General features: G+C 63.5%; 105 protein-coding genes and 2 tRNA genes (1 of these 107 cut by a window edge). 48 read left to right on the top strand and 59 right to left on the bottom strand.

Features of this window, described 5'->3' with window-relative positions:
- Positions 1–1,039: the 5' portion of a TIGR03013 family XrtA/PEP-CTERM system glycosyltransferase gene (locus F0185_RS20480; protein WP_167227558.1), read on the bottom strand. It extends 353 nt beyond the left edge of the window; only the first 1,039 of its 1,392 coding nucleotides appear in the window; it begins with the start codon at positions 1,037–1,039; its stop codon lies off the left edge, out of view.
- Between the two features lie 183 nt (positions 1,040–1,222).
- Here F0185_RS20480 and nadB point away from each other — a divergent pair, with 183 nt between their 5' ends.
- From nadB to F0185_RS20425, 11 genes are all read left to right on the top strand, one after another.
- Complete coding sequence (nadB, locus tag F0185_RS20475) at positions 1,223–2,839, top strand: L-aspartate oxidase (protein ID WP_166893375.1); 1,617 nt, start codon at positions 1,223–1,225, stop codon at positions 2,837–2,839.
- A 94-nt stretch (positions 2,840–2,933) separates the two neighbouring features.
- Entirely contained in the window at positions 2,934–3,839 is a 906-nt protein-coding gene (locus F0185_RS20470) for a DMT family transporter (RefSeq protein ID WP_167227556.1), read from the top strand.
- Between the two features lie 10 nt (positions 3,840–3,849).
- Positions 3,850–4,251: a PPC domain-containing DNA-binding protein gene (locus F0185_RS20465; RefSeq protein ID WP_166893379.1), complete on the top strand. Its 402-nt coding sequence runs from the start codon at positions 3,850–3,852 to the stop codon at positions 4,249–4,251.
- Complete coding sequence (locus F0185_RS20460; RefSeq protein WP_167227554.1) at positions 4,241–5,065, top strand: NAD-dependent protein deacetylase; 825 nt, start codon at positions 4,241–4,243, stop codon at positions 5,063–5,065. Before F0185_RS20465 ends, F0185_RS20460 begins: the two co-directional genes overlap by 11 nt.
- A 111-nt stretch (positions 5,066–5,176) precedes the next feature.
- The gene (locus tag F0185_RS20455) at positions 5,177–7,372 is read left to right on the top strand and encodes a TonB-dependent siderophore receptor (protein WP_223164542.1); all 2,196 of its coding nucleotides are present in this window, start codon (positions 5,177–5,179) and stop codon (positions 7,370–7,372) included.
- Positions 7,373–7,389: 17 nt separating this feature from the next.
- On the top strand, positions 7,390–9,570 hold the full coding sequence (locus F0185_RS20450; protein WP_167227552.1) for a TonB-dependent siderophore receptor: 2,181 nt from the start codon (positions 7,390–7,392) through the stop codon (positions 9,568–9,570).
- Positions 9,571–9,588: 18 nt separating this feature from the next.
- Positions 9,589–10,317, top strand: coding sequence for a DUF4198 domain-containing protein (locus F0185_RS20445; RefSeq protein WP_167227550.1), 729 nt, complete (start codon positions 9,589–9,591; stop codon positions 10,315–10,317).
- Between the two features lies 1 nt (position 10,318).
- Positions 10,319–10,624, top strand: a complete 306-nt coding sequence (locus F0185_RS20440) for a DUF3649 domain-containing protein (RefSeq protein WP_167227548.1) — start codon at positions 10,319–10,321, stop codon at positions 10,622–10,624.
- Positions 10,621–12,234, top strand: a complete 1,614-nt coding sequence (locus tag F0185_RS20435; RefSeq protein ID WP_167227546.1) for a PepSY-associated TM helix domain-containing protein — start codon at positions 10,621–10,623, stop codon at positions 12,232–12,234. Before F0185_RS20440 ends, F0185_RS20435 begins: the two co-directional genes overlap by 4 nt.
- A complete protein-coding gene (locus tag F0185_RS20430; RefSeq protein ID WP_167227544.1) occupies positions 12,231–12,587 on the top strand; it encodes a DUF3325 domain-containing protein in 357 nt (118 codons plus the stop codon). The genes F0185_RS20435 and F0185_RS20430 overlap by 4 nt, the downstream gene beginning before the upstream one ends.
- Before the next feature lie 71 nt (positions 12,588–12,658).
- Positions 12,659–13,183: a lipocalin family protein gene (locus F0185_RS20425; protein ID WP_167227542.1), complete on the top strand. Its 525-nt coding sequence runs from the start codon at positions 12,659–12,661 to the stop codon at positions 13,181–13,183.
- Here F0185_RS20425 and nadC read toward each other — a convergent pair.
- From nadC to F0185_RS20405, 4 genes are all read right to left on the bottom strand, one after another.
- Positions 13,173–14,039, bottom strand: coding sequence for a carboxylating nicotinate-nucleotide diphosphorylase (gene nadC, locus F0185_RS20420; RefSeq protein WP_167227540.1), 867 nt, complete (start codon positions 14,037–14,039; stop codon positions 13,173–13,175). The two genes, F0185_RS20425 and nadC, sit on opposite strands and share 11 nt — an antisense overlap.
- Positions 14,036–15,169, bottom strand: a complete 1,134-nt coding sequence (gene nadA / locus F0185_RS20415) for a quinolinate synthase NadA (protein WP_167227538.1) — start codon at positions 15,167–15,169, stop codon at positions 14,036–14,038. Before nadA ends, nadC begins: the two co-directional genes overlap by 4 nt.
- A 121-nt stretch (positions 15,170–15,290) precedes the next feature.
- Positions 15,291–16,889, bottom strand: a complete 1,599-nt coding sequence (locus F0185_RS20410; protein WP_167227536.1) for an ABC-F family ATPase — start codon at positions 16,887–16,889, stop codon at positions 15,291–15,293.
- 266 nt (positions 16,890–17,155) lie between these two features.
- Positions 17,156–17,545 carry a hypothetical protein gene (locus F0185_RS20405; protein ID WP_167227534.1) on the bottom strand — a complete coding sequence of 130 codons (390 nt, stop codon included), beginning with the start codon at positions 17,543–17,545 and terminating at the stop codon, positions 17,156–17,158.
- Between the two features lie 285 nt (positions 17,546–17,830).
- Between F0185_RS20405 and F0185_RS20400 the strand changes: the two genes are divergently transcribed.
- On the top strand, positions 17,831–18,184 hold the full coding sequence (locus tag F0185_RS20400) for a hypothetical protein (protein WP_167227532.1): 354 nt from the start codon (positions 17,831–17,833) through the stop codon (positions 18,182–18,184).
- Between the two features lie 222 nt (positions 18,185–18,406).
- Here F0185_RS20400 and F0185_RS20395 read toward each other — a convergent pair whose 3' ends face one another.
- Both F0185_RS20395 and F0185_RS20390 read right to left on the bottom strand, forming a co-directional pair.
- Positions 18,407–19,162: a PEP-CTERM sorting domain-containing protein gene (locus tag F0185_RS20395; protein ID WP_167227530.1), complete on the bottom strand. Its 756-nt coding sequence runs from the start codon at positions 19,160–19,162 to the stop codon at positions 18,407–18,409.
- Between the two features lie 305 nt (positions 19,163–19,467).
- A complete protein-coding gene (locus F0185_RS20390; RefSeq protein ID WP_167227528.1) occupies positions 19,468–20,055 on the bottom strand; it encodes an RNA ligase 1 family protein in 588 nt (195 codons plus the stop codon).
- Between the two features lie 232 nt (positions 20,056–20,287).
- On the opposite strand from F0185_RS20390, the gene F0185_RS20385 reads away from it, so the two are divergent.
- Together F0185_RS20385 and F0185_RS20380 are read left to right on the top strand one after the other, a co-directional pair.
- Positions 20,288–20,815 (top strand): porin family protein, encoded by a 528-nt coding sequence (locus F0185_RS20385; RefSeq protein ID WP_167227526.1) that lies wholly within the window; start codon positions 20,288–20,290, stop codon positions 20,813–20,815.
- Between the two features lie 74 nt (positions 20,816–20,889).
- Positions 20,890–21,261 (top strand): nuclear transport factor 2 family protein, encoded by a 372-nt coding sequence (locus F0185_RS20380; RefSeq protein ID WP_167227524.1) that lies wholly within the window; start codon positions 20,890–20,892, stop codon positions 21,259–21,261.
- A gap of 13 nt (positions 21,262–21,274) precedes the next feature.
- Here F0185_RS20380 and F0185_RS20375 read toward each other — a convergent pair whose 3' ends face one another.
- The 7 genes from F0185_RS20375 to queE form a co-directional block, all read right to left on the bottom strand.
- Positions 21,275–22,456, bottom strand: coding sequence for a DUF418 domain-containing protein (locus tag F0185_RS20375; protein WP_167227522.1), 1,182 nt, complete (start codon positions 22,454–22,456; stop codon positions 21,275–21,277).
- Entirely contained in the window at positions 22,453–23,730 is a 1,278-nt protein-coding gene (locus F0185_RS20370; RefSeq protein ID WP_167227520.1) for an NAD(P)/FAD-dependent oxidoreductase, read from the bottom strand. The genes F0185_RS20375 and F0185_RS20370 overlap by 4 nt, the downstream gene beginning before the upstream one ends.
- Positions 23,723–24,640, bottom strand: a complete 918-nt coding sequence (ldcA, locus tag F0185_RS20365) for a muramoyltetrapeptide carboxypeptidase (RefSeq protein WP_167227518.1) — start codon at positions 24,638–24,640, stop codon at positions 23,723–23,725. The genes F0185_RS20370 and ldcA overlap by 8 nt, the downstream gene beginning before the upstream one ends.
- Positions 24,637–25,563 (bottom strand): alpha/beta fold hydrolase, encoded by a 927-nt coding sequence (locus F0185_RS20360; RefSeq protein ID WP_167227516.1) that lies wholly within the window; start codon positions 25,561–25,563, stop codon positions 24,637–24,639. Before F0185_RS20360 ends, ldcA begins: the two co-directional genes overlap by 4 nt.
- 161 nt (positions 25,564–25,724) lie before the next feature.
- Entirely contained in the window at positions 25,725–26,252 is a 528-nt protein-coding gene (gene tadA, locus F0185_RS20355) for a tRNA adenosine(34) deaminase TadA (protein ID WP_167227514.1), read from the bottom strand.
- The gene (gene queD / locus F0185_RS20350; protein WP_167227512.1) at positions 26,245–26,691 is read right to left on the bottom strand and encodes a 6-carboxytetrahydropterin synthase QueD; all 447 of its coding nucleotides are present in this window, start codon (positions 26,689–26,691) and stop codon (positions 26,245–26,247) included. The genes tadA and queD overlap by 8 nt, the downstream gene beginning before the upstream one ends.
- An 8-nt stretch (positions 26,692–26,699) precedes the next feature.
- Positions 26,700–27,335 (bottom strand): 7-carboxy-7-deazaguanine synthase, encoded by a 636-nt coding sequence (gene queE / locus F0185_RS20345; RefSeq protein WP_167227510.1) that lies wholly within the window; start codon positions 27,333–27,335, stop codon positions 26,700–26,702.
- Positions 27,336–27,542: 207 nt separating this feature from the next.
- Here queE and F0185_RS20340 point away from each other — a divergent pair, with 207 nt between their 5' ends.
- The 3 genes from F0185_RS20340 to F0185_RS20330 all read left to right on the top strand — a co-directional run bounded on the left by F0185_RS20340 (position 27,543) and on the right by F0185_RS20330 (position 32,648).
- Positions 27,543–28,385, top strand: coding sequence for a sensor histidine kinase (locus F0185_RS20340; protein WP_167227509.1), 843 nt, complete (start codon positions 27,543–27,545; stop codon positions 28,383–28,385).
- A gap of 129 nt (positions 28,386–28,514) precedes the next feature.
- On the top strand, positions 28,515–29,558 hold the full coding sequence (locus F0185_RS20335; protein WP_370664041.1) for a sensor domain-containing diguanylate cyclase: 1,044 nt from the start codon (positions 28,515–28,517) through the stop codon (positions 29,556–29,558).
- A gap of 174 nt (positions 29,559–29,732) precedes the next feature.
- Positions 29,733–32,648, top strand: coding sequence for a M16 family metallopeptidase (locus F0185_RS20330; RefSeq protein ID WP_370664040.1), 2,916 nt, complete (start codon positions 29,733–29,735; stop codon positions 32,646–32,648).
- A gap of 213 nt (positions 32,649–32,861) precedes the next feature.
- Here the strand turns inward: F0185_RS20330 and F0185_RS20325 are convergent, their stop codons facing one another.
- The 5 genes from F0185_RS20325 to F0185_RS20305 all read right to left on the bottom strand — a co-directional run bounded on the left by F0185_RS20325 (position 32,862) and on the right by F0185_RS20305 (position 36,775).
- Positions 32,862–33,998, bottom strand: coding sequence for a YsnF/AvaK domain-containing protein (locus F0185_RS20325; RefSeq protein WP_167227507.1), 1,137 nt, complete (start codon positions 33,996–33,998; stop codon positions 32,862–32,864).
- A gap of 39 nt (positions 33,999–34,037) precedes the next feature.
- Positions 34,038–34,463, bottom strand: coding sequence for a YsnF/AvaK domain-containing protein (locus F0185_RS20320; protein WP_229477107.1), 426 nt, complete (start codon positions 34,461–34,463; stop codon positions 34,038–34,040).
- Positions 34,464–34,720: 257 nt separating this feature from the next.
- Positions 34,721–34,981 (bottom strand): hypothetical protein, encoded by a 261-nt coding sequence (locus F0185_RS20315; RefSeq protein ID WP_167227506.1) that lies wholly within the window; start codon positions 34,979–34,981, stop codon positions 34,721–34,723.
- A gap of 17 nt (positions 34,982–34,998) precedes the next feature.
- On the bottom strand, positions 34,999–35,784 hold the full coding sequence (locus tag F0185_RS20310; RefSeq protein ID WP_167227504.1) for a DNA/RNA non-specific endonuclease: 786 nt from the start codon (positions 35,782–35,784) through the stop codon (positions 34,999–35,001).
- A gap of 34 nt (positions 35,785–35,818) precedes the next feature.
- Positions 35,819–36,775 (bottom strand): helix-turn-helix transcriptional regulator, encoded by a 957-nt coding sequence (locus F0185_RS20305; protein ID WP_167227502.1) that lies wholly within the window; start codon positions 36,773–36,775, stop codon positions 35,819–35,821.
- Between the two features lie 147 nt (positions 36,776–36,922).
- Between F0185_RS20305 and F0185_RS20300 the strand changes: the two genes are divergently transcribed.
- The 7 genes from F0185_RS20300 to F0185_RS20270 all read left to right on the top strand — a co-directional run bounded on the left by F0185_RS20300 (position 36,923) and on the right by F0185_RS20270 (position 41,832).
- Complete coding sequence (locus tag F0185_RS20300) at positions 36,923–37,561, top strand: LysE family translocator (protein WP_167227500.1); 639 nt, start codon at positions 36,923–36,925, stop codon at positions 37,559–37,561.
- A 137-nt stretch (positions 37,562–37,698) separates the two neighbouring features.
- Positions 37,699–38,094, top strand: coding sequence for a hypothetical protein (locus F0185_RS20295; RefSeq protein WP_167227498.1), 396 nt, complete (start codon positions 37,699–37,701; stop codon positions 38,092–38,094).
- Positions 38,094–38,351 carry a DUF5985 family protein gene (locus tag F0185_RS20290; RefSeq protein ID WP_167227496.1) on the top strand — a complete coding sequence of 86 codons (258 nt, stop codon included), beginning with the start codon at positions 38,094–38,096 and terminating at the stop codon, positions 38,349–38,351. The genes F0185_RS20295 and F0185_RS20290 overlap by 1 nt, the downstream gene beginning before the upstream one ends.
- 26 nt (positions 38,352–38,377) lie before the next feature.
- Complete coding sequence (locus F0185_RS20285; RefSeq protein ID WP_167227494.1) at positions 38,378–38,647, top strand: DUF5985 family protein; 270 nt, start codon at positions 38,378–38,380, stop codon at positions 38,645–38,647.
- A 70-nt stretch (positions 38,648–38,717) separates the two neighbouring features.
- Positions 38,718–39,044, top strand: a complete 327-nt coding sequence (locus F0185_RS20280; protein WP_167227492.1) for a hypothetical protein — start codon at positions 38,718–38,720, stop codon at positions 39,042–39,044.
- A gap of 250 nt (positions 39,045–39,294) precedes the next feature.
- A complete protein-coding gene (locus F0185_RS34915; protein ID WP_167227490.1) occupies positions 39,295–40,842 on the top strand; it encodes a PAS domain-containing protein in 1,548 nt (515 codons plus the stop codon).
- A gap of 168 nt (positions 40,843–41,010) precedes the next feature.
- The gene (locus F0185_RS20270) at positions 41,011–41,832 is read left to right on the top strand and encodes a hybrid sensor histidine kinase/response regulator (RefSeq protein WP_167227488.1); all 822 of its coding nucleotides are present in this window, start codon (positions 41,011–41,013) and stop codon (positions 41,830–41,832) included.
- 27 nt (positions 41,833–41,859) lie between these two features.
- Here F0185_RS20270 and F0185_RS20265 read toward each other — a convergent pair whose 3' ends face one another.
- A complete protein-coding gene (locus tag F0185_RS20265) occupies positions 41,860–42,297 on the bottom strand; it encodes an NUDIX hydrolase (protein ID WP_166893449.1) in 438 nt (145 codons plus the stop codon).
- 34 nt (positions 42,298–42,331) lie between these two features.
- Positions 42,332–44,776 (bottom strand): hybrid sensor histidine kinase/response regulator, encoded by a 2,445-nt coding sequence (locus tag F0185_RS20260; protein ID WP_167227486.1) that lies wholly within the window; start codon positions 44,774–44,776, stop codon positions 42,332–42,334.
- A 170-nt stretch (positions 44,777–44,946) separates the two neighbouring features.
- Between F0185_RS20260 and F0185_RS20255 the strand changes: the two genes are divergently transcribed.
- Entirely contained in the window at positions 44,947–47,844 is a 2,898-nt protein-coding gene (locus tag F0185_RS20255) for a bifunctional diguanylate cyclase/phosphodiesterase (protein ID WP_167227484.1), read from the top strand.
- Positions 47,845–48,067: 223 nt separating this feature from the next.
- Complete coding sequence (locus tag F0185_RS20250; protein WP_167227482.1) at positions 48,068–48,424, top strand: hypothetical protein; 357 nt, start codon at positions 48,068–48,070, stop codon at positions 48,422–48,424.
- A 2-nt stretch (positions 48,425–48,426) separates the two neighbouring features.
- Here the strand turns inward: F0185_RS20250 and F0185_RS20245 are convergent, their stop codons facing one another.
- Both F0185_RS20245 and F0185_RS20240 read right to left on the bottom strand, forming a co-directional pair.
- A complete protein-coding gene (locus F0185_RS20245; RefSeq protein ID WP_167227480.1) occupies positions 48,427–49,623 on the bottom strand; it encodes a DUF2863 family protein in 1,197 nt (398 codons plus the stop codon).
- 84 nt (positions 49,624–49,707) lie between these two features.
- A complete protein-coding gene (locus tag F0185_RS20240; protein WP_167227478.1) occupies positions 49,708–51,957 on the bottom strand; it encodes a hybrid sensor histidine kinase/response regulator in 2,250 nt (749 codons plus the stop codon).
- Between the two features lie 227 nt (positions 51,958–52,184).
- Between F0185_RS20240 and F0185_RS20235 the strand changes: the two genes are divergently transcribed.
- Entirely contained in the window at positions 52,185–52,631 is a 447-nt protein-coding gene (locus tag F0185_RS20235) for a DUF4124 domain-containing protein (protein WP_167227476.1), read from the top strand.
- 103 nt (positions 52,632–52,734) lie between these two features.
- A complete protein-coding gene (locus F0185_RS20230; protein ID WP_167227474.1) occupies positions 52,735–53,472 on the top strand; it encodes a DUF481 domain-containing protein in 738 nt (245 codons plus the stop codon).
- A 15-nt stretch (positions 53,473–53,487) separates the two neighbouring features.
- On the opposite strand, the gene F0185_RS20225 is transcribed toward F0185_RS20230, so the two are convergent.
- Entirely contained in the window at positions 53,488–53,889 is a 402-nt protein-coding gene (locus F0185_RS20225; protein WP_229477106.1) for a GFA family protein, read from the bottom strand.
- 113 nt (positions 53,890–54,002) lie between these two features.
- On the opposite strand from F0185_RS20225, the gene F0185_RS20220 reads away from it, so the two are divergent.
- Both F0185_RS20220 and F0185_RS20215 read left to right on the top strand, forming a co-directional pair.
- Positions 54,003–55,190, top strand: a complete 1,188-nt coding sequence (locus tag F0185_RS20220; protein WP_167227470.1) for an MFS transporter — start codon at positions 54,003–54,005, stop codon at positions 55,188–55,190.
- A 94-nt stretch (positions 55,191–55,284) separates the two neighbouring features.
- On the top strand, positions 55,285–55,818 hold the full coding sequence (locus tag F0185_RS20215; protein WP_167227468.1) for a Cif family virulence factor: 534 nt from the start codon (positions 55,285–55,287) through the stop codon (positions 55,816–55,818).
- On the opposite strand, the gene F0185_RS20210 is transcribed toward F0185_RS20215, so the two are convergent.
- The 4 genes from F0185_RS20210 to F0185_RS20195 all read right to left on the bottom strand — a co-directional run bounded on the left by F0185_RS20210 (position 55,787) and on the right by F0185_RS20195 (position 60,783).
- Positions 55,787–56,347 (bottom strand): hypothetical protein, encoded by a 561-nt coding sequence (locus tag F0185_RS20210; protein ID WP_167227466.1) that lies wholly within the window; start codon positions 56,345–56,347, stop codon positions 55,787–55,789. The genes F0185_RS20215 and F0185_RS20210 overlap by 32 nt on opposite strands.
- Positions 56,334–56,924 carry an acyl carrier protein phosphodiesterase gene (locus F0185_RS20205; RefSeq protein ID WP_167227464.1) on the bottom strand — a complete coding sequence of 197 codons (591 nt, stop codon included), beginning with the start codon at positions 56,922–56,924 and terminating at the stop codon, positions 56,334–56,336. Before F0185_RS20205 ends, F0185_RS20210 begins: the two co-directional genes overlap by 14 nt.
- 113 nt (positions 56,925–57,037) lie before the next feature.
- Entirely contained in the window at positions 57,038–59,758 is a 2,721-nt protein-coding gene (locus tag F0185_RS20200) for a sensor domain-containing diguanylate cyclase (protein WP_167227462.1), read from the bottom strand.
- A gap of 233 nt (positions 59,759–59,991) precedes the next feature.
- Positions 59,992–60,783, bottom strand: coding sequence for an alpha/beta fold hydrolase (locus tag F0185_RS20195; RefSeq protein ID WP_167227460.1), 792 nt, complete (start codon positions 60,781–60,783; stop codon positions 59,992–59,994).
- Positions 60,784–61,024: 241 nt separating this feature from the next.
- On the opposite strand from F0185_RS20195, the gene F0185_RS20190 reads away from it, so the two are divergent.
- Positions 61,025–62,164 (top strand): DNA topoisomerase IB, encoded by a 1,140-nt coding sequence (locus F0185_RS20190; protein ID WP_167227458.1) that lies wholly within the window; start codon positions 61,025–61,027, stop codon positions 62,162–62,164.
- A gap of 81 nt (positions 62,165–62,245) precedes the next feature.
- Here the strand turns inward: F0185_RS20190 and F0185_RS20185 are convergent, their stop codons facing one another.
- The 5 genes from F0185_RS20185 to F0185_RS20165 all read right to left on the bottom strand — a co-directional run bounded on the left by F0185_RS20185 (position 62,246) and on the right by F0185_RS20165 (position 66,711).
- Positions 62,246–63,208, bottom strand: a complete 963-nt coding sequence (locus F0185_RS20185; RefSeq protein ID WP_167227456.1) for a YbbN family protein — start codon at positions 63,206–63,208, stop codon at positions 62,246–62,248.
- A gap of 23 nt (positions 63,209–63,231) precedes the next feature.
- Positions 63,232–63,615: a ribosomal maturation YjgA family protein gene (locus tag F0185_RS20180; protein ID WP_167227454.1), complete on the bottom strand. Its 384-nt coding sequence runs from the start codon at positions 63,613–63,615 to the stop codon at positions 63,232–63,234.
- A gap of 48 nt (positions 63,616–63,663) precedes the next feature.
- A complete protein-coding gene (locus tag F0185_RS20175) occupies positions 63,664–64,071 on the bottom strand; it encodes a MerC domain-containing protein (RefSeq protein ID WP_167227452.1) in 408 nt (135 codons plus the stop codon).
- Between the two features lie 118 nt (positions 64,072–64,189).
- Positions 64,190–65,374, bottom strand: a complete 1,185-nt coding sequence (locus F0185_RS20170; RefSeq protein WP_167227450.1) for a tetratricopeptide repeat protein — start codon at positions 65,372–65,374, stop codon at positions 64,190–64,192.
- Between the two features lie 152 nt (positions 65,375–65,526).
- Complete coding sequence (locus F0185_RS20165; RefSeq protein ID WP_167227448.1) at positions 65,527–66,711, bottom strand: tetratricopeptide repeat protein; 1,185 nt, start codon at positions 66,709–66,711, stop codon at positions 65,527–65,529.
- Between the two features lie 549 nt (positions 66,712–67,260).
- Between F0185_RS20165 and fusA the strand changes: the two genes are divergently transcribed.
- The 6 genes from fusA (at position 67,261) to F0185_RS20135 (ending at position 72,785) form a co-directional block, all read left to right on the top strand.
- The gene (gene fusA, locus F0185_RS20160; RefSeq protein ID WP_167227446.1) at positions 67,261–69,303 is read left to right on the top strand and encodes an elongation factor G; all 2,043 of its coding nucleotides are present in this window, start codon (positions 67,261–67,263) and stop codon (positions 69,301–69,303) included.
- Between the two features lie 71 nt (positions 69,304–69,374).
- Positions 69,375–69,797: a hypothetical protein gene (locus tag F0185_RS20155; protein ID WP_167227445.1), complete on the top strand. Its 423-nt coding sequence runs from the start codon at positions 69,375–69,377 to the stop codon at positions 69,795–69,797.
- Between the two features lie 108 nt (positions 69,798–69,905).
- Positions 69,906–69,980: transfer RNA gene (locus tag F0185_RS20150), tRNA-Lys, on the top strand.
- Between the two features lie 24 nt (positions 69,981–70,004).
- On the top strand, positions 70,005–70,205 hold the full coding sequence (locus tag F0185_RS20145; RefSeq protein ID WP_167227443.1) for a hypothetical protein: 201 nt from the start codon (positions 70,005–70,007) through the stop codon (positions 70,203–70,205).
- A gap of 108 nt (positions 70,206–70,313) precedes the next feature.
- Positions 70,314–70,388: transfer RNA gene (locus F0185_RS20140), tRNA-Arg, on the top strand.
- Positions 70,389–70,412: 24 nt separating this feature from the next.
- Positions 70,413–72,785 (top strand): hypothetical protein, encoded by a 2,373-nt coding sequence (locus tag F0185_RS20135; protein WP_167227441.1) that lies wholly within the window; start codon positions 70,413–70,415, stop codon positions 72,783–72,785.
- Here the strand turns inward: F0185_RS20135 and F0185_RS20130 are convergent, their stop codons facing one another.
- The 4 genes from F0185_RS20130 to F0185_RS20115 all read right to left on the bottom strand — a co-directional run bounded on the left by F0185_RS20130 (position 72,786) and on the right by F0185_RS20115 (position 76,929).
- Positions 72,786–73,235, bottom strand: coding sequence for a hypothetical protein (locus tag F0185_RS20130; protein ID WP_167227439.1), 450 nt, complete (start codon positions 73,233–73,235; stop codon positions 72,786–72,788).
- Complete coding sequence (locus F0185_RS20125; protein WP_223164546.1) at positions 73,232–74,365, bottom strand: AAA family ATPase; 1,134 nt, start codon at positions 74,363–74,365, stop codon at positions 73,232–73,234. Before F0185_RS20125 ends, F0185_RS20130 begins: the two co-directional genes overlap by 4 nt.
- A gap of 8 nt (positions 74,366–74,373) precedes the next feature.
- Positions 74,374–75,258: an RNA ligase family protein gene (locus F0185_RS20120; RefSeq protein ID WP_167227434.1), complete on the bottom strand. Its 885-nt coding sequence runs from the start codon at positions 75,256–75,258 to the stop codon at positions 74,374–74,376.
- A gap of 297 nt (positions 75,259–75,555) precedes the next feature.
- Positions 75,556–76,929 carry a choice-of-anchor Q domain-containing protein gene (locus tag F0185_RS20115; RefSeq protein ID WP_167227433.1) on the bottom strand — a complete coding sequence of 458 codons (1,374 nt, stop codon included), beginning with the start codon at positions 76,927–76,929 and terminating at the stop codon, positions 75,556–75,558.
- A gap of 400 nt (positions 76,930–77,329) precedes the next feature.
- Here F0185_RS20115 and F0185_RS20110 point away from each other — a divergent pair, with 400 nt between their 5' ends.
- Together F0185_RS20110 and F0185_RS20105 are read left to right on the top strand one after the other, a co-directional pair.
- The gene (locus tag F0185_RS20110; protein ID WP_167227431.1) at positions 77,330–82,342 is read left to right on the top strand and encodes a response regulator; all 5,013 of its coding nucleotides are present in this window, start codon (positions 77,330–77,332) and stop codon (positions 82,340–82,342) included.
- A gap of 102 nt (positions 82,343–82,444) precedes the next feature.
- The gene (locus tag F0185_RS20105; RefSeq protein WP_167227429.1) at positions 82,445–82,699 is read left to right on the top strand and encodes an NHLP-related RiPP peptide; all 255 of its coding nucleotides are present in this window, start codon (positions 82,445–82,447) and stop codon (positions 82,697–82,699) included.
- Positions 82,700–82,723: 24 nt separating this feature from the next.
- Here F0185_RS20105 and F0185_RS20100 read toward each other — a convergent pair whose 3' ends face one another.
- Entirely contained in the window at positions 82,724–83,884 is a 1,161-nt protein-coding gene (locus F0185_RS20100; protein WP_167227427.1) for a putative peptide maturation dehydrogenase, read from the bottom strand.
- Between the two features lie 374 nt (positions 83,885–84,258).
- Here F0185_RS20100 and F0185_RS20095 point away from each other — a divergent pair, with 374 nt between their 5' ends.
- Both F0185_RS20095 and F0185_RS20090 read left to right on the top strand, forming a co-directional pair.
- Positions 84,259–84,570: a hypothetical protein gene (locus tag F0185_RS20095; RefSeq protein WP_167227425.1), complete on the top strand. Its 312-nt coding sequence runs from the start codon at positions 84,259–84,261 to the stop codon at positions 84,568–84,570.
- A gap of 97 nt (positions 84,571–84,667) precedes the next feature.
- Positions 84,668–85,843 carry a glycerophosphodiester phosphodiesterase gene (locus tag F0185_RS20090; protein WP_167227423.1) on the top strand — a complete coding sequence of 392 codons (1,176 nt, stop codon included), beginning with the start codon at positions 84,668–84,670 and terminating at the stop codon, positions 85,841–85,843.
- Positions 85,844–85,990: 147 nt separating this feature from the next.
- On the opposite strand, the gene F0185_RS20085 is transcribed toward F0185_RS20090, so the two are convergent.
- From F0185_RS20085 to F0185_RS20065, 5 genes are read right to left on the bottom strand one after another with little or no spacing between them, the layout of a single operon-like run.
- Entirely contained in the window at positions 85,991–87,268 is a 1,278-nt protein-coding gene (locus F0185_RS20085) for a phenylacetate--CoA ligase family protein (protein WP_167227421.1), read from the bottom strand.
- A complete protein-coding gene (locus tag F0185_RS20080) occupies positions 87,268–89,799 on the bottom strand; it encodes an acyl-CoA reductase (RefSeq protein ID WP_167227419.1) in 2,532 nt (843 codons plus the stop codon). Before F0185_RS20080 ends, F0185_RS20085 begins: the two co-directional genes overlap by 1 nt.
- 2 nt (positions 89,800–89,801) lie before the next feature.
- Positions 89,802–90,962, bottom strand: a complete 1,161-nt coding sequence (locus F0185_RS20075) for a LuxE/PaaK family acyltransferase (protein ID WP_167227417.1) — start codon at positions 90,960–90,962, stop codon at positions 89,802–89,804.
- Positions 90,959–92,173, bottom strand: a complete 1,215-nt coding sequence (locus tag F0185_RS20070) for an MFS transporter (protein WP_167227415.1) — start codon at positions 92,171–92,173, stop codon at positions 90,959–90,961. The genes F0185_RS20075 and F0185_RS20070 overlap by 4 nt, the downstream gene beginning before the upstream one ends.
- 10 nt (positions 92,174–92,183) lie before the next feature.
- The gene (locus F0185_RS20065; protein ID WP_167227413.1) at positions 92,184–93,344 is read right to left on the bottom strand and encodes a GNAT family N-acetyltransferase; all 1,161 of its coding nucleotides are present in this window, start codon (positions 93,342–93,344) and stop codon (positions 92,184–92,186) included.
- A gap of 499 nt (positions 93,345–93,843) precedes the next feature.
- Between F0185_RS20065 and F0185_RS20060 the strand changes: the two genes are divergently transcribed.
- From F0185_RS20060 to F0185_RS20050, 3 genes are all read left to right on the top strand, one after another.
- On the top strand, positions 93,844–94,212 hold the full coding sequence (locus F0185_RS20060; RefSeq protein ID WP_167227412.1) for a CHAT domain-containing protein: 369 nt from the start codon (positions 93,844–93,846) through the stop codon (positions 94,210–94,212).
- Between the two features lie 215 nt (positions 94,213–94,427).
- Entirely contained in the window at positions 94,428–95,012 is a 585-nt protein-coding gene (locus F0185_RS20055; protein WP_167227410.1) for a hypothetical protein, read from the top strand.
- Between the two features lie 320 nt (positions 95,013–95,332).
- Positions 95,333–97,042, top strand: a complete 1,710-nt coding sequence (locus tag F0185_RS20050; protein ID WP_167227398.1) for a L,D-transpeptidase family protein — start codon at positions 95,333–95,335, stop codon at positions 97,040–97,042.
- Here the strand turns inward: F0185_RS20050 and F0185_RS20045 are convergent.
- Both F0185_RS20045 and F0185_RS20040 read right to left on the bottom strand, forming a co-directional pair.
- Positions 97,023–97,268 carry a hypothetical protein gene (locus tag F0185_RS20045; RefSeq protein ID WP_229477105.1) on the bottom strand — a complete coding sequence of 82 codons (246 nt, stop codon included), beginning with the start codon at positions 97,266–97,268 and terminating at the stop codon, positions 97,023–97,025. The two genes, F0185_RS20050 and F0185_RS20045, sit on opposite strands and share 20 nt — an antisense overlap.
- 171 nt (positions 97,269–97,439) lie before the next feature.
- Positions 97,440–98,639 carry an NnrS family protein gene (locus F0185_RS20040; RefSeq protein WP_167227396.1) on the bottom strand — a complete coding sequence of 400 codons (1,200 nt, stop codon included), beginning with the start codon at positions 98,637–98,639 and terminating at the stop codon, positions 97,440–97,442.
- Between the two features lie 222 nt (positions 98,640–98,861).
- On the opposite strand from F0185_RS20040, the gene F0185_RS20035 reads away from it, so the two are divergent.
- The gene (locus F0185_RS20035) at positions 98,862–99,110 is read left to right on the top strand and encodes a heavy-metal-associated domain-containing protein (RefSeq protein ID WP_167227394.1); all 249 of its coding nucleotides are present in this window, start codon (positions 98,862–98,864) and stop codon (positions 99,108–99,110) included.
- A 93-nt stretch (positions 99,111–99,203) separates the two neighbouring features.
- Here the strand turns inward: F0185_RS20035 and F0185_RS20030 are convergent, their stop codons facing one another.
- From F0185_RS20030 to F0185_RS20010, 5 genes are all read right to left on the bottom strand, one after another.
- Positions 99,204–99,863: a response regulator gene (locus F0185_RS20030; protein ID WP_166893529.1), complete on the bottom strand. Its 660-nt coding sequence runs from the start codon at positions 99,861–99,863 to the stop codon at positions 99,204–99,206.
- Positions 99,864–99,882: 19 nt separating this feature from the next.
- Positions 99,883–101,829 carry a type IV pili methyl-accepting chemotaxis transducer N-terminal domain-containing protein gene (locus tag F0185_RS20025; protein ID WP_167227392.1) on the bottom strand — a complete coding sequence of 649 codons (1,947 nt, stop codon included), beginning with the start codon at positions 101,827–101,829 and terminating at the stop codon, positions 99,883–99,885.
- Between the two features lie 64 nt (positions 101,830–101,893).
- A complete protein-coding gene (moaA, locus tag F0185_RS20020) occupies positions 101,894–102,868 on the bottom strand; it encodes a GTP 3',8-cyclase MoaA (protein WP_167227390.1) in 975 nt (324 codons plus the stop codon).
- A gap of 299 nt (positions 102,869–103,167) precedes the next feature.
- Positions 103,168–103,470: a putative quinol monooxygenase gene (locus tag F0185_RS20015; protein WP_167227388.1), complete on the bottom strand. Its 303-nt coding sequence runs from the start codon at positions 103,468–103,470 to the stop codon at positions 103,168–103,170.
- Between the two features lie 103 nt (positions 103,471–103,573).
- Entirely contained in the window at positions 103,574–104,260 is a 687-nt protein-coding gene (locus tag F0185_RS20010; protein ID WP_167227387.1) for a class I SAM-dependent methyltransferase, read from the bottom strand.
- 148 nt (positions 104,261–104,408) lie between these two features.
- Between F0185_RS20010 and F0185_RS20005 the strand changes: the two genes are divergently transcribed.
- Complete coding sequence (locus F0185_RS20005) at positions 104,409–104,933, top strand: pyridoxamine 5'-phosphate oxidase family protein (protein WP_167227385.1); 525 nt, start codon at positions 104,409–104,411, stop codon at positions 104,931–104,933.
- 190 nt (positions 104,934–105,123) lie between these two features.
- On the opposite strand, the gene F0185_RS20000 is transcribed toward F0185_RS20005, so the two are convergent.
- The 8 genes from F0185_RS20000 to F0185_RS19965 all read right to left on the bottom strand — a co-directional run bounded on the left by F0185_RS20000 (position 105,124) and on the right by F0185_RS19965 (position 112,251).
- A complete protein-coding gene (locus tag F0185_RS20000; RefSeq protein ID WP_223164541.1) occupies positions 105,124–106,035 on the bottom strand; it encodes a hypothetical protein in 912 nt (303 codons plus the stop codon).
- Between the two features lie 142 nt (positions 106,036–106,177).
- A complete protein-coding gene (locus F0185_RS19995) occupies positions 106,178–106,582 on the bottom strand; it encodes a hypothetical protein (RefSeq protein WP_167227381.1) in 405 nt (134 codons plus the stop codon).
- A 132-nt stretch (positions 106,583–106,714) separates the two neighbouring features.
- Positions 106,715–107,203, bottom strand: coding sequence for a hypothetical protein (locus F0185_RS19990; protein ID WP_167227379.1), 489 nt, complete (start codon positions 107,201–107,203; stop codon positions 106,715–106,717).
- 24 nt (positions 107,204–107,227) lie between these two features.
- Positions 107,228–108,055 (bottom strand): DcrB-related protein, encoded by an 828-nt coding sequence (locus F0185_RS19985; RefSeq protein WP_167227377.1) that lies wholly within the window; start codon positions 108,053–108,055, stop codon positions 107,228–107,230.
- Positions 108,056–108,144: 89 nt separating this feature from the next.
- On the bottom strand, positions 108,145–108,714 hold the full coding sequence (locus F0185_RS19980; protein WP_167227375.1) for a hypothetical protein: 570 nt from the start codon (positions 108,712–108,714) through the stop codon (positions 108,145–108,147).
- Between the two features lie 2 nt (positions 108,715–108,716).
- Positions 108,717–110,093 (bottom strand): PAAR domain-containing protein, encoded by a 1,377-nt coding sequence (locus F0185_RS19975; protein ID WP_167227373.1) that lies wholly within the window; start codon positions 110,091–110,093, stop codon positions 108,717–108,719.
- A 2-nt stretch (positions 110,094–110,095) separates the two neighbouring features.
- Positions 110,096–110,923 (bottom strand): DcrB-related protein, encoded by an 828-nt coding sequence (locus tag F0185_RS19970; RefSeq protein WP_167227371.1) that lies wholly within the window; start codon positions 110,921–110,923, stop codon positions 110,096–110,098.
- 1,184 nt (positions 110,924–112,107) lie between these two features.
- On the bottom strand, positions 112,108–112,251 hold the full coding sequence (locus F0185_RS19965; protein ID WP_167227369.1) for a hypothetical protein: 144 nt from the start codon (positions 112,249–112,251) through the stop codon (positions 112,108–112,110).
- Here F0185_RS19965 and F0185_RS19960 point away from each other — a divergent pair.
- Together F0185_RS19960 and F0185_RS19955 are read left to right on the top strand one after the other, a co-directional pair.
- Positions 112,250–112,462: a hypothetical protein gene (locus F0185_RS19960; protein WP_167227367.1), complete on the top strand. Its 213-nt coding sequence runs from the start codon at positions 112,250–112,252 to the stop codon at positions 112,460–112,462. The two genes, F0185_RS19965 and F0185_RS19960, sit on opposite strands and share 2 nt — an antisense overlap.
- Before the next feature lie 43 nt (positions 112,463–112,505).
- The gene (locus tag F0185_RS19955; RefSeq protein WP_167227365.1) at positions 112,506–113,420 is read left to right on the top strand and encodes a carboxypeptidase-like regulatory domain-containing protein; all 915 of its coding nucleotides are present in this window, start codon (positions 112,506–112,508) and stop codon (positions 113,418–113,420) included.
- Between the two features lie 165 nt (positions 113,421–113,585).
- Here the strand turns inward: F0185_RS19955 and F0185_RS19950 are convergent.
- On the bottom strand, positions 113,586–113,764 hold a 179-nt coding region (locus tag F0185_RS19950), incomplete at its 5' end, for an ATP-binding protein (protein WP_167227363.1).

Below are 113,764 nucleotides of genomic sequence, written 5' to 3'. Positions count from 1 at the left end.
CGTTGGCGGCGGCCCAGGTAGGCACGCCAGGGGCCTCGGCGTTCTTGCGCATGCTGCGGAACTTGAGCACATTGAAGATCGCGCCATCCTTGCCGACCCGCTCCTGCTGGTAGAACACCGGCCCGCCGTCCTCGAACACGATGGCGGCGGCGGCCACCAGCATCAGCGGCAGCGAGACCATGGTGATCAAGCCGCTGGCGACCAGGTCGAAGCTGCGCTTGACGCTGGCGCGCCAGAAGCTCTGGTCGAAACCGCCGCCGAAAATGAGGTAGCTCGGCTGCAGCGAATCGAGCCGGATCTGGCACGCTTCGCGCTCGAAAAAGGTGGCCGCGTCGGTCACGCGCACGCCGCCGAGCGCGCAGGCCAGCAGCTCGCGCACCGGGAACTCCTTGCTGCGCCGGTTAGTCACCGTCACCACCAGTTCGCGCGCTTCGTAGCGGCGCGCCATCGACAGCAGCGACTCGCCCACCGGCAGCAGCTGCGAGGCCGGCACGCAACTGTCTTCGCCGGCGATCGGCACGCAGCCGACCACGCTGAACTGATGAAAGCCGATCTTGCTGTGCGCCAGGTCCATGCATTCGCGCGCCAGCGGGCCGCTGCCGACAAAGATCAGGCGCGCTTCGAGCAGCGCCGATTCGGCCGACTTGAACACCACCAGGCGCGTGAGCACCACGGCGGTGGCGCCGATGGCGAAGATCACACTGCTGATGCCGCGCCCGAAGTAGAACTCCGGGCGCACCGCGATCAGGGCGGACAGCAGCCCGAAGCCCAATGCAAACGAGGGCATGATGCGGATCAAGGTGGTGCGGATGCCCTCGCGCGAACTATGCTGGTACATCCCGAGCGCGCTCATGCTGAAAATGATCACCAGCGCGAACGTCAGCGAGGACAGGTACAGGTTGTCGGCCCTGAAATTGCCATGCTGGTCCGAAAACCACAGCACCGAGGCCACGCTGGCTGAGGCGAGCAACATCAACAGTTCGAGCAACAACAGCACGAACGCCATTTTGGATACATAGTGACTGAAAATGCGGATCACGCTTCCCCCATGCCAGCGATGCTTGTTGCCTCCATGCCAGACGACACGGCGTGGTAAATAATCGCTTACAGACACGCAAGAGGTATTGACTAGAAACAAGCATTTCCGGGCATTTCTTGAAGGCCAGACACGGTCCAGCCAAATAGACTATAGTGATGCTTCGATACCTATTACTCGCTCAACATGAAATTTGACGTCGCTATTGTCGGCAGCGGACTGGCCGGTCTGTCGGTTGCCCTGCATCTTGCGCAAACGCGCACCGTGGCCATCATCTCCAAGCGGGCGCTGCTCGACGGAGCCAGCAACTGGGCCCAGGGCGGCATCGCCGCGGTGCTCGACTCGGGCGACAGCCACGCCCAGCACATCGACGACACCCTGGTGGCCGGCGGTGGCTTGTGCGACGAAGCGGCCACCCGCTTCATCGTCGAACACGGGCGCGAAGCGATCGAATGGCTGATCGACCAGGGCGTGCCGTTCACGCGCGACGCGACCGCCGAAATGGGCTTTCACCTGACCCGCGAAGGTGGCCACAGCCAGCGCCGCATCATTCACGCGGCCGACGCCACCGGCCACGCGGTCCAGGTCACGCTCGAGCAAAAGGTGCGCGCGCATCCGAATATCAGCCTGTTCGAGCAGCACTGCGCGATCGACGTGATCACCTCCGATAAACTAGGGCCGAAGCCGGCCGCCGCCAGCGCCGGCCAGCCGCATTGCTACGGCCTGTACGTGCAGGATGAAAAAACCGGCCAGGTGCTGACCTTCGAAGCCGAGCACACGGTGCTGGCCACCGGCGGCGCCGGCAAGGTGTATTTGTATACGACCAACCCCGACACCGCGACCGGCGACGGCATCGCCATGGCCTGGCGCGCCGGCTGCCGCGTCTCGAACATGGAATTCATCCAGTTCCACCCGACCTGCCTGTATCACCCGTACGCCAAGTCCTTCCTGATCACCGAAGCGATCCGCGGCGAAGGCGGCCTGCTCAAGCTGCCGCCGGAAGCGGGCGCCGCCGCCGGCACGCGCTTCATGCCGATGTATGACGAGCGTGGCGAACTGGCCCCGCGCGACGTAGTGGCGCGCGCCATCGACTTCGAGATGAAAAAGCGCGGCCTCGATTACGTCAATCTCGATATCAGCCACCAGTCGCCGGAATTCCTCAAGGAGCACTTCCCGACCATTTACGCGCGCTGCCTGGAGCTGGGCATCGACATCACCAAGGAACCGATTCCGGTGGTGCCCGCGGTTCACTTCACCTGCGGCGGCATCGTCACCGACCTGGCCGGGCGCACCGACGTACCGGGCCTGTACGCGGTCGGCGAAACCGCCTGCACCGGGCTGCACGGCGCCAACCGCCTGGCCAGCAATTCGCTGCTCGAATGCCTGGTGGTCGGCCGCGCCTGCGCGCACGAAATCGCCGCCATGCCAAAAGGCGAAACGCGCGACCTGCCGGCCTGGGATGAAAGCCGCGTCACCAACGCCGACGAGGAAGTCGTGATCGCCCATAACTGGGACGAACTGCGCCGCTTCATGTGGAATTACGTCGGCATCGTGCGCACCACCAAACGCCTGGAACGCGCCCAGCACCGCATTGCGCTGCTCAAGGAAGAAATCGACGAGTACTACCGCAACTTCCGCATCACGCACGATTTGCTGGAACTGCGCAACCTGGTCGATGTGGCCTCGCTGATCGTCAACAGCGCGCTGACAAGGCGCGAGAGTCGTGGCCTGCATTTCAGCCGCGATTATCCGAACACCTTGCCGAAGGCCTTGCCGAGCGTGCTCACCCCTCCACGCCGTTAACGTCGTTCCCGCGCAGGCGGGAATCCAAGTTACGGTGAGTTTTCGATGGCTCGTCGAACTTGGGTTCCCGCCTGCGCGGGAACGACGGTAGCTCATGAACCAAAAACTGTCCCCCTCCACCATCGGTTTGCTGACCCTGCCCCCGCTTCTGTGGGCAGGCAACGCCATCGTCGGGCGCCTGGTGCGCGAGGCGGTGCCGCCGATGACGCTCAACCTGCTGCGCTGGTCGATCGCCATGCTGATCCTGCTGCCGCTGGGCCGTCGCCTGTTCGCCAGCGATGCCCTGCGCGGCAACTGGCGCCGCTTCGCCCTCCTCGGCCTGCTCGGCATCGGCCTGTATAACTCGCTCCAGTACCTGGCCCTGCAAAGCTCCACCCCGATCAATGTCACCCTGGTCGCCGCCGGCATGCCGGTCTGGATGCTGGCCATCGGCGCACTGTTCTTCGGCGTCAAGGTCGGGCGCCAGCAAGTCATCGGCGCGGCCATGTCGATCGTCGGCGTGCTGGTGGTGCTGTGCCGGGGCGACTGGAACCAGCTGGCCGCCATGCGCCTCGTCGCCGGCGACCTGTACATGATCCTGGCGACCATCGCCTGGTCCTTCTACAGCTGGCTGCTGACGCAGCAAAAAGATCCGCCCGCCGTGCGCGCCGACTGGGCCGCCTTTCTGCTGGCCCAGGTCATCTACGGCGTCATGTGGTCGGGCCTGTTCGCCGGCGTCGAATGGGCCGGCGGCGCAGTAGCCATCCACTGGAGCTGGACCGTTTGCGCGGCCCTGATGTATGTCGCCATCGGCCCGGCCATCATCGCCTTCCGCTGCTGGGGCGCGGGCGTGCAGCGCGCCGGACCGAGCGTGGGCGCCTTCTTCACCAACCTGACCCCGCTGTTCGCGGCCATGATGTCGTCGGCCTTCCTGGGCGAACTGCCGCACCTGTACCACGGTGTCGCGTTTGCGCTGATCGTGGGCGGGATCGTGTTCTCGTCGCGCCGCAAGGCCGGGTAGAATCAGGTTCATGAAGACACTTCCTCTCAGACTCACGCCGGGGCAGGACTTGCGCGCGGCCCTGGCCGGCGTGCTGGCCGAACAAGGCGCGCAGGCCGGCTTCGTCTTGCAGGGCATCGGCAGCCTGCGCGGCGCGCGCCTGCGCCTGGCCGGGGCGCTTGAGGCGACAGATCTGCAAGGCGACATCGAAATCCTCACCCTGGCCGGCTCGCTCTCGCCGGACGGCCCGCACCTGCACATGGCGCTGGCCGATGCCGCCGGGCGCGTGCTGGGCGGCCACGTGCTGGCCGGCTGCACCATCCGCACCACGGCCGAAATCCTGATCGCCCTGCTGCCCGGCCACCGCTTTGCGCGCGCGCCCGACGCCGCATCCGGCTTCGATGAACTGGTGGTGCATTCGCATGACTGCTGACGGCGACGCGCTGGTGGCATTTGTGGAGCGCCACCGGCGCATCCTGGTCTTGAGCGGCGCCGGCATGAGCACCGCCTCGGGCATTCCCGACTACCGCGACCGCGATGGCGTGCGGCGCGGTAAAACGCCGGTCCAGGGGCCGGAATTCCGCAAGATGGAGGCGGTGCGCAAGCGCTACTGGGCGCGCAGCATGGTCGGCTATCCGGCCTTGTCCGCCGCCGCGCCGAACGCCGGCCACGTCGCGCTGGCGGGCTTGCAAGCGGCCGGACGGCTGGGCGCTTTGATGACCCAGAACGTCGACGGCCTGCACCAGCGCGCCGGCAGCGCCGATGTCCTTGAACTACACGGCAACATCCACAAGGTGGTGTGCCTGGACTGCCACGCCGGTTTTTCGCGCAGCTTTGTGCAGGAGCAGCTGGTCGAGGCCAATCCGGCGCTGGCCGGGGCCGTGGCCACGCCCGCGCCGGACGGCGACGCCCACCTCGAACCCGATGCGCTGGCCGAATTCCACCTGCCTCACTGCGTGCATTGCGGCGGTACGCTCAAACCCGACGTGGTATTTTTCGGCGACGGCGTGCCCGCCGACGTGACGCGCGATGCGCTCGAACGGATGACGGACGCCGACGCCCTGCTGGTCATCGGTTCCTCGCTGGTGGTCTATTCGGGCTTTCGATTCTGTCGCATGGCGTTCGAGACCGGCAAGCCGATTGCCGCCGTCAACCTTGGTAAAACCCGCGCCGACGAGTTGATGTCGCTCAAAATCGAAGCCGGCGCAGAAATGACCTTGCCCATCTTGTTCAGCCGTTTAGCATAAAGCACCATTGCCTGAATGGAATCAAACCGCTATAATTGAGAATAATTCTCATTCAACAGCCAGCCACCGGATCGTTCAGCCAGCCATTGCACTCTTCTCAAGGATGGCTCCATGGCGCACAACGCACCTGTCGGCCCGGCGTACGCCGGCGCCGCGCACTGTAATCCCCTTCCGCTGGTCGCAGCGGTCCGCTCGGCCCTGATGTTCGCCGCATTGGCCGCTCCCGGCTCGCTGGCGTTCGCCAGCGACGTCGCCGACGATGCCGCCGCAGCCGTGGCCATGCCGGTCATCACGGTCGACGGCAAGAAGGAAGACAACGGCTACGTCGCCCGCCGCAGCGGCGCCGGCACCAAGACCGACACCGCGCTGATCGAAACGCCGCAGGCGATCACCGTCATCCCGCGCGAGCGCTTCGAAGAACAAGGCGCGCTGACGCTGCGCCAGACCTTCAATTACAGCGCCGGCCTGCTGTCGAGCTATTTCGACAGCCGTGCCGACGCGGTGACCTCGCGCGGCGGCGACCCGGCCATGCTGCAGGACGGCGTGCAATTCGACTTCGGCAGCTACAACACCACCCGCGCCGATCCCTACACCCTCGAGCGGGTGGAAGTGCTGCGCGGACCCGCCTCGGTCCTGTACGGCCAGGGTGGCATCGGCGGCGTGGTCAATCTTGTTTCCAAGCGTCCGCTGGCCAACTCGCAGCGCGAAGTCCAGCTGCAGATCGGCAGCCACAGCCGCAAGCAGGTATCGCTCGACGTTAACCAGGTGCTCGACCGCGACGGCCATTGGATGGCGCGCGTGGTGGCGGTGGGCCGCAACAGCGGCGCCCAGGTCGACCATGTGGACGACGACCGCACCGTGCTGGCGCCTTCGCTCACTTGGGCGCCGGACGCAAACACCTCGCTCACCGTGCTGGCCCTGCACCAGGAAGACAAGAGCGGGTCGCTGATCGGATTTTTCCCGTGGCAAGGCACGCTGCTGCCATCGAAATACGGACAAATTCCGACCTCGACCTTCGTCGGCGAACCAGGCTGGGACGCTTATGACACCAAACAGAACTCGCTGGCCTACCTGTTTAGCCACCGCTTCAACGACACCGTCAGCCTGCGCCAGACCGCACGCAAGAGCCGCAGTGAAGTCGACTACCGCACCGCCTACACCAGCTTTACCGCCGTGCCCGAGACCGGACGTCCGGGCAGTCCCGTATTCAATGCCGACCAGCGCACCATCAACCGCGACCTGGTACAGCAGCTCAACAAACTCGATACGCTGTTGATCGATACCCAGGTCGAAGCATCCGTCGACACCGGCGTGTTCAAGCACACAATCCTGGTCGGCGCCGACATGCAGCGCATCGAAACGCGCCTGGCGCGCGGCGACGGCGTGGCCGCACCGCTGGACCTGTATGCGCCGGTGTACGGCAACTACACCGCGCCGGCCGCACTGGTGCAGTCGCCCGCCACCACGCTGCGCCAGAAGGGCGTGTATGTGCAGGACCAGATCAAGTTCGGCCCGCGCTGGGTGACGGTGCTCGGATGGCGCCACGATAGCGTCAGCACCGACGTGACGGGGCGTCCCTCCGAGCGCGCCGACGACAGCGCCAACACCAAGCGCGCCGGCCTGCTGTATGTGGCCGACGGCGGCTGGTCGCCCTACCTCAATTACGCAGAATCGTTCCAGCCGGTCGGCGGCGTCGACGCCTACGGCAAGTCGTTCCGTCCGCAGCGCGGCAAACAGTGGGAAGCCGGCCTGAAATGGCAGCCTCCGGGCCGCAACCTGATGACCACCCTGGCCGTGTACGACCTGCGCGACACCAACCGCCAGACGCGCGATCCGGCCAATCCCCTCAACAGCATCCAGGTCGGCGAAGTACAGGTGCGCGGGCTGGAACTGGAAAGCGCGGGCAGCCTGGGGCGCCACTGGGACTGGACGGCCGGCTATGCCTACACCGACGCCACCGTCTCGCGCAGCAACGGGGTCGACCTGGGCAAACGCCTGAACGGCATACCCAAGCATAATGCCGCGACCTGGCTGACCCACCGCTTCGCTATCGCCGGCCAGGAAGGATTCAGCGCAGGCGCCGGAGCGCGCTACCTGGGCGCCTCCACCGACGGGATGAACCAGCACGAGGTGCCCGACATCACCCTGCTCGACGCCATGCTCGCCTACAGCAGCGGACCGCTGCGGGTGGCGCTCAACGTCACCAACCTGGGCGACAAAGTCCAGATTTCGACCTGCCTGGCGCGCGGCGACTGCTTCTACGGCCAACGCCGCGCCGTCGCCCTGACCGCCCGCTACACTTTTTAAGCTTCTTTGACATGAACATGACTTTACATCCCCTCGCGCTGGCCGTCCGCTCGGCGCTCCTGCTGTCCATCGCCGGCGCGGCCCACGCCGCAGCTCCCGAAGCAGCGCTTGATGACGCTCCCGTCAGCGTCGTCGAAATCCGTGGCGACAAGGATGACGGCACCTCGTACGGCGCGCGCGCCGCCAGCACCGCCACGCGTTTTAACTTGTCGCTGCGCGAAACGCCGCAGTCGGTCACCGTCATCACGCGCCAGCGCATGGACGACATGAACCTGACCAGCATCGCCGACGTGCTGGTGCAAACACCCGGCATCACCGTGCAGGAGAACGACACCGAGCGCACCGGCTTCTCGTCGCGCGGTTTTTCGATCAGTAACTTCCAGGTCGACGGCGTGGCCGCCAACTACAGCTCGGGCAACAGCGCCCTGTTCGACACCGCGCTGTACGACCGCATCGAGGTGGTGCGCGGCGCGACGGGGCTGGTCACCGGCGCGGGAGATCCGTCGGCCACCATCAACATGGTGCACAAGCGCCCGACGCGCCAATTAAGCGGCTCGGCCTCGGTCAACGTGGGCTCGTGGGACATGCGGCGCGTGCAGGCCGACATATCGGCGCCTTTGAATGAAGCAGGAACGGTGCGCGCAAGCTTGATTGGCGTGGTGCAGAACCGCCATTCGCACCTGGACCTGTACAAGGAGCGCAAAATCGTCGCCGGCGTGCTGGTCGAGGCCGACCTGGGCCGCGACAGCCTCTTGACCGTCGGCGCCGACTACCAGCACAACACCCCGAAAGGCACGACCTGGGGCACCACCCCGATCTTCTTCAGCGACGGCACGCCAGCCAGGCTGCCGCGCTCCTTCAACGTGGCGGCCGAGTGGAGCAGCTGGGAACGCACCTACCGCAATCTGTACGCCAACCTCGCACACCGCATCAACGACGACTGGAAGGTGAAAGTCTCGTACAACCGGCTCGATTCGACTTCCGACGGCGCCCTGTTCTACGGCGGCAGCGGCTACCCGAACCGCGACGGCAGCGGCCTGAGCGCGTGGATAGGCGCTTTTCCATATGAAGAAACGCAGGATAACCTGGACCTGTACGCCAGCGGCGGCTTTACCCTGTTCGGCCGCAAGCACGAACTGGTCGCTGGCTGGAACGGCTGGCGCCGCGGGGGCGTGAGCCCTGCGGTCGCCACCGAAGATCCGTTGCCGTTTTCGCTGGCGATTCCTGACTTCCGCAACTGGACCGGCAAGGTGCCGCAACCGACAAGCTGGCGCACCGGCGCGAGCAGCGCAGCGGTGACGGAGCAGTCGGGCGCCTACCTGGCGGCGCGCCTGCGCCTGGCCGATCCGTTGCAGGTGATCGCCGGCGCGCGCCTGAGCACCTGGAAGACCCGTACCGACAACTTCAACACCAGCGGCGGATTTGTTAACGCCACCGGGCGCTACGCATCGAAGGACGTGCTCACGCCGTACGCCGGCGTGGTGTTCGACCTGGCCCCGAACACCTCGCTGTACGCCAGCTACAGCGACTTGTTCAAGCCGCAGAACTACAAGGACAAGGACAACAACTTCCTCGACCCGGTCACCGGCAGCAACGTGGAAGCTGGCGTGAAGGCCGAATTTTTCGGCGGCCGCCTGAACGCCGCCGTCGCCGTGTTCGAAGCGAAGCAGGACAACCTGGGCGAGGAAGACAGCTCGGTGCCGCAGGGTGTGTTCCTGGCGGACGGCAGCCGTCCGTACGTTTCGACCGGCAAGGGCACCAAAAGCCGTGGTATCGAAGCAGAGGTATCGGGCTCGCCGTTGACGGGCTGGCAGCTCGCGGCCGGCGTCACGCGCAGCACCTCGCGCAACGCCAAGAATGTCCTGGTCAACACGATCCAGCCGCGCGACATGGTGCGCCTGACCAGCACCTGGCGCCTGCCGGGCGAATGGCGCGATGTGACGATCGGCGGCGGCGTGAACTGGCAGAGCGAGATCTATGTAACGGCCACCAGCCCGGCCGGCAAGGTGCGCACCAGCCAGGCGGCGTACACGCTGCTCAACCTGATGGGCCGCTACCAGATCACGCGCCAGCTCTCGGCCGGCGTGAATATCAATAACCTGCTCGACAAAACCTACTACCGCAAGGTGGGGTTCTACAACGGCGGCTATTACGGCGAGCCGCGTTCGGTATCGGCCAACCTGCGTTATCAATACTAATCACAACAAGGACAAACCATGAACAAGCTCGCACGCTCCCTCCTCGCCACCTTGCTGTGCGGCGCTTTTGCCAGCGCCAACGCGCACCAGATCTGGATCGAACAGGATGGCAAGACCGCCTCCGTCTATTTTGGTGAATTCGGCGACAACCTGCGCGAAGCCTCGCCCGGCCTGCTCGACAAATTCGTCGCCCCAAGCGCCACCCTGGTCGGCGCCGGCGCCGACCGCACACTGAAACTCGACAAGACCGCCGGCGCCTTCGTGCTGTCGGCCCGCGCAGCCCTTGGCCAGAGCATCATCGCCGAAGAAGCGAACTACCCGGCCTTTGAAAAGAAAACCGGCGACACGGTCGTGCGCTCGATCTGGACCCCGGCCGCGCGCCTGGTCAACGGCAGCGCCGCGCAGCAGGCGCGCCTGACGCTCGACATCGTCCCGACCGGCAAGGCGGGCCAGTTCCAACTGAGCTACCAGGGCAAGCCGCTGGCCAAGACCAAGGTCGGCGCGGTGGCGCAATCTGGGTGGGCCAAGGAAGCGCAAAGCGACGAGCAAGGCATGGTCAACTTCGCCATGCCGTGGAAAGGCACCTACGTGCTTGAAGCGCACCACACCGACAAAACCGCCGGCCAGCGCGACGGCAAACCGTACGACGTGGCCACCTACGTCACCACCATGAGCATGGTGCAGACAGTGGGCGCCGCCGCCATCGCCGCGCCGGCGGCGGCCAAACCGAACGTCAATACGCCGTAACATGCGCCTGTCCGCCCCTCTCGCTTACCGGCTCGGCGTCGGCTCGCGCGCGCTCGCCGCCATCCTCGGCGGCTATCTGCTGGCGGCGGCGGCCAGCGCCCTGCTTGCGCTGCTGCTGCCGCGCGTGATCGGTACCGGACGCGCCGACGCCGTCATCGCCGCCACCCTGGCCTCGTTCGCCATCTACACCGGCGCCGTGATCTGGGTGTTCGCCGCCCGCAGCGCTGCGCGCGCCTGGCTTGGCCTGCTGCTGCCGGCGGCCGGCATGGCCGCCATTGTCTATCTTCTGTACCGGAACGTCCCATGAAAGAAAATCTTCGCCAGTCGATGGCCTGGCTGCACACCTGGTCCGGCCTGTTGACGTGCTGGGTCCTGCTGGTGATCTTCGCCGGCGGCACCGCCAGCTACTACCAGGAAGAAGTCACCTTGTGGATGGAACCGGAACTGCACGGGGTGGCCGCCAACAAGGCCAGCAGCGCCGACGCCGCCGCGATGGCCGTCAAGGCGCTGCAGGAACGCGCAGCGGACGCGCCGCGCTGGTTCATCAACCTGCCGACCGCGCGCAACGGGGCCGTGCGCATCGCATGGACCGCGCCGCCACCGCCCGAGGGCGCGCCGCGCAAGCGCCAGCGCCTCAAGTCGGCCCTGATCGATCCGGTCAGCGGCGCCACGCTGGCCGAACCGCGCGCCACGCGTGGCGGCGAGTTCCTGTACCGCCTGCACTTCGACCTGCACTACATGTCACCCCTGTGGGCGCGCTGGATCGTGGGCTTTTGCGCGATGTTCATGCTGGTGTCGATCATCAGCGGCGTGATCACGCACAAGCGCATCTTCAAGGACTTTTTCACCTTCCGGCCGAACAAGGGCCAGCGCTCCTGGCTGGACGCGCACAACGCCACGGCGGTGCTGGCGCTGCCGTTCCACCTGATGATCACCTACACCGGCCTGGTGACCCTGATGTTCATGTACATGCCGGGCGCCGCCCAGGTGGCGTACAAGGGCGACCGCGACAAATTTACCGAAGAAGTATTTCCGAGCGCGGGCAAGCCGGCCAAGACGCCGGGCGAGGCGGCCGCGCTGGCGCCGCTGCGGCCGATGCTGGAGCAGGCCGAGGCCCATTGGGGCGGCGGCGGCCACGCCGGGCAGATCACGGTCAATCATCCGAACCACGCCAACGCCAGCGTGTCGATCACGCGCGCGGGCGGGCGCGATCTGTCGTACAAGCAGCCGGCGATGCAGTTCGACGGGGTCACTGGCGCCAGGCTGGCCAGCGCGGGCGAGCAGCTGGCGCCGCCGGCGGCGACGCACGGCGTGATGTACGGCCTGCACGTGGCGCGCTTTGCGGAGCCGCTGCTGCGCGCGCTGTTCTTCATTTCCGGCCTGGCCGGGTATGCGATGGTGGCGACCGGCGCCATCCTGTGGGCGGTCAAGAGTCGCCAGACGCAGGCCAAGGCGCTCAAGGCCGGTGCGCGCATCGGTTTTGGAACGCGCCTGGTGGAGGCGTTGAATATCGGCGCGATTGCCGGTTTGCCGATTGCGATGGCCTGCTACTTCTGGGCCAATCGCCTGCTGCCGGTCGGGATGGATAAACGGCCGGAGAACGAAATCGCCGCCTTCTTCGCGGCCTGGGGCGCCGCCGCGCTGCTGGCGCAGATCAAGCCGGATCGCGCAATGTGGCGCTTGCAGCTGGCCGCCGGGGCGCTGCTGTTCGGCGCGATCCCGCTGCTCAATGTGTTGACGACCTCGTCGCACCTTGGCGTGACCCTGGTCGACGGCCCGAGCGCCGTGGCGTGGTTCGATATCACGGTGCTGGCACTGGGCCTGCTGCTCGGTTACGGCGCGCTGCGACTTGGGCGCGGCGGGGTCAAGGAAGCAAAAACAGCGGCGGTCAACGCAGCGCTCGAGGTGGCATCATGAGCGGCGTATTGTCTATGGTGGCGGTGTTCGCGCTCTGTCATGCCGGCTTCGGTGCGCTGAGCGTGGCGATGCAGCGGCACTACGCCGACATGCACGGTCGCGGGCAGGAAGCGCCGCCGGCGTTGCGGCGGCGCTTGCAGGCTGCCGGCGCGAGTGCGCTGGCGCTGGCGTTTGCCGCCGCGGTGCTCAAGGGTGGCGCCGGGCACGGCACCTTGACATGGCTGGGCGGGATGACGACGGCGGCGCTTGCGCTGATGATGCTGCTGACCTACGCGCCGCAGCGGGTGGCGCGGCTGGCGCAGGCGGCCGGCGCTATCGGGATGATCGCGTTCTTGCTGGGCGGGCTCGTTTAGCAAGCGCGCAAGGCGCTTGGCACCCCCTGGGCTACAATCGAACCCGACATTCTTAACGTGCGGAGTTCATGATGAAAACATTGTTTGTGGTGATGGCGTTCCTGCTCGCCGGTTGCGTTTCCAAGCCGCAGGGAATCGAACCGGTGGCCAATTTCGATTCGGCCAAATATCTCGGTAAGTGGTACGAAATCGCGCGACTCGATCATTCCTTCGAGCGCGGATTGAGCCGGGTCACGGCCGATTACAGCATGCGCGATGACGGCGGCATCAAGGTGATCAATCGTGGCTATAACGCCGAGAAGAAGGAATGGAAGCAGTCCGAAGGCAAGGCGTATTTTGTCGAGAAACCGGACGTCGGCTACCTGAAGGTGTCGTTCTTCGGTCCCTTTTACGGTTCCTATATCGTGTTCGACCTGGAACGCGACAATTACGGCTATTCGATGATCAGCGGCCCGGACAAATCGTATTTCTGGCTGTTGTCACGCACCCCCACAATGGATGAGGCAACAAAAAAGCGCCTGGTCGGTCAAGCCCAGGCGCTCGGTTTCGATACCTCGAAACTGATCTACGTCGATCAGTCCGCAGTCAGTCAATAATCCGCAGCGAGAAATCGGTGGCCTTGATGTCTTTGGTCAGGCTGCCGATGGAAATACGATCGACGCCGGTTTCGGCAATCGCCCGCACACTGTCCATATTCACACCACCAGACGCTTCCAGCAGCGCGCGGCCGGCATTGAGTTCGACCGCGTGGCGCATTGTCGCCAATTCGAAATTATCGAGCAGGACCGAGGTGGCGCCGGCGTCCAGCGCTTCGCCCAATTGGGCCAGGGTTTCCACTTCAATTTGAATCGATACGCCAGCATCCAACGCCTGGGCGGCGGCCAGCGCCTTGCTCACGCCGCCGGCGGCCGCGATATGGTTTTCCTTGATCAGGATGCCATCATAGAGCGCCATGCGCTGGTTCTTGCCGCCGCCGACCCGCACCGCGTATTTTTGCGCCTGGCGCAAGCCCGGCAGGGTTTTGCGCGTATCGAGGATGGCGGCCTTGGTGCCTTCGACGACCTCGACATAACTGCGCGTCACGGTCGCCACGCCCGACAGCAATTGCATGAAGTTCAGCGCGGCGCGCTCGGCCGTCAGCAAGGCGCGCGGCGGCGCTTCGATGGTGCAGACCACGCTGCCGGCGTTCATCAGGTCGCCTTCGGCATATTGCCAGTCAACATCGATACTCGGATCGAGGGCCAGCATCACGCCTTCGAACCACGGGCCGCCGCAGAGCACGGCTTCTTCGCGCACGATGACGCGGGCGCGCACGCGGGTGTCGTCCGGCACCAGTTTGCCGGTCAGGTCGCCGCTGCCGACGTCTTCCAGCAAGGCGGCCAGCAGGTTCGATTCGAACGCGGTTTGCAGCGCCGCATCAAAGACGGCGTAGGGATTTCGTAAATTACTCATGCTGGGCCTACTCCGGAAAACAGGGTTGCTTCATTGGCCAACGGGCTGGTCGGCAAGGCTTTGGCTTTTTTCGCTGCGGCGAAGTCGAGCATGCGGTCGATGGCGCGCACGGCTTCCTTGCCCACTTGCGGGTCGACATGGATTTCGTTGCTGCCGCTTTCCAGCACATCGGCCAGGTTTTGCAGACCGTTCATGGCCATCCAGGGGCAATGCGCGCAGCTCTTGCAGGTGGCGCTGTTGCCGGCCGTTGGTGCTTCGATGAAATGCTTGCCCGGTGCGGCGGCGCGCATCTTGTGCAGGATGCCGTTATCGGTGGCAACGATGAAGGTGGTGGCGTCCATCGTTTGCGCGGCATTGATCAGCTGCGTCGTGGAGCCGACCACATCGGCCAAAGCCACGACATTGGCGGGCGATTCGGGATGGACCAGCACGCGCGCCTCGGGATGCTCGGCCTTGAGCAGCTCGAGTTCGATGCCCTTGAATTCATCGTGCACCAGACAGGAACCCTGCCACAGCAGCATGTCGGCGCCGGTTTGCTTTTGAATGTAGGAACCGAGGTGCTTGTCCGGCGCCCACAGGATTTTCTTGCCCTGCCCGTGCAGGTGGGCCACGATGTCCAGGCCGATGGACGAGGTCACCATCCAGTCGGCGCGGGCCTTGACGGCGGCGCTGGTGTTGGCGTACACCACCACCGTGCGGTCGGGATGGGCGTCGCAAAAGGCCGAGAATTCGTCGGCCGGGCAACCCAGGTCGAGCGAACAGGTGGCGTCCAGGTCGGGCATCAGGATGCGTTTTTCGGGGCTGAGGATCTTGGCGGTCTCGCCCATGAAGCGCACGCCGGCGACGACCAGCGTCTTTGCCGGATGATCGCGGCCGAAGCGCGCCATTTCGAGCGAATCGGAGACGCAGCCGCCGGTTTCCTCGGCCAGGTCTTGCAAGTCGCCATCGACGTAATAGTGGGCGACGAGCACCGCTTCGCGCTCTTTCAGCAGGCGCTTGATGCGCTCCTTGAGTGCGGCTTTTTCGGCGGCGGACGGCGTGGCCGGGGCGCGTGCCCAGGCTTGCGCGGTGCAGCTCAGGCCGGCTTGGGGATGCTCGTATTCAATGGATTTGATAGGGAGAATATTCATATCGGTACTATCTCACAAGAGAAGATTCGTTGCAGGGAGTACCCGCCGAATGACGCGCGGGCACCTGGGTGCCCGCTGCGCCACACAGGATCAACGGGGCGCCAGGGCCCCGCTTTCACTCTTAGTCGATGCCCTGGCTGGTCAGGTAATCTTCGTAGTTGCCGCGGTAGTCGACGATTTCGTTTTCCTTGATTTCGAGGATGCGGTTGGCCAGCGACGAGACGAATTCGCGGTCGTGCGAGACGAAAATCAGGGTGCCGGTGTATTTTTCGAGCGCAATGTTAAGCGACTCGATCGATTCCATGTCCATGTGGTTGGTCGGCTCGTCGAGCAGCATGACGTTGTGGCGGCCGAGCATCAGCTTGCCGTACATCATGCGGCCTTTTTCACCGCCGGACAGCACGCGTACCGATTTCTTCACATCGTCGCCGCCGAACAGCAGGCGGCCGAGGATCGAGCGCACGGCCTGGTCGTCGTCGCCTTCCTTGGTCCACTGGCCGATCCAGTCGGTGAGGACGGCGTCGGTGGCGAATTCTTCGGTCGGATCTTGCGGCATGTAGCCGACGTTGGCGTTCTCGGCCCACTTGACCCTGCCGGTGTCCGGCTGCAAACCGGTCAACTCGGCGCCGATCGAGCGCAGCAAGGTGGTTTTGCCGGCGCCGTTGGCGCCGATGATGGCGATGCGCTCGCCGGCTTCAACCATGATGCTGAAATTCTTGAACAGCTGACGGTCGTACTTCTTGGAAATGCCTTCGACTTCCACCGCCAGGCGGTGCAATTTCTTCTCGGCTTCAAAGCGCACGAAGGGATAGGCGCGCGACGACGGTTTGATGTCGTCGACCTTGATCTTGTCGATCTGCTTGGCGCGCGATGTGGCCTGGCGCGCCTTGGACTTGTTGGCGGCGAAGCGGCGCACGAAGTCTTGCAACTCGGCGACTTTTTCCTTGGCCTTGGCGTTGTTGGCCAGTTGCTGGTTGCGCGCCTGGGTCGAGGCGAACATGTACTCGTCGTAATTGCCCGGATACACCTTCAAGGTGCCGTAATCCATGTCGGCCACGTGCGTGCACACCTGGTTCAGGAAGTGGCGATCGTGGGAAATGATGACCATGGTCGAATTGCGGTCGTTGAGCACGTCTTCGAGCCAGCGAATCGTGTTGATGTCCAGATTGTTGGTCGGCTCGTCGAGCAGCAGGATGTCGGGATTCGAGAACAGGGCCTGCGCCAGCAGCACGCGCAGTTTCCAGCCCGGGGCCACGGCGCTCATCGGCCCCTGGTGCTGGTCGATCGAGACGCCGGCGCCGAGCAGCAGTTCGCCGGCGCGCGCTTCGGCCGAGTAGCCGTCGTATTCGGCAACCTTGCTTTCGAGCTCGGCCGCGTGCATGTAGTCGTCGTCGGTCGCTTCCGGGTTGGCGTAGATGGCGTCGCGCTCGGAGATGGCGTTCCACAGCTCGGTGTGGCCCATCATCACCACGTCGAGCACGCGCATGTCTTCAAACGCGAACTGGTCCTGGCGCAATTTGCCGAGGCGCTCGTTGGTGTCGAGCATGACGTTGCCGCCCGATGGCTCGAGGTCGCCACCGAGGATCTTCATGAAGGTCGACTTGCCGCAGCCGTTCGCGCCGATCAGGCCGTAACGGTTGCCGTCACCGAATTTGACGGAGATGTTCTCAAACAGCGGCTTGGCGCCGAACTGCATGGTGATATTTGCTGTGGATAACATGCGTGATGGGTCTCTTGCGAATGGAAACAGGCGCTGGGCGCGAATCGGCCATTATACAATATGCGCCGCCCGCCACTGCCGGCAGGAGCGAAAAACGCGGCCGGAGGGCACAGTCGTCGCCGACCCGCTTGACCACGAGGAAAACACGCCGCCGACTTTGCGCTGGACAGGGCTGCGCGTCGGGCGCGATGGCGACGCCACCGGCGCTTGCCTGGCCACGCGCCTGCCTGGCCAGCGCCCCTCCTCGGTGGCGCCAGTATTGATCGCTAGTATTGATGTATGTCGATTTCGATGAGCTTGCCCGCCGCATCATAATAGAGAACGAGATAATCCACGTCAGCCCCGATACCGCTGCAATAGCCGAGCGGGTATTGGTCTTTGTTGTCGTGGCCGTCAGGCGCCTTGCCGAGAAGTTCAAGCACCCGTTCGCGCTGCATGCCAACCCTGATGACCTTATTGACGATATCGTCAGCCATGCCACCCCGCATGCAATTGGACAGATCGTAATCGGTCATCGGCGCTTTCCATATTGTCGGATCGAATTTGTCGCCGTTAAAAGGCGACAATATCGCGCCCAGCACTTTGAAAATTCCAATGAGCAGAACGATCCATAACACCAGGAGGATGATTTTCTTTGCCGTGCTTGAAATGACCATGTATTTACCGATCTGGCGTTGTGTTTGAACATGCGCGGTTTTGGGTGCTAACGGCGGCCGACTGTCCGCTTGGTGTAGGCCAGCATCATCGCAATGTTGCCATTGAACTACTTCATGTCAAACGTCGTCAACGCTTGATTTGTAAGTTTTATCGTCACCGCATCGCGCCCCGCCCAGCAAGCAGAGGTCGGGGAAATTTTCCTGCATTCGGTCGAACCCGGGCGTGAAATGGCTGTCAAAAACAGATCAGACGGCCTTATGACTCAACGCGGAGGAGAATGCGTCATGCCGACATTATTTGCGTTCCTATTTTCATCCCTTGCCATCGTCATGTCCTTACCCGCGATGGCTTCCGGCACTGTCAATCTTGACGAACCTGGCGCCCTGGCGCGGCTTGAACGCGGTAATCCTGCGCATGCCCGTTCCATTGGGCAGATTTTGCAAGCAGCGGCCAAGTTCACACCGCGCCATCTCGCGCAATGGATGAGAACCAGCTTCGATGCAGACATGGCGTCGACGCAACTGATGAAGACAAGCGACCCACCCCAGTCCAGGCTGTCATTCAAGCTTGGCGATACGCAATACAAGGCGACCGTCACGCTCGATGCGGTCGGCGCCCTGCGCGTGCCGGCGGGCTGAGGTGACTTTGAAGGGCTGAAACCGTCAAGCCGGCGCGGACGGGGCTCGCTTGATGCCGAAGTCGCTCGCCTTGATTTTTGCCATCCGCCCACCACTGGATCGAACTTGTCGCTATCAAATGGCGGCAGTATCGCGCTGATCACCTTGAAGATGGCAACGAGCAGATGAGCGATAGCATCGCGCTAAAAATGCTTCCGGACTTGCTTGAGATGATCAGACATACTAGCCCGCAATCGCTTGAACGCGGCTGTTGGATTTCGTTTTGTGGAGGTTGACTGCGCAGATCATGAACACGCCGAGGAGCATCATGGCATAGCTTGATGGCTCAGGAACCGGCGACGCCGTGCGTACCGATAGCGACGTGAGGACCGCATTTGTGCGAAACACGTCGGTGGAATTGGGCCCGCGGTAGCTGTACACGAGGGTCGCCATGTCCGCACGACTCAGATCAAGTGAAGATGGCAAGCGCGTGCTCGTGAGCAGACTACCGTTGGCCTGCCAAAGAGCGAATGTCAACGATTCGCTTCTGCCAGTATTCGGGTCCAAATTGTAGTTATTGAACACAAAAGAATCGGCACGGCCGACTGCGCCATCGGTAATTTCAATACTCATGCCGCCTGCCTGAGGTTTCGCAGTAAAGCCATACCCGGACTGATCAACCTTGATCGTGGCGAGGTTCCTGGTAGCGCCATTGGTCGAATTAGCGTATTCGGTATAAACCGAATTCGGGCTCTGGTAAGGAAGGTGGAGGGATGCGGGCGTGTCCAGGTCGATCGTGAAAGAGCCGCGCATTGTGTAACCGACCTCAATCGTCGTGTTATTGAACGAGATTGATTGCAACGAATCCACATAGGTGCCATGGTTCGTGAAATGCAGCGCTCCATCGATTTTAGCGGTGTAGTCGAAAGTGACCATCTCGGCACTGGCATTAGACGCTGCCAGCAAACCTAAAGTAAATGCCGCAATGTAAAATTTCACCTGATCTCGTTTGTTAGTTAACAAGCTTGTCATTAGACTATTCAAAACAAATTCCGTCAACGCATCATTTGTAAGTTTCTCATCCACTGACGCTGGCATGGTGCCGAGCGCTGATGGAGACGGAAATTTTGGTATCGCGCCGAACCGCGTTGGCGGAAAAATGTTAAACACCGATGTAGCGCTGCAGCGTTGTGTTCGACAGAGAGGAATGGCTTACGGTTAGCGACAAGCAGTACCTGGGGTCCATGAGGCGCGATTCTATCAGCGCCTATGGTGAAGGTGACGCTTGCCGGCTGACATACGGATCAATCCGGCGCGCGCTTGATACCGAAATCGCTCGCCTTGATTTTTGCCATCCGCCCATCCGGGTGGTGCCAGACGATGCCTTCGATAAGATGCTCGCTCAGGTACTCGCGCAGGGCCGCGAAGTTGCGCGGGCAGTCCGGCAACTCATCTTTGCCGTGCGGAACGAGGATATGCTCCGTCAGCCGTTCCGGATTAGCGCCATGGCGGGTGCCGATTTTCGGGCCGCAGACTTCATATGTTCCGTCAGGCACCGCCCCGCCGCCAAACAATTCGCGCATGCCCCATGCAATACCCTCGTTGATGCGCGCCGAATCCGGCCCCACCGCAGGCACCCAGCCCGGCCAGTGACCGGTGGCGTCGTCGGCCGCCGGTTGGGCCGGCATGAAGTCGGCTGGCGGCGTGCGTCCGGCCTTGGCGTCGTAGCGTTTGTAGACAAGGCCCTCGGCGACCATGACTGCCATGCCATCCCACTTGCGGGTCGCCATGCCTTCGCCAGCGGCGACCCACGCGGCGGCCGGAACGACCTCGTCGCGCACTTGGCGGTCGCCATCGTAGTTACGTTGAAACAGAGAGACGATTTTCTTCATACGGTCCTATTCTGGCGCGATAATCGGCTCGCGCCTGCCTTGGTTAATGGATCGGATAGCTGTGTTTATGCATATACCGATCCGATTAAGGCGCAAGAAACGCACTATATTTACATCATTTTGTTGCATAGACAGAAGGATTGACACTTTTATCATTGTTCCGGCTATAATTTCGCGCAGCAATAGCACAATTACGCGTCAGGCTATCGCACCAACTTATTCGGAATATTCTATGCGAATCATATTAAGCAGCGCACTTGTCGCACTGGCGGGCGGCGTCTCCATGCCGGCATCAGCGGTGGAAAACGGACCTGGCGTCTACGCCGGCGTTCAACTCGGCCAGGCATCCTCGTCGAATGACCGGTTTGAACGCGACGATTTGTCGATCGGCCTGCGCACCGGCTACCAGATCAACAAGCACATCGGCGTCGAGCTATTCCGCAATTCGCTCAGTTTCGTCGAGATCGGCTATGGCTTCCGCCGCGACGAGCCTGCCCACCCGGAAGAGCATTACGGCATCGCTGTCACGGGCGCCTTTCCTTTGAGCGAACGCTTCGACCTGACCGGCCGCGCCGGCATCGGCCGCACCAAGATGCATGCGGTCGCGGTCGGCAAGAACGATTATAACGAAACCGATCCGAGCATTAGCGGCGGCGTGCGTTTTAATTTCAATCCGCACTGGTCGATGAACGCCGAAGCGATGCGCCTGACCAAAACCAAGGTAACGGTCATCTCGACCGGATTCCGCTATCAGTTCTAAACCGGTCAATACATAAGGGGACCTCGACAAGCTACTGCGCGACGCAGTTTTCGAGGTCCCCATAAGGGAGTGCAATGAACGAAGCACAAGAGCACATTATCGGTTTGGAAGAACAATTGCGGCTCGCCATGCTCGGCGCCGACGTCGACGCGCTCGACCGCCTGATTGCGCCGGACTTGCTGTTTACCACGCACATGGGCCAGGTCATCGGCAAGCAGCAAGACCTCGACATGCACCGCTCCGGCCTGCTGAAGTTCCGCGCGATCGAAGCGGGCGAGCGCATTGTCGCGGCGCACGGCCCGGTGGGCGTGATCTCGGCGCGCATGAACCTGGTTGGCAGTTTCGGCGAGTCGCAGTTCAACCTCGACCTGCGCTGCACACGCACGTGGCGCCAGGCCGATGACGGTCAGTGGCAAATCCTCGCGGGCCACATGAGCATCGCCTGAGCGGCCACGCGGTTCAGCCGCGCGCGGCGAAGCGGCGCCACACCGCCTCCATCGGCCCCTGTGTGTGGCGGCGCATCCACCAGCGGCTGAACAGGGCCTGCACCACCATCAGCAGCAGGCACACGCCGAGCAGTCCCGCATGCGACAGCAGCGCGCCGAGGCGCAGCCCGGTCCCTTGCAGCAGAAGGCCGAACAGCACGGACTGCGCCAGGTAATTGGTCAGCGCCATGCGCCCGACCGGCGCCAGCCAGCGCGCCAGGGCCGCCAGCACCGGTTCCGGCGCGCGCATCACCAGGGCCACGTAGCCGGCCGCCATGAAGGGTCCGGCCACTTCGACGAGAAACGAGACAAATGCCGCCATCGGCCCGGCCGCGTGCGGATCGATGGCGTCGCGCAGCGCGGCCCAACCCCACCACAGGTTCACCGGCACGCCCACCCACAGCGCGGCCAGCAGCACCCTGCCCCACACCGCGCGATGGCGCCCGGGCCGCGTGAGCCAGCCCAGGCGCACGCTGACCACGCCCATGAGGATCAGCAGCGCCACCTTGGGCAGGAAGAACAGCGAATTCGTCAGGTTGCCCCAGAAGTCGGACAGCCGCTCGCGCGCGATCGCGGCCAGCGTTCCCTCGCTGTACACCGCGTGCGTGCGCGCGATTTCGTCCACGCCCCAGGTAACCGCTTCGGGCGGCATGGTCATCAGCTGGTACGTCAGGTAGGCCATGAAGACCAGTACCGCGACATTGAGCACGGCCATCCGGCGCAGCGAGTCGACCACGCCCGACAGCCTGCGGCCGGCCTGCGTGAGGAGCCAGAAGCCGCAGATCGCGTACACGGTGAGAATATCGCCGAACCACAGAAAGGAGCCATGCAGCACGCCGCACCCGAGCAACCAGGTGACGCGCCGGCGATAGGTGGTCTTGATGCGATCGAGCCGCGGCCCCGGAAAATGCCGTCCTCCCGTCTGCAGCGCGAAGCCCGCGCCGAACAGGAATGCAAAGATCGGATAGAACTTCTGCTCCGCAAACGCGGCCACCACGAACACCACCAACTGGTCGAGCAGCGGCGCATGCTCGCCGATGACGCCGTAACGCGAGAAGTTATTCCCGATCGCGAAGCCCCACACGTTCACCAGCATGATGCCGAAGACGGCGATCCCGCGCAGCGTATCGATGCGCACCGAGCGCACTGCCTTCATTGGCGCATCCAGTCGCGCAGTTCGTAGTACCAGTAGGTCATCTGGGCGGCGGCCAGGCCGGCGCGGCCGCCGGCCGTCGGCAGGCCCCACGCGGCAAAGCGCGCCAGCGGAGCGCCGTCGCCGGCGATGGCGGCGGCGAGCACCTCGCCGGCCAGGGTGGTCGGCGCCACGCCATGGCCACCGAAGCCCATGCCGTACCACAGGCCATCGGGCAGGCGCCCGATCTGCGGCATCTGGTGGCGCGCATAGCTCATCATGCCGCTCCACGCATGCGTCACGCGCACGCCGGCCAGTTGCGGGTAGACCTTGAGCATATCCTGCTGCAGCAGGCGCGCGACGTCTGCGCCGCCGCGCTCGCGCACCGCGATGCGCCCGCCCCACAGCAGGCGCGTGTCGGGCAATGGGCGGTAGTAATCGAAGGCGAAACGGGTGTCGTAGACGGCCGCGCCGGTGCGCATTGCCGTTTGCAGGCGCTCGCCCAGCGGCTCGGTCACCATCACGTAGGTGGCGATCGGCAGCGCCGCGCGCGCCAGGCGCGGATGCAGTTTTTCGATGTAACCGCCGCAGCACACGACCACGTCGCGCGCGCGCACGCTGCCGGCGGCCGTGGTGACGAGCCAGCCCTCGCCGTCGGCGGCGATGCTGGCGGCCTTGCTGTGTTCATGCACGCGCACCCCGTTTTGCGCCAGCACGCGGGCCAGCCCCTGCGCATACTTGAGGGGATGGAAATGAAACGCGGCCGGCTCGAACAAGCCGCCGAAATAGCGCGTCGAATCGAGTTTTTCGGCCAACTGCGCGCGCGAGACGCGCTGCCATTGAACGCCCATCTTCTCCATCATGAAGCGCTGCTGCTCGTCGAGCAGGCGCGCATCGTCGAACCAGTTGGCCAGGTACACGCCTTCATGGCGGGCGTCGCAGTCGATGGCGTAGTCGTCGACGCGGCGGCGGATGCGATCGACCGCGTCGAGCGTCATCTGGTACAGGCCGCGCGCGGCATCGACGCCGACCTTGGCGATGATGCCGCGCTCGCCGAGCGAAAAACCGCCGAAGACAAAGCCGCCGTTGCGTCCGGAGGCGCCGTGGCCAACGCGCTGGGCGTCGAGCAGCACGATATCGCGCACGCCGCGCTCCATCAGGCCGATGGCGGTCGCCAGGCCCGCAAAGCCGGCGCCGATGATGCATACCGCCGCATCATGCGGGCCGGCCAGCGCGGGATACGCCTGGCCGGGCGACGTGGCCCGGTAGTAGTCGTGCGCCGCCAGGTCCTCAGGCATGCGCGATGGTCGGATAGTCGCTCATGGTCAGCGTGAAGCCGGCGGCGTCGGAAACCAGCTGCGCGCGCGCGCCGAACGGAATCGTCACGCGCTGCGGCGTATGCCCGAATTGCAGGCCGGTGAGCACGGGAATCGGCAGGTTGGCGCGCAGGTAGGCCAGCATGGCGTCAAAGTCGTAGCCATTGTCGGCCGGCGAGAGGCGGTAGCCCGAAAAATCGCCCAGCACCAGCGCCTTCTGGCGCGCCAGCACGCCGGACTGCAGCAGTTGCAGCAGCATGCGCTCGATCCGGTAAGGATGCTCGTTGATGTCTTCGACGAAAACGATGCCGTCGTCGATGCGCGCGAACCACTCGGTGCCCAGCAGCGAGATAAGCATGGCCAGGTTGCCGCCCCAGATCGTGCCTTCGACTTCGAGCTGCGGATTGCCGCTCACGCAGGCGCGCACGACATGGCGCGGGCCTTGCAGGCAGCGCCAGAAGTCGTGCTGCGTGAACGCCACCGGTTCGGCGGTCCCGAAGTCGCTGTAGAACATCGGCCCGGCATAGCTTTGCGCGCCGGTTTGCGCCATCAGGCCCATATGGAAGACGGTGAAGTCGCTGTAGCCGACAAAGATCTTGCCGCTGTCGGCCATGCGCGCGAAATCGATGCGCGGCAGCAGGCGCGTGAGGCCGTACTGGCCGCGCAGCGCCATGACCACCTGCACCCGCGGGTCGCTGGCGGCGGCGTTGAGCTGCGCCAGGCGCGCCTCGTCGGTGCCGCCGAAGCGCTGGAATACCTTGTCGGCCTCGAAGTAATTGTGGACGGTGTGGCCCTGCGCGATGAGGGAGGCGATGCCGCGTTCGATGACGGCATTGTCGCGGCCAAAGCCGCTCGGGGCGACGATGCCGATGCCGATGGGGGGGATGTTCACTGTTTTTCGAAAAGCCGCGCTGTGGAGTCGGGGCTTATCTTACCGTGCGCGTGCTCATCGATCAAGGCGAGCAGCCGTTCGATCAGTTGCGGCGGCAGGTCGTGGCCCATGCCCTCGATGACGTGCAGGCGCGCGCCGGGCACCAGGCGCGCCGTGTCTTCGCCGCAGGCCAGCGGCACCAGCGGGTCGGCCGCGCCGTGGATGACCAGCGTGCGCACGCGGATCGACGTGAGCAGTTCGCTGCGGTCGCCCGTTGCCACGATGGCGATCAGCTGGCGCGCCAGCCCGCCGGGACACAGGTTGCGCCTGATGGCGTGCGCGATGCGCTCGCGCAGCAGGCGTTCTGGGGTGGGATAGGCGGGGCTGCCGATGACGCGCATGGTGTGCACCATGTGGCTGACCAGGCTGTCAAGGTCGCGCGTATTGCGCGGTGGACGCATCAGCAGCGCGCGCGCTTCTTTGCGCGGGCCGGGCAAGCCGCGGCGTCCGCTGTCGGACATGATGGACGTGAGGCTGATGACGCGCTCGGGATGGCGGGCCGCGAGGATTTGCGCGATCATGCCGCCCATGGAGGCGCCGACCACGTGGGCGCGCGCGATACCGAGGGCGTTGAGCACGCCGAGCGCGTCGGCGGCCATGTCGGACAAGGTGTAGGCGCTGCGCTGGGGCCAGCGCAGCAAGCGCTTGAGCCAGGCCAGCGACAGGCTCGGTGTGCCGGCATGCTCGAATTTGGTGGACAAGCCGCTGTCGCGGTTATCGAAGCGGATGACGTGAAAGCCGAGGTCGACCAGGCCGTCGACGAAATCGTCGGGCCAGGCGGTCAGTTGCATGCCCAAGCCCATGATCAGCAGCAACGGCGTGTCCTTGGGGTCGCCTGCTGTTTCGTAGGCGATCCGGATCCCGTTGGCGGTAAGAATAGGCATGCTCAGGCTGAAGGCGAGTGGTTGGTTAAGTCGCGTGACACGCGCCATGCATGCGGCGGAACAAGACTACGTGCATGGACGCGATTGAGCATACCATCTTTGCGGGGTGGCTGGCATACCATGCGTGTGGGAATGCCGGTCCTGCCAGGCTCCCGCATCCCCTATTGCGGCTGCGCACCCTGCGCGCCGGACAACGCCGGGTCGGCCGCCGCCTGCGCCGCCAGCCGCGCGGCCTGCGCCGCCTTGCGCCGCTCCGCAAAAAATGCGCGCAGCATGCCGCTGGCCTCATCGGCCATCACGCCCCCGACCAGTTCGGTGTGATGGTTCAACTTTTCCTGCTCGAACAAATTGAGCACCGAACCGCACGCGCCGGTCTTGGGGTCCGGCGCACCGAACACCACGCGCGCCAGGCGCGCATGCATCATCGCGCCCGAACACATCACGCAGGGCTCCAAGGTCACATACAGTTCGCATCCGGGCAAGCGATAGTTGCCCAGTTTTTCCGCGGCGGCGCGCAAGGCCACGATTTCGGCGTGCGCGGTCGGATCGTGGCGGCCGATCGGCTGGTTAAAGCCGGTGGCGATCACCTCGCCATCCTTGACCACCACGGCGCCCACCGGCACTTCGCCCAGGCTCCATGCATGTTGCGCCTGTTCCAGCGCCAGTTGCATGAAGGCTGGATCAGGCATCGGTAATCTCGGCCCAGCAATTCGGGGTTTCGTGCAGCACCAGCTTGTGCAGGTGCAAGCCCGTGCCGAAACGGTCGGTATAGGCCGCCTTGAGAATACCGAAAGCGATCTGCGCCAGGTTCTCGACGGTCGGAATGCGGTCGATCACCACCGTCTTGTGGCCCGGCAGCGAGGCCAGGAACTCGCGCACCTTGTCGTCTTTTTCGTAGACCAGGAAGGCATGGTCCCAGACATCGACCAGGTGTTCCTTGGCCAGCGCCTTGATGTCCGAAAAATCCATGATCATGCCATTGTCGGAGTTGCCCTCGGCCTGGATGACGGCGCCCGTGAGCGTGATTTCGAGCGTGTAACGATGCCCGTGCAGGTTGCGGCACTGGCTTTTGTGGTCGGGAATGCGGTGTCCCGCATCGAATTCGAGCTTGCGTGTAATCGTGAGCATGAAGTGCTTTAAGGTATCTGTAAAAGTTTATGGGTTTGCAAGCTCAGCTTCCACTTGGGATTGCGCTTGCAGGTCTCGATGGCGAGACGGGTGTTGTGTTCGCCCAGCGGGCCGTCCATCGGCTGCACGAAAAAGTTCTCGAAATCGAGATGTTCGTAGGCGCCCAGGTCCTGCCTGGTCTGCGGAATGACCACTTTGAGCTCATTGCCCTTTTCCACGACCAGCTTCGAACCCATCTTGGGGCTGACGCAGATCCAGTCGACACCGGGCGGCACCGGCAAGGTGCCATTGGTTTCGATGGCGATCTCGAAGCCGGCCGCGTGCATGGCGTCGATCAAGGGCGCGTCCAGTTGCAACAAGGGCTCGCCGCCGGTGAAGACCACGTATTTGCTGTGCGGGTAAGAGGCCGGCCACAGGCTGTCGATCAGCGCGGCCAGGGCGTCGCCGTTGGCAAACTTGCCACCACGTTCGCCATCGGTGCCGACAAAATCGGTGTCGCAAAAGGTGCAGATGGCGCTGGCGCGGTCGCTTTCGCGCCCGGTCCACAGGTTGCAGCCCGAAAAACGACAAAAGACGGCGGGACGACCCGCGTGCGCGCCCTCTCCCTGCAGGGTGTAAAAAATCTCTTTGATGCTGTAAGTCACGTGATTGTCCTAATTCTCAACCCTCCATTATAGCAAGGTCGCGTAGTGCAACCGGAAATCACCAAAAATGATGCCGTTACGACAGAAACGTTCCCAATTGAAATAGAGTTGATCGGAGACAATATCACTGGTGATGACGGAGAGTAACTTGATCAGAGTCAGCTTGGACTTGCCAGCTTGTCTTATCAGATTTCTCGGAAGGTTTTTATGCACATCACGCCCACCGCCCTCCTCGCCCTGTTCTGGATACTGCTTATCGGCTGGGGCTTTTACGCCTTGCTGCAACGCCACCTGCGCCTCGACGACCAATTGACCGACACCGAAGCGCAACTGGCCATCGAACGGCACGCGCGCGCCGTGGCCGAACTGGCGCTCGCCAACACCCATTTGTCGCTGTGCCAGGCGACCAAGCAGCAGGAAAGCGTGCGCGAAAGCGAACGCCAGCGCATCGCGCGCGACATCCATGACGACCTTGGCCAGAATCTGCTGGCGCTCAAGATCGACCTGCAACTGATGCACGTCAGTACCACCGGCGCCCATCCCCTGATCACGCAAAAGATCGATGGCATGATCGGCAACCTCGACAACACGATCAAGTCGCTGCGCGCCATCATTTACGATCTGCGCCCGATCGTGCTGGAAGCGGGTTTCCAGAGCGCGATGGAGTGGCAATTGAGCGAATTTACGCGCATGCACGGCATCCGCCACGCCTTCACGGCCGACGCCGACGCGCTCCATGCGCCCGAGGACGCCGAACGCGACGCCATGCTGTACCGCATCGCGCAGGAGGCGCTGTCGAACGTGGCGCGCCATGCGCATGCCACCGAGGTCGACATCAAGCTGCAGCGCTTCGGCGACATGCTCACCTTGCGCGTACAGGACAACGGGGTCGGCATGGTGCAGCATGGCAACGGACGCGGCTGCGGCCTGCCGGGCATGCGGGAACGGGTGCGCGCCATTGGCGGCTGCTTTGCCATCGACAGCCTGCCCGGCAGCGGCGTGGTGCTGTCGGTGTCGATCCCCTTGACGGTTGCGTTTGCCGCACACTGAAGCACGATCATCCTCACCCTTGTGCTTTATCAATAGAAACGCAGTGCGCCACAGGCAAAATTAAGTCTTGTCGGCAGTCAACACTTTGCCGTCAAGAATTTGTCGGGAACTATCTAACAGGGGCGGCACATGATGAGCACGACGACAGTCCAGAGCGCGACGGCGCAGGCCGCACCGGAACAGGGCCGCGCGTTTGCCTACAAGCTCATGGAGATGCTGGCCGTTCCCGCGTTTGTGCTGGACAACGAGCGGCGGGTGATCATCTGGAACCGTGCCTGCGAGCGCCTGACCGGGGTTGCGGCGGAGGAAGTGCTGGGCACCCGCGATCACTGGCAGAGTTTTTACCAGGAAGCGCGCCCGACCCTGGCCGACCTGGTGGCGCAAGATCGGGGCGACGAGCTCGACTCGCTGTATCCGCAGGCAGCCAAAAGCCGCCACGTGGACGGCCAGTTGGCGGCGGAAAGCTGGTGCGACATGCCGCGCTTCGGCGAGCGACGCTACCTGTCGGTCGACGCCATCCCGATCTTTGGCGAGCACGGCAAGCTCGAAGCGGTGGTGCAGACCCTGCGCGACATCACCGACGAAAAAGCGTCCCAGGTTGCGCTTGAACAATTGGCCACGCTCGACGGACTGACCGGCCTGGCCAACCGCCGTTGCTTCGACAATACCCTCAGCGCCGAGTGGTCGCGCGCGCTGCGCCAGCAGCAGCCGCTATCGTTGTTGATGGTCGATGTCGACAATTTTAAGGCTTACAACGATGCCAACGGGCATCTGGGCGGCGATGAATGCCTCAAGCGCATCGCCGCAGCCGTGTCGAGAGAAATGCGGGCCAACGATCTGGTGGCGCGTTACGGTGGCGAGGAATTTGCCGTGATCTTGCCGAACCAGTCGCTCAAGGGTGCGGCCATCGTTGCCGAGCGCATCCGCTGCCGGGTCGAGCAGCTCAAGGTGCCCAACGGACGCGGCGCCAATGAACACGTCACGGTGAGCATTGGCGCGGCCACCGCGATTGCCTCGTCCAACAGCACCGCCTGCCAGCTGGTGGCGACGGCGGACGCGGCGCTCTACCGCGCCAAGCACATGGGCCGCAACCGGATCAGCCTGCCAGCGACCGAGCCCGACATCATCGCTGGCGCCCGGCAGGACGGCCAGGGCGCGCTGAGCGTGCGCTGAGTTTGCGTCCACGGCGGTGCCTGCCGCCGTGCCTACCGCGGTGCCTACCGCCGTGCCTACCGCCGTGCCTACCGCCGTGGACATGCCCACACCGGTGTATGCACAAATTTCCGCTGTTCTTTCTGTCCCGATTCTTTTATCCTGCGGCTACTATTTTTAGCCTCAGGAGACAATGTGTCCAAACTCATTCCGATCAGCCTGCTTGCCCTGCCCGCGTTCGCCATGAACGCGCTGGCGGCCGCGCCAGCCACGCCAGCCGGCAAAGCCGATGTGCTGCCCTTCAAAGCCACCGAAAAAACCCTGGCCAACGGCCTGAAAATCATCGTCGTCCCGACCGGCTTCCCCAACCTGGTGTCGGTACAGATCCCTGTACAGACCGGCTCGCGCAACGAGATCGAGCCGGGCAAGTCGGGCTTCGCGCACTTTTTCGAACACATGATGTTTCGCGGCACCAAAGCCTATCCGCCTGAAAAATACCAGGACGTCATCACCAAGTCCGGCGCGCGCCAGAACGCCTACACCAGCGACGACCTGACCAATTACCACACCACCTTCGCCAAGGAAGACCTCGAAACCATCCTCAAGGTCGAAGCCGACCGCTTCCAGAGCCTGTCGTACGGTGAAGATGCATTCAAGACCGAATCGCGCGCCGTGCTGGGCGAATACAACAAGAACAGCGCCAATCCGATGTCCAAGCTGTTCGAAGTGCAGCGCGACGCCGCCTACACCACGCATACCTACAAGCACACCACGATGGGCTTCATCAAGGACATCGAGGACATGCCGAACCAGTATGCCTACTCGAAAGTGTTTTTTGACCGCTGGTATCGCCCGGAGCGCACCACCGTGATCATCGCCGGCGACGTCGAGCCGCAAAAGGCCATCGCCCTGGTCGAGAAATACTGGAGCAAATGGCAGAAAGGCAGCTACAAGAGCGAGGTACCGGCCGAGCCGGCGCCGACCGGCGCACTCTACAAGCATGTCGCATGGCCGACCCAGACCTTGCCGTTCGTCACGGTGGGTTTCCGCGCACCGGCGTTTTCCGACACCGCCAAGGACCACGCCGCACTGTCGATGTTGCTCTCGCTCTCGTTCGGCCGCACCTCCCCGCTCTACAAGCGGCTGGTACAGGATGAACAGAAAGTCGACCAGTTCAGCGATTACACGCCTGGCCGGGTCGACCCGAGCCTGGCGACCATCATCGCCCGCGTGAAAAAGCTGGAAGACACCGTCTATGTGCGCGACCAGATCATGCAGGCCATCGCGCAGTTGCGCAACGTACCGGTCACCGCGCAGGCGCTGGCCGATGCCAAGTCGGCCCAAAAATACGGCCTGATCCGCTCGCTCGACAATACCGAGCAGATCGCCGGCACCCTGGCCTCCTACGTGCATTACAACCGTTCCTACGGCACGCTGAACCAGTTCTACCGCGTCACCGACAGCCTGACCCCGGCCGACCTGCTGGCGGCGGCGCGCAAGTACCTGGTCGATGACGGCATGATCGTCACCACCCTGTCGAACCAGGCCCTGCCGGAATCGATGGCGAGCCTGCCGAAGCTGGCGACGCTGGCCGCGAGTGGGACGAACAGTTTGCCAGCTGATGCTTTGCCGCAAGCGACGGAAACCCAGGCCAAGCCGGTGCTGGCGGCCGGCGCCGAAGCCAAGGTAGACGTACTGGTGCAAAAATCGGCGCTGCCCCAGATCCGCTTCAAGCTGTTGTTCGCCGCCGGTTCGGCGCACGATCCGAAAGGCAAGGAAGGCCTGGCGGCGCTGACCGCGATGATGGTGGCCTCGGCCGGATCGAGCGAGCGCAAGATCGACGAAGTGAGCAAGGCCCTGTTCCCGCTGGCCGGCTCGTTCACCGAGCAGACCGACAAGGAAATGACCACCTTCACCGGATCGATCCACAAGGATAACTGGAACAAATACATGGCCGTGGCCATGCCGCAACTGGTCACGCCGGGCTTTCGCGAGGAAGATTTCCGCCGCCTCAAGGATTCGCTCAAGAACGCCCTGCTGGTCGACCTGAAGGACAACAACGAAGAAGAACTGGGCAAGGAACGCCTGCAAACCAATGTGTTCGCCGGCACGCCGTACGACCATCCGGTCCTTGGCACGGCCAAAGGGATCGATGCGATCACCCTCGACGACGTCAAGGATTTCTACAAGAAGGCCTACACCCAGGGATCGGTGCGGGTGGGCATCTCGGGCGATGTGTCGGACGAGATGACGGCCGCGCTCAAGCAGGCGCTGGCCAGGCTGCCGGCCGGCCCGGGCTTGCCGGTCACCACGGCGCCGCTGGCAAAGATGCCAAACGGCCTGGAAGTGGAGATCGTCGAGAAAAACACGCGCGCGACCGCCCTGTCGTTCGGTTTGCCGATCGAGGTGCGCCGTGGCCATCCGGACTTCCCGGCGCTGTGGTTGGCTAAAACCTTCCTTGGCGAACACCGCGCCTCGAATGCCTACCTGTACCAGCGCATCCGCGAACTGCGCGGCATGAATTATGGCGACTACACCTATATCGAAGCCTTCCCGCGTGGCATGTTCCAGTTCTTCCCGAACCCGAACGTCGGCCGCAAGGGCCAGTTGTTCGAAGTGTGGATCCGCCCGGTCGCGCCGGAGAACGCCCACCTCGCGCTGCGTATCGCGCTTACCGAGCTCGAGAAGGTGATCCAGCAGGGCCTGACCGAGGAGCAGTTCCAGATCACGCGCGGCTACCTGATGAAAAACGTGTTCGTGATGACCGCCACGCAGGATCAGTACCTTGGTTACGCGCTCGACTCGCAATGGTACGGCACGCCCGAGTTCACCAAAATGATGCGCGATGGCCTGGCCAAGTTGACCCTGGCCGACCTGAACGCGGCCATCAAGAAGCACCTGTCGACCAAGAACCTGTCGCTCGTGTTCATCACCAAGGATGCCGCTGGACTGAAAGAGAAACTGGTGAGCGATGCGGTGTCGACGATCAAGTACGACGGCAACAAGCCGCAGAGCTTGCTCGATGAAGACAAGGTCATCGGCAGCATGAAGCTCAACATCAAGCCGGAAGCCGTCAGGATCACGCCGGCCAGTGCCGTGTTTGCCGAGTAGACGCAGCACGAAGCCGTGCGCTGACAAGCCGTGCGCTGACGCGGATCGCCAGCCCGTCGTTCCCGCGTAGGCGGGAACCCAAGTCATTTGAGCCCCTCATGGCTACGCAACGAACTTGGGTTCCCGCCTACGCGGGAACGACGGGCTTGAGGCATCGCGAGAAGTCGTTCCTGCCAAGTGGCAGGAGCGCCGACGTAGCTGCGGCGCTTGTTCCTACGACGTCATGCGCTCCCAGCCATGCCTGATCGCAGCCTTCATCTTTTCCCAGGTCGAGCCAGGATTACGCGCCTCCCAATCGCTGCGCAGCCCGGGTTCGATTTCTTCCCACGGACGCCCCCGATACAGCTCGCTGCCAGCCATGCTGGTGCCGTAGCGGTACGCCGGCGCATAATCGTCGTAACTGCCGCCCTCGCGCGCGAAATTGCTGGTCCAGTGACCGCGGAAGTAAGCGTCATCGTCCGGTGCAAGCCGCTCGATGTCCACTTCGGTATGGCGCAGCGTGTCGTTGATCTGCTCCTGCCGCTGCGTCACTTCCTTGCCGACGATAACTTCCTCCACCATGCGGGCGGATTTTTCGACGACCGCTTCTTCCGCCGTTTCGCGCAGCTCGATGGTGTTTTCCTGGAAGGCGGCAATGTCGGCCGGATCGACCAATTTGTCCACTGCGCGCCGCTGCACATTGACGTGCTCTTCGCGCAGGCCGATGCTCTCGCTGACCGGGGTTTCGACAATGCGCTGGTAAATCCGCACCCCGCCGCGCTGCACCTCGCGCTTGCCGACCTTCAGTTCTTCCTGGATCACGGGAATGGCCGTGGTGTCGGCCGCACGCTGCTGCGATGCGCCCATGGCCGAGCCTTGCGCGCTGCCGCCGCCCACACTGCCACCCTGCGACGCGCCGGGCGTCGACTGCTGCGACATGGCCTGCCCGCGCATGGCGTCACCGCCCTGCATCGCGCCCTGCCACAGGCCGGCATGCTCGTCGATATCGATCGGACTGTGGCGTTCGACGATGTCGGCGGCGCGCTCGACCTCATGCTCGGTCGTGGTCGTGACGGTCAGCACGTAATGCCCGCGTTCCATCGCCTCGGAATACATCTGCGCATGCTCGCTGCGCTCGCCGCCGAACAGGTCGGTAAAGAAGTGCTTGATGCTCGATCCGAACGATTCGTCGCCGGCGCCTTCGACCCGGCCGCCGGGCGCATCCACGCCGGGCGCATCCACGCCGGGCGCATCCGGATCGCCATCGCTCAAACGCACATCCTGGCGTGAATACCCCGACCCGACCAGGTCGTCGAGCGCCTGCACGGCATCGCCGCGATTGTCAAATACCGCTACCAGTGTGTGTTCCATGATGACTTCCTCCATGTTGTTGAACTCGCTTGAACTCGCTTACTTGTGAGGGCCTTCGTCGAACCGTTCGACGACGATGTCTTCTTCGCGCAGCATGACGGTCCCGGCTTGGGTACGGGTGCGCGCGATGCGCGTGATGTGGACTTCTTCCTTGATGCGCACGCGCCGCTCGGTCACCAGCACTTCTTCGAGTACCGGCACGATCAGCGTGTCGCCCTCCTGGCGCGCCACTGGCGCCTCGGACAGGGGTACGATCTTGTCGACGCTGACATGCCTGACGTCGAGCTCGTCGTAGAGCAGCGTTTCGTCGACCTGATGGGGATGTTCGCTGACCGTTTTGTGAATCCGCACGCCGCGCCCGGTGTCGACGACGCGCGTTCCCACCCGCAGTTCCTCGCGGTGCAGCGGCACGCTGAGCGTGTCGCCGCCTGGCTCGACAGAGGATTCGGCATTGTCTGTTGCCATGAAGTTCGCTCCCCAAAAAACGCCGCAGCAGGAGCCGTTGAGAGTACCGCAAAGCGCGCCGACCCTGCGCACCATTGACCTTCCTCAAGTTTTGATCGCCTGCGGCGTCGATGGCGGCGCGCACGAAGACGATGTGCGCCGATCGCGTAGCATGACGCCAGGTCCGGCATCACAGCACGGCCCGGGTCAATTAGAATGGTTCGTTGAGATGGCTCGGCGCGTGCCTTTTCCGGCGCGGTCCGACTATCAGACTGCGCTTAGTTGAAGGGATTATCCACGTCGCCCACCGCCGGCGGCGGCAATTCGGCCGGCAGCTTCATCCCTTCCAGCTTGGCGACGATGTCACCGAGCAGCGCGTGCAGCTTGCGCGCGTGCTCCAGGCCGACCTCGTCGGCGGTCAGGTCGACGTCGCCACTGATGGTGATCCGGTCGAGCCGGTTTTCGATCATCAGCTTGCCAACCGCGAGCACGTCAGCCTCGTTCGTGTACGGTACAAAACCCTGTTTCTTGCCACTCATTGCATCTCCTTGAAATATCAAAACGGCCAACGGCGCGATTTCTTCTGTTTCGGCTGCGGCAGGTCCAGCATGGCCGACTTTTGCCGCGCGCTCAGCGACGGCATCAGGTTGATGCCGATCTTCTCTTCGAGCTCGGCAATCGTCATCACATCCAGCTCGTCGGTGGAACGGTTTTCCACGATCCATGCCGCGCCCGCCTTCTGGCCCGGACTATACACCGCCTTGTACAAATGACTCGGCACGAGCACATTGCCCACTTTCTGCAAACGCTTGCCGATGAAGGCCGGCCCGGTGATCACATACAAGGTGCCTTCTTTCCTGACCAGGTCGCGCACGCGCCCTTCCAGTCCGGCCCACAGATGGCGGTTGTTGTCGGCATCCTGCGGCACCATGTTCGCCAGCGTAAAACTTTCGTGCTGGGTCTGGCGATCCGGCATGTTGCCGTTGGGCGCCATGTGGCCACGGTCGAAGCCGCTGCGGGCGTAGTCGGACAGCTCGGCGCGCTGCGACGGCGACAGGCGTTCCTCGGCGTGGAAGGAATCGTCGCGCGAGAGTTTCTTGGCCAGCTTCAGGTTTGCCGGAAGCAGGCGCTCGGCCGACCACAGCGGCGTGCGCGTGATCCCGGAATGCATCACGCCGAATACGCCGTAGCATAATTCGGTCGTCGCCTTGGCCAGCTTGGCATTGCGGATCTCGGGCAGGCGCCCATCCATATAGTGTGCGGGACAGCCACCGGCAAACGCGCTGCCGGCTGCCAGCAAGGTCCATCCGAGGACGATGCCGGCCAGTGTTTTCTGAATCATGTTTTCCAAAACCAAAATAGTCGAGCGACGCATTCTAGCGGAGCGTGCCCGCCAAGCGAAGCAGTCGTTCAGCTAATTTTGCAAGACTGGCGCGCAGCTGGTCCGGCGCGCGCACCGCGAAGTCGAACGGCAGGCCCGCGAGGTGGCCGGCGAACCAGTCGAGGTCGTCGGTGGTGCAGCGCAGCAGCACGCCATCGGGGGCTTGGTCGAACACCCCGAGCGCGCCATGGAAATGCGCGCTGGCCGTTTTCAGGTCGGTGTGCAGCAGCACTTCGACCGCGTGTTCGCGTTGCATCACAGCCAGCGACTGGTTCAGGTAGCCGAGCGCGTCAAAGCCGGTCGGGCGCGCGAACGAGACCGGGCGCGGCTCGACTTTGACGATGCGGTCGATCCTGAACGAGCGCATCCCGGCGCGCAGGTGGCACAGGCCGGTCACGTACCAGCAGCCGCCGCGAAACGCCAGGCCGTAGGCATCGAAATCACGCTCGGTTTCGCCGCCGTCGGGCGCGCGGTAACGCAGGCACACGCGCTGCTGCGCCAGCGCCGCCGAACTGAGCGTGACGAGGGCGTCGTTGTCCCTCGGCGCCACCGCGCGGATCATGTCGAGCCGCACGGTTTCGTCGATGGCGCGCACGCGCCGCTTCAGGTTGGCCGGCATGATGCGTTCGAGCTTGGCCTGGGCGCTGGCCACCGCCGGCGCGGCTTCGGCAAAGCCCAGGCTGCGCGCGGCGAGCAGGCCGATCGCCAGGGCCAGCGCTTCATCGTTGGTAAACATCATCGGCGGCAACTTGAAGCCGGCCATCAGCGCATAGCCGCCGTGGCGCCCGCGCTCGGTCGTGATGGGAATGCCCATCTCTTCGAGCGTGACGATGTAGCGGCGCAAGGTGCGCGGATCGACCGCCAGCCGCGCCGACATCTCGACGCCGCTCAGGCGGCCATGGGTTTGCAGCAGTTCCAGCACTGCCAGCACGCGGGTGGTTGGATGGTACATGACGCAACGATAGCAGATTAACAGGGCGCAATCTGCCCTGATGCGGCGCTAATCTGCGCCCTGTCGATGTTGACCACCAACCGAAAGCGAGCCCGCCATGCCCTTCCCCACCCTGAACCATGCAATCGACCTGTCGGCGCGGCCGGCATGAGCGCGCACGCCAACCTGTGGCTGTACTTTGTGGTCGTGTTCGGCATCATCGCCCTGCCCGGCCTCGACATGGCGTTTGTCATGGGCAGCGCCGTGCTGGGCGGCCGGCGCGCCGGCCTGGCGGCGGTGGCCGGCATCGTCTGCGGCGGCGTGTGCCACCTGGCGATGAGTGCGCTGGGCGTGGCCGCGCTGCTGCGGCTGTGGCCGGCCCTGTTCAATGCGATGCTGGGCTCGGGCGCGCTGTACACGGCGTGGATCGGCTGGTGCATCCTGCGCGCCGGCGGCGGCTTTGTGCAACACCTGCCGGGCAAGGCTTGCGGGATGGGCGCCACCTTCCGGCGCGGGCTCGTCACCAGCCTGCTCAACCCCAAGGCCTACCTGTTCATGCTGGCCATTTTTCCGCAATTTCTCAGGCCCGGACCGGAGCCGCTGTGGACCCAGGCCGCGCTGCTGGGCGCCATCACCGCCTTGACCCAGGCCGGCATCTACGGCGCGCTGGCATGGCTGGGCGGCGGCGCCGGGCGCTGGCTGGAAGTGCGGCCGGGTGCGGCCACCCTGCTCGCGCGCGCCATGGGCGTGCTGCTGATCGTGCTGGCGGCGCTGAGCGCGGCGCAACTGGTACGCAATCTGTTGTGAGCTGGCCCGGCGCATGGAGTGTTGCTGTATTGATACGTAAGAACATCACAATGATGCATGCTTGATAAGCAAAGTCGACTAGAATACGGGTTTTGGACCGCGTTGGCTTAGCTTGGCGCAATGGATTCTTGTACATCATGGTGCCCCAACCGATACCCGAAGAATTGCGTCGCTTCCTGCTGACCAGTATTGCCTCCGTTCCCCACCTGGAGGCGCTGCTGCTGTTGCGCAACAGCGCGCCTCAGGACTGGTCCGTGCAAACCGTGGCCGAGCGGCTCTACATCGGCGACAAGCTGGCCGCGAGCGTGCTGGCGGACCTGTCGCGCGCGGGCATGACAGTCACCTTGCGCCACGAAGGCAGCGCGCCGGTGTTCCGCTACCAGCCGGCCACGGCGGCGCTGGGCCAGGTGATCGATGCCCTGGCCGACCTGTACGCGCGGCGCCTGGTCGAGGTGACCCATCTGATTCATTCTAAGCTCGAGCGCAAGGCCCAGCAGTTTGCCGATGCGTTCACCTGGCGAAAGGAATCGTAATGGCGGCGGCGATTTATGGCCTTTGCATGCTCACCGCGCTGGCCTGCGCCTGGCTATTGCTGGCCAGCTATGCGCGTACCGGGCATCGCCTGCTGTTCTGGAGCGGCCTGTGCTTTTGCGGCATGACCCTGAACAACCTGATCCTGATCCTCGACAAGCTGGTGTTCCCCGCCATGGACTTGCTGACCCTGCGCCTGGTGACGGCGCTGATCTCGGTATCCCTGCTGCTGTACGGGCTGATTGACGAGAAGGAGTGAGAGATGAGTAAAACATGGAGCACGCCATGGATCTGATGCTGGCCGGCGCCGGCGCCATGGGTTCGGTGGTGATCGGCCTGTTTTTCCTGCGCTTCTGGCGCACCTCGGGCGACCGCTTTTTTATGTATTTTGCGCTGTCGTTCCTGATCGAAGGCGCGCACCGCATCTACGCCAGCCTGACGCCCGGCATGAGCGAAGATTCGCCCTTCCACTTCCTGCTGCGCCTGCTGTCGTATTGCCTGATCCTGTGGGCGATCGCATGCAAGAACTGGCCCCGCAAAAAGGCGGTCGAATAAGGCGGCATGGTCTGAACTTTCGTCCGGGGGATGTCTCTAACTGACTTTATCGCAAGCCAAAGGAGCCATCATGCCAGCCAGTGACAGCAACAGCGACATGCCCGACACCGGTCCGCCTGTTCACCCGCCACCGGGCGCCGACCCCGGCGCGGCGGACGTTCGCTCCGCATCATTGCTGCCGGCCGGGGACGACGAGACTGACGAGCGCTTTGCGGTCGCCGAAGAAGTCAGCCTCGACCAGCAATCCGACCAGGCCCGCCGGGTCGGGGCCTTGCCGCCCGACCCGGCGCCGCAGGCCGACCTTGCCGGCGCCGTGGCCGCCACCTTGTCGCCGGACGAAAGCGCGCAGCCCCCGCCGGTCGCCGGCGCGCCCGCCCCATCCCGATCGCGCGCCTGAGCCGCAAGGCAATGCCTTTACGCAAAGTGCCTCCCCCCGGGTACCGGCAAGGAGCAGTCGCGACAGGCCGAATGGGATCGCTGCATCCGCAGCCGGTCCGTTGCTGTCATGCCTACACCCATGGAGGCGTTCGATTGACTTTCGGAGAATGACCCGCCAATATTGACAAACTGTCTTCCACCACCGAAAAGGACGCAATGCCGATCTCCTCCGTTCCCGACACGACCATCGCCACGGAGCGGATTGCACGATGAGGGCAAGCAATTGTGCGAGCATTTTGTTGGTCGACCAGCACGATGCCGCCAGCGACGCACTGGCGCAGCTTCTGCGCGAGCTGGGCCATGTGCCTGTACGGCTCGACGCGCACGCGGCGACATCCCATTCCGCCAGTGCCGAGCTTGCCCTGATCATCGTGGACGCCGGCGCGAAGCCTGCCGCCGCCGCCGCGAGCGCGCACGCCACCGGGGTGATCGACCTGGTGCAGCGCTTGCGCGCCACGCCCGGCCTGGCCGGCATCGCCCTGATCGTCATTGCGCCGGAAGGCGATCCCTCCTTCCCTTTTGCGCAAGCGTACGCGGCCGGCGCCATCGATGTGCTGCCCAGCCCGGTGCTGGCGGCGGCGCTCAAGGCCAAGCTCGCCTTCCTGATCGACGCGCACCACACCGCCACGCGCCAGCGCCGTAGCGACACCGACCTGCGCGAGGCCCGCGCCCGCCTCGAAATCACCCTGGCCGCCGCCGAACTGGCCACCTGGACCTGGGATGTCGCGGCCAACCGCGTGACCGCCGACGCCGCCATGGCGCGCCTGTTCAATATCTCGCCCGAGATCGCCGCCGGCGGGCCGGTGCAGAACTACCTGGACGCGCTCCACCCTGACGACCTGGCCCACGCCACGGCGCGCATCGAAGCGGCCCTCGCCAGCGGCGAACCGTACGATCTTGAGTATCGGGTGCGCGCCAGCGACGGCCTGTACCACCACGTGATCGCGCGTGGCGAGGTGCTCGCCGACGTATCCGGCGCCGGCCAGCACCTGCGCGGCGTGGTCCTCGACATTACGCGCCAGAAGCAGGCCGAAGCGCAGCTCGGCGCCAGCGAAGAGCGCTACCGCACCCTGTTCGATTCGATCGACACCGGCGTATGCATCATCGACGTCCTGTTCGAGGGCGACACCGCGGTCGACTACCGCTTCATCGAAATCAACCCGGCCTTCGTCAAGCACACCGGCCTGACGGACGCCGTCGGCAAGACCGTGCGCGAGCTGGTGCCCGGCCACGACCGCCACTGGTTCACCATGTATGGCCAGGTCGCCACCACCGGCGTGCCGGTGCGCTTCGTCGACGAAGCGCGCGCCATGCATCGCTGGTTCGATGTGTACGCCACGCGCGTGGGCGGGCCGGCCAGCCGCCAGGTGGCGGTGTTGTTTACCGATATCAGCGAACGGGTCGCGGCCGACGCCGAATTGCGCCGCCTGGCAGCCGACCTGTCCGAAGCCGACCGCCGCAAGACCGAATTTTTGGCGACGCTGGCCCACGAACTGCGCAATCCGCTCGCGCCGATCCGCAGCGGCCTGCAGGTGCTGCGCCTGAACGCCGGCAACGCCAAGGTGGTCGCGCGCGTGCAGGACATCATGGACCGCCAGCTCGACCACATGGTGGCGCTGGTGGACGACCTGCTCGACGTGGCGCGCATCACGCGCGGCCAGATCGCGCTCAAGCCCGAGTGGACCAGCGTGCAGCAGGTCGTCGCCGGGGCCGTCGAAACCAGCCGTCCGCTCATCGATGCTAGTGTCCCGAGTTAGAAATTCGTTGAATAAATATGGCGACAATCGCACCGATACTGCGTCACAAATGCTCGCCAGGCCTCGGCCTGTCTGCGCTTTGTTCCTTGTCTCGTTACGATTTCACCACATTTAATCATCAACGAATTTCTAACTCGGAACACTAGCGGGCATGACTTACGTGTCGAGGTGCCCGAGCGGCCGCTGGCGCTGTACGCCGACCCGAACCGGGTGCGCCAGATCCTCAACAACCTGCTCAACAACGCCGCCAGGTACACGCCGCAGGGCGGCCGCATCACCTTGTCCGCGCGCCAGGAAGGCGACGACGTGCTCCTGGCGGTGAGCGACAACGGGATCGGCATCGCGCCGGATCAGCTTGCCGCCGTGTTCGACATGTTCACCCAGGTCGGGCGCACGGCCCATCATGCGGGCGGGCTGGGCATCGGCTTGTCGCTGGTGCGCAGCCTGGCCGAGCAGCATGGCGGCCAGGCCGGCGCCGCCAGCGCCGGCCTGGGCAATGGCAGCGTGTTCAGCGTGCGCCTGCCGCTGGCCCCGCCCGGGGCGCCGGCCGCCACGCCCGCGCCGGGCAAGGCCGGGCGCCCCGCCAGCGCCGATGTGGCCCTGCGTGTGATGGTGGTCGATGACAATGTCGACGCCGCCGCTACCCTGGCCGAGCTGCTGGCGCTGATCGGGCATGTGGTCGACGTCGCCAACGACGGCCCGACCGCGCTGCACATGGCGGCCCGGCGCCATCCGCAGGTGATGTTCCTCGACATCGGCATGCCCGGCATGGATGGCTACCAGCTGGCGCAGGCGCTGCGCCAGGATGCGCGCCATGCCGGCGTGCTGCTGGTGGCGCTGACCGGCTGGGGCAGCGCCGACGACCGCGAGCGCACCCGCGCCGCGGGCTTCGATGTGCATCTGACCAAGCCGGTCGAGCTCGGCGCCCTGGCCGACTTGCTGGCGCGCCATGCGCAGCTTGCCGGACTTGACGCGGCCGTGGCGTCCTGAGGCGGCGCGCACCGTCGGCGCGAGCGGCTACCAGTCCAGGGTTACCAGCAGTTTCCCCATGCGAGGCCAGCACAGCCGGGTCAGCTCGCTGCGCGCGGCCCAGCGGAAGCCATCCGTTTCCGGGGTCGGCTCGCCGGTCACCGGATGCGGAAAGAAACTCGTGCACACCAGGTGCGCCAGGCTGCTCAAGTCGGCCCCGGCGCGCACCCGGTACAAGTGCAGCCGTTTGTCGCTGCGATAGGCAAACCCGCCCAGGTCCTCGAAGCGCTCCGGCGCAAAGGCGATGCCCGCTTCCTCGCGCAGTTCGCGCATGGCCGACGCCAGGGTGGTCTCGCCCGGGTCCTGCATGCCTTTCGGAATGTCCCAACTCGGCGTGTTGGTCACGTGGCACAGCAGTAACTGACCGGCCGGATTGACCACCAGGGTGCCGCACGACACCGTCTGGATTCGTTTTGGCGCGCTCATGCGGCCAGCCCGCGCAAGCCGGCAATGCCGCTGTTCATGGCTGCTCCATGGCGGGCGATGACCCGGGGCGCGCGGCCGCCGCCAGCACGCTGTTCAGGGCGGTGATGTCGACCGGCTTGGTCAGGTGGCGGTCGAACCCGGCCTGCTGCGACATGGCGACGTCGGCGCGCGCGCCCCAGCCGGTCAGGGCCACCAGCAACATGCCTTCGAGCCCGCTGGTGGCGCGGATCGCGCGCGCCAGCTGGTGCCCGCTCATGCCGGGCAGGCCGATATCGAGAAAGGCCAGGTGCGGGCGGAACGCGGCCGCCAGCACCAGGCCCTGTTCGCCGTCGACCGCCACCCGGGTGCTGTGGCCGAGCGCTTCGAGCAAGGTCGACAGGCTGGCGCCGGCGTCGACGTTATCGTCCACCACCAGCACCCGCAGCGCGCCGGGGGCGGCGCCGCACGGCGCCAGCGACGCCACGGCTGGCGCATTGCCCAGGTGCAGCGGCAGGCGCACGGTGAAGGTGCTGCCCTGGTCGCGCCCGGCGCTGGTGGCGCTGACGCTGCCGCCGTGCAGCTCGACCAGGCGGCGCACCAGCGACAGCCCGATCCCCAGCCCGCCCTGCGAGCGGTCGAGGTTGCGCCCGACCTGGGTGAACATGTCGAACAGGGTGCCGATGTCTTCCTGCGCAATGCCGACCCCGTTGTCATGCACCGACAGCAGCGCGTCGTCCCCTTCGCGCAGCGCGCGCAGCACGATGCGCCCGCCGGCCGGGGTGTACTTGGCGGCGTTGTTGAGCAGGTTGCTGAGCACCTGGACGATGCGGGTCACATCGACCTCGAGCGGCAGCGCTTCGGGCGCCACCTCGATACTGAGCGTGTGGCCCCCGGCGTTGAGCGCCGCCATGCTCGTTTCGACCGCCATCGCGGCCAGGGTGGCGACGTCGCTCGCTTCGCGCTTGAGTTCGATCTTGCCGCGCGTGATGCGCGCCACGTCCAGCAAGTCGTTGACCAGGTGAATCAAATGACCGAGCTGGCGGTCCATCATGTCGTGCACCTTGGCCATGTTGGGGGCGCCGGGCGCCGCCATGCGGATCAGGTCGAGCCCGGTGCGGATGGGCGCCAGCGGGTTGCGCAACTCGTGCGCCAGGGTCGCCAAAAACTCGGACTTGCGGCGGTCGGCCTCGGCCAGGTCGGCCGCCACCCGGCGCAGTTCGTCCTCGGCCTGCTTTTGCGCCGTGATGTCGCGCATGATCGAGGCCAGGCCGATATTCTGGCCGTCGTCGTCGAACACGGCAAAGCCCTTGTAATAGATGGGCAGGATCGCGCCGCTTTGGAAGTTGCGCATGCGCAGTTCACCTTCCCAGCGCGCTTGCCTGCCGCGCACGGCCGGCAACACCACCGCCTCGACAAAGGCCTGGCAGTCGGGCGCGAAAAAGTCGCCAATGCGATACTCGCCCAGGGCGGCATCGGGTGCGAGCCCCGCCAGCCGGCGCCCGGCCGGGTTGACGTAGCTGGTGCGCGCTTCCGAACTGGCGATGCCGATGAAGTCGGACGATTGCGCCGCCACCGCCGCCAGGCGGCGCATGCCTTCCTCGGCGCGCTGGGAGCGCTGGCGCGACTCGCCCAGTTGCAGTTCGGACATTTCCAGCTGCTCGGCGGCAAGGCGTTCGGACGTGGCGTCCCGGAAAATCTTGGCGTAGCCGCGCAGTTTGTCGGCCTCGTCGCGCAGCGGCACCATCACGCCATCGGCAAAGAAGCGGGTGCCGTCGCGCCGCACGTGCCAGCGCTTGTCGTCGGCGCGCCCGGTTTCGCGCGCCGTGCGCATTTCGTGCTCGGGCACGCCGGCGGCGCGGTCTTCCGGGGTAAAGATGATGGCGCTCGGCTCGCCGCAAGCCTTGGCCGCGAACCAGCCCGTGATGGTTTCGGCGCCGCCCTCCCATTCGGTGACGATGCCATCGGTATCGGTGCCGATGAAGGCGTAATCGCGGGTGTTGTCGAGAATGAGGCGAATCCGTTCGTCGCGCGTGCGGAGCGCTTCGAGGTGGGTCGCCTGCGCATGCAGGGCGATCTCGGCGGTTTTGCGGTAGAGGTCGATGAAAAACGCCACCTTGGCGCGCAGGATCACCGGGCTGATCGGCTTGGTCAGGTAATCGACCGCGCCCAGCGCGTAGGCTTGCTCCATGTGCGCGCGGTCGTCGCCGAGGGCGGTCAGGAAAATGATCGGCAGCGTGCGCGAGCGCGGATGGCTGCGGATCAACGCGGCGGCTTCGAAGCCGCTCATGGTCGGCATGTGCACATCCATCAGCACCACGGCGAATTCGCGCACCAGCAGTTCGCGCAGCGCCTGTTCCCCTGAGGAAACGCTGACCAGCACCTCGTCGAGTTCGGCCAGCACGGCTTCGAGCACGTGCAGGTTGGCGCTCTGGTCGTCCACCAGCAGGATATTGATTCTGCCTTTGTTCGCGGCCTTGGGCGTGCTGTTCTCGTTGAGCATTGGGTGTCCGATGTGCCTCGTGGCGATCGCCCAGGTCAAGAGCGCAATGTAGGCCGAGGATGAATAAAAGTCAATTGTGCAAGAACTAAAAAATATTTTTGAAGTCCGGGAACTTGGGGTGATTGCCCCTCTCCAAGCCTATTTACACCTTTATAAGGTGGGGGTATCGCATGCCTGAACGATTCCTGGCGTCCGCATTGCCGCAGCACGAAGCCGCCGAGCTATACCGGCTGATGGTGGTCGGCATCCGCGAGGTGGCTGTCTTCCTCATGGACCCTGACGGTTACATCACCGTGTGGAGCCGCGGCGCGCAGGACATGAAGGGCTATACCGCCGACGAGGCGATCGGCAGCCATCTCGCGCTCCTGTACACCGACGAGGACCGCGCACGCGGCTGGCCGCGCCACAACCTGGCCAAGGCCGCGGAAAACGGCTTCTACAGCGAGGAAACCTGGCGCAAGCGCAAGGACGGCAGCCTGTTCTGGGCCCACATCGCCCTCACCGCCCTGCGCGGCGACGACAATCGGCTGCTGGGCTTTTCCAAGCTCACCATCGACCTGACCCGCCACAAGCTGCTCGAATCATGCACGAAAGAAAAACAGGAAATCGACCTGATCCTTCGCGCGGCCCAGGCCGGCACCTGGAAGTGGGATGTCGCCAGCGGCCAGGTCGAACTGTCGCGCCACCTGCGCGAACTGCTGGGCTACGATGGCGAGCCGGCACAGCTCGACTTCGACGCCTGGCTCGGGCTCGTCCACCCCGACGAGCGCGCGCGCTTTCGCAGCCTGCTCGAAGACACCTGCCGCGACCCCTTGACGGCGCCCATCGAAACCGAGCTGCGCCTCATGCGCCGCGACGGCCACTGCCAATGGTTCTTCCTGCGCGCCAACTGGCACCGCAGCATCGAGGATGGTCCGATGCAGTTACTCGGCGCCTGTGTCGGCATCGACAACCTCAAGCTGGCCGAACTGGAAAAGGAACGCCTGGTGTCGCAGTTGCGCCAGGAACGCTCGCGTTTTTCCGACATCCTCGAACAGATGCCCTCGGGCGTGGTGATGGCCGACGTGCCGTCCGGGCGCCTGACTTACCAGAACCGGGCCGCCGCGCGCATGATGGGACGCGATTTCTCCGGGGTCGACTCCTACCACGACTACCGCGACTATGTTTTCGTGGACGCCCACGGCGCCCGCATCGCCTCGGAAGACTTGCCGCTCGCGCGCACCGTGCGCGAGCAGGACGGGCCGCGCACCGAGGCCCTGATTTACGAACGCGCCGACGGCGAGCGCCTGCATATCGACGTCACCAGCGCCGCCATCGTCGACAGCGATGGCGTGGCGCGGGTCGCCATTGCGGTGCTGCACGATGTCAGCGCGCTCAAGCACATGGAACTGGCCGCCGCCGCCGAAAAGGAACGCGCCCTGGTCACCCTGGCGGCCCTCACCGACGGCGTGGTGACGGCCGACCGCGGCGGCGCCATCATGACCGTCAATCCGGCCGCCGAGCGCATGCTCGGGGTCAGCGAGGCGGCCGCGCGCGGGCTGCGCTTTCGCGACGTGCTGCACATCGACGAAGCGGCGTGCGCCGACGCCACCTTCGCCGCCATCGAGCGCTGCCTGGACCAGAAGCAGACCGTGGACGGCTTGCCGCACGCCACCCTGGTGTCGCACGATGGCGCCCGTTTCGCGGTCGAGAACGCGGTAGCCCCGGTGATCCTCGATAACGGCGAGCTGATCGGCGCGGTGCTGATCATGCACGACGTCACCGAATCGAAGCGCCTGCTGCGCCGCCTCGGCTTCGAGGCCAGCCACGACGCGCTTACCGGCCTGGTCAACCGGCGCGAATTCGAACTGCGCCTGCAACGCGCCATCGAACGGGCGCAGCATGCGGGCGGGGCCTGCGCGGCCTTGCTGTACATGGACCTGGACCAGTTCAAGGTGGTCAACGATACCTGCGGGCACCAGGCCGGCGACGAACTGCTCAAGCGCCTGGCCACCACCTACAGCGAGCACGTGCGCGAACGCGATACCCTGGCGCGCATTGGCGGCGACGAGTTTGCCCTCATCATCGAGCATTGCGACGTCGACCAGGCAATGGCGGTGGCGCAAAAGATCCTCGAGGCCACGCGCACCTTCCGCTATGTGTGCAAGGGGCGCGCCTTCCAGCTCGGCGTGTCGATCGGCCTGACCCCGATCGACGGCGGCACCATCAACGTCGAGGAAGCCATGCGGCGCGCCGACCATGCCTGCTACATCGCCAAGGACCGCGGGCGCAACCGCATTTATGTGCATTACAAGGGCGACCTCGACTTTGCCCAGCGGCGCAGCGACATGCACTGGGTCACGCGCCTGACGCACGCCTTCCAGAACGACCAGTTGCAACTGTACTACCAGCCGATCCTGCCGCTCGACGATGGCGACGGCCCGCGCCACTACGAAATCCTGCTGCGCATGCGCAACGGCCGCAACGGACCGATCGGGCCAGGCATCTTCCTGCCGGCCGCCGAGCGCTACGATGTGATCGTCAAGATCGACCGCTGGGTGCTGACGCGCACCCTGGAATGGCTGGCAAGCAACCCCGACCATACCGACACCCTGGAAATGTGCAGCATCAACCTGTCGCGCCGCTCGCTGGGCGACCCCAGCTTTCACAAATTCGCGGCCGATTTGATCGATGCCTCGGCAGTACCGGCCAGCAAGCTGTGTTTTGAAATCACCGAAAACGGTGCGATTGCCGATATGCAAAAGACAATTTCCTTCATCGAAGCGCTGTCGGCGCGCGGATGCCGCTTTTCGCTCGATGATTTCGGCACCGGGATGACGTCCTTTTCATATTTGAAGCAATTGCCGGTCAATTACATCAAGATCGATGGGTCCTTCATCCAGATGATGTCGACCAGCGAGGTCGATTTTGAAATGGTGCGGTTTACCAACGACATCAGCCACATGATGGGGCGCAAGACGATTGCCGAATACGTGACCGACTCGGCCATTTTGGCGAGCCTGAAAGCGATCGGGGTCGACTTTGCCCAGGGTTACTGGGTCGGCAAGCCGCGCCCGCTGACACCGTGAGCTGGCGCGCACCGGGACGACGCGGATCGGTATATAGTTGGTAGACTCGGCTCCGTCGTTCCCGCGCAGGCGGGAACCCAAGTTTGTCGAGCCGCCGATGGCAGTACGAACTTGGGTTCCCGCCAAGGGGGCCGCCCAGGCCGGGAACGACGGAGCATAAGTCAATGGAATGAATGCACACGGCGCAGCGCCAGTGTCGGTACCATCCAGCAAAGGCCCCACCATGGCAGATACGCCCACCTCCGAGCATGGCGCCGGCGGCGAACTTCCCTTCCTCACGCTGTGGTATCGCTTCCTGTTCTTCGACTGGCTGTTCGCCGACCCGGGCGCGGCGCGCAATGTGTTCGAGCGGCACGCGGCGCTGCGGCACAACCGCGCCATGTGCCGCCACTTCCCGACTTACCTGCGGCGCTGGTCGGCGCTGACCCTGTTCGGCTTCGGCATGGGCTGCCTGTTCGAACGCGCCCACCAGGCGAGCCTGTGGCCGGCCTGGTTTTTCACCTGCGCCTGCCTGAGCATGACCGGCATGGTGGTGATGCTGGTCGCCTGGGCTTGCCTGGCCAATGCCAGGGTGCAATAAGCTTACGCTTGCCAGGCGCGCGCTTCGATCGGCTGGCCATCTTCACCGAAGCGCAGCGCCACCGACGTCGAGGTGATCCCCAGCGAGGCGAGCGCATCGCACAGATCGTCCACCTCGCCCCGCAGGTCGGCGGCCACGTCGAGCGGCTTTTCGAGCGAGGCCAGCAACACGCCGGCCGCATCGCTCAGGTTGACCCGCATCACCATCTCGTCTTCCACCGCGGCCGGACCGACCATGGCGCGCACCTCGGCCCCCGCCACCCCGCGCTCTTCCAGCGCCGCGTTGACGTCGCTGATCATTTGCAGCATGGCCAGTTCGGCCACGCCCTGCTCCTTGGCGCCGTAGAACAGGTCCTGGTACAGAAAGTGCAGCTCGAGCGAGGCCGGGTCAAGGGCCAGGCAGCGCTTGACCAGCGGTCCCGCCGCCACGGTCCAGGCGCGGTAACGCGCCATGCGCGCGTCGAACCAGGCCTCGGCCGCTTCTTCGCCTTCCGGCGCGGCGTAAAACGGATCGTCGGCGCGCTTCATCGCAAAGCCGAGCAGGAAGCGCAGTTCGACCGCCGTGTCGGCGGGGCCGAAGTGGGTGTCGGCCCAGCCGGTCATGCTGCGTTCGAGCGCCGGGCGCGCCACCAGTTTTTTCTCGGTCATCGAGCCGGCCGCGTCGCGCACCATGTCGTTCAGGTGGCTGTAGGTGATGGCATCGACTTCGTCCAGGTCGTAGGCGTGGCTGATCATCACCACCGTGGCCTGGGGACTCTCCAGGCCGCCCTGCTTGATGCTCTCGACCAACTGGTCGAAGGCATCGCCATCGTTGAAGCCTTCCGCTTCCTTCAGCCCGCCCGTGCTGTGCACGAAGACCGGCAGGGCAAAGGCGTTGATTTCCATCTCCGGGCCATTCTCGCGCCGCAGGGTGACGGCGCCGGCCGCTTCCTCGATCCGCTCGCGCAGCAACTGGTAGGCCACCGCATCGGTGTAGCGCGCGCGCTCGATGGCGCCGTACAGCACGTCGTCGTTCTTCTTGCGCAAGGCGTTGCGCACCAGCCGTGCCAGCTCGACGTCGCGCAGGGCGATGGCGGTGGCATCGCCTTCTTCACTGGCGACGGCCAGCGCAAGGTCGGCCAGTTGCTGGGCCAGCACATCGTCATCCTCCTGCGGCGGGATGGCGGACTTGCGGGGGACGGGGCGCTTGTTTTTGGGCATGGGAAGGCAGATCGGTGGCTAATGAGGCGCCATGGTAACAAATTGCCAGCGCCAGCGCCAAGAGCCGATCTACTGAGATAGGCTCTATGCCCTTTTGCGAGCGACGCGGCGCTTGCCGCTCTTGCGCGGCGTGCGCAGCAGTTCCAGCACGTACTGCGGATCGGCCGGCTTGGCCAGATGATGGTCGAAACCGGCGTCGCGCGCCAGTTGCTGGTCCTGCGGCTGGCCATACCCGGTCAGGGCGATGAACAGGCAATCGCGAAAGCGCGGCATGGCCCGCAGGCGCCGCGCCAGTTCGTAGCCGGTGATGTCGGGCAGGCCGATGTCGAGGATGAAGGCGTCCGGCGCTTCCGACTCGGCCCAGGCCAGCGCGGCGCTGGCGTCGTAATAGGTGCACACATTGTGCCCGCCGGCGGCCTCCAGGAACAGCGACAGGCTGATCGCGCCGTCGACATTGTCGTCCACGATCATCACGCGCAGCGAGGGGCCGCGCGCGTCGCCGCGGCGGCGCTTGGGGCTCGCCGCAGGCAGCGCTGTCGGCTGGCACGGCAGGGTCACGGTGAAGCTGCTGCCCTGCCCCGGCCCGGGACTGGCCGCCGTCACCGTGCCGCCGTGCAGCTCGACCAGGCTGCGCACCAGGGCCAGCCCCAGGCCGAGCCCGCCCTGGGCGCGGTCCGGCTTGCGCTCGCCCTGCGAAAACAGGTCGAACACGCGCGGCGCCAGCTCGGGCGCGAGCCCTTCGCCGGTATCGCTGACCACCACCACCACGTGCTCGCCTTCCAGGCGCGCCTCGATCCCGATGCGGCCGTTGGGCGGGGTGTACTTGGCGGCATTGTTGAGCAAGTTGGCGAAGATCTGCACCAGGCGCGTCTTGTCGCCGCGCATACGGATCGGGGTCGGCGGCAACGTGACCTCGACCCGGTGGTGCGCGGATTCGACCAGGCTGTGGGTCTGCTCCAGGGCGCGGTCGATGACGGCGTCGAGCTCGATCTCCTCCAGGCTCAGGGTGACCAGCCCGCGCGTCACGCGCGAGACGTCGAGCATGTCGCCCAGCAAGCTGTTCATGTGCTCGACCTGGCGCGAAATCACGTCGCTGGCGTAGCGCACCCGGCGCGCGTCGCCCGGTTGCAGGCGCAGCAACTGGGCGGCGGTGCTGATCGGCGCCAGCGGATTGCGCAGTTCGTGGCCGAGCATGGCCAGGAACTGGTCCTTGGCGCTGTTTTGCTGCTCGGCCATCTGGCGCGCTTTCTTTTCGCCGTCGAGCAAGGCCTGGCGGTCGGCCTCGGCATGGCGCCGGTAGGCCTGCGCCTGCAGCATCTGCTCGCCGGCCGCGTGCAGCGCCGCGTGCAGTTCGTTCATTTCCACCACCCGCGAACGGACCGGCTTGGGCGAGACGCCGGCGCCGAGGTCGGTGGCGGCCTTGACCGCGCGCGCGATCGAGCGCACCTGCTGGCGCCCGAAATACACGGCCAGCGCCACCGCGCACAGCATGGCCGCGAGCATCCCCATGGCGGCGACAAACGAGGCGTGCCGCGCCGAGCGCTCGATCAGTGCGACCGGCGCGGCCACGGCCAGGGTCCAGCCGGACAGGGTGGAATGGGTGAAGACGTCGTAGGATTCGGTGCCTTCCACGGTGTTGTGGCGGATTTGCCCGCTGTGCGCCCGGGCCGCCGCCGCCACCAGTTCCGGGCGCGCCTGCTTGCCGATCAGCGCGCCCGGATTCTGGCTGCGCGCGATGAAGCGCCCCTTGCTGTCGATAATGCCCACCACCCAGCCCGGCGGCACATCCACGCTGGCGATCAGGCGCGTGAAATGGTCGGTCGAAAACGCCACCGTCAGCACATAGCGCTTGCCATCGTCGATCGGCACCGGCACGGTCACCGTGGTGACCAGTCCCTTGACCACCGGGCCGGGAATCACGTCGGACACATAGGTTTTCTGGGTGGCGATCACTTGCCGCACCAGGCCGCCAGCGTGCGGCTTGGGCAGCTCGCTGCCGTAGGGAAGGAAGGTATTGATCAGTTGCTGCCCCTGCGCATCGAGCAGGACGGTCCAGCCGGTGCTGCCACGGTTGGCGCGCCGCGCCTGGGCATAAAACGCTTTCAGGTCGCCTTCGGCCAGCGAGGGCGAGCCACCGAGGACGCGCAAGCCCGCTTCGGCGCTGTAGAGCTCGCGGTCGACCAGCAAGGCGATGCTGTTCGCGGTTTCCCGCAGCCCGCGCAGGGCCGCGTCGCGCTCGGCGTTTTGCAGCATGGCCAGGGCCAGGCTGGCGAACACGATCACCGGCACCAGGATGCCAGCGGCCATCAGGAACAGGTAAGCGCGAATATGCATGCGAATTGCCGCCTGTAATGAGTGCGGTAGCTGAGTCCGCTTATACAAAACATTCTACTTTCCTTATCAGGCTCCTTGTCGCCGCACCCAACCGTGCGCAACGGTTTGCGTCAGAATAAAAATTTCATCGGTGAAAGTTCAATGCAAAAACAACAGCGTGTGGTAACGAACAGATAGGGATCGACGAACTGCGCAAAATGGACTCATTCGCAAACAGGAGCACTACCATGATTCACCGAGCCCTCACCCGCAGCATGTTCTTCGCCGGCCTGATGTTGTCGTCAGCCGTTTTTGCCGACGCCGAGATCGTCAAATGCATCGACAGCGGCGGCAAGGTGACCCTGACCGACGCACGCTGTCCGGCGGCGGAGCAGACCGTGGCGGTGGTGGCGGGCAGCGCCGGGCCGGCCGCGCCCGAGGCGGAAGAGGACAATGACATGGCGCTCGTCAGCGACGAAGCGGCGGACACGCCCGCAGCGGTGAGCGCGCCCACGATCGAGCGCTACAACAGCGCGGCGGCATGGACCAAGCGCGAACTGCCGGGCGTGCGCAAGTTTGCCGCGGGCGCGCTGGCGCGCGACGTGGCCACGCTCAAGGCGGCCCGCCACAGCCTGATGCTGCAAGACAGCGCCGCCCAGAGCGCGCGTTCGCAACGCATCGCCAGCTTGCAGTAAGCGCTCCGGCGGCGCGAGCAAGCGGGGGCGCCGGTCCCGGTGGGCGGGCGGACAAAGCTGAGCTCGGTTACAATGCGGGCAATCTTTCACCCGCACCAAGCTCATGAAACTCCTACCGCTCATCGCACTGGCCGTGGCCTGCGCCCCTGCCCTTGCCAGCGACCGCATCGACGACAGCTGGCACACCTCCGCCGAACTGGGCGCCATCAGCACCTCCGGCAACACCGCCGGCACCTCCGTTTCTGGCAAGATCGACGCACGTCAGGAACTCGATGACTGGAGCAACCAGTACATCGTGGCCGGCCACTTCAAGGAAGACGAAGTCAACGACAGCGAGGGTAAGCGCAGTTCGACCCGCTCGGCCGAACGCTATTCGCTCTCGGCCAAGGCAGCCTACAAACTGGTCAAGGACAACGAAAAACTGTTCGTGCTGGCGGCCCACGTGGGCGACAAATTCGGCGCTTACACCAACTACACCACCATGGCGGTCGGGCGCAGCACGCGCTGGTACAGTTCGCCCGCGGCCAGCGTCGATGTCGAAATCGGCCCGGGCTACTTCAGCGGCGAACGCGCCACCGGCGAGCCGGAAAGCGGCTTCACGGTGCGCGGCGCGGCTGCCATGCGCTGGCAGGTCAGCCAGAGCGCACAGTTCTCTCAAGTGGTCAGCGTCGAGCGCGGCACCTCGAATGTCCACTCGATCGCCGAGGCGGCCCTGAGCACCAAGATCAACGGCACCATGCAGATGAAGGCGGCCTTTAGCGCCCGCAACGATACCAACGTGCCTGCAGACAAGAAGAACACCGATACCCAGACCTCGCTGACCCTGGTCTATTCGTTTTAGGCGAGTCGTTTCAGCCTATTCTTCGCGCAGGCGCGGGTATTGCGGCATGCCGTCGCCGATGCGGTCCCAGTCCAGCCGATACGCGGTAAAAGTATGGTCGCGCGGCGCCACCGCTTCGGGCTCGTCCAGGCTGCAAGTGGTGACGTCGATCTGGTCCGGCGTGTCGTTGCGGGCGTAGGTCAGCTGCGTGCCGCAGGCGGCGCAAAAGCTGCGCGTGACGGCCGGGCTCGATTGAAACTGCGCCGGCGTGCCGGTCGTGACGCGGTAATCGGCGCGCGCCACGCTGAACCAGGCCACATGCGGCGCGCCGCTGAGGCGACGGCAGCTCGGACAGTGGCAAACGGTTTGATGGAACATCCGTTCCGACGTTTCGTAGCGCACCGCGCCGCAATAACATCCTCCCTGCAAACGCATCATCTCCTCCACCGGCGCAGTCATCGTGAATAGCAGTCTAGCGCCAGGCCGCACCGCGATGCAAGCGCGCCCGATTGCGCGGATAATTGCACGTTTGAAACAGACTTGTCACACCGATGACGCAAGCCTCCCCCATTCCCGCCAGCGCCGTACCGCTGCTGTCGCTGGCCGCCTTCGCCAGCGGTATCTCGATGCGCGCCGCCGACCCGCTGCTGCCGCTGTTGTCGCGCCAGTTCGGGGTGCCGCTGGGCGAGGCGTCGCTGGTGATCACGGTGTTTTCGATCGCCTACGGCCTCGCGCAGCTGGGTTTCGGCCCGCTCGGCGACCGCTACGGTAAATACCTGGTGATCGCGCTGGCCACGCTGGCCAGTTCCGGCACCGCCCTGCTGTGCGCCGCCGCCACCAGCCTGCCGGCGCTGCTGGCGATGCGCCTGCTGGCCGGCGCCACGGCCGCGGCCATCATTCCCCTGTCGATGGCCTGGATCGGCGACGTAATCGACTACGAGCACCGGCAGCCGGTGCTGGCGCGCTTTTTGATCGGGCAAATCCTGGGCGTCTCGGCCGGCGTGCTGGTGGGCGGCTTCGCGGCCGACGCCCGGCAGTGGCGCCTGCCCTTCCTGCTGGCGGCGGCAATCTTCCTGCTGGTCGGGCTGGGTTTACTGGCGCTGAACCGGCGCCTGCCGCCGCATGCCAAAACCGTGCGCCCGATCGCCGGCAACGCCGTGCGCCACATGCTCGCCGGGTTCGGCCGGATCGCCGCCCTGCCCTGGGCCAGGCTGGTGCTGCTGAGCGCCTTCCTGGAAGGCGGTTTGCTGTACGGGCCGTTTGCGTTCATCGCCAGCCACCTGCACCAGCGGCACGGCATTTCGCTGGCCCTGGCCGGGGCCGTGGTCATGTTGTTCGGCTTCGGCGGCTTTGCCTTTGCGATGGGCTCGAAAGCGATGCTCGCGCGCCTCGGCGAAGCCGGCCTGTCGCGCTGGGGTGGCCTGGTGCTGGCGCTGTCGCTGGCAGCCGTCGGCCTCGCGCCCGTGTGGTGGCTGGCGATGCCCGCCACCTTGTGCGCGGGCCTCGGTTTTTACATGCTGCACAACACCTTGCAGACGCATGCGACCCAGATGGCGCCCGAGCGGCGCGGCGCGGCCGTGTCGGCCTTCGCATCGTGCTTTTTCATGGGCCAGGCCACCGGCGTGGGGGTGGCCGGGCTGCTGCTGGCGCACGTGGGGACGGCGGCGCTGCTGGTGGGCGGCGCGCTCGGCTTGCTGGCGGTGGCGCTCAATTTTTCGCGCCGCCTGCGGCTGAAATGAGGGGGCCGCAGATTCATATCAAAAAACCAATCTTGCCGGCAAATTTCATGCTACATTGCGCATCCACCGTGACAACTTCAACGCAAAGGGTTTCATGAAACACTGGATCATCGCAGCACTGGTTTTCTCGTCCACGCCGGCATTCGCCGCTACCGCCACCGCCACCACGCCCAAGGCCGATATCGCGGCGCTGGAAAACGTGGTCGAAACGTTTCGCGTGGCCGTCATCAAGAAGGACAAACCGGCTTTCATGGGCCTGCTGTATTCGCCCACGATTGCCTGGATCGGCGTCACCACCGATAACAGCGTCAACATGATCGACGCGATGCGCAAGGACCAGTCCAAACCGGGCTTCAAGAAGGTGTCCGGCACCGGCAGCGCGACCGAATTCATCGATCATATCGTCGAAAGCGAGCAGCGGATCGAAGAAACCGTCGATAAGCTGCGGATCGACTCGAACGGCGATATCGCCCAGGTCTGGTTCGACTACAGCTACGTGCGCGACGGCTACAAGCAGAACTGGGGCCAGGAAGCCTGGCACCTGGTGCGCACCGACGCCGGCTGGAAAATCAATTCGGTGATCTGGTCGATGGAATTTAACCCAGTGCCGCCGCCACGGCCGAAATAGGCGCGCTCGCCACAGAGTCCGGCACGCACCCGCATAATTGCGCGTAGCGCTCTTCGGACACGCCGAGCCGGTGCAGCCAGTTGGCGAAATACAGCTGCAAGGTGGCGCTGTTGTGGTGCGTGCCGAGGTGAAACCGCTCGAAATCCTTGCGGTTCTGGACTTTATCGGCGATCAGCATCTGATTCACCTCGTCCACGCAACTCAAGGCGATCGCATCGTCCGCGCTCTCGCAATGGTGCGCCAGATAGTCGTTGGCCACGCGCCGGTATTCCATCGCCAGCAGCACCACCAGCGGGTCGGGCCGGGCGAGCGCGAACAGCGAGTCCGGCGCCAGCGCGCCAAGCAGCGCAGCGTCGTCCTGAAGCAGCGGATGCAGGCAAAACGCTTCCCTGGCCCGTTCCGGCGCGCCGATTTCATCGAGCAGCGCCAGGCCTTCGTCGATATGCGCAATCAGCGGCACGCCCGAGCGCTCGGCGCGTTTATCCCCATAAAACCGGCAAATCGCCACGTAGTGTTTATTGTCTTTCATTGCGTTGGCTTTCTACAAAAGTGATTAATTCGGGGAAGAACACGTCAAAACCGTCGGCAATCGTGGCGGCATGCCGTTCCAGGTCGTCCAGCGCCGCGCGCATCACATCGCCGTTTTTCGACAGGCGCGTTGAAATGCGCCGCACCGCCCGATCGACACCGGCATAGCTTTGGTATGAGCCGAGCCAGTCCTGTTCGATCATGTAGGGCGCCAGTTCGGCCAGCTTGGGCGGCAGCACGGCGGCCTGCCGGGTCAATACCCCATAAAAGCCGGCGATAAAGTCGGCCAGCGGCACCCCGGAATAGCGCGCCCAGCGCACCGCCAGCACATGGTCGTAGAACACGTCGAGCAAAATGCCGGAATAGCGCCGGCCCGGCCCGTCGAACAGGCTTTTGGCGGCCAACACCACAGGGTGACTGTCGGTAAAGGTATCGACCTTGCGGTGAATCAGGATTTCGGCTTGCGTGACAGCGCTGAACTGCCCGTCCGCGCTGGGTTTGACAAAGTCGCCCAGCAAGGCGCCGAGCATGGCCTCGTCGCTGTAGCGGGCCAGGTAAATATGAGCGAGGTAATTCATGTGGAGCCTGGAAACCGGTGATCAGGATCGCAGCATGCCTGAATATCCAATTTCTTGCAGAAAACATCAGAAATCATTCCGGTTGGATAATCGCTATGGCGCACGGGCGGCATTTACTTGACCGACGTCATGGCGTAGCGGTTGCGTCCGGAATCCTTGGCGCGGTACAGGGCGTCGTCGGCATGCTTGAGCAAGGTGTCGACCCCGGCCAGGCCGTTTTCGGCGGTGGCCACGCCGATGCTGGTGCTGACGATGCGCGCCACGCCGTCGATATCGAAGGGTTTTTCCATGACCTTGATGATCTTGCGCGCCACCACGGCGCATTCGGCCACGGTTTGCAAGCCTTCGAGCAGGATCACGAATTCGTCGCCGGCCAGGCGGCCCACCGTGTCGCTCTGGCGCACGCAGGCGGTGAGGCGGCGGCCGAACTCGATCAGCACGAGGTCGCCGCCACTGTGGCCGAAGCTGTCGTTGATCGACTTGAATTTGTCGAGGTCGAGGTACATCACGGCCATCACGTTGCCGTTGCGGGCGCTGCGGGTCTGGGCGCGGCCGATGCGCTCGGTCAGCTGGGTGCGGTTCGGTAAGCCGGTAAGCGCGTCGAAGCGGGCCAGCGCGCTCAATTGCTCTTCGAGCCGCTTGGCGTCGGTGACGTCGTTGACCAGGCCGGTGACGCCGACCGCGTGGCCGGCGCAATCGACCTGCGGGATGTAGGTGGCGTGGTAGTGGCGCTTGTCGCCGCCCTGCATGCGGGCAAAGTCGAACTTGACGGTGCGCCCGGTGATCGCTTCGTCGAAGGCGCGCTGGTGGATCTCGGCTTCCGCTTCGCTGAACAGGCTGCTCACCAGGCTGCCGTGGATGCGCGCCAGCGGCACCCCGAACCAGCTTTCGTGATGGCGGTTCACGAAGCCGAAGCGCCCTTCCCGGTCCATGAAGTTGACCAGCGCCGGCAGGTTGTCGGTCACCGTGTGCAGCAGGCGCTGCTGCGCGGCCAGGGCCAGCTCGGCCGCCTTGCGCTCGGTGATATCCATCACCATCGTGTAGAAACCGGCGACCTTGCCATCGTGCCCGATGTCGGGAATGTACTCGGTTTGCAGGTAGCGGTTGCCCTTGAGCTCGGCGGCGGGCCGCTCGAACGAGACGCGCCGGCCGGCCAGCGCCGCCGCCATCTGCGCCGCCACCGCCGCGAACACCTTGGGGCCGAACACCTCGCTGACGGTGCGTCCGACGATCTGCTCCGGGGCGATCTCGGTGATGGTGCTGTAGGCGCGGTTGCAGAAGGCGTAGCGGTATTCGGTGTCGACATAGCCGATCAGCGCCGGCATGTTGTCGGCAATGGTGCGGATGCGCTTTTCGCTGGCCGCCAGCACTTGCTGGGTTGCCTTGAGCTCGGTGATGTCGTCGACCAGCACGAAGTAGCCCTGCACCACGCCGTGCGCGTCGATATCGGGATTGTAGGCGACCCGGTCCCACTGGATCACGCCGTGGCGCCGCACCTGGCGCTCGAAGCGCACCGCGCGCCCGCTCAGGGCGGCGTCCAGGTAAGGCTTGCTGACCTTGTAGATATCTTCGCCGACCACGTCGCGCACGTTCTTGCCGGACAACTGGCGCGCCGAGACGCCGAAATAGGCGCTGTAGCGCTCGTTGCCGAAGACAAAGCGCTCGTGTTTGTCGACATAGCCAACCAACGCCGGCACGTTGTCGGCCACCATGCGCAGGTTGCGCTCGCTGTCGGCGACGGCGCGTTCGGCCTGGTCGCGCTCGGCCATGAGGGTGTCGAAAGCGCGCCGCAGCTCGCCTATTTCATCGTCCGCGTAGGGCGCGCCGGGCGCCTGCGCAGCGCGCCCGGCCGCCATTTGCCGGCCCAGGTGCTTGAGCGGCTGTAACTGGCGCCCGATCAGCAGCCAGGCCAGCGGCCCCATCACCAGCAGCAGCAAGGCGGCCACGATGGCCGCGTTCCAGCCGATCGTGCCGGCAAAGGCGAACGCTTCGGCGGTCGGGTACACGCCGCACAGCAGCCAGCCGGTGCTGGCCAGGCGCTTGTACGAGAGCAGCGCCTCGGCGCCGTTCTCGGCCTTCGCGCGCAGCGTGCCCTCGAAGCCGCCCAGGGCCTGCTCGACCGAGGCCGCGCGCTTGCCGCCATCGCCGCTGCGCTGCAGGATGCGGCGCTCGTCCGGGTGCGAGACGAACTCGCCTTCGCGGCTCAGGATATAGAAGTAACCGGTCTTGCCGACCTGCCCGATCGACAGTTCCTTGATGAAGCTATTCTTGGCCAGGTCGATGGCGCCGATCAGGATGTGGCTGATCTGGCCATTCTTGTCGTGGATGGGCGCGGTCATGATGACCACCGGGCGACCGCTGAGCTGGCTGCGCAGGGGGCGCGAGATGATCGGGCCGTCGCTGCGGATGGTGTCGAGAAAATAGTCGCGTGTGGAAAAGTTGCCCTGGCCGCGCATATGCGGATAATCCATGTTGGCCACATGCTCGCCCTGGGCGTCGAGCACCGACATATTGGTGAAAAAGCCATCCATGCTGTGATATTGCTCGAGCTTGTCCTGGAAAGCGGCGGACGCGTGCGGGCGCTGCTCCAGGTCGTGCGCCAGGCGCACCAGGGCTTGCTGGCGGATCATGAATTTGTTGTCGAGGTCGCGCGCGAGCTGGCCGATCAGCGACGTTTCGCGCTCGCCGACCACCGTTTCGATGCCGCGCTGCACGATCAGCACCGTCGCGACCGTCAGCACCGTCGCGGTCAGGACGATCAGCATGCCCACGGCCAGCGAAAAACGCGCCTTCAGCGATACGGGACCAGGAAGCCAGCGGGGACGGTTGAACATGAGCTTGGCGATTGTCGGACGAGTTGGTGTGGACGACGAATCGGCGGGGCTGGGCCGGGGAAATCGGGTAGCCGCCACGACTGCGCGCGCCACCCCGGGCACTGCCGGCGCGGGGTGTGGCGCTGGGGTACCGATGCTTTTGAGTGTACATTATTTCCCATGGAAAATATCACCATGGGGCGCAACAACAACAGTTTCGGTGATGGGTGTTGTGCTGACGCAATCGGCAAGCATCAGCGATCGACGGCGCACACCTGGACGAAGTCGCGCACGCGCGCGGGAATGCCCAGCACGCCCTGGTAATTTTGTGCAATGAACAAGCTTGACCCGGGAAGCAGGCGGTGCAGTTCCTCGGCCGAGGCCAGCGGATGGGCCGCGTCGCCCGCCCATCCGATGATCAGCGCCGGGGTGGCGGACAGGGCGGCCAGGGCCGCGCGCGGCGGCAGGTCGGACAAGGCCGCCCCTTCGTACTGCGCCAGCATGGCCGCCGGGTCCGGGATGGGAGCGCGCCGCGCGGCCAGGTGCGGCGCGGCCTCGAGCAGCCAGGACGGCAGCCCGGCGCCCTGGCTGGCGACCAACCTGGCGAAACGCGCCGCGCCCGCCGTGTGCGCCAGGGCGATGGCGCGCCGGTACAGCGCGGCCTGGGCGACGCGCGCCTCCCACAAGGTGGGCGGCAGGAACAGCACCAGGCCATTGACGCGCGCGGGCTGTTGCAGGGCCGCGTGCAGCGCGCCGGCACAGCCCATCGACCAGCCGCCGGCGATGAAGCGGTGTTCGCCGATGGCGTCGGCCAGGGCCAGCATGTCTTGCCCGAGCTCGCGCCAGGTTGCCGGCGCGCCTGCCGGGCTGCCGCCGTGGCCGCGCGCGTCGTAGCGCACCAGCCGCAGGGAGGCGGGAAAATGGCGCCACTGGAGCAGGTCGAGCGCGTCTTCCGCTTGCATCGACGAGCTCATGCCGTGCGCCCAGAGGAAAGGGGCGCCGCTGCCCGCCGAGCGGACATTCAGGTCAAGGTCGCCTACACGCATGCAAACACGTTACGAAAAGGTGGGGAGGCAATGTAGCACACGGCGCGACCTGGCGGCGCCCTGTGCCGCCCTGCCCGCTGGTGACTGGCGTTGACGACGACGCGTTGGGCCGGGCGCCGCCAGCTTGGCTGCGCCGGCGTCGGCGCGCGTCAAGCGAAGCGCGTCTCCGGCGCGGCCGCGTGTAGTATTTGGCATGCTGCCGACAGGAGTTCGGCATGTTTCCACTACGACCGAGTCAACGATGAAAAGAGACGAACCCAGCGCCGCGAGCCCGGCGCCATCCGGCGAGGTGCTCGCCGCCGCCAAGTCCGCCGGACTGCGTTATGTCAGCGACAACGCGCCCGGCATCACGCGCCAGGCGCACGGCAAGAACTTTATCTACCTCGACGCCGGCGGCGATCCGGTGACCGATGACGATACGCTGGCGCGGATCCGCGCGCTCGCCATTCCGCCGGCCTGGACCGATGTGTGGATCTGCAAGCTGGCCAACGGCCACCTGCAAGCCACCGGGCGCGACGCCAAAAAGCGCAAGCAGTACCGCTACCACGCGAAGTGGCGCAAGCTGCGCGACGAGGTCAAGTATGAGCGCATGATCAGCTTCGGCAAGGCCCTGCCCGCCATCCGCCGCACCGTTGACGCCGACCTCAAGCGTCCTGGCCTGCCGCGCGAAAAGGTGCTCGCCACCATCGTGTATCTGCTGGAAGCGACCATGATGCGGATCGGTAACGAAGAATATGCGCGCACCAACAAGTCGTTCGGGCTCACTACCTTGCGCGACCGTCATGTGCGCATCGACGGCAAGGCGGTCGAATTCCGTTTCCGGGGCAAGAGCGGCGTGTTCCATAACGTCAAGGTGGAAGATAAACGCCTGGCGCGCATCATCGCCCGCATCCGCGACCTGCCGGGGCAGGAACTGTTTCATTACGAGGACGATGACGGCACTGCGCACACGGTCGATTCGTCGGATGTGAACGATTACCTGCGCGAGATCACCGGTGAGGAATACACCGCCAAGGATTTCCGCACCTGGTCGGGTACGGTGCTGGCCGCGCTGGCGCTGCAGGAATTCGAAAAGTTCGATTCGGAGGCGCAGGCCAAGAAGAACATCGTGCGGGCGATCGAGTCGGTGGCGGAAAAGCTGGGCAACACGCCGTCGATCTGCCGCAAGTGCTATGTGCATCCGGCGATCCTGGAAGCGTATCTGGACGGCACCGTTCTCGAAGCGATGCGCGAGAGCACCCGGCGCGAACTGGTGGAGGAGTTGCACGAGTTGCAGCCGGAAGAAGCGGCCGTGGTGGCGTTTCTGCAGCAGCGTTTGCAGGAAGCGCCGGCGAACCGCAAGGAGGCTGGCCAAGGACGGCGTGGCGCAAGTGCCGCTTAGCGCGTTGCCCTGCTGGCAACAGGGCATCGCCATCCCGCGCCAATCAACTCGGCATGAAAGCACATCCTTCGGTTTTCAACATCAATTTTCAGAATGTACTTTGATCAGACGGGATAGTTCTTGCTTGCGGCCTTTCGTCGGCCATCCGCTCATCCTGTCGACCAACACACCATCCTTGAAAAAATAGAAAGTGGGAGTCTCCCAGAATGCAATTTGCTTCCAGCTTGAAAGATCAGAAGCCAACGACATCGTAAACGCTGGATGCTGTTGGTTCCATGATTGGATTTGTGACAGATCGAAGCCGCGATCCACGCGTGATAACCACAATGTCCTTCCCGCCAACAATTGTTGAAGTTCAGGATCGGCTTCGATATCGGATACCGCATTGTGAGTAAAGTGGCAGCGCGTCGCGGACAGCACGATCACGAAAAGTCCTTTGGGAAATACGAAAGGAACTTGTCTGATTTCGGCTGTATCGAAGTCAACATGCCATAATTTTTCACCTGATTTCCGTACGGTTTCGCCGAGCACCGTAGGGGGCATTGCAAGGTGGGAGGATGGATACTTTTGGATAAAACTTGCTGCTTGAGAAAATTGCTCCGTCGAAATATATGCTTCATACATTTTTTGGGAATCGCTATTTTTATGCTCACCGATGCGCGCAAGAGCGTCGAATGCGTCGCGCATATGGTTGGCGAATCGAGGATCGCCCGTATAGAACTCCGCAATATCGGCCGCGTTGAATAATTGCTGCAACGATTTCCGATTACGCGACCCAAGCAGTTTTCGCCGATATCGCTCAGGCAAGAGACGCAAATAGGCATCCGCTATTGTCCGCCCACTTGCTGTGCTGGACACGCCCGACCTCACTGCGGCACGCTCAACCTGCGCAAATCGATCAAATGCGGAGGGGATTGGGTTGGCCTGCGCCCCACCGAAGCCGGTAGTCCAGGCAATCAGGAATAGAAAGAGATATCGCATTGCCATAATACGGCCCGGTACGCCAGGGCCGTGCTTGTCCTTTGTTAGCAGGTTTTGATTCACAAGTTCTCCACGCGCATGCGATCCTAAGTAAGTGCGCCGCGGGCCCTATCGAACAATCCACCGATGCCGATGCCGACGGTATAGGCCACCAGATCACGCCAGTCGAAGCCGCTGCCGAGCACCAGATAACCCGCCTTGGTAGCGCGCAAATGCCTGATCCACGGGGCTTGGTACAACTGCGAAAACTCGATGGCAAAGGCCGTGCACAGCGCCAGCATGACGAGGGTTCCGGTTCTTGCGCGCGGCAAACAGAACGCCCACAGCAAAAACACCAGCAAGGCCCACAGCGCATCTCCGGGGTAATTGCCGAAATAATGCGACAGCACCGAGGGATAGCGGCGTGTCGCCATCCCGCATGCAATCACGATCACGCATCCCGCAGCAATCCAACGTCTGTCACGCACCATCCGAACGGTACTCCTTGTGTCAACTTGTCTGAAAGCCCGACGACGTGCTCAGCAGCAGCGCGCCTTCTTGCCGATCACGCAACTGGCGCAAAACGCGCGGTTCTTGAGGTGGGCGGCAAAGATGAACAAGCCGCCGATGCTGGTCACGACGGCTTCGGCGCCGTGCCCGTAACGCGGGCCGGCCACCAGCACCGCCGCGCAGCAACAGGCGAAGCCGCAGGCGCCCAGGGCCAGCACCAGCGCGCGCCGGTGCTGGCGAAAACCGGCCACCAGGGCCACCAGCGCCGGCAGCGCAACGACGATGAGCAGCCATGCGTGCAGCCCGTCGTCATGCGGGAACCAGTTGACCAGGGGAAAGGCGGCCAGCAACAGCGGCGGCCCGAGGCAGTGCAGCAGGCACAATGCGGCCGCCGTCATCCCGGCGTAGTCCGCCACTCCAATTACGCGTTTTATCATCGAACTGACCAGCCTTGCGCTGCTTGGTGCAACTGTGTTGCAAAACAAGATCATAGCCCAAGCCGGCCCCAAACGCAACCGGATTGCATATGCACCACCAGCCGGCCTCGTGACGGCCTTAGCTGCGGCCTTTGCCGCGGGTGTTGAACAAGGACTTGCCGAGCGGCTCGTCACTGTGGCAGGGATAGCCGGCATTCCCGGCCGCTTCCTTCAGGCGCTTGGCGAGGGCGACGTTGCGCGCCACGCCATCCCCATGACGCAGCGCCTGCGCGTAGCGGCAACGCCCGGCCGGGTGACCGGTATCGGCGGCGATCTGGTACAGGCGCACCCCCGCCGTCTTGTCGGCGCGCGTGCCCCAGCCCATGAAGGTCACGTCGCCCAGGTTGACCGTCGCTTCCAGCATGCCCGCCTCGTGTGCCTGCTGGAACATCTTGACAGCGCGCGCCTGGTCCCGCGCCACGCCATCGCCGTAGCGGTACAGGATCGCCAGATTGTTCAACGACGGCGCGTAGCCCTGCGCGGCGGCGCGCTGGTACATCGACAGCGCGCGCCGCTGGTCGGCCTTGACGATCACGCCTTCGATGTAAAAACGTGCAAGCTGATGCTGTGATTGCGCATCGTTGTTGGCGGCCGCCGCTTCGAACCACTCGATTGCCTTGACGTGGTCGCTGTGCTTGCCATCGGCTATGTACATCCTGGCCAGTTCCGACTGCGCAGCGACTCTTGCCTCCGGCCCCCTGCCCGCCTGGGCAAACAGGGTCATGGCGCTCGCGCGGTCCACCGGCATGCCCTTGCCTGCGGCGAGCACGGCTGCGGCATTGAATGCGCAGTCATTGTCACCCCGGGCGGCGCACTTGCGCCAGTAGGCCACGGCCTTCGGCACGTCCCTGGCGACGCCGACGCCCTTGTAATAGTGCACGCCCAGTTGAAACAGGGCGCCCGGATAGCCGGCGCCGTCGGCTTTTTGCAGCCACGCAATTGCCTTCGGAATGTCGGGCGCGCCGTCAGCGACGCCGTCGCCGTCCATCACGCCGAGGTTGTATTGCGATTCTCCATGACCCTGCTCGGCCAATACCAGGAATTCGGCGTAGGCCTGCGCTTCGTTTCCTTCAGAATAGGCCTTTGCCGCATGAGCGAGGCGCGCTTCGCCCATGGCGGTCAGCTTGCCATTCGCATACAGGCTGCCCGGCGCGGCGCCGCTTGCGCCACTCGCACCGGTAATGCCGGCCTCCCGCGTGGCGCACCCGTACAACAAGACCAGGCAAGTCAGGGCGCCGGCATAGCGGCGCGAGATCGTATTCATTATCAGCTTCCCTCTATCCGTAATGACCATGGGCGCGGCGCGCCCTGTTGGTGCAACAGATCGGCATATTGGCATAGTTGCCCGAATGCATGCTTGATGCGAAGCAAGCCTGAGAGCGGTCCGCCGGCGCCGTTAAAGCCTGCCAATCCGGTTCAAGGGCGAACCTTGACCCGCCGGTTGACCAGATACTCGCCGAGCGGCGCGTCGCTGTCGCACGGCGCACTGGCATTGTTCGCCGCCTCCTGCAGGCGGTTGGCCTGGCCCGGATTGCGCGTGACGCCGTCGCCATGGCGCAGCGCCTGCGCGTAGCGGCAGCGCCCCGCCGGATGCCCGGCATCGGCGGCCAGCTTGTACAGGTCGGCCGCCGCCGTCTTGTTGGCGCGGACGCCCCAGCCTTTGAAGCTCATGTCGGCCAGGTTCACCGTGGCCTGCATGTTGCCGGCGTCATGCGCCTGCTTGAACATGGCAAGCGCCTTCTTCTGGTCCTTCGGCACGCCCTCGCCGAAACGATAGGCGGCCCCGAGGTTGTTCAAGGACATCGGCTCGCCCTGCTTGGCGGCGCGCTGGTACAGCGCCAGCGCTTTGCGTTTGTCGGCCTTCACGCCATACCCATTGCTGTAGATCAGGGCCAGGTTGTACTGGGCCTCGGCATCGTTGCCGGCCGCCGCCTGCTCGAGCCACTGGCGCGCCTTGACGAAGTCGCGCTCCTTGTTATCCTGCAGATACATCTTGCCCAGCTCGGACTGGGCGGCCGGCAGCGCCCCCGTGCCGCTGCCGGCTTCGGCAAACAAGGTCCTTGCCGCCGCCTCATCGCGCGCTACGCCCAGGCCTCCCGCCAGCGCCACGCCGGCGTTGAAGGCACAGCGTTTCTCGCCCAGCAGCGCGCATTTGCGCCAGTACACCAGGGCCTTGGGCACATCCTTGGTCACACCTTCGCCCTTGTTGTAGCGCTGGGCGAACTGGAACTGGGCTTCGGGATAATTGCCGTCGGCCGCCTTGTGCAACCAGGCCAGCGCCTTGCTCATATTTGCCGCGCCGGTGTCGCCGTCGCTCTCCATCACGCTGATGTTGAACTGCGACTCGGCGTAGCCTTGCTCGGCGATCCCCAGCCACTCGGAATACGCCAGCGCCTTGTTGCCCGCCTGATACGCCTTGAATGCGCGTTCGCGCCGCGCCTCGCCTTCCGTGGTCAGTTTGCCGTTGGCGACCAGGCTGCCGGGCGCCGCGCCGCTGCCGCCCGCCGCCGCATCGGCGGTGCCGGATTCCTGCGTCGCGCAGGCGGAAAGCAATACCAGGGCGATCAGGCCGCTCGCGCAGCGGCTGGTGAGGGTGTTCATAGTCAATTTCCTGCTCTTTTTGCTGTGTAGTCGGAAACTCGCACGCCCGCTGCGCGCCAGTCGAAATAGTGTTTGTGCAACAGAGCGGTATTTTCACACCAGTACTCGCGAAAATGTTGGCTAAATTCAATGTTTTACGCAAAATAGATGCGGCTATGCGTCTGGAAGCCTTGCCTGCGTGCCGAATCCACAACAAAATAAGCACTTGACATGTGACAAATACCACCCTAAGCTTGCGGCCATGAACTCAATGGACATCCTCTTTTTTACCTTCGCCCTTCCCGGCACGTTGCCACAACGTCCCGGGCCGCGATAGTGCGCCCTTGATTCGCTCGTAACGAGCACCCATCACAAAGGCCCACTCCGGGCCTTTTTTGTTTTTGCAGTGTCGCTTTTCCCCACTCAATAGTTGCTTAGGAGTATATATATCATGAAGTCAGCCGACGAAGAACGCGCGCGGGATCACTGAACAAGGGTGGTCGCATGGCTCCCGCGGCGCTTGTCTCACAGACAATCTACGACCGCCCGCTATGTTTAGAAAGCACCATCATGACTGCGACAGTCCTTCGCGCCAACACGCGCAACTTCGGTATCATTGCCCACATCGACGCTGGCAAAACCACCCTGTCCGAACGCATCCTCCTCAAAACCGGCGAGATCCACCGCGCCGGCGAAGTCCATGAGGGCACCGCCACCATGGACAGCATGGACCTGGAAAAAGAACGCGGCATCACCATCGGCGCCGCCGCCACCCGCGCCTTCTGGAACAAGCACGCCTTCACCCTGATCGACACGCCGGGCCACATCGACTTCGCCATCGAAGTCGAACGTTCGCTGCGCGTGCTCGACGGCGCCGTGACGGTGCTGTGCGGCGTGGCCGGCATCCAGCCCCAGACCGAAACCGTCTGGCGCCAGGCGCAAAAGCACGGCGTGCCGACCATCGTGTTCATCAACAAGATGGACCGCGCCGGCGCCGATTTCGGCCGCGTGGTCGCCCAGATCGGCGCGCGCCTGAACGCGCTGGCCGTGCCCCTGACCATTCCGGTCGGCGCCGGCGACGCCTTCGAAGGCGTCATCGACGTGCTCGGCCAGCGTTTCCTGGCATGGGATGCGGCCGGCCTGATGAGCGCAACACCCCTGCCCGTGCGGCTGCAAGCACAGGCGGCGGCAGCCTACGCCCACGCGGCGGCGGTGGCGGCCGACGCCAGCGACGCGCTCACGCTCGCCTTCCTGGCCGATGACACCCTGTCGCCGGCGGATGTGCGGGCCGGTCTGCGCGCCATGACCCTGGCACGGCGCGCGCTGCCGGTGCTGGCCGGTTCGGCCTACCGCAACGCCGGCATCGAGCCGCTGCTCGACGCTGTCGTCGACTGGCTGCCCTCGCCCGACGAGCGCGCCGCTCCCGTGGCGCGCCTGGACGATGCCAAGGTCACCGTCGGCACCGGCGACGCCGATCCATTGGCGGCGCTGGTGTTCAAGGTGGTGCACGACGAGCACGGTTCGCTGTCGTATGTGCGCTTGTACGGCGGCACCCTGCGCGAAGGCGACGTGGTGTGGAACGCCTCGCTCGGCGCGAGCGTGCGCATCGGTCGCCTGTATGTGATCCATGCGGACCGCCGCACCGCCGTGGCCCAGGCCGAGGCTGGCAGCATCATCGCCATCGCCGGCCTGAAAGAGGCGCTGACCGGGCACACGCTCTCGACCAGGGCGACGCCGCTGGTGCTCGAAACCATCCACGCCGGCGAACCGGTGGTGGCGCTGGCGATCGAGCCCGGCAAGGGTGGCGACCGTGGCAAGATGCTGGCCGCGCTCGACCGCTTCCGCCGCGAGGATCCGTCCTTGCGCCTGGAAAGCGATCCGCTCAGCGGTGAAACAGTGCTGTGGGGCATGGGCGAGCTGCACCTGGACGTGGTGCTGGAACGTGTGCGCCGCGAAACCGGCGTGGAAGTAACGGTCGGTGCGCCCCAGGTTGCCTACCGCGAAACCATCGCCGGGCCGGCGGTGGAACTGGAAGGCAAAGTGTCGAAGCAAAACGGCGGCAGCGGACAGTATGCGCGGGTCGTGTTGCGGGTGGAGCCATTCAAGGGCGTGTTTGCCTTCGAGAATGCGATCAAGGGCGGTGTGGTGCCTGCGAACTTCATTCCCGCCATCGAAAAAGGTGTGCGGCATGCGCTGGCGCAAGGTCCTCTCGGCTACCCGGTGACGGGCGTCAAGGTGACCCTGCTCGATGGCGACTACCACACGGTCGACAGCAACGACATGGCGTTCATGGTCGCGGCCAAGGAAGGCACGCTGGCCGGGCTCAAGCGAGCGCATCCGCTGATGCTGGAACCGGTCATGACGGTCAGCGTCGATGCGCCGGCAGTCAATGCGGGCGATGTCATCGGCGACCTGCAGCGCCGTGGCGGCAAGGTGCTCGGCATCGAAGAGCAGACCGGCCGGGTGGAAGTCGTTGCCGACGTGCCACTGGCCAGGCTGTTCGGTCACACGACCAGTTTGCGCTCGCTCTCGCAAGGACGTGCGTTTGCCAGCGCGGTGTATGCAAGGCACGCGCCGTGCATGCAGCCCCGCACCGAGGCGATGGCTGCGTAATCATGTTGTAAAGTAAGTCCGGGGCCGGAAAGCGATTTCCGGCCCTTTTTCGGCTTGTCCAATTTGGGGAGATGATGATGATGGAAATAGCCTTAGTGACCGGTAGTGGACGTGGCGTCACGCTCCCTGCCTCATGTACCGGCAAAGGGGTGTACATCCGCCAGCAAGGGCCGCCCGGCCGTTGCGGCGTGATCGAACTGATTCTCGAACCGGCCACATCGTGGTATTCGCCTTGCACGCTCAGTTGGGAAGTGACGGATGCGCAAATTCCCATCCGCTTCATTGACGCCGTGATCAGCAGTATCAAGTATGTCATGGCGGAGGAAGCGTTCGACGGCGACTATCTGAGCGGCTGCCGCATCCGGGTGGTGAACGGCGCTTATCACGAAACCGATTCCAAAGTGAGTTGCTACCAAATGGCCACCGTCATGGCCATGCGCGAGGCGCTGCGTGCGGCGGGACTGTATACGCCGCTTGCTTTGGGCGATGCGTAAGGCGGTGTGTCAAATTAGATTGAACTATGTTACCGATACTGTTAAGGTTATCGCCTGAGCATTGATTCTACTCAATGCTGCTGGGCGCCGCGTCCATGCAAAAACAATTCCGGAATAGCTCAATGGCAGAGCACTTGGCTCTTACCTGAGTGGGCGCTGGTTCGATTCCAGCTTCCGGACCCAAGACTTCATTTCATCGGATACCACGTGGATAACGACGATTCCGGCGCCGGCCGGATCCGCATTGCGCCCGGCTATGCTACTTTGCAACTGGCGGCTGCCTTGCGCGCCAACGGCGCGATCAAGGCGCGGCAACGGTGGACGCAGCGTGCAGCTCCAGACCACGTGCACCGCGAGGCGCTGCGCGCCGCAGGACTGTATATGCCGCTTGCTTTGGGCGATGCGTAAGGCGGTGTGTCAAATTAGATTGAACTATGTTACCGATAATGTTAAGGTTATCGCCTGAGCATTGATTCTACTCAATGCTGCTGGGCGCCGCGTCCATGCAAAAACAATTCCGGAATAGCTCAATGGCAGAGCACTTGGCTCCGGTCTGAGTAGGCGCTGGTTCGATTCCAGCTTCCGGACCCAACACTTTATTTCATCGGATACCACGTGGATAACGACGATTCCGGCGCCGGCCGGATCCGCATTGCGCCCGGCTATGCTACTTTGCAACTGGCTGCCGCCTTGCGCGCCGTCAGCGACCATCCCGACCCGCACGTGCGCGCCAACGGCGCGACCAAGGCGCGGCAATGGGAACAGGTCATGGTTGGGATGTTCACGGGAGCGATCGCGATCGGCTCGCGCACGCCGCTCGACGGCGCGCCGGCCTGGGTGACGCCCGACGTCGTCAAGGGCGGCTTTGCGACAGGCGACTTCAAGGCCGGCGGCCCCCTGCAGGGCCATGAACTGGCCACGCTTGCCGCGGCCGGCATGGCGCCAGCTCCCGCCGCGCGCCGCTGGCTCAACGCGCGCCTGCTGACCGACGAAGGACTGGCGAGCCTGTATGCCCTGCTCGACTCGGGCTGCTACGAGATCAACGTCCCGGAAGAAGGCGCGCTGCTGGTGGTCGCCTGGCTCACGCGGCACGGCAAGCTTGAGCAGGCGCGCGAGGTGCTTGACGCGATCGCGCCGTGGTTCGACCGGCTGCGCTTCTATCCGGTGCCGGCTGCGCAGCCGCGCCGCTTCGGCGAACGCGTTTTCCTGGCGCCTGTGAGCGCCGCGGTGAGCGCCCTGCAAAAACGCCAGGGCGACGGCAACCAGCGCATCCTGGCGCAGCGCGCCGCCGTGCGCCTGCGCCTGCCGCTGTACGACCGCGTGCTGCGGCTGTTCCTCGACAGCGTCGAAGGCGCGCCACCGTCCATCGATATCGGCGCCGACGGCGCATGGCGCGATCCGGCAAGCGGGAAATTCCGCATCGCCGGCGGCTGGCCGTGCCGCCTCTACCCTGCCGGTTGGCGCGAACGCGGCGAAGCGCTGCTGCGCGAATGGCAAGCAAACGCCGTCGCAGCGCGCAAGGACGACAGCTTGGCCGAGCTGTGCGGCTACCTGCACCTGTGCGTGACCGAACCGGCCGCGCTGAGCGGGCGCGATGTCGGCCGCATCCGCCTGATCCTGGGCCGCTACATCAGCAAACGAGGCTTGCCCGGATCGGCGCAACTGGCGGCGCTGCGTAGCGCACAGGCCAGGCAAGTTGCGGCGGCGCCGTATCACCTGCTCGCCGGCGTACTGGCCGAGCGCCTGCGTGCCGTTGCGCAGGACGGCGGCCTGGACGACCCGGCGCCGCTGGGCGTACCGGTCACCGTCGCCGAAGCGGCCAGCCTGGGCGAAGATGCCGGCGCGCCGATCCCCGCCGTCTTGCTGGCCAAGCTCGACCGATGCAGCATCGAGAGCGTACCCGTGCTGGTCGAACGCGGCGTCATCGGGTCCGCCGAAGTGCTGGCCGGCGTGCTGCCGCAACTGAGCGCCGCCATCAATGGCGCGGCGCTCGCGGAACCGTCGCTCAAGCAGTTGTACGGCGCCTTGTACCAGGCTTTCCGGCGCCGCCGTTCGCTGCTGCTGCAAAACCTGCAAAGCCAGGTGCGGATAGGTGAATTGCCGTGGGTTGCCGCCGTCAACGCACAGCGCCAGCAAGACGTGGCGCCGCGTACGCTGGCGCGCCGCACGCTCGACGAACTCGCGCTGCTGGCACTGACCTCGTTCCCGCAGACCGCCATCCCCAACCCGCTGATACAGGAACTGAACACCCTGGCCGACAATGCGGGGCTGGACTTGCCGCTGGTGGAGGAACTGGCCGCCGATATTTTCATGGGCACGTTCGGGCACAAGTTCGCCAACGTGGCGGCGCACGCGAGCGCCATGCTCGACGACAGCCTGTACTGCCACTATTACGGCATCGACGCCGCAGTGCGCGCGCAGTTGCGCGAGCTGGCGCAACGCCGCGACGGCAGCGCCGCAACGCGGGCCAACGCTGACGGCCTGACCGGCCTGTGCGAAGCGCGCGCCGGTGTCCGCAGCGGCTTCGGAACCGTCATCAACAATGCCATGGTCATCGAGCAGCAGCAGATCCTCACCACGCACAACCTGGCCGCGCTGGTCGCCAGGCTCGATCTCGATGGTGAACTGCAAGCGCACTACGAGCGCATGGCCCAGCAATGCTTTACGTGGATTTGCCGGAACCAGCACAATGCGCTGAACGCCTGGCCGGGCGACCCGCGCGCGATCAGGAACGCCGCGTACGCATGGCGCCAGATGGTGTTTTTCCTGTCGATGACAGCGGCCGCCACGCACGCCGACTTTATCGCGTGGGCGCATTCGCACCTGGCGCAGGAGTCGCCGCGCCTGCGCCAGCGCCTCGCCCCCGCGCTGGCCGGACTGGAACTGGCGGCGGCCGGCCGGTCGCTGGACGATCCCGCCAGCCTGGCCAGCGGTGCGCGCAGATTGCTGGCGTACGCGAAAGGGCCGCACTGGATGGCGGTGGCGTAATCAAGCCTGCTTGATCCTGGCCTCGACGACATCGATGCGGGAAAAATCGGTGGGGGGCCAGTGCGGCTCCGTGTACGCGCCCGCCTGGAAATTGCGCACAAAGCGCCAGAACGGCAACAGCACATGCGCGCGGCTGCCCGTCCCCTGTGCGACCGTGTGCGCCCGCGCAGCTTCGCTGTCGGGGGCGAAGTCGATCCTGAAATGGACCTGATCCCCATCCGGGATGAAGTACATGAAGTAGCCGTCCGGCTCCAGGTGCCACCATACCCGCGACGGCAGTCCATGCGCGGCCAGGTCAAGCGCGTCGAGCAGGTCGGCGACCGGATTGTTCGGCACGTCCGACGCGTCGATCTCCACCACCTGCGCCCCCAGCGTCAGGGTCACACCCATCCAGCCATGCCTGGGTGGCTGGTTCCTCATCTTGATCGGCAGCGTCGATAGCTCCGTCATAAGTAACTTACCGCATGCGCCTCGGTCGGCAGCGGCACCTCCCACTTGAACAGCATGCGCTCGATCGCCTTGTTCGGCAGGCTGGTGTCGCGCTGGTTATTGCGCTTGAAGATGACCTGCGGCGGCTGCTCCAGGTACACCAGTTCGACCTCGGCGTCGTAGGCATACAGCAGGTCGAGCGTCTTCTTGCGCATCTGCGCGCTCAAATGCGTGGTGTTCCAGACGAACGGCGCTTTTTCGCGCAGCATCTCCTTGGCGAAATCGACCGCGCGATGCGCCACCGCGCCTTCGTTGGCCCCGTGGCGCAGCCCCAGTTCTTCGCGCGCGTCGTCGATCGACACCACCGGCAAACGCGCCCGGTTGGCCGCCACCCAATGGTTCTTGCCCGACGCCGGCAAGCCAGACATGACCGTCACGCGCGAGCCGGGGTTCTGGTGATGCACGAAATCGGGCGCAATGCCGGCCCCGCGCATGTACGACAGGCGCGTGTGGGCATCGGCGAACGCCTTCGGCGTGCCGTAGCAGCCTTCGTCGCGCGCCATCTCGCGAAACAGCGCGATATCGACCAGGCAGTCGTCCTTTTTCTCGTACCAGCGCCCTTCCATGTCGGCCTGCGCCATCGCCGACAGCAGGCGCAGGTCCAGTTCGTGCGACAGCTTGCGGATCAGGAATTCGGCCGACTGGCCGTTCTTGTTCCCGCCGAGCGCAAAAAACGGCAACTGGTGCACGGTGATGATGCGGCAAATGTGCTCGCGCAGCGCAAACGGCACTCCCGCATGCCAGCACAGGATGCGCGCATCGATGGCGCCGCGTTTCGAGTGGCCCGGCTGGCCGATGCGCCCGCTCTCCGGATCGATCACCGTGGTGGCCGGCTTGGCGATATCGTGCAGCAGCGCCGCATAGAACAGGATGAAGCGTTCCTCGGCGCTGCCGTCGATGTAGTCGCCACCGCGCATCAGGGCCTCGACCACCATGCGCGTGTGAATCCAGACGTCGCCTTCGGCATGGTAATACGGGTCCTGCGGCGTCGATGCCAGCAAGGCCAGCTCGGGGATCGCGTGCAGGAACCAGGCCCAGTCGGGCGCCTGGCCGGGCGCCGGCACGTGCGCGGCCATGGCTTTGTAAGTCAGTTTGTCCATCATTTGGCTCCTTCGGTGACCAGGCCCAGGTCTTCCCATGTCGTGCTCAGGCGCGGTGCGTAGATATCGACCCCGGGCGCCAGCTGGTTCGGCACGTAGGGCTGCTGCGAGTGGTGCATCTTCGAGTCCAGGATGGCCTGCACGAAGTCGCTGCGCACCCATTTGTAGCGCGCCGCGACCACGCCGTCTTCTTCGACCTTGATGTACAGGCCCTCGGCCAGGTCGGACTTGTCGGCCTGGGTCCAGCATTTGGCCAGGTCCAGGCCTTCGCGTTCGACCGTCGCTTCGAAGTCGTGGCGCCAGCGCTCGGTCTTGGCCAGCGAAAAGCGGATCAACGCTGTCAGGTCGGCCAGCCGTGGCGGTGCGATGCCCGCGTACAGCACCGGCACCGGCAGCACCGGCGCCTCGCCCAGCAGGGCTGCGCGCGCGGCGGTGGACAGGAACACCTGTTTATCGCGGTCGTAGATGTCGAACTCGCAGAACAGATGCGGCAAGTGGTTGTAGAAGACGCTGTGCTTCTTGCCCATCCACTCGCCGTACATCACATGGCGGTCGCCCAGGCGTTCGATCAATGCGCTTTCGTGGGCGGCGGCCCAGCGCTTGAAGATGCTGAACTGGCGCTCGCGCCCACCGCCGGCCAGGTAATGGCCACGGCTTTGCAGCAGCAGTTCGGCGCCTTCGGAAAAGCTCAGGCCCGCATTCGCGCCGTCGAGTTTTTCTTCGACCACGATGTAACGGCCGGCCAGCGAGGCGTAGGCCGCGCGCGGATCGTTGCGCTTGTTCGGTTTGTCGAAACCGTCGTCGCCCTGTTGCAGCTGCGAGCCTTCCAGGTGGCGCGTGGACGGGTATTTATGTAATTCCAGATTGTGAACGAAGTTCGTCATGATGTGCTCCATGTTGTAGATGGGAGCTGACGACAAAGGAGAACTACGCCACGACGGCAAGGTCGTGGGAAAGCGGCATGCACAGCGTACCGGTGGCTTGGTGAAAGCGCACTCGCGGCAGGTCAATCCGATATCGTCAGCAGATAGGTTGGCTGTGGTCAGGCACGGCAGGTTCTCGATTCAGTAGTGGGTTGTATTGCGAAGGCGCAGAGTCTAACCCGGCTTTTACGCAGATGTAAAGAAGAATATGAACGCGCGGCGCACGCACCGCCGGCGCCGCGCGCTCAGGATTCGCGCTCAGTGTTGGTACGCGCCGATGTCGTATCCCGAAAACACATTGCGCGGACGGCCATTGAAGTCGGTGGCGGCGGCATGCTGCGGCGTGGCCCGCCCGATCGCCGGCGAACTGGCGCTCAGGCTAAAGTTTGGCAACTCCACGCTGGTGTCGCCCACGAACAGCGGCGCCGAACTGACCGTGCCGCTGTGCGTCAGGCCGTTTTTCAGGCGCCAGTCGTAGTCGCTGTTTTTGTAGACCAGGTTATTCCGGTAGCTGTTGTTGCGGCCCGTGCGGCCCTGCTCCGATATGCCCATCTTGTTATCGTAGACGATGTTGTTGTACACCGCCGTGCGGTCGTTCGGGCCGGACGTGTGATAAAAATCGCCGCCGCCGACGACGATGCCGGTGTTCGAACTGGTCACGGTGTTGTTGGAGACGATCACCTCGCGCGCGTCGTGCCACAAATGGATGCCCGCCTCGGCCACCCGGTACACCACGTTGTTCTTCACGCTGCCGGTGGTGCTCACGTAGATGCCCTGCACGAAGCGGCAGCCAGCCGGCCCGATGTCGTGCACCAGGTTGGCGATCGCGTGCGACTGCACGCCGCCGTAGTAGCCGTCCACGCCGATGGCGGCGCCGCCGGCGCTGCTGCAGCCGCCTTCGCGCGCGACGTGGTGTACATGGTTGCTGCGGATGGTGTCGTGGGAGCCGCCGTTGTAGATGCCGCTGGTCCAGCGCTCGCCGCCGCGATGCGCGCCGCCGTCGATCTCGAAGCCGACGATGTCGACGTAGTCGCCGCGGTTGTCCCAGGCGCTGGTGCTGTCCGAGCGGGCCGGCGGCACGATCCGGGCGCCCCAGCGCCGGGTGGAGACGAAGGCGATGCGCGCGTCGGCGCGGCCGCTGACGGTGGTCTGGACGCCGCCGCTGTAGGCGCCCGGAGCCACGTACACGGTCGTGCCCGGGGCTACCGCGCGCGCGGCCCGCGCCAGGGTGCGGAACGGCCGCGTGGCGCTGCCGGGATTGTCGTCGGCGCCTTGCGGCGAGACGTACAGCGCGCTGCCAGGCCTGGCGGCGAGGCTTGCCTGCTCGTCGTCGGCGCCGCCCGCCCCGTAGCCGGCCATGGCGAACGATTCCGGCGCAACGTCGGGCAGCTGCGCCGCATCGGGGCCGTCGGCATCATCGGCATCGGCGGGGGCGGCCTGGCCGGCGGCGGCGGGGACGGGGTCGGGCGGCCTGGCCTGCTGCGGGACCGTGGCCGCGGGAGCCGTTTGCGCCTGCGCGGGCGCGCCAGCGGCGTCCCCGCCGCCGCCGCAGGCACCCAGTAACAACGCGAAACTACTGAAGGCCAGTGTCACGGCGCATTGCTCCAAATTGATCAAGGTAATCTTACTCATGCGAAGTCCTCTTCCAAAAGCGTGAATGGCTTGGTTTGAGGCTGCTCAATCCGCAAGGTTCGGATTTGTTACGAAGTTTTTTCCAGCAATAGTTTTAAGCAATTTCGTCTGCCGCGTCGCGCGCGGCTTGCCGTTCCGGCATCGTTTTGGATTATCGCAACACCTTGGGCGCTAAACGCGGGCGCAACATTGCCAAAGGAATACGGCAAGAGTGCGCTGAATAGACAGTATCCGGACAAGTGCGTATGCTTTCAGGAAAGGCGGCCCATCACGGGGGACGCTGCGGCATCCGATTTTCACCGACAGGAGCGCGTCCCGACTTGAACATCCACGCCACATCAGTCCGTCGCCACGCGCGCGCCTTCGGGCGCCGCCTCCGTTCACCCGCGACGGACCGCCGATGACCCCCTTGCCCCGTCCCGACCGAGCGCAACGACGCCGCTGGCTGGCGCCATTGATCGCCGCGCTGTACCTGTACGCCGGCGCGGCGCTGGCGGCGACCGGGGTGGCGAACCGTTGGGACAAGCTGGCCACGCCGCTGTTCGAGCACATTGGCCTGGACCAGGGCTTGCCGCACCCGGTGGCGATGGCGCTGGCGCAGGACGGCGACGGCTTTATCTGGATCGGCACCCAGCGCGGCCTGGCGCGCTGGGACGGCTACCGCATGCTCTCCTTCGTGCACAACGCCGCCGACCCGTATTCGGTTCCCGCCGACTTTATCCAGGCGCTGCACGTGGACCGGCGCGGGCGCCTGTGGATCGGCACCGCCACCGGCGGGCTGGCCATGTACGACAAGGTGCGCGAGCGCTTCATCCGCTTTCCCGCCGGCGCGGCCGGCCTGGCCGACGCCGCCATCAATGCGATCGCCAGCGACGGCATGGGCGGCGTCTGGGTCGGCACGCCGTCGGGCCTGGACTACGTCGACCCGGCGCGCACCGCCGTGCGCCACTATCGTCCCGACCCCGGCGTCCCCGGCGCCCTGCCCGACGCCCGCATTCGCGCGCTGCACCTGGACCGCAAGGGCAATCTGTGGATCGGCACCAGCAGCGGCCTGGCGCGCCGCGACGCCGTCAGCGGCCGCTTCGAAACGGTTGCGGTGGGCGACGATGGCGCGGACGGCGCAGCGCGCGACGCGGTGCTCTCGTTCGGCGAAAACAGCCGCGGCCAGATCGCTTTCGGCACCCTGAAAAGCGGCATCGGCGTGGTCGACGCCGGCGCCACGCGGGCGCGCATCATGCATCTGGACGGCGTCAGCGACGCCCACGCCAACATGGTGCTGGCCATTTCCGAGATCGTGCCGGGACGCTGGTGGGCCAGCACCTACGGCGGCGGCATCATCGACATCGACGCCGCCAGCGGGCGCGCGCGCCGCATCGTGCACCAGGCGGCGGTGCCGGCCAGCCTGGCCAACGACCGCGCCGCCGCCCTGCTGCGCGACCGCAGCGGGCTGATTTGGGTCAGCAACGAGCGCAGCGTCGATTTCCATGACCCCAACAACCGCGCCGTGGCCGCCGTCTTCGGCGCGCACGGCTTGCCGGAAGCGGCGGTCAGCGCCCTGATGACCGACTCCGGCGGGCGGGTCTGGCTCGGCCTTGCCGACCAGGGCGTGGACCTGGTCGACGCCGACGGCGCCCGCAGCGCCGCGCTGCGCCCCGACCCGTCGCGCCTGGACAGCGCGCTGCCCAACCGCGTGCTGCTGGCGCTGGCCGAGGCCAGTCCGCAGGAAGCCTGGATCGGCACCCAACTGGGCTTGTACCGCACCTCGGACCACGGCCGCAGCGTGGCGCGCATCGCGCTGCCGCAGGCGAACGCCTATCCACGCATCGGCACCATCGTGGCGCAGGCCGGCCAGCTGTGGCTCGGCACCTTCGACGGCTTGCTGCGCTACGACCCGGCCGCCAATACGCTGACCACCTACGCCAGCGGCCCGGGCGGCCTGAGCGACAACCGCGTCCAGGCGCTGATGGCGGACCCCGGCGGCGCGCTCTGGATCGGCACCCGCAACGGCTTGAACCGGCTCGACCCGGGCAGCGGCAAGATCGAGCAGATCCTCGCCAACCCGAGCAACGAGAGCGCCCTGTCCGACCCGGTCATCAGCGCCCTGGCCATGGATGGACGCGGGCGCCTGTGGGTCGCCACCCACGGCGGCGGCATCAACGTGCTCGAAATGCGCACCCCGCTCGGCGCGCCCGTGTTCCGGCGCCTGGGCCTGGCCGACGGCTTGCCCAGCAGCGCGGTGTCGGGCCTGCGCCTGGACCGCAGCGCGCGCATGTGGGCCGCCACCGGCAACGGCATCGCCGTCATCGACAGCGGCAGCCTGAAGGCGCGTGCGCTGGCGCGCGCCGAGGGCCTGGGCTTTCCCACCTACTTCATCGGCGCGGCCGCCGCCACCCCGGAAGGCGACCTGCTGTTCGGCGCCACCGGCGGGCTGACCGTGGTGCACCCGGAGCGCCTGGCCAACTGGGAGTACCGCCCGCCGCTGGCGATCAGCTCCCTGCGCACCGACGGCCATCCGGTGGCGGGCGCGCAGGTGCTGGCCCAGCGCGACAGCCGCCTGATCCTGCCGCCCGGGATCAAGGGCTTCGAGATCGAAGTGGCGGCCCTCGATTTTTCGGATGCGAAGCGCAACCGCTACGCGTTCCTGCTGGAAGGCTACGACCAGGCCTGGGTCGAAAACGACGCCAACCGGCGCGTGGCGGCGTACAGCAACCTGGCGCCGGGGAGCTACCGCCTGCGCGTGCGCGGCGCCAACCGCGACGGCGTGTGGGCCGACGAGGAACTGGCGATCCTGGTGCGCGTGCTGCCGGCCTGGCACCAGACCTGGTGGGCCTGGCTGGGGTATGCGCTGGCCGCGCTGGCGGCCATGTATGGGCTGTACCGCTGGCGCATCAGGCAGTTGGAGCGCAGCCGCGCGGCGCTGCAGGCGCTGGTGTACTCGCGCACCCAGCACCTGGAAAAACTCAACGCCATCGTCAAGTCGATCAACGAGCAGCTCGACTTCGACGCCCTGCTCCAGACCATCCTGCGCGAGTCGATGTTCATCAAGGGTATCGACGCCGCCTGGGCGCTGGTGCGCGAGACCGATACCGACAGCCTGGCCATGCGCGCGTCCTGGGACCGCGACGGCGGCGTGCCGGTCGAAGAACGCATGGCGCTGGACGAAGCCGAAGCACGCTACGTCGGCGCGGCCGAGATGATCACCACCGATATCTACCTGACCCGCGCTGGCGCGACCGCGCCGCACCCCGGCTACGCGCAACTGGCGGTACGCATCTGCATCGAGCATCGCATCGAAGGCTTTCTGGTATTCGAAAACCGCGCGCCGCAAGTGCCGCTGCAAGATAGCGACCTGGAACTGCTCAAGGCGCTCAAGGAGCCGTTCGTGTCGGCCTTCCAGAAGGCCAATGCGCTGCGCCTGATCGAGCAGGCGCGCGCCCGCGCCGAAGCGGCCACGCGCGCCAAGAGCGAATTCCTGGCCAATATCAGCCACGAAATCCGCACGCCGATGAACGCCATCCTCGGCTTCGCGGGCCTGGGCACCCACCTGGAACTGGCGGCCAAGCCGCGCGACTACTTCCGCAAGATCGCGCGCGCCGGCAACAACCTGCTCGACATCATCAACGACATCCTCGATTTTTCAAAGATCGAAGCGGGCAAGCTGGAACTTGAAGTGGTGCCCTTCGACCTGCCCGACACCTTGACCAATATCGTCGACTTGTTCGCCTGGCGCGCCGCCGAAAAGGAACTCGAACTGGTGATCTGGGCCGCACCGGACGTGCCGCAGATCCTGATGGGCGACCCGCTGCGGCTTGGCCAGGTGCTGATCAACCTGGTCGGCAACGCGCTCAAATTCACCGCGCACGGCCACATCCAGCTGCGCGTGGAACGCGATGCGGAATGGGACCGCGAGCGGCGCGGCGACGACACCAACCAGGTGCGCCTGTGCTTCTCGGTCGAAGACTCGGGAGTCGGCATCAGCCCGGAGCAGCAGGAGCGCCTGTTCCAGGCCTTTGCCCAGGCCGACGCCAGCACCACCCGCATCTACGGCGGCACCGGGCTGGGGCTGGCGATTTCGCAGCAGCTGGTGCGCAAGATGGGCAGCGAGATCCGGGTCGACAGCGAACTTGGCGCAGGCAGCCGCTTCCACTTCACCCTGAACCTGAACGTGGCCCCGGCGCAGGGCGCGGCGCGCCTGCAGGCCGGCGCCGGCGCGCGCGGCAAGAAGGTGCTGGTGGTGGACGACAGCGCGCCCACGCGCGAAATGCTCGAACTGCAGTTGCGCAGCTTCGGATTTGACGCCAGCGCGGTCGGCTCGGGCGCGGCCGCCCTGTTCGCGTTGCAGCTCGACGCCTACGACCTGGTGCTGATGGACTGGAACATGCCCGACATGGACGGCCTGGAAACGGCGCGCCGCATCAAGGACGACCCGACCCTGGCGGCGATCCCGTCGATCATCATGGTGACCGCCTTTGCGCGCGACCATATCAAGGCGGCGGCCGAAGAAGCGGGCATCGGCGCCTTCCTGGTCAAGCCGGTGTCGGCCTCGCAACTGCTCGACAGCGTGCTGGCGACCATGGGCTTCGACGCCGCCGTGCCCGCGCGCGACGCCGCCCCGTTCCCGTCGCAGGCGGCCGAACGCATTCTTGGCGCGCGCGTGCTGGTGGTGGACGACAACCTGGTCAACCAGCAGGTGGCCAGCGAAATCCTGCGCCGCGCCGGCGTGCACGTGGACCTGGCGGGCAACGGAGTCGATGCGGTGCGCCTGGTCGACCAGGCCGCCTACGACGCGGTGCTGATGGATATCCAGATGCCCGAGATGGACGGCTACCAGGCCAGCGCGCGCATCCGCGCCAACCCGCGGCACGCCGACCTGCCGATCATCGCCATGACCGCGCACGCGGTGGCCGGCTACCGCGACAGTTGCCTGGCGATGGGCATGAACGATTACCTGTCCAAGCCGATCGAGCCGGCCATCCTGTACACCGTGCTGGCCGAATGGATCCGCCCCGATCCGACCCGCGTGCCGCCGCCGGCCGCCCCCGAGCCGGCCGGCGGCGAGGCGCCGGCGCACCTGCCCGGCATCGACGTGGCGGCCGCCATGGCGCGCCTGGGCCACAACGGCCCGCTGCTCACGCGCCTGCTGGCCATGTTCGCCAAGGACTTCGCCGCCAGCGGCGCCGCCATCGAACAGGCGCTCGGCAAGGGCGAACTGGAACAGGCCGGCCTGCTGGTCCACAAGATCAAGGGCGCGGCCGGCAACCTGTCGGCGCAGGACCTGTACCGCGCCGCCGGCGAGCTGGAAGAGCGCCTGATGGCGCGCGATGGCGCCGTCGCCGCCCAACTGTTACCGGCTTTTTTAGCGCTGTTTAACGAAGTGATGGATGGCGCCCACAACGATGAAAAAAACACATAGCTATGCTCACTAAACCTTGATACTGATCAATAATTGTCCTACGATGACTGGGTGCTTCTCTTACGTGATTCATCATTCTCCTACACGAAAAGGTTCCCCATCATGACTACCCACCTGCATAGCGATCTCGACTCCCTGCTGCGTAAATTGTCCAGCGACGACGTCTTCCGCGCGCGCCTGCTGGGGGACCCGGTGGCGGCCCTGGGCAGCCTTGGGATTGCGCTCCCGCCGGGGCAGATTCCATCGCAACGTTGCCTTGCGGGCAAGGATGCCATCGCGATCGACCGCATGGCTTTCATGTCCAAGCTTGACAGCGCCGCCGGCGCGATTCCTTTCTTTTTAGGCGCCAGCGCGTAAGCGGCGTCGGTCCGACGTCATGTCTCACTCTTCATAGCGTAATTCCAGCGTGGTCTGCCCGGCGGCTGCGACACCGCAGCCGCACACGGCAACCACCGCATCGGACAAGGGATCGAGCCCGAACGCGCGTTCGATCACCTTCTCGTTCACCGCCGCCGTCACGAAGCCCGGCATGCCCGCTTCGGTGGCCAGCAGATAAAACGTTTGCGACAGATGGCCGGCGTCGAGCATGAGCGCGCGGTAGGCCTTGGCGTGGTTGCGGTACTTCCAGAAGTTGCGCGCCACCCGCGCCGCCATCACCACCATCACCGGGGCGTCGACAAACCAGTGCTGGTCGGCCACGAACTGGCGCGCCAGCTCGCTCGCGGCGGCCGGTTCGAGCGCCGCCATCGGTTCCAGCGCGTGCTTGAGCGGGTGGTAGTGGTACAGGCCGGGCGCGACGCCCGGCACGCGCCGCACCAGCACATAGGCCTCGGTCGGATGCAGGCTGCCGGCGGAGGGACTGGTTTTTTTGAATACCAGCGCCTCCTGCGCCAGCATGCTCTGGAGCTGGACGCCGAAGGTGCGTTGCAGCAGGCGCGCCAGCACCTCGGGCGGCAGCGGCGCGTCGGGATCGTAATTGCGGCCGGTGTAGCGCCGCAGCAGCTGGGCGTCCAGCGGGCCGCTCTGCGCGGCGGGCAGCGCGATGGCGTGCTCGCTATCGCCGCGTTCGATGGCCGGCTCGGGCGGCGCCCCGTAAGACTGGACCAGTTCCTCGAAACTGGGGAAGTGCATGCCCTTGTCGACCTCCATGCCGTCCCAGCGGCTGAACATGTGGGCGGCGGCCGACAGCGGGCGCCAGTGCTGCTCGCGCAGCACGGTATCGCGTTCGCGCGCGGCGATGTTGCTACTGCCATCGCCGGCGCCGTCGTCGAGCAGGAGACCGAGTGCGAGCAGGCTCTCGACCATGGCGGCGCCAAGCTGGCGCTCGGCATCGGCGCGCTCGGTCCAGGCGGTCTGGCCGATGGCGCCGAGGGCGGCCACCTGGGCCGCGTCAATGGTGGTTTCGCGGTCCAGGTGCGGCGCCAGCGCCACCCAGCGCAGCGAGGCGCTGAGCGCTCCCGCACCGGAAAACAAAGCGGCCCAGTCGATACCAAGGTCTTCGCGCGGTTCGATGAACAGTACTGCACAACGCCGTATCTTCATAAGGGTCCGCCCTGGTCGAGGCCGGGTGCCGCCCGGCTGGATGAGTGCTGGAATGCAGACTGATCATAGCCTGTGCCTGGCATCGACGCACGTCATTTGCGATTGGAAGAGCTCGCTTACAACGGTCAGGGCGCGGTTTCACCTTGAACAGCGACAAGGAAGCTGCCGGCGGGCTGTCTACAATGGCTCAGGCCGTGTCCGAATGTCAGCGTAGTAATCGGCGGGCCGCCGAAAATCGCGCCGAAGCAAGCACCTTATATAACTGGCAGATATGAAAACCGCTGTCCTTATGGTGTTTGCTTAAGAGACCTGACACCAGGGGTGGCTTGCAAGATCGGCTACACTGTCCGATTGTCACTTCAAGGGCAACATGTATGGACCGGGCGGAAGCGAAGCAGTGGATTGAACAAACATGCGGCGCAGGCTGGCTGCCCCTGGTCGACGAGGTTTTCGACAAGGTGCCGCCGGGGATCGTGATCGACGAGGTGTTCCAAAAATGGGCACGTTTGGTTGTGCGCTGCACGCCCTACGACGAGGCGTTCGAATCGTACCTTCACGACATCGAGTGGCTCAGCGCCGAGATCTGCGAAATCTGCGGCAAACCCGGCGAGGAGAAAATGCACGACGGCTGGATGATCACGCGCTGCCCGCGCCACGCCCTGCTCCCGCGTAATCGCTTTGGATGAGACGGGCCGCCGCCTTGTCAATGCATCGGCGTTTCTTCGTCATCAGCTTGTCATTTTCACCACCTAGAATTCCGCGTTTAAACTTGGAGGCTATGCAATGGCAATCAAAAGGAATCTGGCAGTGATCTGCGCCGCAACAATCGCGCTCGGCGCATGCAACAGCAACGATCCGGTGGTCCTCAACACCCTCGACGGCAAGGCGCCGCTGGTGGTGGCGCACCGCGGCGCCGGCGGCTACCTGCCGGAAGAAACCGTGGAAGCCTACGCCATGGCCATCGAGCAAGGCGCCGACGCGATCGAGCCGGACGTGGTCTCGACCAAGGACGGCGTGCTGATCGCGCGCCACGATCCCAACCTGATTTACAGCACCGACGTCGCCTCGCATCCGGAGTTCGCCAGCCGCAAGCGCAAGATGAGCGTGGACGGCCTGGTCGAGGAAGGCTGGTTCGCGGGCGACTTCACCCTGGCCGAAATCAAGACCCTGGGCGGCATTTCCACCGACGCCGAGCGGCCGCAGCAGTTCAACGGGCGCTACAAGATCGCGACGATCCAGGAAATCGTCGACATGATCAAAAAGAGCGGCCGCAACATCATCCTGTATCCCGAGACTAAAAACCCGACCTTCCACCGCGAAGCCGGCCTGCCGCTCGAAGACAAGCTGCTGGCCCTGCTCACCGCCGCCGGCTGGAACAGCCGCAGCGCGCCGGTGTTCGTGCAATCCTTCGAGCCGGGCAGCCTGAAGTACATGCGCGGCAAGGGCTCGACCGTGCGCATGGTGCAACTGATCGACGCCGACGATGTCGACCTGAAAACCGGCGCCCTCACCTACGCCGCGCCGTTCGACCGTCCGTACGACTGGGCCGTGGCGGGCGACAAGCGCCTGTTCAGCGCCATGGTCACGCCGGCCGGACTGGCCGAGATCAAGACCTACGCCGACGCCATCGGCCCGTGGAAGCGCTATATCGTCAGTTCCAGGGGCAGCCTTGGCGCCGACGGCAAACTGGTCGACGCCAACGGCGACGGCAAGGTCAACGAGGCCGACAGCACCACCACCGCGCCGACGACCCTGGTGGCGGACGCGCACAAGGCCGGCCTGCTGGTCCATCCTTACACCTTCCGTAACGAAAAACGCCGCCTGCCGCTCGATTACAAGGGCGATCCCAAGCTCGAATACAAGCAGTTCTATGCGCTCGGCGTCGATGGCGTGTTCTCGGACTTCGCCGATACGGCGCAGGCCGCGCGCGCGGATTATCTGAAGGAAATCGGGTACTAGGAGTCTGCGCGGCAGATAGTTTTTCGCTGAGCATGCCAGGCGCGTCTTCGCCGCCATCGATGGCGATTCACTTTCGCGCGCGAAAGTCGAATGAAATAGAAGCCTCCGGCCAGCATACGCTATTGCCGCGCCAAGCTCTACGTGAACTCAGGCAAAGCGACGATCGATCACGCGCTTGAGCTTTCCCGAGCGGGGATTGATTTCCAGCGCCGTCGCATCCACCCATTCTATGTCGATGGGCAGGATCTTGCCTTGCGCAAGCAATTGACCATACATGGGGCGATGCTCGTAGATCGCAGCGATGATCTGCGCGCTGAGCGCCGGATCGGCATTGCGATTGCCGATCCGCAGTATCAACCCATCTTTTCCGTCACGATGGATGGTCAGCAATTGAAAATCGCAGGCGCCCTGGCAAGCCGGAAACGACGCCAGTACCGACCTGACATCTTCCGGATACAGCGTGACCGGGCCGACCCTGGCCGATTCATCGGAACGCCCCCGTAACAGAAACTTGCGATGCGCCGTACCATGGGCATCGACCCACCTGGCCCTGTCACCGACCGGATAGCGCAGGATCGGCATCAAATGGCGCCGCAGGGCCGTGACCACGGCCAGCCCTTCGATGCCCGGCGCGACGATGGGCGAGCCCGTTTCTTCATCGATAATTTCGAACAGCGCATCATCATCGTAGCAGCGAAATTCATTGGGGCCGCATGACAGATCGGCGAATCCCAGCAATCCGGCATCCGTGCTCGCATAACCGATGGAGCGGATCTCGACGCCTGGAAAGCATGCTTCCAACCTGGCGCGCTGATCGGGATACATGGCTTCGCCGGCAAACAGGATCAATCTGACCGTCGACGCGGCTGGATCACCCCCCACCTTGTCAATGTGATCTACCAGACTCATCATTGTGGTCGGCACGCCGGCCAAGACCGTGGCCTTCAATTCCGTGATAATGCGATAGACATCCTCGGGTGTCGTGGCGCCCGCAATCGGGAGTTGCATGACCCGCTTGGGGCACTCTTCGAGCGCCTTGTGGGTAAACAAGAACGATCCATACAACTCGCCGACATAAAACAGATTGGCGACCCGGTCGCCATCCTGCAGACCTCCCAGCGCCAGTCCGCGGGAAAAGGCTGTGACAAACACATTCCAGTCAGTCCGGCTGAACACCGAGAACTTGGGGTTGCCGGTGGTTCCGCCACTCTTCAAGACGATGCCATCGTGCATCGCCCCCGTCAGCAATTGCCCACCCTCCAGACGGTTGGCTTCCCAAAACGCTTGCTGGCTCAACACGGGCAACTGTTCGATCGCGTGTATCGTTTCCGGCAATGCGCGGTAAAGATCGCCATAAAATGGCGAATTTTTCCGGGCAAACGCGATCAGTGAGGGAAGTATTTCCCGGCTAATTTCCATGCTCATCAACGCGCTCTCCGGTCCAGCACACGAATCAATTTTCCGCTTCCCGCAGTCCGGTGGAATTCATCGATTCCCACCGCTTGCACTTCAAACAGCAGCGTTTCATCGGTCAGCACGGCTTCCTGCAAATCCAGGTAGTTTTCCAGGAAAATCTCTCGGCAACGCAGCGCTGGCAAGCGCTCCGAATCGGAAATCACCAAGATGACCTTTTCCTTGATCTCGGCTTGCGCCAGGATCAGCTGCGCTTCGCCCGCATAGGCGAAATGCGTCGCCAGGATACGGATGAATTCCTGATAATTGAGGAAAGTGGAACCAATCCGGCAAATATCCCCCGTCCGTCCCAGCAGTCGAAAGCGCGGCGCGGCCCTGCCGCAGGCGCAAATGCCATCCGGATCGGCGATCCAGTGGCCGACATCGCCGATTTCGTAGCGCAATGGCTTATTGACCGACAACATGCGCGGCGTGAAAACCAATCGGCCGACTTCCTCGCCTTGCACCGCTCGATCTTCATCCATTTTCAATATTTCGAGGTATTGAAGCTGTTGCTGAAGATGGTGGACGCCGCCATCGCTATGTTCGCACTGGAACCCGATCGGACCGATATCGACGCTGCCATAGGCGGCCGAGCGTATCACATCGACCTGGAAGGACGCGTGCAGATAATTTCGCTGGGCGGGACTGAAATGTTCTCCGCCATAATAGATCTTCTTGACTCCCCGATAGGCGGAGAGAATGTCAGCTTCCTTTTCAAACAGCTGCAGAATATACGATGGCATGCCGAGCAGGACATTCACCTTGTTCTTGACGATTTCCTGGGCGACCATGCGGGTATCGCCATGGGCCGCCATGGGGAACTGGATGGCGCCCAGCTGTTCGAGTGCCGAAAAAAAGCTGATGAAGCCACCGTAGAGTCCCCCGCCAAAGAACAGATTCATCGCCCGGTCGCCGAGCGGATCAAAGCCCGCCGCGTACAAACCCTCGGCACCGAGCCGGATATGCTCATGGTATTGCTGGTAGCTGAACGTCGACAGTTTTGGTTCGCCCGTGCTACCGCCCGACTTGAAGAAAAGATGGGCTTGGGAAGGATCGGCCGGCACCGACTGGAACTGCTCCTTGGCGGAAATGGCCGGAACGGGGTCCCACTGCAGCGGAGGGAATTTTCTCAACTCATCGAAATTGGAAATCCCCTGCGCTTCATGGGCCAACTGCAAGCTCACTCTGCGGCAATAGCGTTGCAACGCATAGACACCGTCATGCGGCTCGCCGGGGTATCCTCCCGTCATTTCGCCAATACGCCGGATACGGATCGCACCCGCACGCAAAAAAGCGCGCGACAGCGGGTGCATTTCCGAGAGTTTGCAACAGATCGCCACTGTTTGCAGATAGTTGCGCATGGGCCGCAAGACGCGGATGATGTCGGTGCGCGGCAAGGGCTTGACCCAGATGCTGCGGTACAGCGGCGATGCCGCCAGCGCCGCATGGTCGTCGATGTAAATGCGCCACCCGCCATCTGGTGCTTCGATGAGGCGAGCATTGCCGAGGCACGATTCGAGCCTGTGACACTCGCTGACCAAAGCAATTTCGCCGGCACTGGCGGTATCGGGCAACTGGCGTGGCAGTTCGTGCGCCACCAGCGTCAAGGCATCGGCAAGCCGCTCGCCAAACCGCTGCAATTCATTCCAGTCCGACGTGTCGAGATAGACACATTGCGGACTGGAACAGGCTTGCTGTTCCATCAGGCAGCATTCCATGGCGAGTTGTTTCAGCGTATGGGGATCCTGGGCAGCTTCCATGGAAAGATATGCCAACGATATCTTGTGTCCCCACTCGACGATGCGCACGCTGGCAGGGGCCATGGCGCGTATCGATTGAATCGACTCCTCACCGCCCCAGGCGGCAATGCCATCGGCCCCGGCAAATACCGGCTCCAACAGATCTTTTCGCTTCGACGAAATGTTCGCCACGATGATGAATTTCTCAAGCTGGCCGCTCGGATCGCACTTGCCCAAGGCATGTAACAAGATCTGGGGGAAGGAACTCTCTTGCGGACTCGTCTTGAGAAAGTTAAAATTTCCAGAAAGCAATCCTTCGAGCACGCTCATCGGCCCGACCGTGAAGGCATTTTGCGGTGAAATGTGGACCAGGAAACCCAACGGCGCCCAAGCTTCGAAGATCGCATCGTCGAATTGGGTGCGGCAAGCGAGCAAGGGATTGCTGGAACCGAGTTCACGGATGAGCTTCTTTTCCAGATTCTCACGGCGCAAGACATCGGCTATTTCAAGCAAGGCCAGACCGATTTCGTCCGACGTAAATTGATCTGTGCCAGACAAGCAGTTCTTCAATTCGGTAAAAATAGCCGATTTTTCCCTGATATTTTTCCCGAGTAAATCCCCGGCCGCCAGCACCGTCTCGATATCGAGTTCGCACGCCATTTGCCGGGCCACCAACGATTGCATATCGCCGATCCTGCTGGCCAGTTCTTGATCGCCGATCCACTCGCCTTGCCAGAGGTGTTGCTTGTTCATATTTTCCATGATTACCGCCTCAACAGTTCAGCCGCCGCAATGGCGCAGCTTTTGTTTTTACTTGTTCCAGCCCGTCCGTGAATGACGAAATACGGCCGCTCATTTCCGCAAGCACAGGATTCGCCGGGATACAGTGTCGCCATGTCGCCCATCAAGACACTCTGGGCAGGCACTGAGGTGATGTAGGGCGTGAGAAATTGCAGAAAGCCCGCTTCACCGAATTTCCTTGGTTCCAGGGTACGCACATCGCGGATGATCACCTGCGACCAGACGGGAACATGAAATTGGTGGTGTGCGCACTCCGCGTACGGGACGGCATGCTCGACCGAGCCGAAGCTGTCGCGGATACGCAGGTCGGGAATGCCAAGCTGCTCGTGAATGCGGGCGTACAGATCGTGTTTGGCGATCGCCTGGTCGGCATTGCCTTTCCATCCACCACCGAGGAATACCAGCGAATCGGCGGAGAGTTTGAGCGGCGGCAAGCCCAGCTCGCGCATCCGCTTCAGTGTAAAAAACAGAAATGCCGGGAAACCGAAAATGCGTACTGGAAGACCTTCTGCGGCGTAGTGTTGCAGCTTTTCGATGCAACCAAAAACATCGAACTCGTGCGACGCGCCGCCCGTCGCCGTTGTTGGCGCGCCGGTCCTGCGCAAAGCATAAAATGCCGATGCAACGGGTGCATACTTGCACAGGAAATTGTCGGTGTGGGCCGTTCCCAGTTGCGAATCCGGTGCGGTTTCATACGAATACAGCAGATAGTTGGTCTTGACATCCGGCGTGTTCCAGCCAAAGTGCTCGAAGACCGCGTCGATCATCTTTTGCCCGGCGCTCAATGACCAGGCATCAAACGAGACTTGCGACTTTTGACCGGTCGTTCCGGAAGAAGTCAGGTGCAGCTTGATGTCATCGCGCGCAACCGAAAGAAGTTCGTGCGACTTGAAAAACGTCGCCGGAATAAAGGGGATGCTCGCCAGGTCATCGATCGACGTCAGCGTGGCGGCATCAAATTGTTTCATTTCCAGCAATTTCCGATAAAATGGCGATTGCTCCTGGTGCCAGTTGATATTTTCCTTCATGGCATCGACAAACATCGATTCCTGCGCGGCGGAGGAAGCGAAGGGATGGCGTTGTTCGCAAACGCCCTGGACCGCGTGCATAGTCTTGATATTCATATTTCCCTAAATTCCCGATAAAATGCGGTGGCCAGTGATATCGTCAACAACCCGAGCGCGAGACATATCGTCATTTTTGTCAAATCGATTTTTTCAATCAAGCTTCCCACCATCAACATCGATATCGGCAAGGCGCCAATACTGATCGTATTGACCCAGCTCATGACCACGGGGACATCGGCTGGCGCGGGCCGCGATTGAAACAGCGTCAATAGCGACACATTGACGACGGCCAGTGCCAGCCCCAAGCCAGCCAGTGCCAGGCAAGCCAATACGGGATTGTGGTTCAAGCCAAAGAAAAGGTAGAGCAGGGACACGGCGCTCAAGCCGACGATCGCCCGCTTGCCCCTTTTGAGCGGAAATTCCGCGACCGAAAGCAACAAACTTCCCGCCACCATCCCCATGCCGATCGACACCTCGAAGGCGGCCAGCATGGCAAGATTGCCGGCGAATCGGGTCTGGACAAACAAGGGGAGCAAGGCCATCAAGGGTGTCAGCGCAAGATTCATCAGGAAAAATGCCGACAACATGAAGCGTATCAAGGGATCGGCAAACATCGACCGCCCGGGTATCGCTGGCGCCATGTCGGCATTCGCCGGCTCCGATTCGACCGTTTCCGGATCAGCAGGGTCGAGCCGGATTCCCCCTTCCAGCCCTGCCGCAAGCAAATAGCTAAGCCCATTCAATACAAGCAGGCCCGACAAACCAAGCCAAGGATAGAGCAGGGCGGAAATCGCTGGCCCAACTACCGTCCCCAGGGAAAAGCAGGAATCGACCATGGCGGTCAACTGTGGGACCAATTCCTTTTTTGGCATGAGCCCGGGCAGCGTAAAGACAGCGATATTGAACAGCGCGCCAAGCAAATTTGAAACAAACGTCAGGATAAATAGCGTGGTCAGCGAATGGTGCTCGAAATAGGCGAGCCACAACAGTCCGACCAGCAAGAAGATGATGCCCCTTAATACGTCGGTGTGTATCAGTGTCCTCAGGACGCCGATTTTTTGCACCAGCTTGCCCCCACTGCTGGCCAGCAACAGATGGGGAAGCGCGCCTATCGCCAGGAACCACGGTATCATTTGTATGGATTGCTCCTGCGAAATAACCCAGACCAGGCCGAGGGTCATCATCTTGTCGCAGATTTGTGAAATGAATTGCCCGACGAAAAGCCGGGATGAATTCTGGTCCTTGAATACTGCCATTGAAAATTTCATGATAATCCTGTCACGCTGCACACGCCGGTTCCGGCTCCAGCGAATTTTTTTTCCAGAGTTGCAGATACTGGTTCAAATATTCGCGATTAACGCCTTCCAGGCGGATATTTCTGAAATTCAGTATTTCATAAGATCGGCTGAATATGACGAAATCATAGCGCTGCGCGCCAATCAAATGCATGGCGGGGAAATAGGCGCAGGGAATGAAACCGGCTTGCATTGCGATTTCTATTTTCTCCGACTCATCGGCGCGAATAATGAATTCGATATAGCGCACACCCAGGTCTTGCAAGATTACCGATGCCTTTTCCACGATATCGGCGAATCCTGCATTGCACAGATCGTGAATGCCGATCAACACGCAATGTTTGTCCGTCTCTGAAAAATAACAGAAAACCTCCACGTCCTGATCGGCCGAGCTGATCAGCAGATTGGGTTCTTGAAACGGGAAAAAAGTATGGTGGTCTTGCGCCACCAGCGTGTTCTTGCTCTCGTCAAAACGGCGCTTGGTCAGGCGCGGTGCATGGATCAATTCGAGTTCCAGCGCGGAGCGTGCGCGCGAGAAATTTTCGGCGCTGGTATGGGGAATCCAATCGTTGGGAATCGCGGGCAAGCCGCATTCGCGCCGGACTATTTCAAAAAGGGGACGCAGGCGTGGATGCAGGGCAAAATCGGTAAAGCGCGAATCGAACGCGCTTTTCGTAAATAATGCAGTAAGGCAATGCGTTTCATACCCACTCGTCTTGTGAACATTTGGGAAAATTCCCAGTTTTCGGTAGCCCAGATTCGCCGTCAATTTTTGCGGTGCCGAAGAAACCGTTCTGGTTGTGGCGTAGACGACTTCGACATGTGCGATGGCGCGCAATTGCGCATAGCCGAATTCCATCATCCGTTCCGTCAAATTCTGTCCGCGACAGTCATTTTCAATGACTGCGCCAAAGACTTTGGCAAACCCAGTGAGCGTGTGCTGATAGACAACGGAACCAACAATTCGGTCATCGATGGACGCCACAATCCAGTAATAGTCATCCCGCCCGAGCGCAGCGCGCAGTCGCGCCGTCTCCGACATCATTGGATCACTGTAATCACCTTGGTAGACGCTCTGGTAGAGGTCGGCGATCTGAGCGGCATCTCGTGGAATGGCTTTTCTTAAGGTAATATCTTTTTTCATAATATTATTTTTTTTGAAAGTGTATTATCTTATTGGAATGGCGCCGTTTTATCGGCGTGCAAGTTAATCATGGCGCCGAATTCTATATAAGGCAATATTGAAAGTCAAGCAGGGAAATATAAAAGCTTGGTGACGACGAAGAAAATATGAGGCCGGTGCCAATCGATTAGTCCAGGTGGACAACGATATCAAGCGGAAAATTGTCATCAATTTGTAACGCATATGCAATTAGCATATTATTTTCCACGGATCTGGTTTTTCTTGAAACAGCGAGAGCGACGCGACGCGTCGCCTCGCTCTGGCAAACCATTTGATACCTTGCCAGTCGATAAACGCGGCGGTCTCGACATAATGTGACGCTTTCATGACCGACATGCAGCGCTTTGGGCGGCACGCTTTGGAGGCGAAGCGTTCACCTGACTAGGTAAGCGCCTCGTTCCAGAAGCCTTTTCCCGACGCGCCAATACGAAAAGTCGCGGTGTGGGTCGCTGGCGGTGTGATGGGACAGGATTACGAGGTGAAGCTAGTTCGTGGAATTTTTGAGAATCATGGCAGGCTAGTCGACGTCTTCGCTGGAGAAAGCGCCGAGAACCTCAGGTCATTTACCGACGTCTACAGCGATCCTGCCTACGAAGTTTTGTGGATGACTTCTCACGGAGAATACGACCATTTTTCGCCGAAAAATGCGCAACTAGTCCTGGGCCAGGGAAAGACCATCGCGATGGATGACCTGCTCGAGTGCAGGCTTGAGCGAGCCGATCGGCGCTTGCTTGTACTGAACGTTTGTGATGGAGGCACCCATCCGGGCGAAGGTGTACTGCCGCGCTCGAGGTTACAACGGAAGCAAGCGACTTCATGGACCGGCTGAAGTACTCTTCGAATGCGATCAATGAATTTGCGCACTATGGATCGGCGGCTTTTTTCGAATGATTCTGCCGAGTTGAACACTTCAAGCAGTTCTACATTCCACCCTACAAAAAATTGCCAGGCTCACGCATTGACGTTTTTTGTGGAAGGACCGCTTGCAGCGAGTGAACGAGCTGACCAGGTGGCGGCGAACCGTTATTCATTTGAATGAATATAATGATCCTTTTTCCAGGCACACCTTCCAAGGCTCCGATGCACGCTTTCCAAATTCTGTTGACGCCGCTTGCAGCCTGTCTGCTGCTCAGCGGCTGCCTGATGAACTCCACCCGCCCCCTTCCGACCGGCGGAACACCCAGCCCATGGCGCGCTGTCGTGGTCTATGGGATGGGTGTGGAGGGAGTCTGGGACGCCCAGGAAATGGGCGTGCAGCTCGACGAATACAATCTCGCGGACCAGGTCACCGCCGGCGGCTGCTGGTTCTATAACCGCACCGAGGCCAGTATTCCCTCGGTGCCGGCTGCGGTGCGCTATGTCGCGTTCAACGTCCCTGCGGGAAGTTACACCTATAAAACGGGCATGCCCTCAATGGACAATACACCGACGGCATTCATCGCTCCGCCTGGAAAAGTCGTCTACATTGGCGACTTCGTCTACACCCGCGAGAACCACGTCGTGCTGCGGCGCGACTTGGCAGCGTTCGAGCGCGCCCGCAAACAGGCTCTGCCTGACCTCAAAGGCGAGGTCTTGCTTGCCGAGACGCGCGTTGTTGAGCGACCGCGTTTTTTCCTGTGCGGTCCCTGAGAGGCCGTCAGCATCCCAGCACCCGTCCCGGAAGAAGTCTGGACGACAACTAAATGCCGTTGCGATAATGTTTTACCCGCAATCACGATGCCTTCACCATCGCACCGCCAGCCGACACGGCGGCCGTGGCAAAATGGACGTCAGCCCGCTATCTCGGGCCGCACACGCCGTGGCGTTAGCGCCGAATACCGTCCGACGCTGGCGTTCAACGACAGGTTGTTGCGCTGGCGCTACCATTTTTATAACTTTTTTGACAACCGTCATGTTATTCCCGAGCGCTTCGTTTAAGATGGTCAGATTTTTACTGTCTGGAAACTTAAATGATCGTCGGCAAACGAAGCTTCCGTCTTAGCGCCATTGCGCTGGCGCTTGTGGTCTGGCTTCCCCAAGGTGCGGCCAGCGCGGCCGCGCCGGCCGCGGTCGCGGCGCTCGGCGCCCCGGCGGCGGGCATCGCGGCCGAGCTGCGCACCTTGGCGATCAGCGCGGCGGCGGTGCCGACGCGCGGTTCGCGCCCATATGACGAACGCGACTGGCTGGCCCGCTTCTACGTCGCGCGCGCCTACGCGCCGGCGTGGCAGGACCGCGGCTACAAGCAGGCCAGCGCCGCCCTCTCGCTGCTGCAAAACGCCGGCGTGCATGGCCTCGCGCCGGCCGAGTACAACGTCGATGGCTTGGCGCGCCAGCTGGCCGATCCGGCCCAGCGCACCAGCGCCCGCTTCGACGCCGGCATGACCCAAGCCATGCTGCATTACCTGGCCGACCTGCGCGTGGGCCGGGTCAAGTCCGAATACCACACCACCCTGCCCGATCCGCGCCTGACCAAGACCGATCCGGTCGAGCAACTGCGCGCCGCGCTGCTGAGCCAGCGGCTGGACCAGGCGGTGGCCGCGTCCGAACCGCGCATTCCGCTGTACCGGCGCGTGATGGCGACCCTGGCAACCTACCGCAAGCTGGCCGAGCAGCCGTTCGCGGCGCTACCGGCCCTGCCCGACGGCGTCAAGAAGCTCGAACCGGGCGCGCCGTACGCCGGCGTGGCGACCCTGCGCGCGCGCCTGGTCCAGTTGGGCGACCTGAGCGCCAGCGCAGCGGCCGAGCCGCCCGCCAAGGCCGGTATCTACACCGAGGCGCTGGCCGAAGGCGTCAAGCGCTTCCAGTCGCGCCACGCGCTCAATGACGATGGCGTGATCGGGGCCGGCACCCTGGCGGCGCTGAACGTGCCGCTGACGAAGCGCGTGCGCCAGCTCGAACTGGGCCTGGAGCGGCTGCGCTGGCTGCCCGACTTTCCGGACGGGCGCCTGATCGCCGTCAACCTGCCCTCGTTCCGCCTGTGGGCGCTGGAACTGGGTCCGGGCGCCAAGAACCCGCTGATCGAAATGCGCGTGATCGTCGGCGCGTCGGCCAAAACGCCGACCCCGCTGTTCGTCGGCTCGATGCGCTACGTGGAATTCAATCCGTACTGGAACGTGCCGCGCAGTATCGAAAAAGGCGAAATCATTCCCAAGCTGGCGCGCGATCCGGGCTACCTGAGCAAGAACGAAATGGAATTGGTGCCGCTCGGCGGCGGCGCGCCGGTGTCGACGGTCGACGCCGACGTGCTGGACGGACTGCGCGCCGGCCAGTACCGCGTGCGCCAGCGGCCGGGGCCGCGCAATGCGCTTGGCGCGGTGAAATTCGCCATGCCGAACTCGGATAATATCTATCTGCACTCGACCTCGGCGCAAGGCTTGTTCAAGCGCGGCCGGCGCGACCTGAGCCACGGTTGCATCCGGGTCGAAAACCCGCTGGGGCTGGCCAAGTTCGTGTTCGGCGACCAGCCGCAGATGACCCCGGCCGCGATCGACGCGCTGATGAAGCCGGCGCCGATGAAAACCGTCGGCATCAAGACGCCGATTCCGGTTGTGCTGTTCTATTCGACGGCCGTGACAGACCGCGAAGGGCTGGCCTTGTTTCCGGAAGACGTGTACAAACGCGATCCGGCGCTGGAGAAGCTGTTAAAGGTCCGTAGCGACGCTATTGCGCAGGCGCACTAACCACGCGCTTGAGGCGCTGCCCGTGGATGCCCCACTGGCAGTCGTCGCCATCGACGCGGCCGGTGATGACCCAGCCGGTGCCGATTTTCTGCACACCAACCTCGCCGCCAATCTCGGCGGCGAGTTTTTCGGCCCACATGCTGGCCGAACCTTTTCCCTTGAACAATTCATTTCCTTCAAAGATGACCGTAGCATCGAACACGGGCATCGCAAATACGGTTGTCATTTTTTCTTGATCACTTCAGTTGGTTGAGATGTAGACCACCACCGTCGTTCGCGCGCAGGCGGGAACGACGTAGCGGGACTGCGGGAACGACGCAGTGGGGCTGAGGGAACGATGCAGTGGAGCTGCCGGAATGCCCTAAGCGTGCCACGGACGCTATCCTACCATCTCGCCTCAGCCCTCGCGCCCATCGATGCGGGCGCGCCACAGATACGGCGTGTACACCAGCAAAAACAGCAGGAACGACAGGCTCCAGCACAGGCCCGACGCCAGCAGCGCGCCATCGCGCCACGCAAAGGGAATGAACTGCGCCAGCACGCGCAGCACGGCGCCGGCCTGGATCAGCAGGTACATGGCGGGCTCGTAGCGCCCGGCCTTGAGCATGCGGCCCGTGTGGCCAAGCGTGGTGCGGGTCATCATGCCGATGATCAGCCCTGCCATCGAGCCGACCGCCAGCGCGTGGAAGCCGGCGCTGGCCGTCCCGAAGCCAAGCGCGGCCAGCGACAACAGCGCAAAGCCGAGCGCAATCCAGGCGTAGCCGAGGTGCAGAATCCACAGCAGCGGCACGTGCAAGGTGCGCTGCGGCTGCCAGCCAACCAGGCGCAGCAGCACAGCGCAGGCGGCCGCCATCATCAGGGCGGCGGCGATCGCGCCCGGCAGCGGCAGCACGTAGGCCGCGCTGGCGGCCACCGTCAGCCCCAGCGCCACCTTGTCGTAGCGCGGCCGCACCACTGGCTTGCTGCCGGGCGCTCCATTGGTGGTGAACATGGGAATGACCCTGCCGCCGATCACCGCTTCGATGAGCACGATCACCAGGATCGCGGCATGCACGGGCGTCAGGGGCGACATGGCGACCCAGCCCAAGGTGGCGCCATGGAACAGCGCGTTGGCCAGGGTCAGCAAACCGAGCAGGAACACCAGGAACAGGTTGCGCTTGTTGCCCGATTGCTTGAGCACGCGGTACAGGGGCCAGGCGGCCAGCGGCAGGAACAGCAGGTCGACCACGGCGGCGGCCAGCGGCGGCGCGGCCAGCATGGCGCCGCGTCCGGCCAGCCACACGCCGGCCAACGCGGCCAGGTGGACGCCGCGCGGGGTCGGCAGATTGGTCCAGGCGCGCCCGGCCGTGAACAGGAAGCCGATAATCACGGCGATCGCCATGCCGTACACCATCTCGTGCGCATGCCAGCCGAGGCCGACGTGCGTCCAATTCAGCCAGCCCAGGTATTGCGCCAGCCACAAGGGCACGGCGAGCGCCGCGAAGGCCGCCGTCAGGATGTAAAAAGGCCGGAAGCCAAGCGCCCACACGGGGTGCTGCGCGCTCCACGGCGCGTGGTGGACCGGCGCGGCCGGCTCGTCGATTGTCAGCAGACTCATTTCATCCATCCTTTAAAGATATATTCAATATACTACTTAAAGGCGCCGCGCCGGGCAATGGCTATCGCGCGCGTTTTGAGGGCGGATCGGGCATGGCGCCGCCTGAGTGGGGCATTCTTGATGCAGGTTATGCTTTTCGAACAAATCGCACGGGCTTCTGGACGGCGGCCAAGCGGCGCTTTAGGCTGTTCGCATCAACCCACGTCAATCATTGGAGAACGTATGCAAACCGCCTTACTGACCATTCCCGCCATGCAGAACCAGACCGTGGCGCTGGCCGTCGCCCAGGCGCTCGAAGCTGTGACCGGCGTCGAAACCGTGCACCTGACCCTGGCCACCGGCCGCGCGCGGGTCGGCTTCGACGAGGCGCGCGCCTCGGCCGAACAGTTGCGCGATGCCTTGTTCGCCGCCGGCTTTACGGTGGCGCCGCCGGCCAGCGGCGGATGTTGCGGCGGCTGCGGCGGCGGCTAGATCCGGGCTCCGGTCAGGCCGGCGCCTGCTTGACCGGCTGCGTGTCGCGGGCGTACCGCGCGGCAGCCTGTTCGCGGCCTCCGGCTGCCGCGCCTATTTCATGCGATGTTCGACGGCGAATACGGCGGCCTGCACGCGGCTGGCCAGCTTGAGTTTCTTGAGCACGTTCTGGACGTGGATCTTGACCGTGCTTTCGGCCAGGTCGAGGTTGCGGGCGATGCATTTGTTGCTCTCGCCGCGCGCCAGGCTGTCGAGGATTTCGCGCTCGCGCGGGGTCAGCTTGTCGAGCTCGGACGCGGGCGCTTCGGCCGCCGTGCCGGCTTGCAACTGCGCCACCAGCTTGCCGGTCATCGCTTCGGCCACCACGGTCTCGCCGGCGGCGGCGCGGCGGATCGCGCGCAGCAGGTAGTCGGTATCGATATTCTTGATCAGGTAACCGCTGGCGCCGGCACGCAGGGCCGTGCCCAGGTCTTGCGCCTCTTCCGACACGGTGAGCATGACGATCGCCGCGTCCGGGCAATCCTGCTGCATCAGCTGCAAGGTTTCGACGCCGGACATGCCGGGCATGTTCAGGTCCAGCAGCACCACGTCGGGCTGCAACTGGCGCGCGCGCTTGATGCCTTCGACGCCATCGGCCGCCTCGCCGACGACGGCGAATTCGGCATGGCGCTGAAGCAGCGAGCGGATGCCGCTGCGAAACAGGCTGTGGTCGTCCACCAGCAGTACGCGGATCGGTTGGTCGGGGGTGTCCATGGGGTTCTCCATTTGATAATCAGGCGGCGCGGCGATGCGCCTGCGGCAGGGTCAAGGCGATGGTGGTGCCGACGCCGGGCTGCGAGCTGACGGCCAGCGTCGCTTCGATGCGCTGGGCGCGCTCGCGCATGATGTGGATGCCGACGTGGCTGTCGCCGCGACCTTCGAGCAGGGCCGGATCGAAGCCGGCGCCGTTGTCTTCGATGCTCAGTAAAAAATCGTGACTGTCCTGCAGGCGCACCGTGACCTGGCTCGCGTCCGCATGCTTGCGCACGTTCGACAGCGCCTCCTGCACGATGAACAGCAGTTGCAATTGCTGCTCGCGCGGGAAGGGGGCGCCGTCGACGTCGGCCACCAGCTCGGCGACGATGCCGGTCTGGCGGCGGAATTTGTCGACCGTGGTTTCCAGCGCGGCGATCAGGTTGCCCTCGGCCAGGCGGCTGCGGAAGTTGTGCAGCAGTTCGCGCACGTCTTCATAGCTTTCCTGCACGCCGGCGCGCAGGGCCGGGATGATTTCGGCCACGTCGTCCAGCTTGCCGTCGCGCACGGATTGGTCGAGCATCTGGACTTGCAGGTTGAGGAAGTTGAGCCCTTGGGCGATGCTGTCATGCAAGCCCTGGGCCACCAGGTTGCGCTCTTCGGAGACCGCCATTTCGCGTTCGCGCGCGCCCAGGCGCAGGTTTTCGATGGCGGTGCCGAGCAACTGGCCCAGCGTTTCAAGCAAACCCTTTTCGCGCGCGTCGAGTTCGCGCGGCGTGCGGAAATGCAGGTTGAAAAAGCCCAGGTGCTGCTGGTGCGCATACATGTGAAATACCGAGACCGTGACGAAGCCTTCGCGGTGGCATTCGAGTTCGTAGCCCTTGTCGAGCTTGCGCAAGTCGTGGATCACCGTGACTTTTTTCTGGACCGCTTCGCCGCACAGGCAATCGCCGACCTTGATGCAGTGTTCGCGCTCGACCAGGCGCTTCGACAAGCCGTGGTGGACCACCATGTGCAGATTGTCGCGCCCGGCGTCGAGCACGCGCACCGAGCCGCCGTCGGCCTGGAAGTAATCGCTGATGCGCTGCAAAAAGCCTTCGCACAGGGGTTCCACCGGCTGCGGGCGCTGCAGGAAGGCGGCACTGTCGTACAGCAAGGCCAGCTCGCGGTTGTTGTGTTCCAGCGCGGCGGTCTTGGTGTGCACCAGGCTTTCCAGGTTGCCGTACAGCGCTTGCAGGCGGTCGGCCATCTGGTTGAAGCCTTGCGCCAGCTGGCCGAATTCATCGACGCTGTCGACCGCCAGGCGCACTTCGAAATCCTTGTCCTTCATGCGGTGCAAGCCGTCGTGCAGGCGCGTGACCGGTTCGATGATCAGGCTGAACATGAGGTAGATCAGGCTGACGGTGCCGACCATGGCCAGGGCCAGCAGGGCCAACTGCGAGGCGCGCAGCCAGAAGGTGCGCGTTTCGCTGTCGCGCTCGATCAGCTGGACCAGCGCGTTGACGCGCTCGACGAACACGTCGGTGCGCACAAGGTAGCGCCGCAGCGCGTCCGCGTCGGCGCCCTGCCCGGCCGCCAGCGCACTGGCGGCGGGACGCAGCTCGCGCTGCCAGTCGGTGTTGATGTGAACGAACTCGCCGACGATGGCGCGGGTCGGCGGCAGGAACAAGGGGCGCTGCGGGTCGCCCTGGCGCAATTGCGCCAGGGTGGCGTCGATCTGGGCCATCTGGCGGGCGGCGCCGGCCTGGCGCGGGGCCGTGCCGGCAGTGTCGCCCGCGTCCGGTTGCGCCAGCAGGATCGCCAGCCGGTAACTGCTCATGCGCAAGCTGCCGGTATCGTTGATGGCGGCGGCGCTGCCTTCGAGCTGCCAGGACAGGTACAGGGTCACGCCAATGGCGCACAGGGCCAGCGCCAGGAAGCCGAGCAGTGCGCCGACAATCTTGGCGGATAGTTTTTGACGGGAGGGAATCTGGGTATTCAGGGGCATGCGTTCTCCTTGCTGACGCCATGATACGCTGCCGCGTTGCTAATCGGTAACGCCGCGCTGCCGCTCATCCGCCGGTTTGCGACATGAAGCGGATGATTTTGTCCGGTTGCTCACGGAATTCGTGCTTTTCGGGTTTGAGTTCGATGGCGGCCCGGATCGCCTGTTCCAGCTCGGCATCGCTGGCGCCGCCGCGCAACAAGGGGCGCAGCTCGACCTTGTCTTCCTGTCCAAGGCACAGATACAGGGTGCCGTCGACCGACAGGCGCACGCGGTTGCAGTCGGCGCAAAAATGCTGCGACATGGGCGTGATGAAGCCGACGCTGGTGCGTCCGTCCGGCGTGGCCAGGTAGCGCGCCGGCCCGCCGCCGAGCGTATCGGGCTGGTGGACCAGGCCGAAATGACGGCGCAGGTGGCGTTCGATCGGCCCCAGGTCGAGCCAGGTGGCGTCGCGCCCGGTGGCGCCCATGGGCATCGCTTCGATCAGGCGCAGCACGAACTGGTGCTCGATGCAAAAGGCGACCATGGCGTCGATCTGGTGCTCGTTGACGCCGCGCAGGGCCACCATATTGATCTTGATCGGATCGAAGCCGGCCGCCTTGCCGGCCATGATGCCGTCGAGGATCATGCCGAGGCTGTCGCGCCCGGTGATCTGCTGCATGCAGGCGCGGTCGAGCGAATCGAGGCTGACGTTGATACGCGAAACGCCGGCCGCGCGCAGGGCATCGGCGTGGTGCGCCAGGCGGGTGGCGTTGGTCGAGAGCGACAAGTCGTCGATGCCGGGCAGGCTGGAGAGGCGTCCGGCCAGTTCGGCCAGGTGACGGCGCAGCAGCGGCTCGCCGCCGGTCAGGCGCAGGCGGCGCGTGCCGAGGCGGGCGAAAGCGGCCACCAGGCGTTCGATTTCATCGAAGGTGAGCCAGTGCGCCGGCTCCTCGAAGCCCTTGAAGCCTTTGGGGATGCAATAGCTGCAGCGCAAGTCGCAGCGGTCGGTCACCGACAGGCGCAGGTATTCGATTGATCGCCCATACCGGTCGCGCAACATGGCCCTGCTCCCCTGATAATTGATGACAGGCCGATTGTAGCGGGACGGGAGCGGTTTGAATGTGCCCATGACGGGCTAGGCGGGCTAGTCATTAAGGACTAGGGGGCGCGGTTTCTTGCGCCGCGCGGGCGCAAGAAGCGCCGCGGCGCGCTGCCGTCCCACCGATTGAAACGGGTTCATCCATGCTGGCATCAGGGAATGACCGGATGGGACTTGACGCTAGCCCCCCCTGCTCAGCGCGCGCCAGTCGCGGATGATTGCGGTGTCGCACCGGCGTGCGAGTGGGAGGCTTGCCCGATTCAGGCGGCTGGCTTCGGGCCATCCGTTTCATAGGCGACTTTTTCGAAGCTGCCCTCGGTCAGCGCGGGCAGGCGCTCGGCGAAGGCCAGGAAATGCGGCTCCTGGAAGTGGGCATCGAGATCGGCCTGGCTTTTCCACAATTCGAAGAAGACGAATTTGTTGGGCGTGTACGGCGATTGCAGGAAGTCGTAGCGGATGCAACCAGGCTCGGCGCGCGAGGGCTCGATCAGGGTGGCGACGAGGTCGATCACGGCCTGCGCGGCGCCCGGTTTGGCGGTGAATGTTGCGGAAAAAACCAGCATGTGTGCTCCGTGGGATACGTTAAAAAGGTCAGATGGACGGCGGGTTATCGATGTGCGAGCACAGTTGAAACTTCGGCAATCTTTCCGAATTATAAGTGTCTTTCTATAACGCCGCTGGCGGGCGCCTGTTTTCGCCGACCAGGATCAGCGAGAGAGGCACGCCGCTTTCCGGATGGGCCGGCTCGCGCAGGTCGACCAGGGTCAGCCCGCTTTCCCTGAACAGGCTGAGCCAGCTCGCGAGGGTGCGGAAGTACCAGGGCGCGGGATCGGAAAACGCGTCGCTGAAGCCGGCCCAGCTGCCCGCGCGCCAGCCGTCGCGGTAATCGGCCGCGGCCCCGGCGGCGAGCGGGTGGATGGTCTGGACGATCAGCGCGCCGCCGGGAGTGAGGAAGGAAGTTGCCGCGCGCACGAGGCCATCGACCGACTCCTTTCCAAGCAGGGAAAAGTTGCAGACAGCGACATCGGCATGCATGGCGAGCTTGCCGGCCGCGATGTCCTGGTACGAGAGCACGCGATAATCGCCCTCGCCCGCCCTGCGCGCCTGCTCGATGAGCGCGGGAACCACATCGACGCCGGTCATGGCAACGCCATCGAGGGCGCGCACCAGCCAGCCTTCGCCGCAGCCGATATCGATGCCGGTCGCCGGCGCGCGGCGGCGCACCGCGTCGACGATCGCCTGATTGGTGGCGAGGGTGCGGCTGGCGATGGCGCCGCTGCGCACGGCGTCGGTCCATGGCGCGCTGTTCTTCATCCATGAATCGATGATCTTTTGGTCGCTCAGTGGTTTCATGCCTGATTTTACCGCGCCCGCCTTGGCCCGCCGTCATGTCCGATCAGTTAGGTGCGCCACATAGCGCGCCACGCTTGTTACGTACCATGGGGCCTGCCTGCTCCATGACGGGAGCATCGATTGTATTGACATTCACACGGAGACATTCATGGACTCGATTAACAAGAACCAGCCGGAAGATAATTACAAGGATCTGGACGGCGGCGCGGCGCTCGAAAAACTGAAGGACCTGGTCGATAGCGCGCAAACCTGTTTCTTCTGCACCCGGCAGGAAGGCAGCGCCAGGCCGATGAGCGTGCGCCAGGTCGATGAACAGGGCAATCTGTGGTTTCTCAGCGCCGACGACAGCCATAAGAATCAAGAGATCGCGGCCGACCCGGCGGTGAAACTGTATTTCCAGGGCTCGAGCAATTCCGAATTCCTGGTGCTCGACGGCGTGGCCACCATCACGCGCGACAAGGCCAAGATCAAGGAGCTGTGGAACTTCATCCTGAAAACCTGGTTCACCGGGGGCGAGGACGATCCGCGCATCACGGCGATCAAGATCACTCCCGGCCAGGGATACTACTGGGATAACAAGCACGGCAAAGCGGTGGCCGGCGTGAAAATGCTGGTCGGCGCCGTGATCGGCAAAACCCTGGACGATTCGATTGAAGGCAACATCGCGGTGTAAGCCGGCGGTGCGGGTCAATGGCGGCGCATCGCGTCAGCCATTGGCGCCGGCCGGAGTTTCAGCGCGACAGCCCGTGACGACGCTGATGGTGCCGAACAGCGGCAAGCCGATATGCAGCAGGGTCAGCCACCACAGACTGTGGGTGAAGTAAAAAGCCAGTCGAGCATGGGTGCTTGTCTTGAAAAGAAGTTCAGAAACGCTCGTAGGCGCGCTGCGCAATCGCGGTCAGCGGTTTCAAATCGGCTTCGTTGGCATCGCGCCCAAGCGGCTGCACGCTGATTTCCACCTGCTTGTCATTGACGTTGAACGCGATTTTCATCATCTGATTCATGGGTTTGACGCAGGCATATTCAGCGACGCCCCGGGCGCCGAATTGCGGCATCAGGACGACCTTGCACATGTCCGATCCCGGCGCGTCGCGCCCCAGTTTTTCATCGATGACGTGGTCCGATACCTGCACCACCAGCGAGGCGCGGCTGCCCTCGACCGATGCGGCGCACCAGTTGGGACCGGAACGGTGGATTTTCAGCGCTCCTTTTCCGAGAAAGCCGCGCGCTTCGGCTTCGCTGAACCATTCGCATTGACCGAAGGATTGCTCGGCTTTGCCGGAGCGTGCGATGGCTTGCTTGCCCAGCGCGAGGATCGGCACGGCCAATTTATCCGGCGCGGTTTGCTCGCTGTTGCGGATGTAGCTCAGTATCAGGATGCTGTTGCCCTGCGTCGTCAGCAGGGCTGCCTCGCTGAGGTGTTGCGATGCCGGCCGCATGCCGAAATACGCGCCCTTGCCAATCGGCGGCGTACGGCCCGCGCGGGGGAAGTCCGCCGTGTACCCCACTTTCCAGGCATCGAAGGCTTCTTTCGTTTCAGCGGGACCGGGGTGTTTGTAAAACGAGGAAATGAGCGTCGTGTCGTCGGACAGTTTCCAGACGCAGGTGCCACTCGGATCGGCCGATTCCACGCGCGCGCCGGGATCGGCGAAAGCCGCTGCGACCTCGGCTGTACTCAGGAGCGGGCATTCGGTAGCCGCGTGCGATGGCGCGACCAAAAACAGCGCCGCGATGCCGGTGCACAGGCGCATTTGCGCAAAAAATGACATTGGCATGATCGATTTTCTTGGTGAGGTTATTGCCCGCGCGGGAAATGCATGAGTGACAACGGCGAGTGTAAGGTCGCGCGGCGCCGGTGTCCAGCGAATGCTGAGGCGCCCGGGACCAGCCCGCATCCGGCCATTGGAACCGCCGATTTCAACGCACCGCCGGGTATGAATTGCTACGCGCGGTTGCAGCGCACTCGCGCTCGGTACTTTCCGTTGATATCACCAGGTGAATGGTGAGTGAGCGCCAGTCCTCGACGATGCGTGGCGCGTTGATTAATGTCTGCGCAGGGATAATCCGGTTGCATGTTTTTACGACGGTGTCCGCTATCCAGGGGCCAAGATCGGCCACCTTGGGAAGTGCGGTGGCACGGGCATCAACGTAGGAGCCACTGGGATTGATGGTTTCGCACACCTTGAGATCGGCGCTGCAAATGGCGATCTTATGGGCCGTTGCGTTTTTCACGCGGATAAAGAAATTAGGTATCGGCTGCAATGCATGGGCTTGCCCGCTGATGCCGACAATACCTGCGCAAAGCAGGAGCGTGGCCGCCATGCGGGTGATCTTGCATGCGCGATATGATGAACGTTCAGTTTCCACCCTCCTCCCACAATCCGGCTACAGTTGAATGCCAACGTCTTTGCATCATATCGTACGCCGGCGATCGCGCCACATGAAAACGTGATTCTATCCGGCGCCATTGAATAGCGGCTGCTCTATTTCCGTGGTTGCCGGGTTATAGACGATTCCCCAGAAATTGCGTCCACCGTCGCACACAATGATGGGCTTTTCAAAAGGCGACCATTCCGACGTCCAGCGAACCTCAGATACATAACTGGGGAAGAAATTTCCGTAGATATAGCGTACGCCCTTGCGGGTAAAGCCGATGTACTGGCCGTTGAAGCGCAGACCGGGATTGGGTATTTGCAAACCGGCGCGCTCGCGTTCGGACATCACTCCCGCCATCTGCATTTCCAGATCGGCGATGTGTTCGGCGGTTGGTATCCAGTAGTTGCTGTGCTCATCAGGAACATCGCGCGAACACTGCTGAAACGTGTCAGCGGCATACCACCAACTGATTGTCGCGGTCCCGCTGGGAAGGAATAGATACGGCCTGAGTACCCAGATACCGGCGGCGCAGATGCCAAGAGCGAGAAAACAAACAAAGCGGCGCATATTACCTTCCCGATTGAGGACGGATTAACACGACGCCGACTGCGCGAGCATGGCCTGGACCTCGGCAATGCTGGACAGGCGCACCAGCGGCGACCCCGCCACAAACATCGACGCCTGGTACAGCTGCGTGCGCAGCGATGGCGCGGCGCGCTCGGGGCGCCTCTCGAGCACATAGCTGCCAGCCTTGCGCCACAACGTGCCGCTATTGGGCACCACAAAATCAGGATGCAATGGCGTGCCGGCGGCGTCGAAGAATCTCCAGGCGTCCTGTTCCACTTCGCGCGCATCGATCTTGCGGCACGCTTCGTCGTGGTCCGCAAACGCGTGCAGGGTGCGGCGGCGCTCGGACAGCGCAAACACGGTCGATGCGAGGGGCGCCGCCGCCTTGAGCGCCGCGCCGGCCCCGGAGGCATTGTTGTGGCGCAGCCTCACGCTATCGAGCATCTCATCGAAGGCGTCATTCCATGCGTCGGTGAAGGCGCTGCGGCAGGTTGCAGCGATCAGCAGGGCTTGCACTGCGCCCGATTCGGCGCCGGGAATCATCGCCATCACCTGGCGCTGGTGCATCATGATGCCTTCGCTACGCCAGCGGTAGTCGAGCTCGATGGCTGGCGTATTGTCCAGGCTCAGCTCCAAGGTGCTCATGAGGCGGAAGCCGGGCAAAGCCTTGCCCAGTTCGCCCACGAGGCGGTTAGCGAAATTGACCAGGGAATCGTCGCCCTGCGCATCCGCGTGCGACATGACCACGCTGAACTCGCTCGGCCCCTCATCGCCGAGCGTGAACACGTGCATGGTCTTGTCCTTGAGCTGCGCCGGAAGCTCGAAGATCGCGTGATCGGCATGATATGGCATGTTTTGATAGGGCTTTCATCTTGATGTAACTGCGCCGCGCATAAATTTTCCATGGTCCCGCACAGATAAAGGATGCGGAATCGCGATGGCTATTGCGATCTGAGAAGCAAATTATGCTTTTCGCATAGATCGGTGACGACGGCGGTCTGCGAAGCCGATACCTTGGTTGATCCGAGTTTTCGAATTTTGGCCGCCTCCACCTTATACGTCGTCAGGGTAAGGTTTCCTCGGTCCTCATCAACAGATTCAAGTACGCCATTCTTTCCTGGCCTTTGAAATATGCATGCAGAGTTGGTGCCGATTGAGCCGACCTCTTTGACTTCATCGCTATGAAAAGAAAAATACTTCAGCGTGCGCTGGTGTCCGCCCTGTATAAATTGTATGCCGATAAGACTCGGCGGCAATTGGAATTTGCCAGCCGGAACGATAGCCGGCGCCGCGCCATCCAAAGCGCCTATTTTAAGCAGAAAACCATCCCTGTACACAGCATAGACGAAGTTAGTGGCCGATTTATCATTTGCGCTGTACAAACCGAGCTCAAACTCACTCCCGTCAATAACTAACTTCTTGCTCTCAATAATAGGGAAAGCCAAGTCCTTCGCACCGAGTGCGGGAGTAGCGGCTACCAAGGCAGCCAGCAAAGCGATTATTTTATGCACAGTTATTTCTTCTTAAACACGTCATTCCATTCGGAAACGTACTGTTCAACAGTTCCTTTTCCAGCCGACGTATTGTAAAGTTTTTTCCATACGCCCCCCAATCCACGGACATCGTCGCCGGCAGGCATCTTCATATTCCGACTGTCTAATCGGTCATCGTAAATGACTGCCGCCATCGCTGCTGCAAACTTGTCGTTTCCGGCCAAATCGGCTTTCATATTTCCTGAGCCCATAGCACTTAGTTTCTTGTACATTTCCGCATCGCTCTTTTTTAACTTTTCCATATAGAAATTGGCGGTATCCGGCTCAATCTGAAACAGACTCAATGCCGGCCCCGGCGCTTGTTTTCTATGTTGAAAATCGCCGCTCTCATGAATCGCAGTACCCAACAGCAAATTCTCCATCGAAGTTGATGACAGACCCACATCTTTCAGTGCGGGACGAATAGATTGCGTCATGAGCGTATCTGCAATTCCACGTGTTCGTTTGTCCTCAATGTCGACCTTCCAATCACGCATAGCGCGATAAGTATTGGTATCGAGAAAACCGGTGACTTTTTTACCTTCCATCCCGAGCGAGGTCTGAATCTCCGTTATCAATGCTGGCGAGTTGTTTTTAGGCACCTTCTTATCGACTTGCGCCATTAACTTCGACAGCTTTTCATCCGCCTCGCTACCCAAAGGATATGTCTGGCGACTCAGGGCATTCGGGTCGTAGTCAGGCCGGTCCTTCTTCGCAGCACCGGTTCCTTCGATCAGTCGCCCATCCTTGCCTGTTGGCTGCTCAATGAACCGGGCATCTTCCGGATACCCCGCTTCGCGCAAATCCTGTGGGTCGTACCCCCCGCCGATGGCATACAGCGCATCCGGCTTTAACGCCTGGGGCAGATTCGACAAGCCGGAAGCGAGCGTATCGCTTAACGCCTTACGCGGAATCAAAGCGAGCAGATTGCCGATCGGGACTTTCAATATGGCGGCAGCCCCGGCCTGCGCCACCGTCAACGCCAGTTCCACCTCTGGCGAAATAGTGCCCTCTGGCATGATCGGATCGGTCTGCACGCCACCGCCGCCAATGAACACATTGGGTGAGCCCTCGATAATGAAAGCGCCGCAGGCAATTTTGTCGCTCACCCTGGCCGCCGGCAAACCGTTGATGAAGACCTTCGGGCTGCCGGTCGCAATTGGCGGCGGGGCCTGGTTGTGTTTCGAGCACACCGTCTCGTCGACGTGCGCCCGCGCGGCCTTGATGCCGTTGGTGAAGACATTGCCGGAACAAGGTCCGATGATCTTGCCGGTCTTGTCGCCCCCGCCGCTTGCCTTCGGACCGTCGCCCGGTGGCGTGTGACCGATCGGATCACCCAGTCGTGCTGCTTGAGGCATGCTTAACCCTCCGCCGACTGGTCGAGCATGGCCTGAACATCGGCGATGCTGGACAGGCGCACGGCTGCCGACCCGGCCACGAACATCGAGGCCTGGTACAACTGCGCGCGCAGGGTTGGCGCGGCACGTTCGGGGCGTTTTTCGAGCACGTAGCTGCCGGCCTTGCGTCGCGAGGTTCCGTTATCGGACGCCACAAAATTGGGATGCAATGGCGTGCCGGCGGCGTCGAAGAAAGCCCAGGCCTCGTGCTCCACTTCGTGCGCGTCGGTTTTGCGGCAGGCCTCGTCATGGTCGGCGAACGCGTGCAGGGTACGGCGGCGCTCGGACAGCGCAAACACGGTCGATGCGCGCGCTGGCACGGTACTGGCGGCCTCACCGATCACGGGCGCCATCTTGTGGCGCAACTTGATGCTGCCCAACATGCCATCGAAGGCGGCATTCCATTCGTCAGTGAAAGGTTTGAGACAGGTTGCGGCGATCAGCAGTGCCTGCACGTCTCCCGCTTCGGTACGCGGCAACATTGTGATCGCCTGGCGCTGGTGCATCGTGTTGCCGTCGCTGTGCCAACAGTAGGAAAGCTCGATGGCGGGTGTATCGTCCAGTGTCCGCTCGATGGTGCTGATCAGGCGAAATGCGGGCAACGCCTGCTCCAGTTCGGCGGCGAGACGTTGCGCGAAGTTGATCAGCGAGTCGTTGCCTTGCGCATCCGCCTGCGACATGGCCACGCTGAACTCGCTCGGTCCATCGTCGCTCAGGGTGAACATGTGCATGGTCTTGTTCTTGAGCTGCGCCGGCAGCTCAAGGGTCGCGTAATTAGCGTGGTAAGGCATTATTCACGGTTCTTTCATCAAGATTCATTTTTTGGGAGGTAACCATCAGCGGCGATCATGGCGACGGTGATCTCAGTCTCCCGGACGGGTAACGGCGCTAGCGGTCACGTTTTGTGGACTGGCGCTGCCGCATACATTGATATTTTCGCATTAATCGCAAGGCGTCGTCGGCTTTCAGCGCGATCTGCCGCCAGCCACTTCCGATGTGATGTCGGTATCCGCCCTGTGACGGGTATGCTGTGTCTTCTCCGCCACCTCGACATTGGCCTTCACATGCGCGTGTTCGATCTGCGCCGCGACCGCCATATGGGCCGTGACGACGCTCTGCGGCGAACAAAAGCCGGAGCCGCAGCGCTACGTCATCAACAACTATATGCCCTCTGAAACACCACCAGTTAGCGTGATCAAACTCCGTGATGCCGGTATTCCACAACGGCCTGGCGATCACTGAAATTCTATTCGCCAGGCACGTTACGACTGTCAACGTCTTCAGATTTCTTACTATATCACATGGTTCCGACAATCTTTGAATTCACATTGCTCATCACAAAACAGAAAATTTTCACTTTTCATAGTTGCTGAATATCCAGTCCGTCTACAGTGCCAATATTTTCAATATGCGGCATGAACGCGTTTTCGAATTTGTCCGCAATCTTTCTACCGGAAACGTGATGCGACTATCATCAATAAATTGGCACTGTACTTTTCAGGATTTGCACTCATCATCTAAATTTTTTCTCATACATCCTGATTCGTGATGCAAGCACACCTCGGAAAATGTTCGCAGCTCCTTCCAGATCATTGTCGAACTCATTGCTTTTCCCTAGAGCGAATTTCATCCCACTGTCATCAATTACATTCACACTGCGATACAAGCGACCCAACGCCGAAATTCCGTCTTTGAAGTGTTTTATCGCGTCCACATACCTGCCATCATGGATCGCAACCTCGCCAATGGACAACTTATTTCGAACATCGATTAACAGGGTCCCGCTCAATTCCCTCCCGCAAATTTCACGCCGATCAGACTTTCTCAGTACCAATTCGTCTGAAAGATCTATCCCAATGCTAGAGATAGACAGTAAGAATAGACTACCGCACAATGTTAAATACCCCATTTTTCCCTCATAATATGCCAGATTCGATTTTTTGCAGTTGTTTGAGCAGACACGCGCGATATCTTATCAGAATTTTATTTTCCCCCGCATTACCTCATTAATCACTTGGTTTTGTGCATCCAAAAGCTCCTTGGATTGACTGTAGGGGGCTTCGAAAAAACCACCCAGCCGTGGCATGATAGCTGTTCCTTGTTGAGGACCTAATTTCATGATCAAGACCAGCCTGTTTACCGAACACGAACGTGAAGCCAAGGTGAACAAGCTTGGTGATGCGTTCAAGGTGATGGAGCAGCATGTCAACTTCTTCGCGCTTGCCGATGCGGTTGACGAAGCGGCTCCTCGCCCAGCCGCGGTTCGGACTGGCGCGCCACGTTGCAGCTCAACTGGTAGGTCCCCGTTAGTTAGTTCTATAGCTTGGTGAATTTGCTGGCTCACTCAACTACTTGCATCGATGAAATGAAATTATGAAAAAGACATCTCCCATAACTGTTGCGTCAACGGCAAAAAGGCGTCTGCTCCAGTGTTTGGCCGTGTCCATCGCACTATCTTTGGTATGGTGGGTTCCTAGCGCAAAAAGCCAAAATTCCACTCAGTCAATTGATGTGGACGCAAGGGGCAAAGAAATGGATGCTTATGTCGCGCAGCAACAACTTATACGCGATAGGGAGCACGCTCGCACGCGTGGAAATATAGAAGGACAGGTACGCGACAAGTCAACCGGGAGGCCGTTGAAAAATGTCATGGTCGCGGCAAATTCTCTCGGGTCCATTACCGATGAAGCAGGACATTTTAGAATCAATATCCTGGAGCCGGGTATGGTTACAGTTTTCGCATCTCGCGATGATTTAATTAGCGTCAAGCAGAATATGGCTGTCGTCGCCGGAAAGACGACGCCCGTGATGTTTGAGATGGTGAGTTCTGCACCGCCATGCTGCAGGCTAGAAGGAAAATGGGCAATTTCATTTCAACTGATGCGGGGAAAGCCTGTACAGGCAAATTCCAACAGTGCCAACGGGACAATCCACTTTTCAACCAGCTTTTGGACTCGACTATTCAGGGAAAAAGTTCCTAAAAATTCCACCTTACAGGAATCAGGCGAGTACGAAGTGGATCTGCGGCCGTTTTTCGGCAATAACATTGCTAGTGCAGCCAGCTCATCAGAATTTCCAGATGGCAATGGATTTGCCAATAAGTTAAAAGAAGCGTCGGGATCTGTATTTAATGGCAACGAAGTTCATATTCAAACTATCCCGCAATTGTCGCATGGTGGTCTTGCCCTTGACGGTCATATTGATACCGATGGGGCGATCCGCGGCCATTGGATCAAGAGAGATTACGCTCCCATGCACAGCGGCAGTTTCGTAATGACCAGACTTTGACATGTCGTCCAATGAACTAAGTATTCGCCAGATTTTTCTTGTCAAATTCTGATCTATAACGATCAGGATGGTGACAGATGTCAACGGCGATTTAAAACTGATACAGTTTTCGTAGTGCCAGCGATTTAAAACTGATACACCTCCGTCACCGAACACATCACATGTTCAGCCAATTTCAGTGACCTCGCTCCCGCGCATCATGCCGGCCTGGCGCTGATGCTTGAGCCTGTAGCTTTCGCCCGCGATCGGCACGATATGCGCGTGATGCAGCAAGCGGTCCAATAGCGCTGCGGTCAAGGTCGTATCCTGCGCAAACGTCGTGTCCCACTGCCCGAACGGCAGAT

The sequence above is a fragment of the Massilia rubra genome, from assembly GCF_011682065.1.
Classification (GTDB): Bacteria; Pseudomonadota; Gammaproteobacteria; order Burkholderiales; family Burkholderiaceae_D; genus Telluria_A; species Telluria_A rubra.
This window is presented reverse-complemented; position numbering and strand designations above follow the sequence as displayed.

Excerpts from the sequence above, each read along its gene's own strand:
- F0185_RS20265 (WP_166893449.1), bottom strand. The coding sequence starts at position 42,297 with ATGAGCGCGCCAAAACGAATCCAGACGGTGTCGTGCGGCACCCTGGTG.
- F0185_RS20360 (WP_167227516.1), bottom strand. The coding sequence starts at position 25,563 with ATGCCTATTCTTACCGCCAACGGGATCCGGATCGCCTACGAAACAGCA.
- F0185_RS20240 (WP_167227478.1), bottom strand. The coding sequence starts at position 51,957 with ATGCATATTCGCGCTTACCTGTTCCTGATGGCCGCTGGCATCCTGGTG.
- F0185_RS20465 (WP_166893379.1), top strand. The coding sequence starts at position 3,850 with ATGAAGACACTTCCTCTCAGACTCACGCCGGGGCAGGACTTGCGCGCG.
- F0185_RS20295 (WP_167227498.1), top strand. The coding sequence starts at position 37,699 with ATGGTGCCCCAACCGATACCCGAAGAATTGCGTCGCTTCCTGCTGACC.
- F0185_RS20165 (WP_167227448.1), bottom strand. The coding sequence starts at position 66,711 with ATGAACACCCTCACCAGCCGCTGCGCGAGCGGCCTGATCGCCCTGGTA.
- F0185_RS20435 (WP_167227546.1), top strand. The coding sequence starts at position 10,621 with ATGAAAGAAAATCTTCGCCAGTCGATGGCCTGGCTGCACACCTGGTCC.
- F0185_RS20005 (WP_167227385.1), top strand. The coding sequence starts at position 104,409 with ATGGACTCGATTAACAAGAACCAGCCGGAAGATAATTACAAGGATCTG.
- F0185_RS20375 (WP_167227522.1), bottom strand. The coding sequence starts at position 22,456 with ATGAAGGCAGTGCGCTCGGTGCGCATCGATACGCTGCGCGGGATCGCC.
- F0185_RS20130 (WP_167227439.1), bottom strand. The coding sequence starts at position 73,235 with ATGACGGAGCTATCGACGCTGCCGATCAAGATGAGGAACCAGCCACCC.
- F0185_RS20115 (WP_167227433.1), bottom strand. The coding sequence starts at position 76,929 with ATGAGTAAGATTACCTTGATCAATTTGGAGCAATGCGCCGTGACACTG.
- F0185_RS20085 (WP_167227421.1), bottom strand. The coding sequence starts at position 87,268 with ATGAGCATGGAAATTAGCCGGGAAATACTTCCCTCACTGATCGCGTTT.
- F0185_RS20110 (WP_167227431.1), top strand. The coding sequence starts at position 77,330 with ATGACCCCCTTGCCCCGTCCCGACCGAGCGCAACGACGCCGCTGGCTG.
- F0185_RS20100 (WP_167227427.1), bottom strand. The coding sequence starts at position 83,884 with ATGAAGATACGGCGTTGTGCAGTACTGTTCATCGAACCGCGCGAAGAC.
- F0185_RS19970 (WP_167227371.1), bottom strand. The coding sequence starts at position 110,923 with ATGCCTTACCACGCTAATTACGCGACCCTTGAGCTGCCGGCGCAGCTC.
- F0185_RS20175 (WP_167227452.1), bottom strand. The coding sequence starts at position 64,071 with ATGATAAAACGCGTAATTGGAGTGGCGGACTACGCCGGGATGACGGCG.
- F0185_RS20290 (WP_167227496.1), top strand. The coding sequence starts at position 38,094 with ATGGCGGCGGCGATTTATGGCCTTTGCATGCTCACCGCGCTGGCCTGC.
- F0185_RS20055 (WP_167227410.1), top strand. The coding sequence starts at position 94,428 with ATGATCCTTTTTCCAGGCACACCTTCCAAGGCTCCGATGCACGCTTTC.
- F0185_RS19955 (WP_167227365.1), top strand. The coding sequence starts at position 112,506 with ATGAAAAAGACATCTCCCATAACTGTTGCGTCAACGGCAAAAAGGCGT.
- nadC (WP_167227540.1), bottom strand. The coding sequence starts at position 14,039 with ATGAGTAATTTACGAAATCCCTACGCCGTCTTTGATGCGGCGCTGCAA.
- F0185_RS20400 (WP_167227532.1), top strand. The coding sequence starts at position 17,831 with ATGCCGACATTATTTGCGTTCCTATTTTCATCCCTTGCCATCGTCATG.
- F0185_RS19975 (WP_167227373.1), bottom strand. The coding sequence starts at position 110,093 with ATGCCTCAAGCAGCACGACTGGGTGATCCGATCGGTCACACGCCACCG.
- moaA (WP_167227390.1), bottom strand. The coding sequence starts at position 102,868 with ATGTTGCGCGACCGGTATGGGCGATCAATCGAATACCTGCGCCTGTCG.
- F0185_RS20340 (WP_167227509.1), top strand. The coding sequence starts at position 27,543 with ATGCACATCACGCCCACCGCCCTCCTCGCCCTGTTCTGGATACTGCTT.
- F0185_RS20335 (WP_370664041.1), top strand. The coding sequence starts at position 28,515 with ATGATGAGCACGACGACAGTCCAGAGCGCGACGGCGCAGGCCGCACCG.
- F0185_RS20105 (WP_167227429.1), top strand. The coding sequence starts at position 82,445 with ATGACTACCCACCTGCATAGCGATCTCGACTCCCTGCTGCGTAAATTG.
- F0185_RS20425 (WP_167227542.1), top strand. The coding sequence starts at position 12,659 with ATGAAAACATTGTTTGTGGTGATGGCGTTCCTGCTCGCCGGTTGCGTT.
- tadA (WP_167227514.1), bottom strand. The coding sequence starts at position 26,252 with ATGCCTGATCCAGCCTTCATGCAACTGGCGCTGGAACAGGCGCAACAT.
- F0185_RS20000 (WP_223164541.1), bottom strand. The coding sequence starts at position 106,035 with ATGCCAATGTCATTTTTTGCGCAAATGCGCCTGTGCACCGGCATCGCG.
- nadA (WP_167227538.1), bottom strand. The coding sequence starts at position 15,169 with ATGAATATTCTCCCTATCAAATCCATTGAATACGAGCATCCCCAAGCC.
- F0185_RS20280 (WP_167227492.1), top strand. The coding sequence starts at position 38,718 with ATGCCAGCCAGTGACAGCAACAGCGACATGCCCGACACCGGTCCGCCT.
- F0185_RS20325 (WP_167227507.1), bottom strand. The coding sequence starts at position 33,998 with ATGGAACACACACTGGTAGCGGTATTTGACAATCGCGGCGATGCCGTG.
- F0185_RS20215 (WP_167227468.1), top strand. The coding sequence starts at position 55,285 with ATGAAACACTGGATCATCGCAGCACTGGTTTTCTCGTCCACGCCGGCA.
- F0185_RS20010 (WP_167227387.1), bottom strand. The coding sequence starts at position 104,260 with ATGAAACCACTGAGCGACCAAAAGATCATCGATTCATGGATGAAGAAC.
- F0185_RS20190 (WP_167227458.1), top strand. The coding sequence starts at position 61,025 with ATGAAAAGAGACGAACCCAGCGCCGCGAGCCCGGCGCCATCCGGCGAG.
- F0185_RS20370 (WP_167227520.1), bottom strand. The coding sequence starts at position 23,730 with ATGCCTGAGGACCTGGCGGCGCACGACTACTACCGGGCCACGTCGCCC.
- F0185_RS20075 (WP_167227417.1), bottom strand. The coding sequence starts at position 90,962 with ATGAATATCAAGACTATGCACGCGGTCCAGGGCGTTTGCGAACAACGC.
- F0185_RS20080 (WP_167227419.1), bottom strand. The coding sequence starts at position 89,799 with ATGGAAAATATGAACAAGCAACACCTCTGGCAAGGCGAGTGGATCGGC.
- F0185_RS20440 (WP_167227548.1), top strand. The coding sequence starts at position 10,319 with ATGCGCCTGTCCGCCCCTCTCGCTTACCGGCTCGGCGTCGGCTCGCGC.
- F0185_RS20060 (WP_167227412.1), top strand. The coding sequence starts at position 93,844 with ATGGGACAGGATTACGAGGTGAAGCTAGTTCGTGGAATTTTTGAGAAT.
- F0185_RS20180 (WP_167227454.1), bottom strand. The coding sequence starts at position 63,615 with ATGGTGCGTGACAGACGTTGGATTGCTGCGGGATGCGTGATCGTGATT.
- F0185_RS20445 (WP_167227550.1), top strand. The coding sequence starts at position 9,589 with ATGAACAAGCTCGCACGCTCCCTCCTCGCCACCTTGCTGTGCGGCGCT.
- F0185_RS20050 (WP_167227398.1), top strand. The coding sequence starts at position 95,333 with ATGATCGTCGGCAAACGAAGCTTCCGTCTTAGCGCCATTGCGCTGGCG.
- F0185_RS20460 (WP_167227554.1), top strand. The coding sequence starts at position 4,241 with ATGACTGCTGACGGCGACGCGCTGGTGGCATTTGTGGAGCGCCACCGG.
- F0185_RS20205 (WP_167227464.1), bottom strand. The coding sequence starts at position 56,924 with ATGAATTACCTCGCTCATATTTACCTGGCCCGCTACAGCGACGAGGCC.
- F0185_RS20410 (WP_167227536.1), bottom strand. The coding sequence starts at position 16,889 with ATGTTATCCACAGCAAATATCACCATGCAGTTCGGCGCCAAGCCGCTG.
- queD (WP_167227512.1), bottom strand. The coding sequence starts at position 26,691 with ATGCTCACGATTACACGCAAGCTCGAATTCGATGCGGGACACCGCATT.
- nadB (WP_166893375.1), top strand. The coding sequence starts at position 1,223 with ATGAAATTTGACGTCGCTATTGTCGGCAGCGGACTGGCCGGTCTGTCG.
- F0185_RS20070 (WP_167227415.1), bottom strand. The coding sequence starts at position 92,173 with ATGAAATTTTCAATGGCAGTATTCAAGGACCAGAATTCATCCCGGCTT.
- F0185_RS20305 (WP_167227502.1), bottom strand. The coding sequence starts at position 36,775 with ATGTACCATCCAACCACCCGCGTGCTGGCAGTGCTGGAACTGCTGCAA.
- F0185_RS20200 (WP_167227462.1), bottom strand. The coding sequence starts at position 59,758 with ATGTTCAACCGTCCCCGCTGGCTTCCTGGTCCCGTATCGCTGAAGGCG.
- F0185_RS20230 (WP_167227474.1), top strand. The coding sequence starts at position 52,735 with ATGAAACTCCTACCGCTCATCGCACTGGCCGTGGCCTGCGCCCCTGCC.
- F0185_RS19995 (WP_167227381.1), bottom strand. The coding sequence starts at position 106,582 with ATGGCGGCCACGCTCCTGCTTTGCGCAGGTATTGTCGGCATCAGCGGG.
- F0185_RS20315 (WP_167227506.1), bottom strand. The coding sequence starts at position 34,981 with ATGAGTGGCAAGAAACAGGGTTTTGTACCGTACACGAACGAGGCTGAC.
- F0185_RS20090 (WP_167227423.1), top strand. The coding sequence starts at position 84,668 with ATGGCAATCAAAAGGAATCTGGCAGTGATCTGCGCCGCAACAATCGCG.
- F0185_RS20310 (WP_167227504.1), bottom strand. The coding sequence starts at position 35,784 with ATGATTCAGAAAACACTGGCCGGCATCGTCCTCGGATGGACCTTGCTG.
- F0185_RS20025 (WP_167227392.1), bottom strand. The coding sequence starts at position 101,829 with ATGCCCCTGAATACCCAGATTCCCTCCCGTCAAAAACTATCCGCCAAG.
- F0185_RS20450 (WP_167227552.1), top strand. The coding sequence starts at position 7,390 with ATGACTTTACATCCCCTCGCGCTGGCCGTCCGCTCGGCGCTCCTGCTG.
- F0185_RS20170 (WP_167227450.1), bottom strand. The coding sequence starts at position 65,374 with ATGAATACGATCTCGCGCCGCTATGCCGGCGCCCTGACTTGCCTGGTC.
- F0185_RS19990 (WP_167227379.1), bottom strand. The coding sequence starts at position 107,203 with ATGCGCCGCTTTGTTTGTTTTCTCGCTCTTGGCATCTGCGCCGCCGGT.
- F0185_RS20210 (WP_167227466.1), bottom strand. The coding sequence starts at position 56,347 with ATGAAAGACAATAAACACTACGTGGCGATTTGCCGGTTTTATGGGGAT.
- F0185_RS20120 (WP_167227434.1), bottom strand. The coding sequence starts at position 75,258 with ATGACGAACTTCGTTCACAATCTGGAATTACATAAATACCCGTCCACG.
- fusA (WP_167227446.1), top strand. The coding sequence starts at position 67,261 with ATGACTGCGACAGTCCTTCGCGCCAACACGCGCAACTTCGGTATCATT.
- F0185_RS20385 (WP_167227526.1), top strand. The coding sequence starts at position 20,288 with ATGCGAATCATATTAAGCAGCGCACTTGTCGCACTGGCGGGCGGCGTC.
- F0185_RS20250 (WP_167227482.1), top strand. The coding sequence starts at position 48,068 with ATGGCAGATACGCCCACCTCCGAGCATGGCGCCGGCGGCGAACTTCCC.
- F0185_RS19965 (WP_167227369.1), bottom strand. The coding sequence starts at position 112,251 with ATGAAATTAGGTCCTCAACAAGGAACAGCTATCATGCCACGGCTGGGT.
- F0185_RS19985 (WP_167227377.1), bottom strand. The coding sequence starts at position 108,055 with ATGCCATATCATGCCGATCACGCGATCTTCGAGCTTCCGGCGCAGCTC.
- F0185_RS20015 (WP_167227388.1), bottom strand. The coding sequence starts at position 103,470 with ATGCTGGTTTTTTCCGCAACATTCACCGCCAAACCGGGCGCCGCGCAG.
- F0185_RS20390 (WP_167227528.1), bottom strand. The coding sequence starts at position 20,055 with ATGAAGAAAATCGTCTCTCTGTTTCAACGTAACTACGATGGCGACCGC.
- F0185_RS20035 (WP_167227394.1), top strand. The coding sequence starts at position 98,862 with ATGCAAACCGCCTTACTGACCATTCCCGCCATGCAGAACCAGACCGTG.
- F0185_RS20155 (WP_167227445.1), top strand. The coding sequence starts at position 69,375 with ATGATGATGATGGAAATAGCCTTAGTGACCGGTAGTGGACGTGGCGTC.
- F0185_RS20235 (WP_167227476.1), top strand. The coding sequence starts at position 52,185 with ATGATTCACCGAGCCCTCACCCGCAGCATGTTCTTCGCCGGCCTGATG.
- F0185_RS20405 (WP_167227534.1), bottom strand. The coding sequence starts at position 17,545 with ATGGTCATTTCAAGCACGGCAAAGAAAATCATCCTCCTGGTGTTATGG.
- F0185_RS20195 (WP_167227460.1), bottom strand. The coding sequence starts at position 60,783 with ATGCGTGTAGGCGACCTTGACCTGAATGTCCGCTCGGCGGGCAGCGGC.
- F0185_RS20065 (WP_167227413.1), bottom strand. The coding sequence starts at position 93,344 with ATGAAAAAAGATATTACCTTAAGAAAAGCCATTCCACGAGATGCCGCT.
- F0185_RS20255 (WP_167227484.1), top strand. The coding sequence starts at position 44,947 with ATGCCTGAACGATTCCTGGCGTCCGCATTGCCGCAGCACGAAGCCGCC.
- F0185_RS20455 (WP_223164542.1), top strand. The coding sequence starts at position 5,177 with ATGGCGCACAACGCACCTGTCGGCCCGGCGTACGCCGGCGCCGCGCAC.
- F0185_RS20220 (WP_167227470.1), top strand. The coding sequence starts at position 54,003 with ATGACGCAAGCCTCCCCCATTCCCGCCAGCGCCGTACCGCTGCTGTCG.
- F0185_RS20095 (WP_167227425.1), top strand. The coding sequence starts at position 84,259 with ATGGACCGGGCGGAAGCGAAGCAGTGGATTGAACAAACATGCGGCGCA.
- F0185_RS20260 (WP_167227486.1), bottom strand. The coding sequence starts at position 44,776 with ATGCTCAACGAGAACAGCACGCCCAAGGCCGCGAACAAAGGCAGAATC.
- F0185_RS20030 (WP_166893529.1), bottom strand. The coding sequence starts at position 99,863 with ATGGACACCCCCGACCAACCGATCCGCGTACTGCTGGTGGACGACCAC.
- F0185_RS20045 (WP_229477105.1), bottom strand. The coding sequence starts at position 97,268 with ATGACAACCGTATTTGCGATGCCCGTGTTCGATGCTACGGTCATCTTT.
- F0185_RS20285 (WP_167227494.1), top strand. The coding sequence starts at position 38,378 with ATGGATCTGATGCTGGCCGGCGCCGGCGCCATGGGTTCGGTGGTGATC.
- F0185_RS20320 (WP_229477107.1), bottom strand. The coding sequence starts at position 34,463 with ATGGCAACAGACAATGCCGAATCCTCTGTCGAGCCAGGCGGCGACACG.
- F0185_RS19960 (WP_167227367.1), top strand. The coding sequence starts at position 112,250 with ATGATCAAGACCAGCCTGTTTACCGAACACGAACGTGAAGCCAAGGTG.
- F0185_RS20040 (WP_167227396.1), bottom strand. The coding sequence starts at position 98,639 with ATGAGTCTGCTGACAATCGACGAGCCGGCCGCGCCGGTCCACCACGCG.
- F0185_RS34915 (WP_167227490.1), top strand. The coding sequence starts at position 39,295 with ATGAGGGCAAGCAATTGTGCGAGCATTTTGTTGGTCGACCAGCACGAT.
- F0185_RS20430 (WP_167227544.1), top strand. The coding sequence starts at position 12,231 with ATGAGCGGCGTATTGTCTATGGTGGCGGTGTTCGCGCTCTGTCATGCC.
- F0185_RS20245 (WP_167227480.1), bottom strand. The coding sequence starts at position 49,623 with ATGCCCAAAAACAAGCGCCCCGTCCCCCGCAAGTCCGCCATCCCGCCG.
- F0185_RS20300 (WP_167227500.1), top strand. The coding sequence starts at position 36,923 with ATGAGCGCGCACGCCAACCTGTGGCTGTACTTTGTGGTCGTGTTCGGC.
- F0185_RS20470 (WP_167227556.1), top strand. The coding sequence starts at position 2,934 with ATGAACCAAAAACTGTCCCCCTCCACCATCGGTTTGCTGACCCTGCCC.
- F0185_RS20380 (WP_167227524.1), top strand. The coding sequence starts at position 20,890 with ATGAACGAAGCACAAGAGCACATTATCGGTTTGGAAGAACAATTGCGG.
- F0185_RS20225 (WP_229477106.1), bottom strand. The coding sequence starts at position 53,889 with ATGATGCGTTTGCAGGGAGGATGTTATTGCGGCGCGGTGCGCTACGAA.